At 65.3% G+C, this 113,507-nt stretch carries 102 protein-coding genes and 1 pseudogene (1 of these 103 running past the window's edge); 39 read left to right on the top strand and 64 right to left on the bottom strand.

What is annotated here, in order from left to right; translation table 11 throughout:
* From RBA40_RS11905 to RBA40_RS11790, 24 genes and pseudogenes are all read right to left on the bottom strand, one after another.
* On the bottom strand, positions 1–422 hold the 5' portion of the coding sequence (locus tag RBA40_RS11905) for a hypothetical protein (RefSeq protein ID WP_306648079.1). 22 nt of this gene lie to the left of the window's left edge; the window shows 422 of its 444 coding nt (coding positions 1–422); it begins with the start codon at positions 420–422; its stop codon lies beyond the left edge, outside the window.
* Between the two features lie 18 nt (positions 423–440).
* Positions 441–1,295, bottom strand: a complete 855-nt coding sequence (locus tag RBA40_RS11900) for a hypothetical protein (RefSeq protein WP_306648078.1) — start codon at positions 1,293–1,295, stop codon at positions 441–443.
* Between the two features lie 147 nt (positions 1,296–1,442).
* Positions 1,443–2,219, bottom strand: a pseudogene (gene otnI / locus RBA40_RS11895) (2-oxo-tetronate isomerase).
* Positions 2,220–2,365: 146 nt separating this feature from the next.
* The gene (locus tag RBA40_RS11890) at positions 2,366–3,418 is read right to left on the bottom strand and encodes a hypothetical protein (protein WP_306648077.1); all 1,053 of its coding nucleotides are present in this window, start codon (positions 3,416–3,418) and stop codon (positions 2,366–2,368) included.
* A 330-nt stretch (positions 3,419–3,748) separates the two neighbouring features.
* Positions 3,749–3,940, bottom strand: a complete 192-nt coding sequence (locus RBA40_RS11885) for a hypothetical protein (protein ID WP_306648076.1) — start codon at positions 3,938–3,940, stop codon at positions 3,749–3,751.
* Between the two features lie 103 nt (positions 3,941–4,043).
* The gene (gene hyi / locus RBA40_RS11880; RefSeq protein ID WP_306648075.1) at positions 4,044–4,820 is read right to left on the bottom strand and encodes a hydroxypyruvate isomerase; all 777 of its coding nucleotides are present in this window, start codon (positions 4,818–4,820) and stop codon (positions 4,044–4,046) included.
* Between the two features lie 57 nt (positions 4,821–4,877).
* On the bottom strand, positions 4,878–5,771 hold the full coding sequence (gene rfbA, locus RBA40_RS11875) for a glucose-1-phosphate thymidylyltransferase RfbA (protein WP_229413694.1): 894 nt from the start codon (positions 5,769–5,771) through the stop codon (positions 4,878–4,880).
* Entirely contained in the window at positions 5,768–6,823 is a 1,056-nt protein-coding gene (gene rfbB / locus RBA40_RS11870; protein ID WP_306648074.1) for a dTDP-glucose 4,6-dehydratase, read from the bottom strand. Before rfbB ends, rfbA begins: the two co-directional genes overlap by 4 nt.
* Before the next feature lie 70 nt (positions 6,824–6,893).
* Positions 6,894–7,637, bottom strand: a complete 744-nt coding sequence (locus RBA40_RS11865) for a class I SAM-dependent methyltransferase (protein WP_306648073.1) — start codon at positions 7,635–7,637, stop codon at positions 6,894–6,896.
* On the bottom strand, positions 7,631–9,328 hold the full coding sequence (locus RBA40_RS11860) for a GSCFA domain-containing protein (protein ID WP_306648072.1): 1,698 nt from the start codon (positions 9,326–9,328) through the stop codon (positions 7,631–7,633). The genes RBA40_RS11865 and RBA40_RS11860 overlap by 7 nt, the downstream gene beginning before the upstream one ends.
* On the bottom strand, positions 9,325–10,029 hold the full coding sequence (locus RBA40_RS11855) for a hypothetical protein (protein ID WP_306648071.1): 705 nt from the start codon (positions 10,027–10,029) through the stop codon (positions 9,325–9,327). The genes RBA40_RS11860 and RBA40_RS11855 overlap by 4 nt, the downstream gene beginning before the upstream one ends.
* Complete coding sequence (locus tag RBA40_RS11850; protein WP_306648070.1) at positions 10,026–12,059, bottom strand: class I SAM-dependent methyltransferase; 2,034 nt, start codon at positions 12,057–12,059, stop codon at positions 10,026–10,028. The genes RBA40_RS11855 and RBA40_RS11850 overlap by 4 nt, the downstream gene beginning before the upstream one ends.
* The gene (locus RBA40_RS11845; RefSeq protein ID WP_306648069.1) at positions 12,047–13,444 is read right to left on the bottom strand and encodes a polysaccharide deacetylase family protein; all 1,398 of its coding nucleotides are present in this window, start codon (positions 13,442–13,444) and stop codon (positions 12,047–12,049) included. Before RBA40_RS11845 ends, RBA40_RS11850 begins: the two co-directional genes overlap by 13 nt.
* A complete protein-coding gene (locus RBA40_RS11840) occupies positions 13,441–14,916 on the bottom strand; it encodes a class I SAM-dependent methyltransferase (protein WP_306648068.1) in 1,476 nt (491 codons plus the stop codon). The genes RBA40_RS11845 and RBA40_RS11840 overlap by 4 nt, the downstream gene beginning before the upstream one ends.
* Entirely contained in the window at positions 14,913–19,364 is a 4,452-nt protein-coding gene (locus tag RBA40_RS11835; RefSeq protein ID WP_306648067.1) for a glycosyltransferase family protein, read from the bottom strand. Before RBA40_RS11835 ends, RBA40_RS11840 begins: the two co-directional genes overlap by 4 nt.
* Positions 19,365–19,397: 33 nt before the next feature.
* Entirely contained in the window at positions 19,398–20,600 is a 1,203-nt protein-coding gene (locus tag RBA40_RS11830; RefSeq protein ID WP_306648066.1) for a glycosyltransferase, read from the bottom strand.
* Positions 20,597–21,175 carry a class I SAM-dependent methyltransferase gene (locus RBA40_RS11825; RefSeq protein ID WP_374710486.1) on the bottom strand — a complete coding sequence of 193 codons (579 nt, stop codon included), beginning with the start codon at positions 21,173–21,175 and terminating at the stop codon, positions 20,597–20,599. Before RBA40_RS11825 ends, RBA40_RS11830 begins: the two co-directional genes overlap by 4 nt.
* Positions 21,176–21,246: 71 nt before the next feature.
* The gene (locus RBA40_RS11820) at positions 21,247–23,244 is read right to left on the bottom strand and encodes a glycosyltransferase family 2 protein (RefSeq protein WP_306648064.1); all 1,998 of its coding nucleotides are present in this window, start codon (positions 23,242–23,244) and stop codon (positions 21,247–21,249) included.
* Positions 23,241–24,284, bottom strand: a complete 1,044-nt coding sequence (locus tag RBA40_RS11815) for a DUF4214 domain-containing protein (RefSeq protein WP_306648063.1) — start codon at positions 24,282–24,284, stop codon at positions 23,241–23,243. The genes RBA40_RS11820 and RBA40_RS11815 overlap by 4 nt, the downstream gene beginning before the upstream one ends.
* 63 nt (positions 24,285–24,347) lie before the next feature.
* Complete coding sequence (locus RBA40_RS11810) at positions 24,348–25,256, bottom strand: hypothetical protein (RefSeq protein WP_306648062.1); 909 nt, start codon at positions 25,254–25,256, stop codon at positions 24,348–24,350.
* Between the two features lie 144 nt (positions 25,257–25,400).
* Positions 25,401–26,693 (bottom strand): MFS transporter, encoded by a 1,293-nt coding sequence (locus RBA40_RS11805; protein ID WP_306648061.1) that lies wholly within the window; start codon positions 26,691–26,693, stop codon positions 25,401–25,403.
* Positions 26,694–26,698: 5 nt separating this feature from the next.
* Entirely contained in the window at positions 26,699–27,145 is a 447-nt protein-coding gene (locus tag RBA40_RS11800; protein WP_306623181.1) for a MarR family winged helix-turn-helix transcriptional regulator, read from the bottom strand.
* A 142-nt stretch (positions 27,146–27,287) separates the two neighbouring features.
* Positions 27,288–28,661, bottom strand: coding sequence for a DEAD/DEAH box helicase (locus RBA40_RS11795; RefSeq protein ID WP_306648060.1), 1,374 nt, complete (start codon positions 28,659–28,661; stop codon positions 27,288–27,290).
* A gap of 246 nt (positions 28,662–28,907) precedes the next feature.
* Positions 28,908–29,687, bottom strand: coding sequence for an inositol monophosphatase family protein (locus RBA40_RS11790; protein WP_099880942.1), 780 nt, complete (start codon positions 29,685–29,687; stop codon positions 28,908–28,910).
* 178 nt (positions 29,688–29,865) lie between these two features.
* Here RBA40_RS11790 and RBA40_RS11785 point away from each other — a divergent pair, with 178 nt between their 5' ends.
* Together RBA40_RS11785 and RBA40_RS11780 are read left to right on the top strand one after the other, a co-directional pair.
* Positions 29,866–30,627, top strand: a complete 762-nt coding sequence (locus tag RBA40_RS11785; RefSeq protein ID WP_306648059.1) for an RNA methyltransferase — start codon at positions 29,866–29,868, stop codon at positions 30,625–30,627.
* 11 nt (positions 30,628–30,638) lie between these two features.
* The gene (locus RBA40_RS11780) at positions 30,639–31,067 is read left to right on the top strand and encodes a DUF3592 domain-containing protein (RefSeq protein WP_306648058.1); all 429 of its coding nucleotides are present in this window, start codon (positions 30,639–30,641) and stop codon (positions 31,065–31,067) included.
* Between the two features lie 15 nt (positions 31,068–31,082).
* On the opposite strand, the gene RBA40_RS11775 is transcribed toward RBA40_RS11780, so the two are convergent.
* Entirely contained in the window at positions 31,083–31,781 is a 699-nt protein-coding gene (locus RBA40_RS11775) for a DUF8198 family protein (RefSeq protein ID WP_306648057.1), read from the bottom strand.
* A 104-nt stretch (positions 31,782–31,885) separates the two neighbouring features.
* On the opposite strand from RBA40_RS11775, the gene RBA40_RS11770 reads away from it, so the two are divergent.
* The 6 genes from RBA40_RS11770 to RBA40_RS11745 all read left to right on the top strand — a co-directional run bounded on the left by RBA40_RS11770 (position 31,886) and on the right by RBA40_RS11745 (position 40,884).
* Positions 31,886–32,407, top strand: coding sequence for a hypothetical protein (locus tag RBA40_RS11770; protein ID WP_306648056.1), 522 nt, complete (start codon positions 31,886–31,888; stop codon positions 32,405–32,407).
* Positions 32,404–34,023, top strand: coding sequence for a GMC family oxidoreductase (locus tag RBA40_RS11765; protein WP_306648055.1), 1,620 nt, complete (start codon positions 32,404–32,406; stop codon positions 34,021–34,023). Before RBA40_RS11770 ends, RBA40_RS11765 begins: the two co-directional genes overlap by 4 nt.
* Entirely contained in the window at positions 34,020–34,970 is a 951-nt protein-coding gene (locus RBA40_RS11760) for an esterase/lipase family protein (protein ID WP_306648054.1), read from the top strand. Before RBA40_RS11765 ends, RBA40_RS11760 begins: the two co-directional genes overlap by 4 nt.
* A gap of 283 nt (positions 34,971–35,253) precedes the next feature.
* Positions 35,254–38,940, top strand: a complete 3,687-nt coding sequence (locus tag RBA40_RS11755) for an EAL domain-containing protein (protein ID WP_306648053.1) — start codon at positions 35,254–35,256, stop codon at positions 38,938–38,940.
* Between the two features lie 97 nt (positions 38,941–39,037).
* Entirely contained in the window at positions 39,038–40,246 is a 1,209-nt protein-coding gene (locus tag RBA40_RS11750; protein ID WP_306648052.1) for a GAF domain-containing sensor histidine kinase, read from the top strand.
* On the top strand, positions 40,243–40,884 hold the full coding sequence (locus RBA40_RS11745; RefSeq protein ID WP_306648051.1) for a hypothetical protein: 642 nt from the start codon (positions 40,243–40,245) through the stop codon (positions 40,882–40,884). Before RBA40_RS11750 ends, RBA40_RS11745 begins: the two co-directional genes overlap by 4 nt.
* 4 nt (positions 40,885–40,888) lie before the next feature.
* On the opposite strand, the gene RBA40_RS11740 is transcribed toward RBA40_RS11745, so the two are convergent.
* A complete protein-coding gene (locus tag RBA40_RS11740; protein ID WP_306648050.1) occupies positions 40,889–41,605 on the bottom strand; it encodes a hypothetical protein in 717 nt (238 codons plus the stop codon).
* Between the two features lie 239 nt (positions 41,606–41,844).
* Between RBA40_RS11740 and RBA40_RS11735 the strand changes: the two genes are divergently transcribed.
* The 4 genes from RBA40_RS11735 to RBA40_RS11720 all read left to right on the top strand — a co-directional run bounded on the left by RBA40_RS11735 (position 41,845) and on the right by RBA40_RS11720 (position 44,555).
* Entirely contained in the window at positions 41,845–42,390 is a 546-nt protein-coding gene (locus RBA40_RS11735) for a phasin family protein (RefSeq protein ID WP_306648049.1), read from the top strand.
* 88 nt (positions 42,391–42,478) lie between these two features.
* Positions 42,479–43,144: a TetR/AcrR family transcriptional regulator gene (locus RBA40_RS11730; RefSeq protein ID WP_054263370.1), complete on the top strand. Its 666-nt coding sequence runs from the start codon at positions 42,479–42,481 to the stop codon at positions 43,142–43,144.
* A gap of 13 nt (positions 43,145–43,157) precedes the next feature.
* Complete coding sequence (locus RBA40_RS11725; RefSeq protein WP_306648048.1) at positions 43,158–43,697, top strand: LOG family protein; 540 nt, start codon at positions 43,158–43,160, stop codon at positions 43,695–43,697.
* Positions 43,698–43,712: 15 nt separating this feature from the next.
* Positions 43,713–44,555, top strand: coding sequence for a DMT family transporter (locus RBA40_RS11720; RefSeq protein ID WP_306648047.1), 843 nt, complete (start codon positions 43,713–43,715; stop codon positions 44,553–44,555).
* 127 nt (positions 44,556–44,682) lie between these two features.
* Here RBA40_RS11720 and RBA40_RS11715 read toward each other — a convergent pair whose 3' ends face one another.
* The 4 genes from RBA40_RS11715 to RBA40_RS11700 all read right to left on the bottom strand — a co-directional run bounded on the left by RBA40_RS11715 (position 44,683) and on the right by RBA40_RS11700 (position 49,391).
* The gene (locus RBA40_RS11715; protein ID WP_306648046.1) at positions 44,683–44,880 is read right to left on the bottom strand and encodes a hypothetical protein; all 198 of its coding nucleotides are present in this window, start codon (positions 44,878–44,880) and stop codon (positions 44,683–44,685) included.
* An 86-nt stretch (positions 44,881–44,966) separates the two neighbouring features.
* Entirely contained in the window at positions 44,967–47,672 is a 2,706-nt protein-coding gene (locus tag RBA40_RS11710; RefSeq protein WP_306648045.1) for a bifunctional diguanylate cyclase/phosphodiesterase, read from the bottom strand.
* Between the two features lie 2 nt (positions 47,673–47,674).
* Positions 47,675–48,118: a type 2 periplasmic-binding domain-containing protein gene (locus RBA40_RS11705; protein ID WP_306648044.1), complete on the bottom strand. Its 444-nt coding sequence runs from the start codon at positions 48,116–48,118 to the stop codon at positions 47,675–47,677.
* Positions 48,119–48,128: 10 nt separating this feature from the next.
* Positions 48,129–49,391: a hypothetical protein gene (locus RBA40_RS11700; protein ID WP_306648043.1), complete on the bottom strand. Its 1,263-nt coding sequence runs from the start codon at positions 49,389–49,391 to the stop codon at positions 48,129–48,131.
* Between the two features lie 353 nt (positions 49,392–49,744).
* Between RBA40_RS11700 and RBA40_RS11695 the strand changes: the two genes are divergently transcribed.
* The gene (locus tag RBA40_RS11695) at positions 49,745–51,115 is read left to right on the top strand and encodes a family 43 glycosylhydrolase (RefSeq protein ID WP_306648042.1); all 1,371 of its coding nucleotides are present in this window, start codon (positions 49,745–49,747) and stop codon (positions 51,113–51,115) included.
* A 4-nt stretch (positions 51,116–51,119) separates the two neighbouring features.
* Here RBA40_RS11695 and RBA40_RS11690 read toward each other — a convergent pair whose 3' ends face one another.
* From RBA40_RS11690 to RBA40_RS11630, 13 genes are all read right to left on the bottom strand, one after another.
* Positions 51,120–51,626, bottom strand: coding sequence for a YgjP-like metallopeptidase domain-containing protein (locus RBA40_RS11690; protein ID WP_306648041.1), 507 nt, complete (start codon positions 51,624–51,626; stop codon positions 51,120–51,122).
* Between the two features lie 59 nt (positions 51,627–51,685).
* Positions 51,686–52,072, bottom strand: coding sequence for a hypothetical protein (locus RBA40_RS11685; RefSeq protein WP_306648040.1), 387 nt, complete (start codon positions 52,070–52,072; stop codon positions 51,686–51,688).
* A gap of 141 nt (positions 52,073–52,213) precedes the next feature.
* Positions 52,214–52,366: a cytochrome bd-I oxidase subunit CydX gene (gene cydX / locus RBA40_RS11680; protein WP_306648038.1), complete on the bottom strand. Its 153-nt coding sequence runs from the start codon at positions 52,364–52,366 to the stop codon at positions 52,214–52,216.
* A 9-nt stretch (positions 52,367–52,375) separates the two neighbouring features.
* Positions 52,376–53,518, bottom strand: coding sequence for a cytochrome d ubiquinol oxidase subunit II (gene cydB / locus RBA40_RS11675; protein WP_306648037.1), 1,143 nt, complete (start codon positions 53,516–53,518; stop codon positions 52,376–52,378).
* Positions 53,515–55,077 (bottom strand): cytochrome ubiquinol oxidase subunit I, encoded by a 1,563-nt coding sequence (locus RBA40_RS11670; RefSeq protein ID WP_306648036.1) that lies wholly within the window; start codon positions 55,075–55,077, stop codon positions 53,515–53,517. Before RBA40_RS11670 ends, cydB begins: the two co-directional genes overlap by 4 nt.
* On the bottom strand, positions 55,074–55,280 hold the full coding sequence (gene cydP, locus RBA40_RS11665) for a cytochrome oxidase putative small subunit CydP (RefSeq protein ID WP_306648035.1): 207 nt from the start codon (positions 55,278–55,280) through the stop codon (positions 55,074–55,076). The genes RBA40_RS11670 and cydP overlap by 4 nt, the downstream gene beginning before the upstream one ends.
* 1 nt (position 55,281) lies before the next feature.
* A complete protein-coding gene (locus RBA40_RS11660; protein WP_306648034.1) occupies positions 55,282–55,899 on the bottom strand; it encodes a GbsR/MarR family transcriptional regulator in 618 nt (205 codons plus the stop codon).
* Positions 55,900–56,176: 277 nt separating this feature from the next.
* Positions 56,177–56,965, bottom strand: coding sequence for a nucleotidyltransferase domain-containing protein (locus RBA40_RS11655; RefSeq protein ID WP_306648033.1), 789 nt, complete (start codon positions 56,963–56,965; stop codon positions 56,177–56,179).
* Positions 56,966–57,016: 51 nt separating this feature from the next.
* Positions 57,017–58,030, bottom strand: a complete 1,014-nt coding sequence (locus tag RBA40_RS11650; protein ID WP_306648032.1) for an alpha/beta fold hydrolase — start codon at positions 58,028–58,030, stop codon at positions 57,017–57,019.
* 661 nt (positions 58,031–58,691) lie between these two features.
* Complete coding sequence (locus tag RBA40_RS11645; RefSeq protein ID WP_306648031.1) at positions 58,692–59,099, bottom strand: KGG domain-containing protein; 408 nt, start codon at positions 59,097–59,099, stop codon at positions 58,692–58,694.
* A 112-nt stretch (positions 59,100–59,211) separates the two neighbouring features.
* The gene (locus RBA40_RS11640) at positions 59,212–59,769 is read right to left on the bottom strand and encodes a hemerythrin domain-containing protein (RefSeq protein ID WP_306648030.1); all 558 of its coding nucleotides are present in this window, start codon (positions 59,767–59,769) and stop codon (positions 59,212–59,214) included.
* 33 nt (positions 59,770–59,802) lie between these two features.
* The gene (locus RBA40_RS11635) at positions 59,803–60,270 is read right to left on the bottom strand and encodes a phasin family protein (protein ID WP_306648029.1); all 468 of its coding nucleotides are present in this window, start codon (positions 60,268–60,270) and stop codon (positions 59,803–59,805) included.
* Positions 60,271–60,498: 228 nt separating this feature from the next.
* On the bottom strand, positions 60,499–61,530 hold the full coding sequence (locus RBA40_RS11630; protein ID WP_306648028.1) for an NADP-dependent oxidoreductase: 1,032 nt from the start codon (positions 61,528–61,530) through the stop codon (positions 60,499–60,501).
* A gap of 140 nt (positions 61,531–61,670) precedes the next feature.
* Between RBA40_RS11630 and purU the strand changes: the two genes are divergently transcribed.
* Both purU and RBA40_RS11620 read left to right on the top strand, forming a co-directional pair.
* Positions 61,671–62,540, top strand: a complete 870-nt coding sequence (purU, locus tag RBA40_RS11625) for a formyltetrahydrofolate deformylase (protein ID WP_306648027.1) — start codon at positions 61,671–61,673, stop codon at positions 62,538–62,540.
* Between the two features lie 28 nt (positions 62,541–62,568).
* Positions 62,569–63,111 (top strand): YaeQ family protein, encoded by a 543-nt coding sequence (locus RBA40_RS11620; protein ID WP_306648026.1) that lies wholly within the window; start codon positions 62,569–62,571, stop codon positions 63,109–63,111.
* 102 nt (positions 63,112–63,213) lie between these two features.
* Here the strand turns inward: RBA40_RS11620 and RBA40_RS11615 are convergent, their stop codons facing one another.
* Entirely contained in the window at positions 63,214–63,984 is a 771-nt protein-coding gene (locus tag RBA40_RS11615; RefSeq protein WP_306648025.1) for a PEP-CTERM sorting domain-containing protein, read from the bottom strand.
* A gap of 47 nt (positions 63,985–64,031) precedes the next feature.
* Entirely contained in the window at positions 64,032–64,787 is a 756-nt protein-coding gene (locus RBA40_RS11610) for a PEP-CTERM sorting domain-containing protein (RefSeq protein ID WP_306648024.1), read from the bottom strand.
* Positions 64,788–64,963: 176 nt separating this feature from the next.
* Between RBA40_RS11610 and RBA40_RS11605 the strand changes: the two genes are divergently transcribed.
* From RBA40_RS11605 to RBA40_RS11590, 4 genes are all read left to right on the top strand, one after another.
* Positions 64,964–65,368, top strand: coding sequence for a DUF2946 domain-containing protein (locus RBA40_RS11605; RefSeq protein ID WP_306648023.1), 405 nt, complete (start codon positions 64,964–64,966; stop codon positions 65,366–65,368).
* Between the two features lie 88 nt (positions 65,369–65,456).
* On the top strand, positions 65,457–65,921 hold the full coding sequence (locus RBA40_RS11600; RefSeq protein ID WP_306648022.1) for a copper chaperone PCu(A)C: 465 nt from the start codon (positions 65,457–65,459) through the stop codon (positions 65,919–65,921).
* 31 nt (positions 65,922–65,952) lie between these two features.
* Complete coding sequence (locus RBA40_RS11595; RefSeq protein ID WP_306648021.1) at positions 65,953–66,414, top strand: YcnI family protein; 462 nt, start codon at positions 65,953–65,955, stop codon at positions 66,412–66,414.
* 9 nt (positions 66,415–66,423) lie between these two features.
* Complete coding sequence (locus RBA40_RS11590) at positions 66,424–68,703, top strand: TonB-dependent receptor (protein WP_306648020.1); 2,280 nt, start codon at positions 66,424–66,426, stop codon at positions 68,701–68,703.
* A 4-nt stretch (positions 68,704–68,707) separates the two neighbouring features.
* Here the strand turns inward: RBA40_RS11590 and RBA40_RS11585 are convergent, their stop codons facing one another.
* From RBA40_RS11585 to RBA40_RS11575, 3 genes are all read right to left on the bottom strand, one after another.
* Positions 68,708–69,487 (bottom strand): head GIN domain-containing protein, encoded by a 780-nt coding sequence (locus RBA40_RS11585; protein WP_306648019.1) that lies wholly within the window; start codon positions 69,485–69,487, stop codon positions 68,708–68,710.
* A gap of 118 nt (positions 69,488–69,605) precedes the next feature.
* Positions 69,606–70,496 carry an alpha/beta hydrolase family protein gene (locus tag RBA40_RS11580; RefSeq protein WP_306648018.1) on the bottom strand — a complete coding sequence of 297 codons (891 nt, stop codon included), beginning with the start codon at positions 70,494–70,496 and terminating at the stop codon, positions 69,606–69,608.
* Positions 70,489–71,082, bottom strand: coding sequence for a TetR/AcrR family transcriptional regulator (locus RBA40_RS11575; RefSeq protein WP_306648017.1), 594 nt, complete (start codon positions 71,080–71,082; stop codon positions 70,489–70,491). Before RBA40_RS11575 ends, RBA40_RS11580 begins: the two co-directional genes overlap by 8 nt.
* Positions 71,083–71,206: 124 nt before the next feature.
* On the opposite strand from RBA40_RS11575, the gene RBA40_RS11570 reads away from it, so the two are divergent.
* Together RBA40_RS11570 and RBA40_RS11565 are read left to right on the top strand one after the other, a co-directional pair.
* Positions 71,207–71,845, top strand: a complete 639-nt coding sequence (locus tag RBA40_RS11570; protein WP_233291792.1) for a class I SAM-dependent rRNA methyltransferase — start codon at positions 71,207–71,209, stop codon at positions 71,843–71,845.
* A gap of 701 nt (positions 71,846–72,546) precedes the next feature.
* On the top strand, positions 72,547–72,810 hold the full coding sequence (locus tag RBA40_RS11565) for a hypothetical protein (protein WP_306648016.1): 264 nt from the start codon (positions 72,547–72,549) through the stop codon (positions 72,808–72,810).
* 537 nt (positions 72,811–73,347) lie between these two features.
* Here the strand turns inward: RBA40_RS11565 and RBA40_RS11560 are convergent.
* The 10 genes from RBA40_RS11560 to RBA40_RS11515 are packed head-to-tail and all read right to left on the bottom strand — an operon-like array spanning position 73,348 to position 86,307.
* Positions 73,348–74,130 carry a 2,3-dihydro-2,3-dihydroxybenzoate dehydrogenase gene (locus RBA40_RS11560; protein WP_306648015.1) on the bottom strand — a complete coding sequence of 261 codons (783 nt, stop codon included), beginning with the start codon at positions 74,128–74,130 and terminating at the stop codon, positions 73,348–73,350.
* 35 nt (positions 74,131–74,165) lie between these two features.
* Complete coding sequence (locus RBA40_RS11555; protein WP_306648014.1) at positions 74,166–74,948, bottom strand: ABC transporter ATP-binding protein; 783 nt, start codon at positions 74,946–74,948, stop codon at positions 74,166–74,168.
* Positions 74,949–74,959: 11 nt separating this feature from the next.
* On the bottom strand, positions 74,960–76,006 hold the full coding sequence (locus RBA40_RS11550) for a FecCD family ABC transporter permease (protein WP_306648013.1): 1,047 nt from the start codon (positions 76,004–76,006) through the stop codon (positions 74,960–74,962).
* Positions 76,003–76,980, bottom strand: a complete 978-nt coding sequence (locus RBA40_RS11545) for a FecCD family ABC transporter permease (protein ID WP_306648012.1) — start codon at positions 76,978–76,980, stop codon at positions 76,003–76,005. Before RBA40_RS11545 ends, RBA40_RS11550 begins: the two co-directional genes overlap by 4 nt.
* A complete protein-coding gene (locus RBA40_RS11540; RefSeq protein ID WP_306648011.1) occupies positions 76,977–77,897 on the bottom strand; it encodes an ABC transporter substrate-binding protein in 921 nt (306 codons plus the stop codon). Before RBA40_RS11540 ends, RBA40_RS11545 begins: the two co-directional genes overlap by 4 nt.
* Positions 77,894–78,730: a siderophore-interacting protein gene (locus RBA40_RS11535; protein WP_306648010.1), complete on the bottom strand. Its 837-nt coding sequence runs from the start codon at positions 78,728–78,730 to the stop codon at positions 77,894–77,896. The genes RBA40_RS11540 and RBA40_RS11535 overlap by 4 nt, the downstream gene beginning before the upstream one ends.
* The gene (locus tag RBA40_RS11530; protein ID WP_306648009.1) at positions 78,727–82,590 is read right to left on the bottom strand and encodes a non-ribosomal peptide synthetase; all 3,864 of its coding nucleotides are present in this window, start codon (positions 82,588–82,590) and stop codon (positions 78,727–78,729) included. Before RBA40_RS11530 ends, RBA40_RS11535 begins: the two co-directional genes overlap by 4 nt.
* Positions 82,587–83,462 (bottom strand): isochorismatase, encoded by an 876-nt coding sequence (locus RBA40_RS11525; RefSeq protein ID WP_306648008.1) that lies wholly within the window; start codon positions 83,460–83,462, stop codon positions 82,587–82,589. The genes RBA40_RS11530 and RBA40_RS11525 overlap by 4 nt, the downstream gene beginning before the upstream one ends.
* Positions 83,459–85,102: a (2,3-dihydroxybenzoyl)adenylate synthase gene (locus tag RBA40_RS11520; protein ID WP_306648007.1), complete on the bottom strand. Its 1,644-nt coding sequence runs from the start codon at positions 85,100–85,102 to the stop codon at positions 83,459–83,461. Before RBA40_RS11520 ends, RBA40_RS11525 begins: the two co-directional genes overlap by 4 nt.
* Positions 85,099–86,307, bottom strand: a complete 1,209-nt coding sequence (locus RBA40_RS11515) for an isochorismate synthase (protein ID WP_306648005.1) — start codon at positions 86,305–86,307, stop codon at positions 85,099–85,101. Before RBA40_RS11515 ends, RBA40_RS11520 begins: the two co-directional genes overlap by 4 nt.
* A gap of 294 nt (positions 86,308–86,601) precedes the next feature.
* Between RBA40_RS11515 and RBA40_RS11510 the strand changes: the two genes are divergently transcribed.
* From RBA40_RS11510 to RBA40_RS33555, 6 genes are all read left to right on the top strand, one after another.
* Positions 86,602–87,684: a 3-deoxy-7-phosphoheptulonate synthase gene (locus RBA40_RS11510; protein WP_306648004.1), complete on the top strand. Its 1,083-nt coding sequence runs from the start codon at positions 86,602–86,604 to the stop codon at positions 87,682–87,684.
* The gene (locus RBA40_RS11505; protein WP_306648003.1) at positions 87,677–88,858 is read left to right on the top strand and encodes an MFS transporter; all 1,182 of its coding nucleotides are present in this window, start codon (positions 87,677–87,679) and stop codon (positions 88,856–88,858) included. The genes RBA40_RS11510 and RBA40_RS11505 overlap by 8 nt, the downstream gene beginning before the upstream one ends.
* A 111-nt stretch (positions 88,859–88,969) precedes the next feature.
* Positions 88,970–90,124 (top strand): type IV pilus twitching motility protein PilT, encoded by a 1,155-nt coding sequence (locus RBA40_RS11500; protein WP_099880834.1) that lies wholly within the window; start codon positions 88,970–88,972, stop codon positions 90,122–90,124.
* A gap of 134 nt (positions 90,125–90,258) precedes the next feature.
* On the top strand, positions 90,259–90,420 hold the full coding sequence (locus RBA40_RS11495) for a YhfG family protein (RefSeq protein WP_306648002.1): 162 nt from the start codon (positions 90,259–90,261) through the stop codon (positions 90,418–90,420).
* Positions 90,410–90,853, top strand: a complete 444-nt coding sequence (locus RBA40_RS11490) for a Fic/DOC family protein (RefSeq protein WP_306648001.1) — start codon at positions 90,410–90,412, stop codon at positions 90,851–90,853. The genes RBA40_RS11495 and RBA40_RS11490 overlap by 11 nt, the downstream gene beginning before the upstream one ends.
* A complete protein-coding gene (locus tag RBA40_RS33555; RefSeq protein WP_374710485.1) occupies positions 90,769–91,002 on the top strand; it encodes a Fic family protein in 234 nt (77 codons plus the stop codon). The genes RBA40_RS11490 and RBA40_RS33555 overlap by 85 nt, the downstream gene beginning before the upstream one ends.
* 119 nt (positions 91,003–91,121) lie before the next feature.
* Here the strand turns inward: RBA40_RS33555 and RBA40_RS11485 are convergent, their stop codons facing one another.
* Together RBA40_RS11485 and RBA40_RS11480 are read right to left on the bottom strand one after the other, a co-directional pair.
* Positions 91,122–92,396 (bottom strand): c-type cytochrome, encoded by a 1,275-nt coding sequence (locus RBA40_RS11485; protein ID WP_306648000.1) that lies wholly within the window; start codon positions 92,394–92,396, stop codon positions 91,122–91,124.
* Between the two features lie 15 nt (positions 92,397–92,411).
* Positions 92,412–93,131: a c-type cytochrome gene (locus tag RBA40_RS11480; RefSeq protein ID WP_374710482.1), complete on the bottom strand. Its 720-nt coding sequence runs from the start codon at positions 93,129–93,131 to the stop codon at positions 92,412–92,414.
* Positions 93,132–93,263: 132 nt separating this feature from the next.
* Here RBA40_RS11480 and RBA40_RS11475 point away from each other — a divergent pair, with 132 nt between their 5' ends.
* The 4 genes from RBA40_RS11475 (at position 93,264) to RBA40_RS11460 (ending at position 96,349) form a co-directional block, all read left to right on the top strand.
* Positions 93,264–94,151: a LysR family transcriptional regulator gene (locus RBA40_RS11475; RefSeq protein ID WP_306647999.1), complete on the top strand. Its 888-nt coding sequence runs from the start codon at positions 93,264–93,266 to the stop codon at positions 94,149–94,151.
* Positions 94,152–94,273: 122 nt separating this feature from the next.
* Positions 94,274–94,900: a PEP-CTERM sorting domain-containing protein gene (locus RBA40_RS11470; protein ID WP_306647998.1), complete on the top strand. Its 627-nt coding sequence runs from the start codon at positions 94,274–94,276 to the stop codon at positions 94,898–94,900.
* A gap of 138 nt (positions 94,901–95,038) precedes the next feature.
* Positions 95,039–95,443, top strand: coding sequence for a RidA family protein (locus tag RBA40_RS11465; protein ID WP_306647997.1), 405 nt, complete (start codon positions 95,039–95,041; stop codon positions 95,441–95,443).
* Between the two features lie 87 nt (positions 95,444–95,530).
* Complete coding sequence (locus tag RBA40_RS11460) at positions 95,531–96,349, top strand: hypothetical protein (protein ID WP_306647996.1); 819 nt, start codon at positions 95,531–95,533, stop codon at positions 96,347–96,349.
* Positions 96,350–96,407: 58 nt separating this feature from the next.
* On the opposite strand, the gene RBA40_RS11455 is transcribed toward RBA40_RS11460, so the two are convergent.
* Together RBA40_RS11455 and RBA40_RS11450 are read right to left on the bottom strand one after the other, a co-directional pair.
* Positions 96,408–97,004, bottom strand: a complete 597-nt coding sequence (locus RBA40_RS11455) for a 3'-5' exonuclease (RefSeq protein ID WP_306647995.1) — start codon at positions 97,002–97,004, stop codon at positions 96,408–96,410.
* 11 nt (positions 97,005–97,015) lie between these two features.
* Positions 97,016–97,528: a ProQ/FINO family protein gene (locus RBA40_RS11450; protein WP_306647994.1), complete on the bottom strand. Its 513-nt coding sequence runs from the start codon at positions 97,526–97,528 to the stop codon at positions 97,016–97,018.
* A 542-nt stretch (positions 97,529–98,070) separates the two neighbouring features.
* Between RBA40_RS11450 and rpoD the strand changes: the two genes are divergently transcribed.
* Both rpoD and RBA40_RS11440 read left to right on the top strand, forming a co-directional pair.
* Positions 98,071–100,641: an RNA polymerase sigma factor RpoD gene (rpoD, locus tag RBA40_RS11445; protein WP_306647993.1), complete on the top strand. Its 2,571-nt coding sequence runs from the start codon at positions 98,071–98,073 to the stop codon at positions 100,639–100,641.
* A gap of 324 nt (positions 100,642–100,965) precedes the next feature.
* On the top strand, positions 100,966–103,149 hold the full coding sequence (locus RBA40_RS11440) for a hypothetical protein (RefSeq protein WP_306647992.1): 2,184 nt from the start codon (positions 100,966–100,968) through the stop codon (positions 103,147–103,149).
* A 210-nt stretch (positions 103,150–103,359) separates the two neighbouring features.
* Here the strand turns inward: RBA40_RS11440 and RBA40_RS11435 are convergent, their stop codons facing one another.
* Positions 103,360–104,730, bottom strand: coding sequence for a PAS domain-containing sensor histidine kinase (locus tag RBA40_RS11435; RefSeq protein ID WP_099880815.1), 1,371 nt, complete (start codon positions 104,728–104,730; stop codon positions 103,360–103,362).
* 231 nt (positions 104,731–104,961) lie between these two features.
* Here RBA40_RS11435 and RBA40_RS11430 point away from each other — a divergent pair, with 231 nt between their 5' ends.
* A complete protein-coding gene (locus RBA40_RS11430) occupies positions 104,962–105,375 on the top strand; it encodes a DUF4124 domain-containing protein (RefSeq protein ID WP_306647991.1) in 414 nt (137 codons plus the stop codon).
* Between the two features lie 40 nt (positions 105,376–105,415).
* On the opposite strand, the gene ppc is transcribed toward RBA40_RS11430, so the two are convergent.
* The gene (gene ppc, locus RBA40_RS11425) at positions 105,416–108,235 is read right to left on the bottom strand and encodes a phosphoenolpyruvate carboxylase (RefSeq protein WP_306647990.1); all 2,820 of its coding nucleotides are present in this window, start codon (positions 108,233–108,235) and stop codon (positions 105,416–105,418) included.
* A 142-nt stretch (positions 108,236–108,377) separates the two neighbouring features.
* On the opposite strand from ppc, the gene hemC reads away from it, so the two are divergent.
* The 5 genes from hemC to ppa all read left to right on the top strand — a co-directional run bounded on the left by hemC (position 108,378) and on the right by ppa (position 113,351).
* Positions 108,378–109,352, top strand: coding sequence for a hydroxymethylbilane synthase (gene hemC, locus RBA40_RS11420; protein ID WP_374710481.1), 975 nt, complete (start codon positions 108,378–108,380; stop codon positions 109,350–109,352).
* Positions 109,345–110,115, top strand: coding sequence for a uroporphyrinogen-III synthase (locus RBA40_RS11415; RefSeq protein ID WP_306648161.1), 771 nt, complete (start codon positions 109,345–109,347; stop codon positions 110,113–110,115). Before hemC ends, RBA40_RS11415 begins: the two co-directional genes overlap by 8 nt.
* 110 nt (positions 110,116–110,225) lie before the next feature.
* Positions 110,226–111,278, top strand: coding sequence for a uroporphyrinogen-III C-methyltransferase (locus RBA40_RS11410; RefSeq protein ID WP_374710480.1), 1,053 nt, complete (start codon positions 110,226–110,228; stop codon positions 111,276–111,278).
* A gap of 1 nt (position 111,279) precedes the next feature.
* Positions 111,280–112,476, top strand: a complete 1,197-nt coding sequence (locus RBA40_RS11405; protein WP_306647988.1) for a heme biosynthesis protein HemY — start codon at positions 111,280–111,282, stop codon at positions 112,474–112,476.
* 329 nt (positions 112,477–112,805) lie between these two features.
* The gene (ppa, locus tag RBA40_RS11400; RefSeq protein ID WP_054263314.1) at positions 112,806–113,351 is read left to right on the top strand and encodes an inorganic diphosphatase; all 546 of its coding nucleotides are present in this window, start codon (positions 112,806–112,808) and stop codon (positions 113,349–113,351) included.
* Positions 113,352–113,507 lie beyond the last annotated feature (156 nt).

Here is a 113,507-nt window from a genome sequence, read left to right as displayed (position 1 = left end):
ATATGGTCTTGCACATTCTTGAGCGCGAGCGAGACCGTGCCGGGCACGCCGCTGGCCGCCGCGCCGGCCAGTGCCACCACGGACGCGACCAGTCCGGTGACATTGGCGATCGCGGTGATCTTGCGGATTTTTTCGGTCGCGTCGGCGGTCAGCGCCAGCACATGCTGCTGCGGCTGGCCCAGGCCCTTGAGCACGGCGCGGGCGGCGTCCAGGTACAGCGCATGCACGTGCTGGCGCAGCACCAGTTCTTCGTCGAGCAGGGCGAAGGCATGGTCGCGTTCCTCCTGGCTCAGCTTGGCGTCGGGCGGCGTGCGGATGGCAACCAGCGCGCGCTCATGCATGGCGGCGGCGCAGGCCGACAATTGCGCGGCCAGCGCCATGATGTCTGCCACACTGGCCAGTCCGTCTTGATCTGTTTTCATAGCACACCTCGGGTCGGTTTAGTCGGCTGCCAGGCCGGCACGGATCATGCGCAGGTCGCGCACGTAAGCGGTCAGCATCTGGCGCATCTCGGACGAGGACATCGTGGCGAGGTTCTCGCGCAGTTTCTGGTGCCCCTGCGCGACCTTGGTCAAGCCCTGGCGCGCCAGCTCGAAGCGCTTGTCGATCATGCGGTACTCGCTGGTCTTGCCCTGCACATGGGCGCGCGCCAGGGTGTACAGCAGGCGGTCCTGGGGCCGGTCGGCCAGCGGCAGGGCTACCTCGAAAAAGCCGAGCACGGTTTTCTTTTCGTTCTCGTTGGCCGCCGCGTACACATCGGTCAGGGTGATCATCGCTTCGAGCAGCACGCGTACGTCGGCGTCGCCTTCGCGCACCATGGTCTCGACGCTTTCTTTCTGATAGTGCGAGGTGACCGCGCGCGTCAGCAGGCGCGCCAGGCCCGTGTAGGCGCTCACCTGTTTCTGGCCGAGGGTGGTTTCAGCCAGCCCGGTCAGGCCCGCGCCCATGGTGTCGATCTGGGGCGTGAAATCGTAGCGGCCCTCGCCGGCCAGCGCGCTCAGGGTCTGCATGTACAGCACCACGGCTTTCTGGATCGTCACGAAATCGTTGTAGGCGGCGTGCCGCTTGGCATCGTTTTCCCTGGCGACTTTCTCGGCCGCGGCCGGCAGGTAGGGCTGCTCGCGCAGATAGGTGTCGCGGTAGCGCGTGGACAGTTCAGCGTAGCCACCCAGGCGGGCCGAGGCGTTGGCGAATTCGCGCACCTCTTCCAGATTGACCTGGTTGCTGACGCAGCCGCCCAGCAACAGGCTGGCGGCGAGGAGGGCGGACGTGCTCAAGGTGCGAAGCGGGTTCATAAATCCTTTCAGGCGCGCACGGAAGGGCTTGCCAGAAGTTCCCATTCTTGCGCCGATGATTTGAATGCAGTTTGCTGTAAGTCAAACTTCGCTGATGTTTCTACTCGCGAAATATGCCGTCGATCAAGTTGTCTATTTTGCCATGGATTAACGTAATGCGCTACGCCAATTCAGACCGGCGATGGTGTCGCCGCGCGGATGATACTCGCAGCCGACCCAGCCGTCGTACCCGAGTTCGTCCAGCAGGGCGAACAGGTAGCGGTAATTGATTTCGCCCGTGCCCGGTTCGTGGCGGCCGGGGTTGTCGGCCACCTGCATGTGGCGGATCAGGGGCAGGTGGGCGCGGATGGTATTGGCCAGCTCGCCTTCCATGCGCCGCATGTGATAGATGTCGTACTGCATGAACAGATTTGGTGCGCCGCATTCGGCGATCACGGCGGCGGCCTGGGCCGTGCCGGTGAGGAAGTAGCCGGGCATGTCGACCGTGTTGATCGGTTCGATCAAGAGATCGATGCCGTGCGCGGCCAGGCGGGCGGCGGCGAAGCGCAGGTTGGCGACGTAGGTGTGGTGCGCGAGGGCGGGCGCGACCCCGGGCGGCAGCTTGCCAGCCAGGCAGTGCAGGCGGCCCACGCCGAGGGCGACGGCATCATCGAGAGCCAGCGCCACGCTGTCCTGGAGCTCGGTGATGCGGTGCGGATCGCACGCCATGCCACGCTCGCCCGCGCTCCAGTCGCCCGCGGGCAGGTTGTGCAGCACCAATTGCAAGTCATGGCGCGCCAGCCGCTCGGCGATCTGCTCCGCCTCGAACGTTTAAGGGATCAGGAATTCGACGCCGTCGAAGCTATTGCCGCGGGCCGCGGCGAAGCGGTCGAGGAAGCTCACTTCAGTGAACATCAGGCTGAGGTTGGCGCAGAATCTGGGCATCGGTCTGGATGGGCGGGTTGGCAAGCCGATATCGTATACAAGATTGTGGCGCCCGCAGGCGCACCCGCAGGAAGTTGCGAACGGCCAGGCCCTGGTGTGGCTTGGCCGTCCGCGCCCGCGTATCGTGCTGCCGGGCCTGAGCGAGCTTAAAGGCCGAGGAAGCGCCAGGTGCCGCTACCTGAGTCACGGTTATTGCTGCCGCTTGTAGAGGCGCACTGCAGGTTATCGTTGCACGCGTAACCGCGGGTATCGAGGTAAGTCGGAAAGGAGCCGGTTGAGTAGGACATCAACGATACGGGCTGGCCGACCCAGACATAGTTGCGCGCGCCCATGACAGCCCATCTGGTGGTGCTATTGCCTGGGTCCTTTACCTTCGAGGTGGACAGGCAAAAGGCATTGAGCTCGCAGCCTTTGTTGCGTGTTTCAAGATAGGTGCCTGAGGGCAGATTTGAATTGATATACTGATTTTGCAAGAAAATGACATCATTGGGCATGACCGGCGTGCCGGCGGCAGGATTGCCGATGCCGCTAATCGCCCAGCTGCCGGTGTTTTCATTGGAACGCTCAGGCCAGGAAGAGGTGGAGACGCATAATATGTCGCCGCAGCCCGCGCCACGTACATCAAGGTAGCCGCCAGACCAGTTCTGGTAGTTGTTTTGCAGGTGGTAGGTTGACCCATACTGCAGTTTTTGACGGTTTTGGCTGGCCGCTGTAGCTCCCGAGCACCAGATCTCTTCCAGAGGGGAGGCCGGCGTGCCTCTGGTGACACACAGATTGGCGTCATCTCTGAGCCTCAAAAAGTAGGTTCCCTCCGATCCCGAGTTGGTCCTGCACCACGCGTTGTTGCCGTTAGCGTTAACGGTGCACAGGTTGCCATCGGTTTTCATCGCGGTTCGATAGACCGCTTCGCCCGCCGAGCTCGATCGGCTGCACCACACGCCCGAGTTATCAAAATCGCGATAGACGCACAAGTTGCCGTCGGTTTGCGTGATCAAAAAATATTCGCCGCTGGGCGAAGTCATTACTTCCTGTTGACTCATTTCCTTGGGGGAGCTGATCGTCGAACCCAAGTTGATCCAGTAAGGTGCGGCGCTTGCGGGCCGCATGCCTGCCAGCGAAAACAGCAATCCGATCAACAATAGCAGGCTCCACCTGAGGGCGGAGGTTGGCAGTGCCGGCGTAGCGTCATTCATGTCCATGTCTTGCTCCAGATAAGGGAATTCAATGGGTGAACTGTAGACAAACGTTGATGTCAATTGACGAGCAAACCGGCCTGGCCAGGCAAGTGGTGTTTCCCCAAACGGTTACTTCAACATCGGCTTCGGAGACCGGGAAGCGTAGCGGAAGGATGTAACAAAATTGCCTTTGAATAGTGAAGGCGGCTGCGCAATGTCCCAGTGATATTTCGCAACCGCAGTGCATGCTAATACGAGAAAACAATTCAAAAATATTATCTTTAATATTGTTGTATCTTTACACTTTTAAACCAAGGTGGCCGTATTCCACCAACGGCGCCTGCTCGACCGATGTCATCGGCCATCGGCGGGCGTGGCCGGTCCCCCGTCCGCGATGCTGCGCATCGACGTCAACGGCCACGCCAGCAGCGCGGTCGCGGCAAGGAACAGTCCGGTCCCACCGAACAGCTGCGCCAGCGTCAGGTGCTGCAGCAGCCAGCCCGTCTGCGCCGCAGACAGCGGGGTCACGCCCATGAAGATGAACATGACTTGCGCCGATGCTTTGAATGCAGTTTGCTATAAGTCAAACTTCGCTGATATTTTCACCCGCGAAATATGCCTTCGATCAAGTTGTCTATTTAGCTATGGATTAGCGTAATGCGCTACGCCAATGAAGGCCGGCGATGGTATCGCCGCGCGGATGATACTCGCAGCCGACCCAGCCGTCGTAACCGAGTTCATCGAGCAGGGCGAACAGATAGCGGTAATTGATTTCGCCCGTGCCCGGTTCGTGGCGGCCGGGGTTGTCGGCCACCTGCAGGTGGCGGATCAGCGGCAGGTAGGCGCGGATGGTATTGGCCAGTTCGCCTTCCATGCGCTGCATGTGATAGATGTCGTACTGCATGAACAGATTCGGCGCGCCGCATTCGGCGATCACGGCGGCGGCCTGGGCGCTGCCGGTGAGGAAGTAGCCGGGGAAATCGTAGCTGTTGATCGGCTCGATCAACAGGTCGATGCCATGCCTGGCCATTTCGGCGGCGGCGAAGCGCAGGTTGGCGACGTAGGTCGCGTGCGCGCGTTCGGGCGCAACGCCGGACGGCAGCTTGCCGGCCAGGCAGTGCAGGCGGCCCACGCCGAGGGCGACGGCGTAGTCGAGGGCCAGCGCCACGCTGTCCTGGAATTGGGTGATGCGCTGCGGATCGCACGCCATGCCACGCTCGCCCGCGTTCCAGTCGCCTGCGGGCAGGTTGTGCAGCACCAGTTGCAGGTCATGGCGCGCCAGGCGTTCGGCGATCTGGTCCGCTTCATACGCGTAGGGGAAGAGGAATTCGACACCGTCGAAGCCATTGGCGCGGGCGGCGGCGAAGCGGTCGAGGAAGCTCACTTCGGTAAACATCAGGCTGAGATTGGCGCAGAATTTTGGCATTGCGGGACTGGCGAGTTAGCAAGGCCTTATGCTAACCCGCTTTGCCCGGCTGCGCCCTCAGAATACCTGTTCATGCAAGACGTGCAACAAATAGCGGCCGTAGGCATTGTCCTTGATCGGCCGGGCCAGCGCCGCGAGCGCATCGGCATCGATATATCCCTTGCGATAAGCCACTTCTTCCGGCACGGCGACCTTCAGGCCCTGGCGTTTTTCGATGGTGGCGATGAATTGCGAGGCTTCCAGCAAGGATTCATGGGTACCCGTGTCGAGCCATGCCATGCCGCGCCCCATCACTTCCACGCGCAACTGGCCCGCCGCCAGGTAGGCGCGGTTGACGTCGGTGATTTCCAGCTCGCCGCGCGCCGATGGCGTGATCGCGGCGGCAATGTCGCACACCTGGTTGTCGTAAAAATACAGGCCGGTGACGGCGTAATGCGATTTCGGCCGCGCTGGCTTTTCCTCGATCGACAGCGCGTTCTGGTCCGGGCCGAATTCGACCACGCCATAGCGTTCCGGGTCGAGCACGTGATACGCGAACACGGTGGCGCCGTCGCCGTGGGCATGCGCCTTGCCCAGTTTGGCATCGAGTTCGTGGCCATAGTAGATATTGTCGCCCAGGATCAGCGCCGACGGGTGTTGCCCGACAAACGCGCGCCCGATGAGGAAGGCTTGCGCCAGGCCGTCCGGCGACGGCTGCACCGCGTAGCGCAGATTGATGCCCCATTTACTGCCATCGCCCAGCAAGTCGTGAAAACGCGGCGTGTCCTGCGGGGTCGAGATCAACAGGATATCGCGGATCCCCGCCAGCATCAGGGTGGTGAGCGGATAATAGATCATCGGCTTGTCGTACACCGGCAGCAGCTGCTTGGAGGTGCTGGTGGTGACCGGATACAGGCGCGAGCCAGAGCCGCCCGCCAGGATGATTCCCTTGCGCGCCAGCGCGGCCATCATGCGCCACCGCCGCTGGGCCAGCGGGCGTCGCGGTAGGCGCCCGAGGCGATCTCGTCGGCCCAGGCGCCCTGCGCCAGATACCAGTGCACGGTGCGCGCGATGCCGCTGGCGAAATGCTCGGCCGGCGTCCAGCCCAGTTCGCGCCGCAGCTTGCCGGCGTCGACCGCGTAGCGGCGGTCGTGGCCGGCGCGGTCGGCCACATGGGTGATCTGCTGGCGATAACTGGCGCGCGCCGGCGCCGCCGCGTCGAGCAAGTCGCACAGGGTGCGCACCACGTCGATATTGGTCATTTCGTTTTCTCCTCCCACGTTATACACCTCTCCAGGATGGCCTGCCGCCAGTATGCAGCGCAGCGCCGCGCAATGGTCGCCCACGTACAGCCAGTCGCGCACCTGCATGCCGTCGCCGTACACCGGCAGCGCGCGCCCGGCCAGCGCCGTGGCGATCATCAGCGGGATGAGCTTTTCGGGAAATTGGTACGGGCCGTAATTGTTCGAGCAATTGCTGGTCAGGGTCGGCAAGCCATAGGTGTGAAAGCTGGCCCGCACCAGATGGTCGGAAGCGGCCTTTGAGGCGGCATACGGGCTGTTCGGCGCATATGCCGAACGCTCGGTGAATGCCGGTTCGTGCGCGCCTAGCGAGCCATACACTTCATCGGTAGACACATGCAGGAAGCGGAAATCGGCGCGCTCAGGCTCCGGCAGGCACTGCCAGTAGGCGCGCGCCGCTTCCAGCAGCGCGAAGGTGCCGCCGATATTGGTGGCGATGAACTGGCCCGGCGCCGCGATCGAGCGGTCGACATGGCTTTCGGCGGCAAAATGGACCAGCGCGCGCGGGCGGTGCCGGGCCAGCAAGGCCGCCACCAGGGACTGGTCGCCGATATCGCCGCGCACGAACAGGTGGCGCGCATCGCCCCTGAGCGCGGCCAGGTTGTTCAGATTGCCCGCATACGTGAGCTGGTCGAGATTGACGATGCCCTCGTCGCTGTGCGCCAGCCAGTCGAGAATGAAATTCGATCCGATAAATCCGGCACCACCGGTCACTAGAATCATGGCGTGTCCGTTGCGCTTGGAAATGGCATCACGATGTGATGGGTAAGCCGCCCGTAAGGCAGGCCGCTTGTCACAGATGCTCCAGGAAGCACAGCTCGCAGCCGATCGAGGTGATCGACAGATCGGTCGGCGAGACTTGCTGGCGTGCCTGGATCTGCGCCATCAGCGGCGCCAGCTTGGGCAAATACGGATCGCTGCGCACATGAAATTGCAGCACCAGGGCGCCCACATCGCGCAGCGCCTGCAGGAAATCGACCGCGGTCATGCGGTTCAGGTTATTCATGTAGGCGTGCCAGCGCTCGGGGAACTGTTCCTTGATGGCCTGGGGCGTCATCCACAAATGCTCCCAGTTGTATTTGCCCAGATGCCCGCCGATCGCCGAGAACCACAGTCCGTCGGCATAGATGGCGATCCGCCCGCCCGGGCGCAGCAGGGCGCGCATGGCGTTGAGCACGCCCTTGAGGTCCGATACATGTTCGAACACGCCGTTCGAGACGATCAGGTCGTAGCGGCCCGGATGGTCGAGCGCCAGGTCATGCACATTGCACTCATGGATGGCGTATGGGAACTCGGCGTACCCCTCGTCGGCCATGACGGCGTTCAGCGCTTCCTGCCGGGGAGTGCCGAGATCGATGCCCAGCGCCGAGCGCGCCTGGCGCCGCGCGCACCACAGGATTTCGTTGCCCAGGCCGCAGCCGAATACCAGCACGTCCTTGCCGGCCGGGTCGCCCAGCGGCAGCAGGGCCTGGTCCAGGCCCTTGGTCCGCCGCAGGATGTAGTCTTTGGTGGTGGCCAGTTGTTCCGCTGTCAGCATGGCGGTGGCGCTTTCGGGGACGTGGCGGCGGCAAACAGGTGTACCGGCAGCACCGCACCGGTGCCGGGATCGGCGACTTCGTGCATGGTCACGCCGAGTTTTTTCGGCTCGCAGCGAAAGTGCTGGGCCAGGTCGCGCCCGTACCAGCGGCGCGCGCTGCCGGCTGGGCCCACATGCAGGCTGGTCCACGGGCGCACGCGCGGATCGATGAAGCACACCAGCAGCAGGCCGGTGGGCGAGAGCAGGCGCCGCAGCTGGTCGAAGCCGGCCCGGTCGTCATCGAGGTATTCCAGCACGTGCACCAGCACGACCAGGTCGTAGCTGGCGTCGGCATAGTCGGCCAGGGCCGCCGGCAGCACCCCGGGCGCGCTCGCCTGCGCCACATCGCAGTGGCGGAACCAGCGCGCCTCGGCGCCCCGTTCCGCCCCCACCAGCAGGGCGCGGCGCCCGGCCAGCTGCTCGCGGCCCAGTTCCAGCAGTACCTGCGCGGCGACCCGCTGCCGCTCCAGCGAACCGCAGGCCAGGCAGTGCGGGCCAAGCTGGTCTTTGCCGAGCCGCCCGCCCGGCCCCGGCCCGAATGCCTCGCCGCCGCACAGATTGCACAGCGGCGCGAGCAAGGGCGCCGCGGGCGCCAGCTTGAGCGCATCTTCGTCGCAATTGACCGCCACCAGCTGCGCCATCTGTTCCAGGTCGCCGCCCGCGCCCGCCACGTCCGGCGCCACGGCGGTGCCGGTGCTGCCGACGAAATGGCGCAAAAACACCCGCATGACATGGCTCACGCCGGCTTCAGTCACGCTGCGCAGATCGTCCGCGACATAGGCGCCGCGCGCATGCGCACCGGTGATCAGTTCGTACGACGGCATGTAGGCGACCTGCTCGCGCCGTGCCACGATGTCGGCGCACGCGACGCGCAAGACCGATTTCGACCAGGTGTTGGCAGTTAACACGTGCTCGTCCGCGGCGGCGCCGGCCGCCAGCGGCACCGGCGACACCGACAGGATCAGGCGCGCGCCGGGATTGACGGCGCGCAGCAGGTCGATCAAGGCCAGCATATCGTCGCTCACCTCGGCCACGCTGAAATTGTGGAGCCGGTGGCGCCGCGCATCGAAGCTGCCTCCCGCCACGCCGGGGCAGAGCGGGAACACGGCGCCGTCGTCCAGCGCTTCCCATGCCTGGGTAAGGCCGAGGGTGAAAATGAGCACGTCGAGCTGCGCGAAGGCGCTGCGCACGGCGGCAAAATGCTGGCGCTGGTCGGCCTCGAATTCCTCGCGCGTGGCGAAACCGTCGGGCTGGATGCGCGGGCGGAACGGATCGATGCAGCGCGCGCCTTGCTCCCACAGCCGCTCGGCGGGCTGGAACTGTCCATAGGCGCGCTGGAATAGTTGCAATAATTGACGCGCGGTATAGATATTGCCGTAGCGCGCGCTGTAGATGCCGTAGCCATAGCTGGCCGCCTCGCTTTCGTGCAGCCAGTCGTGGGCCGGTTCGGTTTGCAGGACCGACAGGCCGGCGGCGCGCAGGTGGCGTCCGATGTGTTGCGCGAAACAGCTGCCGGCGGTGACGATGCGCTCGCCCGGCGCGATCATGAACGGCGCCGTCACCAGCGCATCGACCTTCTCGCACGCTACGCCGGCCACGGCGCGTTGCCAGAAGCAGTGTTCGGGCAGGGCTTGGTAGGGCGTGTTTTTCATGGGCAGGGCGCGCCTTCGCGCAGGCTGAGGATTTGATCGAGAAGCAGGGCGCCATAGGCTGCGTTCGCATGGGTGGGGTCCTGGCGCAGGTAAGGCGCGGCCAGGCAGCCATCGGCGTCCTGGGTACCCGCCGGGCGCGCGACGAAATCGATCCCCAGCGCGGCGCAATGGTCGCGCAGGATGGCCGAATGCAGGAGCCAGAACTTGTGGCGAAAGGCGGCCGGCGCCACGCCGCGTTCGCGCACCCGCTCGGCGAATCCGCACGGATGCTGCGCGATATAGTCCCCCGCCACCGGCGGCGGCGATTCGATGTGCAGCTGGCGGCGGCCCTTGAACACGGCGCTCAGCTGGCCCAGATAGTCGAGGTCCTGCTTCAGGTGGCGCCTCAGGAGCAGGCGCACCAGGTCCACCGGCAGCAGGCGCGCCGCCGGGTTCATCGGCAGGCCGGTGTGTTCGGGAAGATAGAAATCGAAGGGTTCGGGCGGATTGAGCATGCCCAGGGCGATATGGCACTTGCCACCCGTCATGAACACCAGCGTGTCGGCCGGACCCGCCGCCAGGGCCGCGAACTCGGCCGGATCGCGGCTCTGGTAGGCGCCCCCGGCTTCGGCGAAGGGCATGAAGTCGCAGGCTTGCTGCGCCTGCGGCACGGCGCGCAGGGCATTCATGTGGCTGTGGCCGATCACGAGGATGTGTTTCATGCGCAGGCCTGGCTGGCATCGCGCTGATGCGGCGGCGCGCCGGCCAGCGCCGCCAGCAGCGCACTGACCAGGGGCGGCTGCGCGGCCATCACCACCAGCACTTGCCAGCCCGGCCCGAGCTGGTTCAGGATGGTCGCCGGCAGGGCCGGATAAAACTGCGGATCGGCGCTGGTGGCGAGCTGGAACAGGCCGTCGGCGCCGGCGTCGTGGAAGCGCACGTTGCGCCAGTCCTGGCCCGCGTGCGCGGCCGCGTCCCAGGTCCACATCAGCGCATCGGCCGGACTGCGCAGCTCGATGGCCTCGATCCGCACCGCACCGACGGCGTCGGCCATGTCGAAGCGCAGGCGTTCGACCGGCCCCGCGCCGGGCGGCAAGGTGAAGTGCAGCGCCTGCACGCTGCCGTCGGCGGGCAGGGCCAGGGTGAGCGCGTCGGCCTCGGTGAAATCGGCACCCGGCTTGCGCCAGAACAATTGGCATTCCAGGCTGGCCGGCGGCGCCGGCCTGGGCTGGAAGCGCAGCGGCGCCGGCGCTGGCGGCTGGGCGAACAGGGTGGCGATATCGCCGTGCTCGCTTCGTTCCAGGAATTGCTGGTAACTGATCAAGCCGTTGTAGGCTTGGCGCCGGGCTGCGAACTGGGCATAGGTGATATCGGCCCCGATCGGATAATCGAGCACCAGGTCCTTGTTCCACACCAGCCCGACGCCGTAATCCTCGGACACGGTTAAGGTGCTGGCGCGGTTGTGCTGGCGCAGCAGGGCGAAGGCCTTGTAGGTTTCGCCGACCCAGGCGCCGGGGCGGCGCTTGGGCACGGTCAGTTCCTCACGTTCCGGATTGCAGTCGTGCACGACCAGCACGCCGCCGGGATTGAGCAGCGCCGGCAGCGCGCGCAGCGCCAGGTCGACATCGGGCCGTTCGTGGGTCGGATCGAGGAAGATGATGTCGAAGCGCTGGCCGGCATGGCGCTCCAGCAGCGCCGCCAGCGGCAGCAGCTGGCCCAGGTCGACCCCGGCCGTGGTCTGCAGCAGGCGGCGCGCGCGCGCCGCGTCGAGGTGCAGGTTTTCCGGCTGGTAAGCGATGCTCTTGCTGTCGCATACGATGTCGCCGTAAAAGCTGCTGCCATCGAACTTGTTGTATTCCAAAAAGGATGTGAAGCCGAACTGGCGTATCAGGCGGTTGATGATGTCGGCCTTGGACAGGCGCACCACGGCGTCGCTCTGGTACGGCTCCGGCGCGGGCAGGGCCAGCGGCGCCAGCCCGAAGTGGCGGCGCCGCTCGTGCACCAGGCGCTCGAAGTACATCCAGCTGTGCTCGGGCGTGATGTGCGGGTCCGGGGCGAGCGCCCAGTCGTCGGGGTAGCCCAGGGTGGCCATCATGGGCGCCAGGAGCGGGCGCAACAGTGCCACGTCGGCGGCGCTGAACCAGTGGCGCCAGTCGCCCGCGCCCTTGGTGCGCGCCACCCGCTGGTATTGCGGGTCGACCTTGGCGCCGGCCTGCACGGCTAGCCCCAGGTAGGCCGCCAGGCCGTCCAGGCGGCCCGCCACCAGGTCTTCGTAGCGCAGGATATGCCAGCCGGGGCCGGCGCCGGCGGCGAACGCGGCCAGGGCCTCGATCTGGGCGCAGGACGAGGCCAGGAAATCCGAGGGCTTGCCCATGGGGGGAAATTGCTGCAGCGACACCGAGGCCGGCGTCTGCTGCTTGCGCTGCAAGAGCATGCTGAACACGCGCAGGCACGCTTCGTCGCCCAGCATGGCCGGGTTGTTGGCCACCATGTACAGCAGCCGGCTGACGAGGTTGTCGCGCGGATCGCGCACCAGCAGGATGCGCTTGTCGAAACCGGCGCCGAATGCGCTGATGGCGGCGCCGCTCTCGTGCTCGAAGAGCAGCTTGACGGCCGCGTGTTCGGGCAATACTTGCAATTCACGGATACGGTCTTCCATGTGCACGACGGGGTTGCCGCCCATCGCTTGCGCCACCGTGTACAGCAGCGCCGTGGTGCCGCTCTTGGCCGTGCCGACGATCAGGCAGCGCATGGCGCTCCTTCGCCCGCCGGCATGGCGGCGAACACGGTGCGCGGGTCGAGCCAGCGCACGCAGGAATAGTCGGCCGTCAGCGCCAGCAATTGCTCCACGAAGCGCCAGCTGCCGTCGGCCATCACGCGGTGGTGGGTGAGGATGCCGAGCGGGTCGCCCAGCCGGCCGGCGCGGCTCGATTGCAGGATCGATACCAGCCGTTCGACCAGCATCTCGGGGTCGCGCACGCCGGCGCCGGCGCTCCAGTCGACGATGTCGAGATGGGCGTCGACCCGCACCAGGCCGTCGAGCGGGGCCCCGCGCGGCTGGAAAAGATACTGCGACAAGCCGTGCAGGCCGAGCGCCGGCAGGCGCGCCGCCAGCGCCGGCGCCAGGGTGTTCCAGGGCGGCACCATGACCGGCAGGAAGCGCGCGCCGAAGAGGGCGCGCAGGCGCTCGGCTCCCTGCCTCAGGTCGGCCTCGGCCGCTTGCGGATCGCGCCCGGGGCCGAATTCGCTGCTGGGCTGGCCGGGCGCTTCATGGTTCACATGGGCCCAGCCGTGCTGGCAATAGACCAGGGTCGGCATGGCGTCGGCCGTCGCCTGCGTCAGCGCGGCATCGGCCTCGGCCGGGATGACCGCCATCAGCACCGGCGCCTGGTGGCGCTGCGACAGCGCGGCCAGGCGGCGCAGCGCGGCGCTGTCCTCGATCAGGTCGTCGTCGCGCCACCAGAAGGCACATTCGGCGCCGCTGGCTTGCCAGTAGCCGAGTTCTGCGCGCAGCGGCGCGAAGCGGTCCGGCACCGGCCCGGCCGCCATCGGCGCCGCCCCGGGCCAGGCCGCCAAGTGCTGGCGCCAGCGTTCGGCGTCGGCCGCCTCGCGCAGCAGCAGCCACGCCGGCAGGCGCGCGGCGCCGCCGGGGTCGGCGCCATCGATGGCGATCACCGAGCAGGGCAAGCCCTGGGTGGCCAGCAGCGTCGTCATCGACTGCAACAAGTCTTGCGCGCTGCCGCTGGCGTCGCGGGCGGCGCCGCTCACATACAGCACCCCGCGCGCCGTCAAGCGCCGCAGCGCAGCGCCGATGGCCTCGCCCTGCGGATCGAGCTCGACGGCCATGAAGTCGGCCGTGGCCTCGCCCGCCGGCGCCGGCGCGCCGAACCAGGCCGGGTCGACCCCGTGCCGGCCCGGTTCCAGCGCGTGCCTGCGCCATGCCAGCAAGCCGGCCGGCAGCGCCTGGAACACCCGGCGCATCACGCGCCGGGCCGGCGTGCTGGCGCAGGCGGGGCAAGCCAGCGCCGCCACGTCCGTGCCGTCGCCGCCCGGCGCGGGCATGGCGCTGCCGCACAGATTGCACTGCGCGCCGAGCTGGCCGAGCTGGCCAAGCACCGGGGTGGCGTCGCGGTTCATGGCAGGATCTGCTCCAGGATGATCAGCGCCGGATCCCAGGCCAGCAGGAAGCCGCGCAGCAGCGCCACGTCGGGCGGATGGTTGACGAACAGCCAGGCCACGTCGCGCACGCCGGTGGCCGGATCGGTTCCTTGCACCGCCAGCATGCCCATGCCCTTGGCGGCGCAGCCGAAGCGCTGGTACACGTCGCGTCCGTAGCGGTGCCGGTTGCCGTACTGGTCGATGTCGGCTTCGAAGTCTTCGCTCAGCGCGCGCGCCTGGGCGCCGCCGAAGCCGATATGCAGCAGGCCGCGCGGGGCCAGCACGCGCTGCAGCTCGTCGAACGCGGCCAGGTCGTCCGGAATGCATTCGAGCACGTGACTGAGCGTGATGAAGTCGTAGCTGTCGTCGGGCCGCGCGATGGCCTGGATGTCCAGGCTGCCGGCACCGCCATACACCGACACCTCGTAGCTGCGGTACCAGGCCGGATGCTGCGCCGGGTCGGGGCTGAACTGCAGGCCGCGGCGCCAGTCGAGATAGCCGATCGGCATGCCCAGGAAGATCTGGCGCACCATGCGATGGCGTTCCAGCGCCCCGCAGCGCGTGCAGCAAGGGGCGGCGCCGCTGCTGGCCATGCGCCCGGACGGGCCGGGAACGAAGCTCTCGTTGCCGCAGATATTGCAGCAGGGCGGCGCCGGCGGTGGCGCCGCTGGCGTCGGCGCCACCGCCACCGCCACCGTCACCGGCGCGGCGCGCTTGCGCAGCATAAAGCGGTCCTGGAACTCGCCCAGGGCCGGGTCGCCCAGCCAGCTGCCGCCCTTGTGCGCCTCCAGGTCCCAGCCTTCCTGCGCGAACAGGGTGCGCAGGAAGGCTTCCCGGTAGGCGATCACATGCAGCGGTTCGGCCGGATTGTGGATGAAGGCGTGCTCGGACACTTGCTCGCTCAGGCGGTAGCGCATGTGCGGGCTTTGCGTGGCCAGCGTGAAGTCGTCCGGCAGCGAGAAAAAGGTGGCGATCCAGAGGCCGTTTTCGCGCACCAGCGGACCAATGCGGCGCAGGTAGGTGCGCACGTCATCCTCATCCATGTGGGTGAACACGGAAAACGCGGTCACGCAATCGAAGCTGTTGTCGGCATAGGGCAGCGCGACATTGGCCAGCGGCAGGCCGCCCGGATTGTAGCGGGCATTGTGGACGTTGGCAAAGTCGAAGCCGAAGCGCGCGCCATCCTCGGGCGCGGCGAAATGTTCCTTGAGCCACTCGATATGCTCGCGCAGGATATCGAGGCCGCGGTAGCTGCCGCCAAAGCCGGCGCGGCGCAGCCCGTACGCCAGGCGGCCGTAGCCGCAGCCGATGTCGAGCAGATCGACATTGCGCCGGCCCACCTGTTCCAGCACGGTGGCGCTCAACTTTTCGGCCACCGGCATGAAGCTGGCGTCGCTCTCGCCCATGAAGCGCAAGCGGGGCGGTGGGATCTGGGAAAGGACTGCGCTCATGCATGGACTCCGGTGGATGGTTGGACCGCCGCGGCGGCGCGTGCTGGCACGCCGGGCGCCTGTGGCGACAGGCGCGCGAGCACCTGCAGGATGGTGTCGACCCGGTGCTGGAACGTATGGTGGGCCACGATCAGCTCGCGCAAGCGCTCGCCCGCCCGGTCCGGCCCGGGTTCGGCTTGGCGCAGGCTGGCCACTGCGCCGGCCAGGTTTTCAGGCGTGCTGTAGTAATGTAGCGCATCGCCGAACAGGGCGCGGCACGCTTGCATCTCGTCGGTGACGATGGTGGCGCCGCAGGCGCCGGCATCGAACAGGCGGTTCGACAGGAAGCCCTGGCTGCGCATGTCGCTCCAGTGGTCGTTGAGCACCACCCTGGCGGCCGAATAGTAATGGCGCAGGTGCGCGTTGGCGACATAGGTCTGGGGCACCTGGTGCGGCGGCAGGATGCCTTCCCACATGCCGCCATACACCTTGAAGTCGACCCCGCCGGCCAGCGCGTACTGCACCACTTCACGCAACTGCCCGCGCGAATTGCCGACGAAAATTACTTCCGGCACCTCCAGTTCGGCATCGCGCTCCGGGTAGAACAGGTCCGGATCGGTGCATTGCAGCAGCGGGCTGACCTGGTCGCCCATGCGCTCGCCCAGCCAGGCCGCGAAGCTGTCCGAGGCCACGAACACGTGGTGATACTGCTGCAGCTCGGTCACCGTCACCTCGTCCGGATGGCTGATCAGCCAGGCCAGGTTGATCGTGGTCGGCTGCGGCTGGTACTGGGACAGGCCGCGCAGCACGATCACCACGTCGTCGGACGCGCACAGGCCGCCGTACCAGTCGGGCAGGATATCGATGCGCGCCACGTGGCCGCGCCGTTCCAGGGCGCGCTTGATGCCGAGCGCGAAATGGTAGTCGCCCCATTGTTCGCGCTCCTTCATGGACGGCACCCCGATCTTGATGGCAAAGCGCAGCGACTGCTCAAGCAAGCCGCGCAGGCGCTGGCGGAAGGTGGCGGCGCGCTGGTCGTAGGTATGCTTCTCGAGCACTTCGCGCTGCAGCCTGGCGGCCAGCGCTTCGCGCTCGTCGTCGTGGTGCAGGAAGTGGCGCAGCAAGGCTTGCAATTGCTGGTCGGTCTCGAAACTGGGCAGCAGGTCCGCAAACAGTTCGGCCGCGCCGCCGCTGCAATTGGTCAGCACCAGCTTGCCGCTGGCGATGGCGTCGAACACGCGCGAATTGAGCGAATTCCATTCGCGCGTGACCGGGTGCGAATCGTCGAGCACGATCTTGGCCGAGTTGTAGATCTGCGGCAGGGCGGCGTAGGGCACGGCGCCGCGCCAGTTCGCTTTCCAGTCGGGCCGGTCTTGCCAGCCGTGGCCGTAGATGGCGAAGCGGTAGGGCTCGCGCGCCAGGTCCTGCAAGCCGATCGCTTCGCGCTCGGCGCCCCAATAGCTGCCGGTGAAGGTGACGTCGCTGGCGTGCTCCGCGGCGCAGGGCATGGGCCGAAAGCGCGCCGCGTTGGCGGCGATCGGCAGCAGGGTGGCGTCGATGCCGGTGGCGGCCTTGATGTGCTCGATCGCCTTGTGCGAGGAGGCGAAGATCAGCTGGTACGCCTGCAACTGCGGCGCGTCGAGCCATTGGTCGACCCGGTTGCGCACCCAGGCCACCGTCACCAGGCCGGGATTGGCTTCGCTGATCCTGTCGATGGCGTAATCGTGGCGCATGGCGACGACCACGTCGGTGCCGGGCAGCTGGTGCACCTGGTTGTTGACGAACATCACCTCCCAGCCGTACAGGCGCTGCAGGGCTTCGCCGAATTCGAGCGCGGTGAAAAAGTCGCCTGCCGCGGTGCCGATGTCGGTGGCGGTGACGGCGATGGTCACGCGCAGCGGCGCCGGCCTCCACATGCTGTCGCCCTCGACCAGCGCGCGCAGGATGGTGCGCGTCAGGTCGCGCCCGTAGCGCTCGATATACAGCCTGCGGTTGTTGGCGTGCACCTTGGCCGAGTACACTTTCTGCTCGCTGCCGGCCAGGATCTTGGCGTCGCGCGTGGCGCTGCGGTTGTGCAGCGCCACCGCGGCGGTATCGCACAGAATCGTCTTGCCGAGCTTGAGGCGCAGCGCCAGGCACAGGTCCACGTCTTCCATGCCGTACACATAACCTTCGTGGAAACCGCCGACGGCGCGGAAATCCTCGCTGCGGCACATCAGCAGTGCGCCGGTGGCCACCGGCAGGTCGTAGCAGCCGGCCAGGTCGGCGTGCGGCTGCTCGCCCACTTCCATCGGTGCGTAGTAGCGCCCGCCCTTGCCGGGCAGGTTGTCGGTCTTGAACTGCACGCCCTGGTGATGGGTGATGAAGCGCCACGCGTCGGCGCCGTTGACCAGCGGTTCGAGCAGTTTCAGGCCGACCGCGCCGACCCGCTCGTCGTCGAGGTGGGCGCGCATGGGCGCCAGGCAGTCATGCAGCATGACCAGGTCGTTGTTGGCGAACACCAGGTAAGATCCGCGCGCCTGCGCCGCAGCATGGTTGTTGGATGCCGAAAACGAAAAATTCACGCCGCGCGCCAGCACCCGCAAGGGCAGGCGCGCGGCGTATTCGGCCGCCACCTGCAAGCTGGCGTCGGTCGAGCCATGGTCGACCAGCAGCAGTTCGTAGGAATGCAGCCAGTCGATGCGCAGCATCGAGTCGAGGTAGTCGCGCAGGATGGTGGCGCCGTTCCAGTTCAGCACAATGATGGAAATGAGCGGCGTGGCCGATTCGGCGGCGACGGCCGGGACGCGCGGGCGCCCGCCTTGCCACAGCCGGGGCGGCACGCTGTGGGTGTAGTGGCCGTCCGGCAGGGGCCGGATCTGGCGTGCGCCATGGTCGACCAGGGGGAACAGCAGGGTGTCGTCGTTCTGCTTGATCTCGAGATTGCCTTCGACGATCACGGCGCGGATGCGGCGCTTGCTGCCATTCATCAGGCGCGTGGGGAACTTGAGCAGGAACACATGATGGCCGTGGCGGTTGTCGGCGCGCAGGCGGGCGTTGAAGCGGTTGGCTTGTACCACGTCCAGCAATTGGTCGTCGACATGGATCGCCACGTGCACCGGCAGCGCGGGGTTCTTGCGGTCCCAGGCCCAGCCCATGATGGCGCCGGTGGTGAGCTGCTCGACATAGCCCTGGTAGCGCTCGGCGGGCGCGATCTCGGCCAGTTGCTGTTCGTTGAGCAACAGCGGCACGTCGTGTTCGATGCGGAAATTGAGCGGCATGCCGTTCACGCGCACCGTGATCTGGCGCGCCTGGCGGTCGTACAGCGCGGCCGGGAACAGCAGCTCGAAGCCATGCCGGCCTTCGCTCTTGAACAGCTTGTTGACATCGCTGCGCGCCATCTGGGTCGTGGTCTGGGCCAGCAATTGCTCGCCCTGGTACAGGCCGACCGTCAGGACCGCGCCGCTGTCGGTGGTGTCGAGCGCCCAGCCGCAGATGCCGTTGGTGTCGATCAGGTCGACCCGGCCGATCACGCTGTTGCACCAGGCCAGCGAGAGCGCGCCGCCCTGGGCGCACAGGCGGTAGCGCGTGCCTTGCAGGTTGATGGCGAGCTCGTGGGGGGCGCCATCGTAGACGCTGAACGGCATCTCGAACTTGAAGCTGAAGGCGCCGTCGACCAGGGTCGCGGCGTCGACCGGCATCTGGCCCAGGCTGCGGGCGCCGTCGTCGACCCGCAGTTCGGCCGCGCCGCCGGGCAAGCGCTGCGGATCGATCCAGCCGTACAGGATGCCGTTGCGGATGTGCCAGCTGCCGCCCTGGTAGGCCTGGAACAGGCTTTGCGCCGGCGCCAGGGTCAGTTCGGCATCGAGTTCGGGGGCGCGCACCAGCAGCCGGTGCGGCTGGCCGTCGAACAGGGCGTCCGGCACCGCCAGCACGAAGGCGTGGGTGGGCGCGCCGGCCGTGCTGGTGGCCACCAGCACGCCGTCGGCATGCAGTTCGACCGTCACGGCGCGCGCCGGATCGGCGCCGCGCAGCACCCCTGCGATGCCGCAGGACTCGACCCGTTCGATGACGATGGCGCCCGCGTAGCGCATGGCGCGCGCCAAGTGCGCGCCATGCGCCGGCGCGCGCTCGAGCCGGACCGGGGTTTCGAAGACCCAGGCTTCGAGCGTGTCCAGCGCCAGCTGCGGCAGGTGGCGCGGCAGCGGCCAGTGAAAGCCGATGCAGCGCGGGTCGATGCCCTCGGCAACCAGGTCGTCGCGCCACACGCCGCAGGTGGTAAAGCCGACCGGCCTGCCGCCGGCGCGAAACTCGAGCGCCAGCTGCTCTTGCGGGCAATGGAGGTCCACGCACCAGCCGCTCACGCCGGAGGCGTCGACGCGCTCGATGCGCCCGCGAATCAGGCGCCGGGGTGTCCCGTCCTGTGCCTCGTGCGCGGCGTCGAGCGCGGCGTCGGCGTGGCCCTCAGGGGCATTGTCATGCAGGTCCATGCGTTCTCCAGGTGCGGTAAGAAAAACGGGGTTTCATGTCGCCAGCGCCGTGGCCAGCCACTGGCGCTGGCGCGCCAGGCAGTTCTCCAGCACCAGTTCCGGCAAGGGCGGCGGCGCCTCGCGCGCCTGCGCGCCGCCCGCGCAGCGCAGGGCGATGGCATCGGCCCAGGCGGCGGCATCGAAAAACGGTACGCAGCTCACGCCCAGGGCGGCGGCGAATTCGAGCACCGGCGCGGTGGCCGAGGCCAGCACCGGCACGCCGCTCAGGGCCGCCTCCAGGAACGACCAGGACAGCACGAAGGGCGCGCTCCAGTAGGCGTGCACGCGGCTGATGCTGAGCAGGTCGAGGTATTGGCTCGGCGTCAGATGGCCGGCGAAATGCACGCGCGACAGGTCGAGCCGCGCGCCGACCTCGGCCAGCATGTGCTCTTTCCAGCTGCGCCCGCCCGGAGCGGGATAGCCGTAACCGACCTCGTCCCCGCCGACCACGATCGCGTGCGCGTGCGGACGGCGGCGCAGCACGTCCGGCAGCGCGCGCATGAACACATCGAAGCCGCGCATCGGTTCCAGGTTGCGCGCCACGAAGCTGATCACTTCATCGCCCGGCGCGAAGGTGGCGGCCAGGCCCGGCAATGCCAGGCGCGCCTGCGGGTTGAAGCGCAGCCGCTCGCTGTCGATGCCGTCATGGATGACGGTGATCTTGTCGCGCGCCCAGGCCGGATAGGTGTCGCGCTGCCAGCGGGTGGGCGCGATGGCAGCGTCGGCCAGTTCCATGCTCAGCAGATTGGTGCTGTTGCGCAGGCGCAGGCGCCAGCGTTCGGGCATGCTGAGCGGGGGCAGCCCGGGATCGAAGCCGACATCCTGGCCTTCGAGCGCGTAATAGTACTCGCAATACATCAGCAGTTTGGCGTGCGGGAACACATCCTTGATGAACAGCGCTTCGCCCCAGCCCGGATGGGCCAGCACGATCTCGGGCGTGAAGCCGTCGCGCTGCAGCTGCATGGCGGCGGCGGCGCAGGCTTCGGCGTGGCGCACCTGGCTTTCCTGTTCGGCCAGCAGCGGATGGATCTCGGGCATGGCCGGGCGCAGCAACTGGTAGGGGCGCAGCGCGACCCCGTGCGGCGCCGCGCGCGCGTTGCGGCACAGCGCCACCACCTGATGCCCGCGCTGCGCCAAATCGCCCGCCAGGTGCAGGAACTGGGCTGGAAAATTCTGATGGATGAACAGGATCTTCATTGCATCACCCACGCCAGCTCGTCCCACACGGCGGCGCCGGTGGCGGGCATGCTGGCCACGGCCCACAGGTCCCAGTGCCGGCCTTCGTGCACGCGCACTTCGTGAAAGCCCGCCGCCAGCAGGCTGCGCCCCAGGGTCGTGGCGGTAAAGCCGCTGCGGTGCGCCATGTGCCGGTGGCCGGCGGCCAGCGCGGCCTGGTGGCCGAACAGCATGTCCAACGGCCTGATCGGACCGGCGGGCGACTGGTACAGCGGCGCGTCGAGCTGGTCGGCGGCAATGTGCAGGGCGATGGCGCGCAGGTCGGGCAGGGTGATCAGGGCGTAGCCGTCGGCGCGCAGCACGCGGTGGAATTCGGCCAGGGCGCGCGGCACCGCGAAGGCATCGAGGTGCTCCAGGTTGTGCGAGGAGAAAATGGCATCGATGCTGGCGTCGGCCACCATGTGCAGGTCGCTGATGCTGGCCACGATGTCCGGTTCGACGGCGGGGTCGATATCGAGCCGTATTTCGCGCCATGCGGGGCCGCACAGGCAAGCCGGCAAGTCGCGGTTGCCGCGCGCGCCACAGCCGACGTGCAGCAGCTGGCGCGGGCGCGCGGCGGCGCGCTCGTCGGACAGGCGGCGCGCTACGCCGGCCTCGCCCGGCTGCGCTATGATCGCGCCCCCGTGCTGCCCGGGTTGGCAAAATGAAGAGGCGCCAGGGCCGGGCGCGGGGCCACGTGGGCCCTGGCCAGCAAGGCCGAAAACCAGCTGACGGCATCGAAGCCGGGGTCCAGGCGCACCGTGTCGATGGCGACGCGGGCCTGCGCCGGGTCGGCCGCGAGCAGCACGATGCAGCCGCTCAGGGCGATCAGGTCGCTGTCGCTGAGCAAGCCAGCCCCGCTGGCGGGCGCGACCACGTCGACCACGCCGGTGCGCCACAGCGTTTCGCTGACCTCGCCGATCACCAGCAGGCGCAGGGCCAGGTCGGTGCGCGCGGCGACCAGGCGCGCCAGCGCCAGCACGGCGGCCGCCAGCGCTCCCGCGGCGCAATGGGCGAGGACCGCGATGCGGGTGCACGAGGACGCCAGCGGCACCGGCAGCGGCGCGGGCGGCGCATCGAGGGCGGGCGCCGCGGGCGGCAGCGACGCGGCCAGGCAGGCGCGCGCGGCGGCCAGCGGATCGTCTTGCAGGAAGCGCTGGTAGGCGCTGTAGTAGTGCGGATAGCGCGCCATCAGCACGGCGCGGTTCTGGCGTACCCGCAGGTGTTTTTCGTCGCCGAACGAGACCCCGCCGGCGTGGGCCACATACACGCCGGTGGCGATCCGGTGGCGGTAGCCGGCGGCGGCCGCGCGCAGGCACCAGTCGACTTCCTCGCCATAGCCGCGCTCGATGGCGTTGCCGTCGAGCCCGCCGATGGCGGCGAGCACCTTGGCGCGCATCAGCATGGCGAAGCCGCAGCAGGCCGGCACGTCCACGTCGACGCAGGCGCCGCCGCGGTGCAGGGCACTGGCCTGTCCGTCGAGGCGGGCCAGGCCGGCCGCGTCCGGTGCCGGGGCGGCCCTGGCGATGCTGGGAAAACTGCTGATTTCGCCATTGTTCGACCACGGGGCCACGGCCGCGATATCGTCGGCCCGGTAGAGGGCGGCGCGCAGGCGGTCCAGCCAGTCGCCGTGGACCAGGGTGTCGGCATTGAGCAGGAGCACGTCGTGGCCCGGCAACTGGCGCAGGCCGCGGTTGACGCTTTCGACGAAGCCCAGGTTGTAGCGGTTGCGCAGCAGGCCGATCCGGCCGGCGCCGTGTTCGGCGTCAAGCCAGGCCGCCAGCGCCGGCTCGGGACTGGCGTCATCGATCACCAGCACGCCGGCGACCCCGTGGTTGGCGGGCAGGCTGGCCAGGACGCTGGCGATGCAGGCCTGCACTTGCGCCAGGCCGCGGTGGACCGGGATGAGGACGCTCAACGGCGCGGGCGTGGCGCTGGACTGCGCGGCGGACAAGGCGCGCGGGACGGCAAAGACCAGGGGCGAGCCGGGCAGGGCGGCGGTGGCGCCGGCCAAGGCCAGCGACCAGACCCCGTCCGGATGCGGCGGCACGAAGGAAAAGCGCGCCCCGGCCGCGCCGGGCGGCAGGCGCACGTCATGGTTTTCCTGGGTGAGTTCGTCGCGCAGGCACAGCTGGACCGACGCGCCCGCGTGGGCCTCGAACAGCATGCCTTCGATGGCGGCACCGGCGCGCCAGCAAGCCCCGGCCGGCAGGCAGGCGGCTTCGCGCAAGCTGGGCAGCAAGCCGGCGTGGCTGGCGGCGCGGCAGCGGGCCGGCAACAGCGCCGGCGCCAGTGCGGCGATGCGGGCGCGCTCGCCGTGGGCGAGCCAATCGCTGATCAGCAGATCCTGGAGCCGTGCATCTTGCGGATCGCGGCGCCAGGCGTGGCACCACGCCGCACTACTGAAGGCGCAACGGGACGCTTGCAGGATGGTGGCGCGCAGCAGCGCCGGAATGGCGGCCTCCGCATGGCGGCGGCACGCCGCTTCGGCTGCCAGCAGGGCGTCGGCCGGCCAGCCTTCCTCGAGAGCGTCGACCGCCTGCGCGAGCAGGAAATCCTCGCGCAGGCGCGACGCGCTCCAGGCTGGCGCAGCCGGCGTGCCCTGGACGGCAGCGGTCGCGTTCAAACAATATTATGAACGATGGTCACCGAACCGACCACGACCGGCTCGATATAGTTGCCGGTGCCATCGAGGCTGTTACCGGCCACGGAAATGAAGCCGGCCAGCACCGAGGCGCGCGAGACGCCGCTGTCGAGCACATTGTTCCAGTAGGCCAGGCCCTCGGCATCGGGCGCGCGGTTGAAGGTGTGCAGGTACAGGCCGTCGAGGAATTGCTGATCGGTGAGCTGCGGCTTGGCCTTGTACTCGCTCGAATCGAGGAAGCTTTGCGCGATGCTTTCCAGGGACACGCCGGAGCGCACCGCATCCATCCAGAATTCGAGGCCCTTGGCGTCGGGCGAGCGGTTCAGCGCGGCCGAGTACAGGGTACTGACGCTGGCTTCCTTGGCGTCGCTGGCCAATACCAGCGCCTGGCTGCCGTCGAGCTGGACGAACTGGGCCTTGCTGATGTCAGTGGTCTTGAGCGTGGCGAGGTTGGTGACGATGGCATGGCCATCCTTGACCGTGACCTTGTAGTCGGACGCATTGCCCTTCAGTTGCACGATCGCATTGCCGGAATTGCCGCCGACGATGGTGCTGTTGCCCAGACCGGCGACGATGGTATCGTAGCTGGTGCCGATGCTCGACACGACGCTGTTGCCGCTGCCCAGGGTCAGCTGGGTGTTGCGGTCATCGGCGATGACGAACTTGTCGGTGCCGTTGGTGCCGACCACGATGCGTTCGGGAACCGTGTAGGGCAGGTCGGTCGGACGCGCATCTTCGAAGCGCACATTGACCCCGCCCTTGCCCTGGAAAATCGTGACCGGCGCGCTGTCGCCGCCGACAATGGTGGTCTGGGCGGTGTCGGAAGTGGCCACCAGCAGCACCTCGCTGTTCGCGGTAACGGGAAGCTTGCCGCCCGCATTGGGTGTCACCGTATCGAAGGACACCAATTTGTCGGTCGAGGCCGTCAATGCCAGGATGCGATCAATCGTTCCCTGGGTAAATAGCGTCGAATTCAGACTCATCAGGGTCGTGGTAGTCGCACTGCTTGATAGTTGATACATCGATTATTCTCCTCTGGTCGTTAAGACGTGCCGCCGCGATCGTAAGTGGATACGAGACGTGGTTCATGAAGCAAGCTCTTCAGCTCTGTCAGCCGATTGGACCCGCTCGGCTTGCGCGGCTGTTGCCTTGAATACTTTGGTGGTGGCCGATTCCAGCCATGGGTTGGGTTCGCTGGCGGCGGCCTGGCCGGGGTGCGCGTGCAGGGTGATCGCGGTCAGATGTTCGAGCCCCGAGGGGCCGCTGAGCGGCACGGCCGAGTGCACCGGCGCCTGGTAGCCACCGCTGAAGTACGCCGTTCCTTCCAGGCGCCACTGGCTGGCGGCCGGTCCGATCAGGGCGAAGCTCACTTCGATGATGCGTCTGGCCTCGTTGCGGGTGCCGCAGAATTTGCCGCTCTTGACCATTGGCAGCACGCCGCCGCCTTCAACCGCGATGCTGTACGCGAGGTCGACGCCGTGCGGACGGTCGGGCCACATGACCTGGAAGCCTTCCAGCCGCAGCAGGCTGTCCGGGTCGCCGAGCACGGCGCCGGGGGCGGCCATGACGTCGCCGTCGCGCTCGATGTGACCGATGAGGGTCATGCCCTGGGGGCTGATGGCCATCGGCGCGGCGTGCGCGTCCGCTGGGGTGGACAGGGCTGCGCCGGCGGCTGCGCGCATGGAGGGCGGCACCGACCCACGCTCGAGCGCGATCTGGTCGACACGCAGAGCCGGAACGGGGGCGTTTTTGTTTTCCAGAAAGGCGCTGACCAGTAAGGTGACCGGCGCTTCGCTGATGTGCAGCACGATGCAGTCGGCGCCGTCGCGCAGCACGCTGCCGTGGGTGCCCGCTGTGCTGAGTAATTCCATCTTCCCCTGCGTGGCGCCGTCGCCGGGGGCGCGCGCGATGCTCAGCGCGGCCTTGTTTCCGGTCGGATGGCGCAGGATATACATGCCAGGCTGGAGTGTGACGGTGGAGCCGGTAATTTCCATTGAGCAGGTACCAGACACAAAAATAATAATACGGTTAAATTTCGTGTCTGAAAACTATAACGCAAAGGCATGTATGCGCGATTGAGTCTGCCTCTTTTAATTTAGAGTGTTGTAAAAATGGAGGTCATGCCAAGGTCGCTTGCTTCAGGCTTGTGCCGGCGGTGACGGTTTGTCGGACACCGTGCTCATCGGTGTGAACAGCCAGGCGAGCAGCGCCGTTCCCATCAGGAAGAGTCCCGCTCCACCAAACAATTGCGCCAGCGACATGTGTTGCAGCAGCCACCCCGTCAGCGCCGCCGACAGCGGCGCCACGCCCATGAAGATGAACATGAAGATGCTCATCGCCCGCCCCAGCATGGCGCGCGGCACGCGCTGCTGCAGCCAGCTGAAAACAGCCACCTGCATGTAGCCGCCCAGCACGCCGATCACCAGCATCAGCCCGGCCGCCTGCCAGGTCGCCGCCACCAGGCCCAGCGGGATGAGCAGCAGCCCGACCAGCACGTCGACCAGCAGCACGGTGGTGCCGAAATTGCGCACCCGGAACTTGCCCAGCACGCCGCCGAGCGCCATCCCGGCCAGGCTGCCGGCCCCGTGCACGCCCATGATCAGCCCCAGCGCCGAGGCCCCGTGCAGCACGCTGCCGGCCAGCACCGGCAGCGCCACCTGCATGGTGCCGCCCACCACGAACGCACACAGGCCCCAGTACAGCATGCAGGTGCGCAGCGCCGTGTCGTTCCAGACCATGGCAATGCCGGCGCCGACCGCGCGCAGCACCGGTTCGGGCGACCCTGCCGGCGCCACATGCAAGGCGCGCACCTTCGATAAAGTCCAGGTCGCCACCAGGAAGCTGAGGGCATCCAGGGCGAACGCGACCCCGATGCCGGTGACCGCGCCCGGGGCGCGGGTGTTGGCGCTGCCATCGCCGAACAGCGCGAACAGCAGGCCCGCCAGCAGCGGCCCGGCCAGCATGGTCAGCTGGCGCACGCCCATCATGATGGCGTTGGCCATCGGCAGCTGGGCCGGCGCCACCACGGTGGGCAGCATCGAGGTGCCCGCCGGAATGCTGAAGGCCGAGGCGAAGCCGATCAGCACACCCAGCGTGCACACCACCGGCAAGCTGATCCGGTTGGCGAAGACGATCGTGGCCAGCAGGGCCAGCAGGGCGGCGTTGACGAACCTGGTGATTATCAGCACCGACCTGGGCGAGTAGCGGTCCACCAGCGCGCCGCCCAGCAGGATAAAGATGGCGCGCGGTATGCTCATCATCGCGATCACCAGGCCCATCTTGAGCGGAACGCCGGTGCTTACCAGCACCAGCCAGGGCAGGGCGATCAGGGTGAACTGGTCGCCCAGCGAGGTGATGACGGCGCCGCCCATGGTCCAGCGGAAGTCCGGTTCGCGCAGCAGGGCGGCGCGCTCGCTTTGTCGGTCGTTCATACAGGCTAGCTGTTGCTCAGGTTGATGCCGGCGATCTGGCCCAGGATGGCCGACATCGCTTCGAGCTGGTCCGGCGCGAACGGGCGCAGCGCTTCCCGGCTGATCAGGTCGACGACATCGCTGGCATGGAGCGCCAGTTCCTTGCCGCTGGCGGTGATGACGGCAAAGCCGACGCGGGCGTCGCGCGGATCGGCTTCGCGCGTGACCAGGCCGATTTTCTCCAGCGGCAGCAGGCTGCGCGTGATGCCGGACGCGGTCAGTCCCAGGCGCTCGGCCAGATCGACCCGGCGCAGGCGTCCGCCCGGCGCCCGGCTCAGGTGATTGAGGATCTGGAAGTCGGAAAAGCTGATGCCGTGATGCCCGCCCAGCGAGTTGTCGAAACGGCGCAGCAGGGCCGCGTTGGCGCGCGCCATGCGCAGGCAGAGTTCGGCGTGGGAGTTCAATTCGTTCATTGCGTTATCCTTTATAAATGCGGTATAGATGTTTGAGTACGCAAGTATATACGCTTTTAAGACGTGTGGGCACAAATGTGCGCCCATCATTGCGGATGGGCGAATCTGTGGCCACGCGCGCCGGCGCGAGCCGGGGGATTACTTAGCGGCCGCGGCCGCCCGAGCGGTGCGGCGCGGCAGGACGCGGACCGCGCGCGCCGGCAGTGCCGCCACCGCCGCCGCCGCCGGCGCTGCGTGGCTTGGCCGGAGCACGGCCACCGCCGCCGCCGACCTTGACCACCTGGCCGCCGCCGGAGCGGCCACCGCGGCCGCCATGGCCTGGCGCACCGCTACGCAGTTGCACAGGCTGTGCGCGTGCGGTCGGGTCCGGCTCGAAACCGGCGATGATCTGACGCGGCAGGGTCTGCTTGATCAGCTTCTCGATATCCTTGAGCATGTCGTGCTCGTCCACGCAGACCAGCGACACGGCTTCGCCGGTGGCGCCGGCGCGGCCGGTACGGCCGATGCGGTGCACATAGTCTTCAGGAATGTTCGGCAAGTCGTAGTTGACCACGTGCGGCAACTGGTCGATATCGATACCGCGCGCGGCGATATCGGTCGCAACCAGCACCTGCAGGGCGCCATCCTTGAATTCCGACAGCGCCTTGGTGCGCGCCGACTGGCTCTTGTTGCCGTGGATCGCCATCGCGCCGATGCCGTCGGCGCCGAGCTGTTCGACCAGCTTGTTGGCGCCGTGCTTGGTGCGGGTAAATACCAGCACCTGGGTCCATTTGTTCGACTTGATCAGGTGCGAGAGCATCGGATGTTTCTTGTCGCGGTCGACCGGGTGGATCTTCTGGGCGATCACTTCCACCGTCGAATTGCGGCGCGCCACTTCGATCATGGCGGGCTTGTTCAGCAAGCCATCGGCCAGGGCCTTGATCTCTTCCGAGAAGGTGGCCGAGAACAGCAGGTTCTGGCGCTTGGCCGGCAGGGCCGCCAGCACTTTCTTGATGTCGCGGATGAAACCCATGTCGAGCATGCGGTCCGCTTCGTCCAGGATCAGGATTTCGACCTTCGACAGGTCGACCGTGCGCTGTTCCATGTGGTCCAGCAGGCGGCCCGGGGTGGCCACCAGGATGTCGACGCCGTGCTTGAGCTGCTTGATCTGCGGATTGATGCCGACGCCACCGAAGATGACGGCCGAATTGAGCTGGGTGTACTTGCCGTACACGCGCACGCTTTCCTCGACCTGGGCCGCCAGTTCGCGGGTCGGGGTCAGGATCAGCGCGCGCACCGAGCGGGTCGACGTTTTGCTCCCCAGGGCCGCGCCGATGGCGTCGGTCGAGAGACGGTTCAGGATCGGCAGGGTGAAACCGGCGGTCTTGCCGGTGCCCGTCTGTGCGCCCGCCAGCAGGTCGCCGCCGTTCAGCACGGCGGGAATCGCCTGGGTCTGGATCGGGGTCGGGACGGTGTAACCGTGTTCGGTTACGGCACGAACGATAGCATCGGACAGGCCGAGTTTAGAAAATGACATGATAACTTTATGGTGGAGATCGGCCCGTCGCTCATTGCAGAAAGCGCCAGTCGCAGGCAATCAATATTAGAAAATCGTGGTGGCAAAGGCACTGGAAACGGAGCCACCCGACATTGCAGCATACACAGCGATGCTAAATTTAACAGAAATCAGTTTCGCTGTGGAAATTTCACGTGCGGCTTGTTAAGCCTGGCGGAGGGAAAGCGGAGGCCGGACAAGGCCTCCAGTACAGCGTACTACAGTATTTTACGCGAAAGGCGCCAACAGCGTGACCATCTGGCCGAAGACCTTGGGGCTGGCGGCGATGATGTCGCCCTTGTGCAGGTAGGCCGATTCGCCGTTGAACTCGCCGACGATGCCGCCCGCTTCCGTCACCAGCAGCGAGCCGGCGGCGATATCCCAGGCTTTCAAGCCCTTTTCGTAGAAGCCGTCGCTGCGCCCGGCGGCCACGTTGGCCAGTTCCAGCGCGGCCGAACCGGCGCTGCGCACGGCCTGGCAACGCTCGGCGACGACGCCGTACATCTTCATGTATTCCGCCAGGGCGCGCGGGCCGGCGCCGTGACCGGAGCACAGCAGGGTATTGGCCAGGCGGTCGTGCTTGGTGACGCGGATACGCTTGTCGTTCAGGTAGGCGCCGGCGCCCTTGCTGGCGGTGTACAGGTCATTGCGCACCGGATCGTAGATGACGGCCTGCGTGACGATGCCGCGCTGGGCCAGCGCGATCGAGACGCAATAGTTGGGGTAGCCGTGCATGAAATTGGTGGTGCCATCGATCGGGTCGATGATCCAGGCGAATTCACTCTCGTCGTTCAGATTGGCGGATGCACCCGATTCCTCGGCCAGGATCGCATGGTCGGGATAAGCTTTAAGCAAGGTTTCGATGATCGCCTGTTCGGCCGCCTGATCGACATCGGTGACGAAATCGTTGTGTTGTTTTTCAGTAACACTGATCCGGTCGACGTCGAAGGACGCGCGCTGGATCACGGTGGCGGCGCGGCGAGCTGCCTTGATCGCCGTATTGAGCATTGGGTGCATGTAGAGCTTCCGTTAAAAGAACGCTAACGCCCACGGCGCCCCCTTGGGCGCAGCGAACGGTAGTGAACAAGAATGAATTAAAGAGCGGTGCGGCGGCGAACTGGTTAAAATCGCGGGCTGGTCAGCCCTGTTTTTAACGATCCGCTACTGCGCGATAGCGCTATTTTAAATGAACACGCCCGAAATCAACACGTCTGTTTTCAAACGCCTCCGATTTGTCCTGGTCGAGACCAGCCGCGCCGGCAATATCGGCGCGGTCGCGCGCGCCATCAAAACGATGGGCTTCGGCGACCTGGTACTGGTCAATCCGCGCTTTCCCGACGCCTTGCAGGACCCGGAAGCGGTGGCCTTCGCCAGCGGCGCCCAGGATGTGCTGGAAGGCGCGCGCATCGTCGGCAGCATCGGCGAAGCCCTGGAAGGGTGCAACTTTGCCGCCGCCGTCTCGGCCCGGCTGCGCGAATTCTCGCCCCCGGTGTGGACCCCGCGCGATGTTGCCGGCCATGTGGCGGGGCAGGGCGAGCTGTCGGCCGCGCTCATTTTCGGCAACGAGCGCTTTGGTTTGCCCAACCAGATCGTCGAGCAGTGCAATGTGCTGATCAATATCCCGGCCAATCCCGATTATTCCTCGCTCAACCTGGCCCAGGCGGCCCAGGTGCTGGCCTACGAATGCCGGGTGGCCGGCATGGCGAATGAGAACGGCGAAGCGGCGCCGAGCGCGATCGGTTTTCATGGCGACGCGGCCAGCCTGGAACAGATCGAGGGCATGTACGCGCACCTGGAGCAGGCCCTGGTGGCCATCGATTTTCTCGATGCCGACAATCCCAAAAAGCTCATGCCGCGCCTGAAACGCCTGTTTTCGCGCACCCAGCTGGAAACCGAGGAAGTAAACATCCTGCGCGGGATCGCGCGCCATATTCTCAAGGCGCGCTGATAGATAATCCCATGATCAATGGCATCGTGCCCGCCATCGTCGGGATTGTTATCGCTGGCGCCGGTATCGCACTTCTGTTCAAGAGCCGGGCTACCTCGCACTGGCGCCTGGCCGCCGGCACGGTCGTCGAGGTCGCGATCGAGACGCGCAGCGGCGATATTGGCAGCAGCCCGAATACGGTTTTGTATAGTCCCAAGCTACACTACAAGTACGTCTTCAACGGCGTGATACACCGCGGTTCGCGCATCCTGGGTGAGAAAGTGTCTAGCCGCGCGAGTGCTGCCGCGTCCGGGCGGCAGTACATTGCAGGCCAGTCCATCGACGTGTTCGTCGACGAGCGGCGTCCTCACAGGCATGCGCTCGAGCGCGGCATGAAACACCAGTACTGGCTGCTCGTCGTTATTGGCGTTTTCTGGATCGGCCTGGCGCTCCAGTTGTAGCTCGCCCTTGCACGCCTAGAACACATCGAAAGGCTCCCGGCGCCCGCTGTAAATATGCCCCATGGCGCGCCGTTCGCGCCCGACGATGGTCTCGACGAACTGGGCCGGCTTTTTCATCTTCTTGAACGTGGTGAAGCCGCGTTCGAGGAATTGATGCAGGTCGGTCACGCCGGCCAGCTTGGCCGGCCCGCGCATCACCGACAGGGTCAGCGAGAGCAGGGGAATGCGCACCAGCGCGCACAGCGAATCGCCCAGCTGCTGCACCAGGTCGAGCTGACGCGCGCGTTCTTCGGGCGCGGTGGCGCTGCGGTAGGCCAGCAGGTAGGCGCCTTCGTCGAATTCGGCCCCCAGCACCCGCGCCATGGCCGTATCGAGCTGTTCGGTGAGGGCGTCGAGCGCGATCGCGCCCGTGATCGTATGCAGCGATTCGTACGGCAGCAGCCGTTGCAGGCTCGGAACGATGCGTTCGAGGTCGGCCTCGCGCCGCTCCAGGTCGTGCGCGCCATAGATATCGTTGAGGAAAAAAGCGGCGGCGTCGCGCGTGTCGGGCGCGGCCAGCAGGTCGGGGTGGGTGGCGGCCAGGCGGGCTGACTGGTAGCGCTTGACGGCCGTGCGCGCCGCCTGCAGGGCCGGATCGCGCCGTGCCAGCGCGCGCCCGGCCGCCAGCTGGCGCAGGTGCTGTTCGAGTTCGGCGGCCAGTTTGTCTTTATTCATTCGCTTTGTACCAGAAACGTCTAGACGGTTCACTCTAGTTTGTTGGATTTTATGCCATTCCCTTTGGCGTACACTACCCCAAAAATAGCATGGAAAACAAAGACATGGAGACCAAACGCAGAACCTTTCTCAAGGTTGGCGCGCTGGCCGCGCTGACCCTGGCGGCAGGCGGCGGCATTTATCGCTACACCCATCCCTCGCCGCTGGGCCGTTTCGTCCTCGACGGCGAAGCCAAGGCCGCCATCGACGCCATCGTGCCGGCCATGCTGGCCGGGGCGCTGCCGGCCGACCCGCTCGCGCGTCTGGCCGCCGTGACGGCCACCACCGCGCGCGTGCACCAGGCCATCCTCGGCCTGCCGCTGGCCGCGCAAAAGGAAGTCCAGGACCTGTTCGGACTGCTCTCGCTGGCGCCCGCGCGGCGCCTGCTGGCGGGCGTGTCGGGCGGCTGGGCCGGCGCCAGCGTCGAGCAGGTCGGCGTGTTTCTGCACGACTGGCGCTTTCACCGCCTCGGCATGCTGCAAAGCGCCTACCACGCGCTGCATGACCTGATCATCGGTTCCTGGTATGCCGAGCCGTCCAGCTGGGCCGGCATCGGCTATCCCGGCCCGATGAAGGAGCTGGCATGAGCAGCCCGATCCCCGATCCCATCGCGGCCGGCATCGCGGCCGGCTGGAACGTCATCGACGGCGCCAGCCTGGCCGCCGACCGCACCATCGAGGCTGACGTGGTCATCATCGGCAGCGGCGCCGGGGGCGGCGTGAGCGCCGAGATCCTGGCGCTGGCCGGGCTGAAAGTCGTCATCGTGGAGGAGGGCGCGCTCAAGTCCTCGAAGGACTTCAAGATGCGCGAAGCGGATGCCTATCCCGCGCTGTACCAGGAATCGGCCGCGCGCAAGACGCGCGACAAGGCCATCAACATCCTGCAGGGCCGTACCGTGGGCGGCTCGACCACCGTCAACTGGACGTCGAGCTTTCGCACCCCGAAGCCGACCCTGGACTACTGGCAGAAGAATTTCGGCCTGGCCAGCTACACGCCGGAGCTGCTGGCGCCCTGGTTCGACATGATGGAAGCGCGCCTGTCGGTGGGCGACTGGCAGGCCCCGCCCAACGAAAACAACGATTTGCTCAAGCGCGGTGCGGCGCGCCTGAACATCGCGACCGGCGCCATCCGGCGCAACGTGAAGGGTTGCTGGAACCTGGGCTACTGCGGCATGGGCTGCCCGACCAACGCCAAGCAGTCGATGCTGGTCACCACCATCCCGTCGGCGCTCAGCCACGGCGCCACCCTGGTCACCCATGCGCGCGCCCAGCGCCTGGTGTTCAAGGGCGACGCGGTCGACAGCCTGCTGTGCGAAGCGATGGATGCGACCGGGCTGGCCGCCACCGGGCGCGTGCTCGCGCTGCGGGCGAAGCACTTCATCGTGGCCGGCGGGGCGATCAATTCGCCAGCCTTGCTGCTGCGCTCGCGCGCGCCCAATCCTCACGGGCTGCTCGGCAGGCGCACCTTTTTGCATCCGACCGTGATCTCGGCCGGCATCTTCGCGCAGCGCGTGGACGGCTATGCCGGCGCCCCGCAGACCATCTATTCCGACCACTTCCTCGAGACCGGCCCGGTCGACGGGCCGATCGGCTACAAGCTCGAAGCGCCGCCCCTGCATCCGCTGCTGCTGTCGACCACCATGGCCGGCTACGGCCAGGCCCATACCGACACCATGCGCCAGTTCCCGCACGTGCAGGCCGTGCTGGCGCTGCTGCGCGACGGTTTCCATGCCGACGCGCCGGGCGGCAGCGTTGGCCTGACGCGCGAAGGCGCCGCGCTGCTCGATTATCCGATCAGCGACTTTCTGTGGGACGGCGTGCGGCGCGCCATGCTGTCGATGGCCGAAATCCAGTTCGCCGCCGGTGCCGCCAGCGTGCAGCCGGTGCACGAACTGGCCGAACGCTATACCAGCTGGGAGGCCGCCAAAAAAGGCATCGCCGCGCTGCCGATGCGGGAGCACATCACGCGCATCGTCTCGGCCCACGTGATGGGCGGCTGCACCATGTCCGACGACGAGCGGCGCGGGGTGGTGGGCGCGAATGGCCGCTACCACGGCGTGCGCAATCTGTCGGTGCACGACGGCTCGCTGTTCCCGACCGCGATCGGCGCCAATCCCCAGTTGTCGATCTATGCCGTGAGCGCGCGCCTGGCGAGCGACCTGGCGCGCGAACTGACCGGCAAGCCGGCCCCGCGGGTGGCATGAATGTGACGCTGAGCACGCGCGCCATGCTGCGCTGGCTGCTGCTGGTGCAGGCCGCGGCGGCGTGCGCCATCGCGCTGGCGGCGATGCGCTACGGCGGCGTGGCCTCGCCCTGGCTGGCACTGGCCTGCGGGCTGGGCGCCGTGCTGCTGGTGCGCCTGCTGATCACGGCCAACAATTTCGTCCTGACGGCGCGCTTTGCCAGCGCCACGCCGGCGCCGTTCCGGATCGGTCCCGGCGCCATGCTGCGCCTGTTCGCCGAAGAATTCATGGCGACCATGCTGCAATCGTCGTGGTTCATGGCGCACGCGGTGGCGCGCCAGCGCATTCATGCCGGCAGTACGGCACCGCCGGTGCTGCTGCTGCACGGTTACGGCTGCAACAGCGGCTACTGGGCGCACCTGACCAGGCAGCTCGACGCGGCGCGCATCAGCCACGCCTCGCTCGACCTGGAGCCGGTCCTGGCCGGTATAGACGACTTCGTGCCGCTGGTGCAGCACGCCGCCGACGCGCTGTGCGAAGCGAGCGGCGCGCAGCGCGTCATCATCGTGGCGCACAGCATGGGCGGGCTGGTGGCGCGCGCCTATCTGCGCGCCCACGGCAGCGCGCGCGTGGCCCATGTCTTCACGCTCGGCACGCCGCACCACGGCACCAGCCTGGCCAGCAAGGGCGTGGGCGTGAACGCCAGCCAGATGCGGCGCCAGGCCAGCGGCGAGGCGCCCGAAAGCGCCTGGCTGCGCGCCCTGGGCGCCAGTGAAAGCGCGGCCACGCGCGCCCTCATCACCTCTTTCTACACCCACCACGACAATATCGTGGCCCCGCAAACCTCCAGCGTGCTCGAAGGCGCGCGCAATATCGCCTTCGGCGGCGTGGGCCACGTGGCGCTGTGCCGAAACCGCCGCGTGCTGGACCGCCTCATGGATGAAATTGGCAAGCTATCAACACGCTAGATAATCTTTAGCAACATCGGCAAAAGGCGTGATAGAGTCATTGTGAAATTGAGTGTCATGGACAATCCGATTTCTTGCTCGATAGTATTGGTGAGATTCTTGTTTTCATTGCATTGCCGAGCCGGATTTTGTCGCCGAATAGCGACTGCTTGCGTCGCTGTCCCGGTGATAACGTTGCGCACAATTGCCTATCGGCGTGCGGATGTGTCAGGATGCAACAGACGAGCTCAAAATGCGATTCCACCAGTTGCACGAGTACCGGTTTTAACCCAGGAGCGCAACAGTGTCCGCACGCATCCTTATCATCGAAGACAACCCCACCAATATGGAGTTGATGGTGTATTTGCTGAAGGCATTCGGCTACACGCCATTGACGGCGTACGACGGCGTGAGCGGCGTCGATACCGCGCGCGAGGCGATTCCCGATCTGATCATTTGCGATGTGCACCTGCCGCGCCTGGACGGCTACGGCGTGGTCGCGGCGCTCAAGGGCGACCCGGCACTGGCCGCCATTCCCGTGCTGGCGGTCACCGCGCTGGCCATGGTGGGCGACCGCGAACGCTTGCTCGAAGCAGGGTTCGACGGCTACATCGGCAAACCGATCGAGCCAGACACTTTTGTCGGCCAGCTGGAAAGCTTTCTGCCGCTGCAGGCGCCGTCGGAACTGGTGAGCACGCCCGAGGCTGCCCCTGCCGAGCCGGCCGGCGTGCCGGCCAGGCCGCATGGCGCCGGGCAGGCCACGATCCTGATCGTCGACGACCATGTGCTCAACCGCGAATTTCTGATGACCCTGCTCGGCTACGGCGGCTACCGCCTGATCGAGGCCGCCGACGGGGTCGAGGGACTCAAGATGGTGTACGCCGAGTGTCCCGACCTGATCATCTCCGACATCCTCATGCCGAACATGGATGGCTACGAGTTCGTCATGCACCTGCGCAAAGACCCGGCCGTGGCCGGACTGCCGGTGATCTTTTACACGGCCACCTACCGCGAGCGCGAAGCGAACAAGATGGCGCTGGCCTGCGGCGTGCGCTGGGTGCTGCCCAAGCCGTCGGACCCGGACGTGATCCTGCGCACCGTGCACGAAGCGCTCGGCACCACCGATCCGGTGCTGCTGCCCGCGTTTTCCGCGCCGCCCGCCGAACCGAACCGCATGCTGTTGATCGATAACACCATGGCCGAGTACCTGGTCGAAGTCGAGTCGAGCAGCAGCCAGGTGTTGTCGCGCATCGCCAGCCACGGCATGCCCGAGCCCTCGTACGACCTGTCGCAGATGACCGACCGGCTCTCCAGTTCCCTGTCGAGCCTGCAGGCGGTGAGCCTGCGCCTGACCGCCCTGATCGAGCTGGGGATCGAACTCGGGGCCGAGCGCGACCCGACCGCGCTGCTCGGCATCGGCTGCCGCGTGGCGCAAAACATCTGCGTGTCCAAATATGCCTGCATCGGAGTGCTCGATGAAGGCGCCGACGAACTGAGTTACTTTTCCTCGTGCGGCGAAAACCGCGTGGCGCGGGTGGTGGCGGCCACCCCGCGCGCCGGGGTGCTGGCCACCTTGCTCGACCAGTGCGTGCCGGTGCGCATGGACGGCGTCGACGGCGATCCGCGCTCGATCGGCCTGCCGCAGGGACACCCGCCCGTGCACTCCTTCCTGGGCGTGCCGATCGCCGCGCGCGAGCGCGTGCACGGCTGGCTGTACCTGGTCGACAAACTCGGCGCCGACGGCTTTTCGGAAGTCGACGAGCGCGTGGCGGTGACGGTCAGCGCGCAGATCGCGGTGGCCTACGAAAACCTGCTGCTGTACGAAGAGATCAAGCGCCACCATGCCCAGCTGACGGCCGACATGACGGCGCGCATCCGCCTCGATGAAGACCTGCGGCGCTTTCGCACCGCGATGGACGCCACGGCCGACGCGATTTTCCTGATCGACCGCTCCGGCATGGCTTTTGTGGACGTCAACGCCACCGCCTGCCGCATGCTCGGCTTCGAGCGTGAAGATTTCCTGGCGCTGCCGGCGCCGGCCCTGCCGGGCGAGGATGCGAACGACAAGCTGCGCCTGAAAGACCTGTACGACCGCATGCTGTCGGGCGACCAGTCGGGCGCCATGACCGAAATGCTGGTGCAGCGCAAGGATGGCTCGACCCTGTCGGTCGAAGTGCAGCGCCGCACGCTGCGCTCCGGTTCGAGCTGGATCCTGGTGGCGGTGGCGCGCGATATCACCGAGCGCAAGGAATCCGAACTGCGCCTGCTGAAACTGGCCCACTTCGATACCCTGACCGGACTGCCGAACCGCAGCCAGTTCTATGCCTCGCTCACGCGCGCGCTGGAGCAGGCCGCCGAACACCGCTGGGCGGTGGGGGTGCTGTTTCTCGACATCGACCGCTTCAAGACCATCAACGACACGCTCGGCCACCCGATCGGCGACGAGCTGCTGCGCCAGTTCGCCAGCCGCCTGGTCGATTCGCTGCGCGTGCGCGACACCATCGGGCGCTTCGGCGGCGACGAATTCGCCGCCATCCTGATGCTGCCGGAAGGCCCACAGACGGCCATCGCGGTGGTCGACAAGATCCGCGAGAGCCTGCGCCGTCCGTTCGACCTGGAAGGGCACGAAGCGACGGTCACGGCCAGCATCGGCATCACCGTGTATCCGGACGACGGGTTGGACGCCGACACCCTCATCAAATACGCCGACACGGCCATGTACCGCGCCAAGGAAGCCGGACGCGATGCGTTCCGCTTCTTCACGGCGGAGATGAACGCGCAATCGCTGGCGCGCCTGGACCTGGAAAACGCGCTGCGGCGCGCCATCGACAATGGCGAATTCGTGCTGTATTACCAGCCCAAGGTGCACATCGGGTCGGGCCGCATCAGCGGAGCCGAAGCGCTGATCCGCTGGAAGCGGCCGGGCCACGGCATGGTTTCGCCCGGCCTGTTCATCCCGATCCTGGAAGAGACGGGCCTGATCGTGCGGGTCGGCACCTGGGTGCTCAACGAAGCGTGCCGCAAGATCAGCGAATGGGGCAAGACCAAGACCGGGCCGGTGCACCTGTCGGTGAACGTGTCGGGCATCCAGTTTTTCGTCGGCGGGCTGGAACAGGAAGTGCTCAATGCGATCAAGGTGCACGACATCGCGCCCGAACTGCTCGAACTCGAACTGACCGAAAGCTCGCTGATGTCGAACGCGGAAGACACCATCACGGTGCTGCGCAACCTCAAGGCGCTGGGGATCCAGATTTCGATCGACGATTTCGGCACCGGCTATTCGAGCCTGGCGTACCTGAAGCGCTTCCCGATCGACAAGCTGAAGATCGACATCGCATTCGTGCGCGAAGTGACCAGCAACCCGGACGACGCGGCCATCGTGCTGGCCATCATCAACATGGCGCACAGCCTGAAACTGCAGGTGATCGCCGAGGGCGTGGAAAAGGATGCCCAGCTCGCTTACCTGCGCCGCCACGGCTGCGACGAGATGCAGGGCTATTACTTCAGCCGCCCGCTGCCGGAAGATGAATTCGAACAGATGCTCAGCGACGGCAAGTACCTGATGCCGCCGCTCGACGAATCCCTGCTCAACCAGCAGACCCTGCTCATCGTCGACGACGACGCCTTCATGCTCGACGTGCTGTCGGATTTCCTGGCGCAGGACGGCTACCGCATCCTGACGGCGCAAACGGCGGCCGAAGGCTTCGACATCCTGGCGCGCCACAAGGTGCAGGTGATCCTGTGCGACCAGTGCATGCCGCTCATGAGCGGGACCGAATTCATGGAACGGGTCAAGAACCTGTGTCCGGATACCTTCCGCATCATGCTGTCGGCGTATTCGGACCTGACCCCGATCATGGCGGCGATTAACCATGGCGCGATCGACCGCTTCTACACCAAGCCGTGGAAGGGCGCGGTGCTGCGCGAGAATATCCGCGAGGGTTTCCGCCTGCACCACCAGATGCACGGGCACGGGCGCCAGGCCGCGTGACAGAGGCGGCACGCCAGCCTGCCTGAAAATCTCCCGCACCCGGAACGCATGATACGATTGCGGTTCGTTCAACCCGGTTTTCGCGCAAGAGAGTTTGATGCAAACAGAGCTAGCTGCCGACATCGCCGCCATTGAGGCGATTTCATCAGTTCCCACGATCCTCGAAGCGGTCGCCGCGATCACGGGGCTGCGCTTTGTCTGCATCGCGCGCGTGACGGCCGAATCGTGGACCACCTGCGCCGTGCTCGACCGGCTCGGTTTCGGCCTCAAGGTCGGCGACGGCCTCGATGTGGCCACCACCCTGTGCGAAGAAGTGCGCGACACGGGCCGCCCCGTCATCATCGACAATGTCAGCCAGGATGCGCGCTACCGCGACCACCATACGCCGCGCATCTACGGTTTCCAGAGCTATATCTCGCTGCCGATCCAGCGCCCGGACGGCAGCTATTTCGGCACCTTGTGCGGGCTCGATCCGCTGCCGGCGAACCTGTCGAACACGGCCACCGTGGCCAGCATGGGCCTGTTCGCCCAGCTCATTTCCAAGCACCTCGAAACCGAACTGAAACTGAACGAATCGCACTCCGCGCTGCTGAGCGAACGCGATACCTCGGAGCTGCGCGAGCAGTTCATTGCCGTGCTGGGACACGACCTGCGCACGCCGCTGTCGTCGATCCTGCTCGGCGCCGAACTGCTCAAGCGCGAGCCGCTCAGCGCGCAGGCAACGGGCGTGCTCGAACGCATGCGCCGCAGCGCACTGCGCATCTCGGCCCTGGTCAACGATGTCATGGATTTCACACGCGGGCGCATGGGCGGCGGCATCGCGCTCAGTTTGCAAAACGAAACCGGCCTGCGGCAGTCGCTCGAGCAGGTGGTGGCCGAGCTGCAGGGCGCGTATCCGGAACACCGCATCCTGGCCGAGGTCGACCTGCCGGGCGAGGTGGTGTGCGACGGTGGGCGCATCCAGCAATTGCTGTCGAACCTGCTCAAGAACGCGCTGGTGCACGGTGCGCGCGAGGAGCCGGTGCTGGTGCGGGCCCTGGTGCATGCCGGCGAGCTGGAGATTTCCGTGCTCAACGGCGGCCCGGCCATCGCGCCGGCCACCATCGACCAGTTGTTCAAGCCGTTCTGGCGCGCCTCCGGCCACGCCGCCAGCGAGGGCCTGGGACTGGGCTTGTTCATCGTCGCCGAAATCGCCCGTTCGCACGGCGGCACGCTGGAAGTGACGTCCGATCACGGCGCCACGCGCTTTACGTTCCGCATGCGCGCCGGCGAGCCGGCCGAGCGGAGCGGGGCCGCGCGCGCATGAGGGCGGCGCTGCTGACGATGCTGCTGCTGGCCGCGGCAGGGGCCCGGGCGGGCGCGCAAACGCGCGCGCTGGCCGAGGCCGAGCTCAAGTCCTTCCATGCCTACTACCAGAAGCGATTTCCCGACAATCACAGTGCGCCGCCGGCGTTCGCGGTCACGCGCGCGAGCGCCACGGCGCCGTGGCAGGTGACGGCCACGGTGCGCACGGCGCCGCGGCGCGGGCTCAAGCTGCTGTGCCGGATGCAGCGCATCGACTTTGCCTATGCGCCCGAGACGGGCGAGTGGAGCGGCGGCGAACGCGCGCGCCAGTTCGTCTGGCTCGAGCGCGCCAGCGGCTGCGCGGTGCCGGCCAGGCCGGTGGAGCTGTTGCAGCGCATGCCGGATACGGAACTGGTCGGCGTGCTGGCGCAGCAGGGCAAGCTGCTGGACAAGGCCCGCCTTCTGCTGGCCGGCAACACCGGCTGCGCGCGCCAGCGCTCGGCGCCGTTCGAGCTGCATGCGATCGATGTCGGCACGACCGGCGAGGGCAGCGAAGAAATGGTGGCGCTGGTGTACCGCAGCGCGCGCGATGGCGACGCCACCATCTGGGCGCGCCGCACCGGCGCCGATTACGACGCGTGGAACGCGAGCTGCCGCTGACAGGTCACAGCGGCACGTCTTGCGTGACGTCGAACTTGCACTCGATGCGGTGCTGTTTCGCGCCGCACAGCTCCGGATTGAAGCGTGGGTAGAGCCCCGGCTTGCCTTGACTGGTCATGGAACGCTGGATCGCCTCAAGGGTGCAGGCGTCCCGCAGCTTGCCGTCGGCTTTGGCGGCGTACGCGGCGTTGAAACGGAACGTGCCGGCGAGGCTGATGCGCTGCGTTTTGGGCACGCTGGCCGGCAGCGTCTGGAAGCGGGTGATGTCGAGCACCAGCCGGGCTTGCGGATCCTGCTCGGCCAGCGCATAAAACTGTCCGTAGGCGCTACCGGTGTAGTCTTCCAGCGTCTCGTTGGCGTCATTCCTGATGCGGTAAAAGCCGCCCGACGCGCCGGCCGTGCCGGGCTTGGGAAACTGGTAGCTTCCCGGCGCGATCGGCAGCTCCACCAGTCCGGTCGATATGTCGTGCGCCCTGCCGATGCTGGCCGCATGCATGCCCAGGCCCAGGCTGACCGTGCCGGGCGTCGATCCCAGGCTGGCGACGCTCACCTTCTTGCCGCTGGCGCTGAAGGCGGTGGCGCCGTCGATGATGCAGCTCATCGTGCTGGCTGCCCCGGGGGCGGCGTCCTTCGGTTCATTGGCGCTGGCCTGGGCGACCTGTTCCTGGCATCCGGCCAGCGCGGCGGCGAGCATGCACCATCCCATCAAGTTCCTGTTCAATCGATCGTCTCCATGTCGGTCAACGCCTGTGAAGGCCGTGCGGGTGGCCAGTTGCGTCATGGCTATTTTATACACCGTCACGCTGGCCGGGGCCGGGTTTCAATGCCGGCTTTCAGGTGGCAGGATACAATTAATACAGACTGGATTTTGCCACCCGCGCTTTAGATAGCGTTCTCTAGACTAGCTCACTAAAATGGGCTGCATCGATCCCCACCCCCACCCATCAACGGAGTTGCACAATGGAAAAAAAGCTCAAGCCGCAAACGATCGACGAGGACACCCAGCTCACCGACACCGTCCGCAGTTCTGCGCATCAGGTCTGGCAGGCCGGCCTCGGCGCTTTTGCCAAGGCGCAGCAGGAGGGAAGCCGGGTCTTCAGCAAACTGGTCGAGGAAGGTAACGACCTGCAAAAACGCACCCGCTCGATGGCCGAGGAAAAGGCGGGCACCGTGGCGGAGGCCGCTGCCGGCGTGGCCGACGCCGCTGTCGGCATGGCCGACCTTGTGGGCCGGCAGGCGTCCGGCTCGTGGGACAAAATGGAGCAGGTGTTCGAGGACCGCGTCATGCGCGCACTGGTTACCATGGGCGTGCCAACCCAGAAGGAAGTCCAGGCGCTTGCCTTGAAGGTCGAGGAACTGAGCCAGCTTGTGGAAGAACTGCGCGCCAAAGCCGCGACGACGGCGCCCAAGAAGGCGGCCAAGCCAACTGCCAAGGCGGCGGCGGCGCGGGCGCGCAAGCGCGCCGTCAAGAAAACGCCGGCGCCGGAGGGCGGGAAGGGCGCGTGACCGTACGCCAGGGTATCGTCATTGACCCTGTGAATACACCCATGTTCGGTGTTATGCTTGCGTGAGAAAAAACACCGACCGCCCCGCCATGCTACAGAAAGCTCCACGCCGCACCCGAGAACGCATCCTGGAATTGTCGTTGCGGCTGTTTAACGAGTTCGGCGAGCCGAATATCACGACCACGGTGATTGCCGAGGAGATGAATATCTCCCCGGGCAATCTCTACTACCACTTCCGCAACAAGGACGACATCGTCAACTCGATCTTCGTGCAGTTCGAAGCCGAGATCGAGCGCATCCTGACGGTGCCGGACGGGCGCCGCTCGAACATCGAGGACGTGTGGATTTACCTGCACCTGATGTTTGAGCTGATCTGGCGCTACCGCTTCTTCTACCGCGACCTGAACGACCTGCTTTCGCGTAACCGCAAGCTCGAACTGCATTTCAAGCTGATCCTGGCGCACAAGATCAAGGTCGCCAAGGAACTGTGCGAAGACCTGCGCAGCGAGAAGTCGCTCGAAGCGTCGGACGCCGACATCAATGCCATGGCCACCAACATGGTGGTGGTGGCCACCTACTGGCTGTCGTACGAATACGTGCTCAATCCGCGCAAGTACTCGGAGCAGCAGGCCATGTCGGATGCGCTGGCGCGCGGCTGCTATCAGGTGCTCTCGCAGATCGGCCCGTACCTGCGCGGCGACACGCATCTGCTGTTCCAGAAGCTGTCCGAGGAATACCTCAAAAAACTCAAATAAGAAGCAGGAACCAATGAAGTCAATCGCAGTCTATTGCGGCGCCTCGTACGGCGTCTTGCCGCTGTACGCGGAGGCGGCGCGCGCCATGGGACGCGCGCTGGTAGGGCAGGGTATCGGCCTCGTTTATGGCGGCGGCAAGGTGGGCCTGATGGGCGTCATCGCCGACGAAGTGCTGCGCCTGGGCGGCGAGGCGGTCGGCGTGATTCCGCAGGCGCTGGTCGAACGCGAACTGGCCCATGGCGGCCTGACCAAGCTGTTCATCGTGCGCGACATGCATGAACGCAAAGCCATGATGGCCGAGCTGTCGGACGGCTTCATCGCCATGCCCGGCGGGATGGGCACGCTCGAAGAACTGTTCGAAATGCTGACCTGGTCGCAGCTCGGCATCCACCGCAAGCCGGTCGGCGTGCTCAATGCCGGCGGCTTCTACGACCTGCTGGCGGCCTTTGTCGCGCATCAGCATCGCCAAGCCTTCGTGCGCGAGGAGCATGCGCGCCTGATGATGGTGGAATCCGAGCCCGAGGCGCTGCTGGCGCGCTTGCTGGCCCGCTAGCGGCCAGCTCCGATCATGTCCGGCGCGACCGTGCTGGTGGTGCTGCTCGCGGCCGTGCTGCACGCGAGCTGGAATGCGCTGGTCAAGGCAGGCCCCGATAAACTTCTGAGCACGGTGCTGGTCGCCGCCGGCGCCGGCGCGCTGGCCACGCTGGTGCTGCCGTTCGTGGCGCTGCCGGCGGCGGCCAGCTGGCCGTGGCTGGCCGGGTCGGTGTGCTGCCACGTGGCGTCCTACCGACTGGTTGCCGCCGCTTATGCGCATGGCGACATGGGGCACGCCTATCCCCTGATGCGCGGCAGCGCGCCCTTGCTGGTGGCGCTGGCGGGCGTGACGCTGCACGGCGAGTCGCTCAGATGGCTGCAGTATGGCGCGATTGCGCTCATCTGCGGCGGCGTACTGGCGATGAGCCTTCAGGGGCGCGCCGGCACCACCGCGGCCGCGCGCCGCGCCACCTCGTTCGCCTTGCTCAATGCCGTGCTGATCGCGTGTTACACCCTGATCGACGGCACCGGCGTGCGTCTGTCCGGCGCTCCGGTCGCCTACACCTTGTGGCTGTTCGCGCTGACGGCATGCCTGCTCTTGGTGGCGCTCGCGGGCAAGCGCCATGCGCTGCTTGCCTACGGACGGCAGTATTGGAAGACCGGCCTGCTGGGCGGCTTCGGCACCATGGCGTCGTATGGGCTGGCCTTGTGGGCGATGACCATGGCACCGGTGGCCGTGGTTGCCGCGCTGCGCGAAACGTCGATCCTGTTCGCGGCGATCATCGCGCGCGTGTTCCTGCGCGAGCAGCTTGGCCTGCATCGCCTGTGCGCCGTCGGTTTGATTGCGGCAGGCGCGGTAACCATGCGCTTTGCGTGACGGCGCCTGGTACGGCAGTCACGTGATGCTTTCCGGTTCGGATGAACACGGACGCAGCCGAACTAAAACGGCTTCGATGACGGCCTGTTCCGAAGGCGGATACTTCCCGGTTTTTTCAGTCGGATCATCACTGCGCTGTTTCTCGCCGCACCTCTTCGATGGCAGCTTTCATGCGGCGCCGGACCCCTGCCCAGTTGTCGCGCATCATCTCAGCAGCGCTATCAGGGACGTGAAACCGGCTGTAATTGTTGTAATCGCCGTAATCGCTGTTGTGGCGCAAGGAAAAGACGACCGGAAATGCCTTGAGTATTTTCGAGAGCATCAAGAACCTCCCACCAGGAAATGAACACGAACACGTTGACCGCTTCTGATTCGACCTGTTCGCGTCGCATGTAGTTCAACCGGATGGCTTCAGGCGGCATCGGCTTGCGGTGGAAACAGGCTGGGTCCGGGGAGGGCGCAACCGGCCCGCATGCGCGCCTGTTCAGCCAGCAGCGCCGCGATCTGGGCCGCCGGCACCGGGCGGCTGAACAGGTAGCCCTGCATTTCATCGCAGTCGTTATCGCGCAAAAAAGTGCACTGCTGCTCGGTCTCGACCCCTTCGGCGATGACGCGCAGGTTCAGCTTGTGGCCGAGCGAAATCACGGCCATCGCGATGGCCTGGTCGTCGGTATTGTCGGCCAGCTCGCGCACGAAGGATTTGTCGATTTTCAGGCTGCTGATGGGGAAGGACTTGAGCGCCGACAGGCTCGAATAACCGGTGCCGAAGTCGTCGATCGACAGCGACAGTCCCATTGCCTCGAGCTCGCGCATCTTGCCGACCGACTGCGCCAGGTCGCGCATGATCAGGCTTTCCGTCACTTCCAGTTCCAGCGCGCCCGGGGCCAGGGCGCTCTCGCGCAGGGCCGCAGCGACCCGTTCGACCAGGCGCTTTTCCTCGAACTGGCGCGGCGAGACATTGACCGACATCGTGATCGGCGCCAGGCCCGCATCCTGCCACGCCTTGTTCTGGCGGCAGGCCGTGTGCAGCACCCAGTCGCCGATGGCGACAATCAGGCCGCTTTCCTCGGCCAGGCCGATGAAACGCAGCGGCGAGACCACGCCGTGCTCCGGATGCTCCCAGCGGATCAGCGCCTCGACGCCGAAAATGAGGCCGCTGCGCAGGTCCACCTTGGGCTGGTACAGCAGGTGGAACTGGCCTTCGTCGAGGGCGCCGCGCAAGCCTTCGAGCAGCACCAGTTTTTCTTCCACGCTGGCGTTCATCTCGCGCGCGTAGAACTGGAAGTTGTTGTTGCCCATCTCCTTGGCGCGGTACATGGCGGCGTCGGCGTTCATCATCAGCGTGTTCGGATCGGCGCCGTCGCGCGGGTACATCACCACGCCCATGCTGCAGCTGACCTGCACTTCCTGGCCCTCCAGCAGCACCGGCTCGGTGACCGCCTGGCGGATCTTTTCGAGGATCGGGGCGACCGCCATCGGATTGTCGGCCTGGTCGGGCAGGATGATGATGAATTCGTCGCCCCCGAAGCGGCCCAGGGTATCTTCGCGCCGCACGCAGGCGCTCATGCGCGCGCCGACCACCTTGAGCAGTTCGTCGCCGGCGTTGTGACCGAGTCCGTCGTTGACCAGCTTGAAGCCATCGAGGTCGATGAAGGCCACCGCCACGCAGCGCCCGCGCCGCTGCGCCTGCAGGATGGCCTGGTCGAGGCGGTCGCGGATCAGGCTGCGGTTGGGCAGGCCGGTCAGTTCATCGTGGTGCGCCATGTGGCGGATGCGTTCCTCGGCCACCTTGCGCTCGGTGATGTCGCGCACGATCGCCACCACGCCGTCTTCGACCGCCACCACCTGGCGGTGCAGCCAGCAGGTGCGCCCGCCGCTCAATTCGGCCAGCCATTCGGCTTCGTGCACGCCGCCGACCAGGGTGACCTTGATCAGGTCCTCGAAGATGCCGTTGTCGCGGAAGGCCGGCAGCATGGCCGACAGACGCAGGCCGCGCAGGCTCGGTTTGTCCATGCCGGCCAGCTTTTCGGCGCGCGTGTTGGTGGCCTCGATGACGAAGTCGGCGATCGTGCCGTCGTCGGCACTGATGCTGCGCATGACGAAAAAGGCGTCCAGGCTCGCTTCCGAGGCGGCGGCATAGGTCTCCTGGGCGCGGCGGATGCGGCGCCGCGTGCGCGTGAGCTGCCACGACCACCCGCACACCAGCGTGACGATGATGACCAGCAGCGCGCTGCCGCTGCCGGCCACCCACAGGTAGTTGCGGCGCTGCTGCTCGAAGGCGGCCATCGATTCGTGTTCGGACAGGCCGACCAGCGCGGTCAGCGAAAAGCCGTGCAGGCGGCGCACGCTGGTGTAGCGGCGCACGCCGTCCCAGTCGCTGGCGACGACCTGGCCGGCGCCAGCCTCGCGCGGCACGTGCGGCGCGCGCAGGCCCCATACCACCTTGTCGCCGATGCGCAGGGCACGGAACACGCCATCGGTTCCGTATAGCCCGAGCGCACCCGACTCGCCCAGGCGCGAACGCTCGTAGCCGCTGGTGAAGTAGGCCGGGTCGACTTCGACGATGGCCACGCCGGCGAAGCGGCCATCCTTGTCGTTCAGGCGCCGCGTGAAGTGCAGGTGCCAGTCGGGATTGGCGCTGTCGCGCAGGGTCTGGCTGACGAAAGGGGTGCCGGTGTCGCTGTCGCTGTCGCGGTGAAAGGCAAAGTAGCTCTGGGACGAGACGTTGATCTCGCGCGCTGGCGGATTGCTGGCCACGACCATGCCGCCGCGGTCGGCGATGCTGACCACGAACACCAGGCCCGACGGCAGCAAGCCTTGCTGGTTCAGGGCCGGCAGGGCGCCGGCCGTGCCGTTCAGCTCGACCGCGTACTTGAGCACCTTGAGGGTCTGGTCGATGCTGCCCAGGTTGCGCTGCATCTGCGCTTCGTAGGTGTCGATCAGTTCCTGGCTCGAGTCGCGCGCGGCGTCGCGCGCGGCGCTGCGTTCGATGCCGATGAAGTGGTCGGTCGCCATCCAGATGATCACCAGCAGCAGCATGGCGAACAGCGGCAGCGAGATGTGGGTCTCCTGTGCGAGCCCGAGCAGGCGCGTGAAGCGGGCGCGCGTGCCGCTCATGCTCAGCGCACCACCAGCACGGCCTTGACGCTGTGATCGAGCGCCGCCTTGTCGATGTAGCCGATCAGTGCCGGGTTATCGGCCACCATGCGGCGCACGGCGGCGCTGTCGCCGGCTTCCTGCGGCGGCTGGCCGCGCCCCGTGAAGATCATCTTGGTCCAGTAAGCCTTCAGCAGCGCCGGGGTCTTGGCCGTGACGCGCGCATAGAACTCGTCGCGCAGGCCGGTGCCGATGCGCTGGTCGAGCGCCACCGCTTCGGCGCCGTCGGGGAAGGTGCCGACCTGGCCGAGGAAGATGTCGGCCACCTGCTCGGCGCGCATGCTGGCGACCTGGCTTTTGGCCGAGACGATCACCACCAGTTCGGTGGCGGCCGCGTGCAGCGGCTGCAGCGCCATGAGCGGGAGGGCGCAGGCGGCCAGCAGGCGGTGTGGAAAAGGGGTGTACATGCCGGCGCCCTCAGAACACGAAGTCGAGCACCGCGCTCGCGAGGTTGACGCGCGGGCGGGCGCTGAAGCCCGGCTGCACGTTGAACAGGGTACCGCGCGAGTGCTCGCCCGGCCGCACCCGGTCGTACTGGAGCTTGAGAGCGATATTGCGGCGCACGTCCCAGCGCACGCCGGCGCTGGCGGTGGTCTGGGCCGGCACGCTCATCAACAGGTAGTTCAACCCTGCATTGAGCCGCGCAGCCCGCGCGGCCAGTGCCGGCGGCAGGCCTTCGAGCGGCAGGCCTGGGTCGCGCGTCGGGCTTTTGGCCTTGGCGCCGGCGAAGGCGATGTAGGGTGTGAACGCGCCGAAGCGGTAACCGGCGCTGGAATACAAGGTAATCGACTTGCCGAAAAAGGAATGGGTGGTAAAGCGTCCGATTTCGGCCATGGCGAACCAGTTGCCCGGATCGTAGGTGGCGCCAAGGGTCAGGGCGTTGAAGCGCTTGCGATCGACTTCATATTGACGTGCCAGGGATTCGCCGCGCGGGCCGAATTGGCGCAGGCCGTCGAACAGGTACTCGGCCAGGTCGATCGTCACCTCGCTGCTGAAGGCGCTGATACGCCCGCTCAGGGCGCCGTGTTCCGCCGTGGTCGATACGCCGGTCAGCTTGCGCGACCTGACCTCGTTGTCGGCCAACAGAGACAGGGTGGTGCTGCCCGTGAATGCCTGGCTGACGAACTTGACGTCATGCGCGCGCCAGCGGTAGCTGACATCGATCCCGTCGCTGTTACTGATCGGGACGGCGCCGTAGACCTCGACCGGGGTACGCGCCCATGGGTAGGCGTAGCCGATCTTGCGGTAGTCGGCCGCCAGGAAGATCGGCAGCCCGATGCGCCCGATGCGCACTGCCAGGTCGGGCGTGGCCTGGTACCTGATGTTGGCCCATTCGACGATGGGACGGTAGCTGCGGTCGAGCCGTTGTTCGGTAATCACCTGCACAACGCCGGACCACTGCTTGTTGACGGTGACGCCGAGTTGCGCGCCGAGACGGCTGTCCACATGCGGACTCCAGGCATCGGTGTAGCCGGCGCCGGTGGCCTTGAGCACGCTGGAGCTGAAGTCGGCCTGGCGGTTGTCGGAGTGGCTCACCGCAGCCGTGCCGAAGCCGCCGAACGTCCATTTCACGGCATCCCCATCGGCCGCGCGCGCCTCGACGCTGGCCAGCAGCACGACGCCCAGGGCGCAGGCGCGCGTGGCGACAACATGGGCAGGGCGTGGGTAAAACTTGTGCATGAATAAAGTCCGGTGGTGCATGCCTTGCGGAGGCGCAGCACGGTGCTGCGCGCAAGCGGGCGGGCCAGGTGCGGGAGTGGTCGGTTCATCATGCTGGCGGAAGCGGGGCCAGCGCGGGGTTCAGACTCGACTTTATAGAGCAGGGTGGCGCTTGTCGATAATTATCCTGCCGGACGTAATCGTCCTGATAACTTGTGGTGTGGAAATGCAACATTCGGTGAGAATTGACTTTCGCAGCGATGGCGGGCGATACCGAAACGATGATCGCGCGGTGCCAAAAAGTCATTGGCCGGCGCGCGCCGGGCGGCCTACCCTGCATTGGCAGGACAACCACATAACAAGATCGGAGACCCATGTTAAAACCACCACTGACGGCGCTGTGCCTCGCCCTTGCCGCCGCCCCGGCGGCGGCCATCGAACTGGCTGGCGTCAAGAACGCCCACGACCCTGGCACCATCACCAAGGACGGCGACACGTACTTCAACTTCACCACCAGCGACGAGGGCATCTGGCACTCGACCTCGAAAGACCTGGTGACCTGGTCGGCGCAGAGCAAACCGGTGTTTTCCACCTACCCGGCCTGGATCGCCAACAAGATTCCCGGTTTCAAGGGGTCGATCTGGGCGCCCGATGTGATCCACATGAACGGCTACTACTATCTGTACTACTCGGTGTCGCAATGGGGCACGACCACCTCGGCGATCGGCGTGGCGCGTTCGGCGTCGCTGAAAAATCCGGCGTGGACCGACCTTGGCATCGTGGTCGAATCGTTCGGCGGGCACACCGAAATCAACGCCATCGACCCGGCGCTGTTCCGCGACCATGACGGCAAGGTATATATGTCGTACGGTTCGTTCTTCGGCGGGATCGGGGTGGCGCAGATCGACCAGGCCAGCGGCAAGCTGGCCGGCAGCGTGACCAAGGTGCTCGGCGGCGGGCATCAGGATATCGAGGCGCCGTACATCACGCGCAATGGCGGCTACTATTACCTGTTCGTCAACCGCGGCACCTGCTGCAAGTGGGCGGACAGCACCTATTACGTGGAAGTGCTGCGTTCGACCAGCATCACCGGGCCGTATTCGGGCGCGCGCACCATTCTTCCCGTCAGCGACGGCAAGTACCGGGGGCCGGGCCACGTGGCGGTGCTCAAGCAGGATGGCTGCAATTTCGTCTCGACGCACTATTACGACCTGAGTGACGGAGGAAAAGCCAAACTGGATATCCTCAAGATGACGTACGGCGGCGGCTGGCCGGCCATGACGCGCAATTTCACCAGCTTTGCCGGCTGCGGCGGCATCAGCGACGGCGCCTACGCGGTCAAGTCGCGCGCCAGCGGCAAGGTGCTGACGGTGGCCGGCGCCGCCACCGCCAACGGCGCGATGGTGCAGCAGGGGGCCGACAGCGGCGCGAAGCACCAGTGGTGGTATGTGATCGGGCAGGGCGATGGGTATTACAGCATCATCAACGCGGGCAGCTTGCGCAGCCTGGATAACTATGGCAATTCCACCACCGCCGGCACGCCCATCGCGCAGTGGGATTACTGGGCCGGCGGCGGGCAGAAATGGCGCTTTGCCAGTCCGGCGGCAGGCTGGCACACGGTGAGCAACCAGTTGAGCGGCATGGCGCTCGATGTCAAGGGCGGCAGCACGCAGGAGAATGCGGCCATCATCCAGAACCCGCTCAATAACGCCGCCAGCGAGCAGTGGGCGCTGCAGCGGCGCTAGCCCGCTACCAGAGGCGCTGGCCTGACACGTCGAGCTGCGTCAGGTACAGCCTCAGGTCGAATTCGTACTGGTGATAGTTCGGTTCCATGTAGCAGCACAGCTTGTAGAACGCCTTGTCGTGCTGCTTTTCCTTGACGTGCGCCAGTTCGTGCACGGCGATCATGCGCAGGAATTCAAGGGGAGCATCCTTGAACACGGTGGCCACGCGGATTTCGTGCTTGGCCTTGAGCTTGCTGCCCTGCACGCGCGAAATAAAGGTGTGCAGGCCGAGCGCGTGCTGGATCACGTGGATCTTGTTGTCGAAGGCCACCTTGTTGATCGGGTCGGCATTGCGCAGGAATTCGGTCTTCAGGTCCTGCACGTAGTCGTACAGCGCCTTGTCGGTGCGCACGCCATGTGCGTTGGGATAGCGCTGCTTCAGCACCTCGCCGAGCTTGTTCTGCTCGATCAGCTGGGTGACTTGCGCGAGCGTCTGCTCGGAATAGGCGCTGAGGTATTTGAGCTGTTGCATGGTGGCACTTTACCATACCGGCCCGCGGCATTGGGGGGCGCGGCAGGTCTGGTGAAAATTCAGATGATTGTTTTTACCAGCCAAAACAATACTGCCGACATTAGCGAAGTAATCAAGGCGACAATAGCGGCGGCTTTGAAGTCGATACCTAAACCGATGCGAAAGCCGGAGATATACGCGATCAGCAAGGCGACAAGCAGCAATACCAGATTGACGCTGCCGAAGAGACTCATCATCCCGGCCAGCGCAACACCGGAAAAAACGAACGCCAGGGCCACGGACTGCAATACCTTGTCCCAACCAACCTGCGCGCCCGTTACCGCCTTGACGGTGCGGGCGCCGACCATGGCGACCAACCCGAACGCGCCAATTGTGGCGAGCGTGACCATCGGCGGGGCCATAAATGCGAACAGCAGAAAGGCGCCGATGATCAACAAATAGTGCATGCTTGCTCCAGAGTAAATATTGATTATACCGACAAGATTGACGGCCGGTCAAAACTGGATGCGTGCCAGCACCTGCGCCACGGCATGCGGATCGGCTTGGTCCCCGGCGCGCGGGCGGCCGCGCGGTCACCGGTGCCGGCGTCAGATGTCGGCCTGGCTGGCCTTCTCGAACCGCTCGCGGGTGGCCTCTTCGTCGCGCAGGCCGAACGCGTAGTTCGCTTCGAGCCACATGACGTTGATGATGGCGGCCGACAGGGCAAGGCCGATCCCTAATATCCAGGCAAAATACCACATGGTCTGCTCCTAATAAGATTCGTGTTCGTTTTCGCGGATGTGCGCCGCGGTGACCTTGCCGCGCATGATCGAATACACCCAGCTGGTGTAGACCACCACGATCGGCAGCATCACCACGATCACCCAGAACATCACGCCCAGGCTCTTGTGGCTGGCCACCGCATCCCAGGCGGTCAGGCCGCTGCCGGGCGAGAGCGACGACGGCATGATGAAGGGGAACATGGCCGCGCCAGCTGTCAGCAGGATCGACGCGACCGATACGCCGCTGGTCAGGAACGCCAGCAGGCTGCGGCGCGCCGCGCACAAGCCCACCGCCAGCGCCGCGCCGAGCAGGCCCAGTACCGGGAAGGCGATCGTGAGCGGCCAGCGCGTGTAGTTGTCCATCCATGCGCCCACGCCCCGTTCGACCACTTTGGCGGTCGGCATGAAGGCGCTGTCGACCGGCGGCATCGAGACGATGCGAAAGCCCTCCATGCCGGTGGCTACCCACAGGCCGCCCAGTGCGAAGGCTGCGATGGTGACCGCGCCGGCGGCCATGGCGGCCTTGCGCGCGCGCCCGGCGATGACGTCGTCGGTCTTTTGATACAGGTAGGTGGCGCCGTGCATGGCCAGCATCGACACCCCCAGCACGCCGGCCAGCAGGCCGAAAGGATTGAACAGGCCGAAGAAGCTGCCGGTGTACTCCATGCGCATGGTGTCGTCGTAGTGGAAGGGCACACCCTGCAGCAGGTTGCCGAAGGCGATGCCGAAGATTAGGGGCGGCACGAAGCCACCGGTGAACAGGCCCCAGTCCCAGGCATTGCGCCAGCGCGTGTCGGCCAGTTTGCTGCGGTAGTCGAAGCCGACCGGACGGAAGAACAGCGCAAAGAGCAGCAGCATCAGCGCCACATAGAATCCCGAGAAGGCGGCCGCGTACACCAGCGGCCAGGCTGCGAACATGACGCCGCCGGCGGCGATGAACCAGGTCTGGTTGCCTTCCCATGTCGGGCCGATCACGTTGATGATGACGCGCCGTTCCATGTCGTCCTTGCCCAGGAAGGGCAGCCACATGCCGACCCCGAAGTCGAAGCCGTTGGTCAGCGCGAAGCCGATCAGCAGGATGCCGACGAAGCCCCACCAGATGACTTTGAGCGTGTCGTAGTCGAAGATCATGCGGCCTCCAGTTTTTCCCAGTGATATTTACCCGTGTGCAGGGCGCTCGGCCCCAGGCGCGTGAACTTGATCATCAGTCCCATTTCGATCACCAGCAGCAGCGTGTAGAAGCCGATGAAGCCGGCCAGGCTGAAATACAGGTTCGACACCTGCAGGGTCGACGCCGACAGGTGGGTCGGCAGGATGCCCGCGATGGTCCACGGCTGGCGCCCGTACTCGGCCACCACCCAGCCCAGTTCCGCCGCCACCCATGGCAGCGGGATCGAGATCACGGCCAGTTTCAGCAGCCAGCGCTGCTGCGCCAGGCGCTTGCGGATCAGGAAGTAGAACGAGGCGCTGAAAATAAACAGGAACAGCAGCCCCAAGCCCACCATGATGCGGAAGGACCAGAACAGCGGCGCAACCTTCGGAACCGTGTCGTTCACGGCCATCTTGATCTGCGCTTCGGTGGCGTCGATCACGCGCGGCGTGTACTTTTTCAGCAGCAGGCCGTAGCCCAGATCGTCCTTCAGGCGCAGGAACTCGGCGCGTGCTTCGGGCGACTTGTCGCCGCTTTTCAGGCGAGTGAGGGCGGCGTACGACAGCATGCCGTTGCGGATGCGCGTTTCGTGCAGCTTTTTCAGGTCCTTGATGCCGGTTACCTGCTTGTCGACGGAACGGGTGGCGATCAGGCCCAGGACGTAGGGAATCTTGACCGCGTAATCGGTGCGTTCCTCGGCGTCGTTGGGCAGGCCGATGAGCGTGATGCCGGCCGGGGCGGGCTCGGTTTCCCATTCGGCTTCGATGGCGGCCAGCTTGACCTTGTTGACTTCACCTGCGGTGTAGCCCGATTCGTCGCCCAGCACGATGACGGACAAGGTCGAGGCCAGCCCGAAGCCGGCCGCAATCGCGAACGAGCGCAGGGCGAACGGCACGTCGCGTGCCTTGAGCAGGTAAAAGGCGGACACGCCCAGCACGAACATCGATGCGGTCACGTAGCCGGCGGCGACGGTGTGCACGAACTTGACCTGGGCGACCGGATTGAAGATCACATCCGTCATGCTGACCAGTTCCATGCGCATGGTCTCGAAATTGAACTCCGCGCCGACCGGGTTGTTCATCCAGCCGTTGGCGATCAGGATCCACAGGGCCGACAGGCTCGATCCGAGGGCGACCAGGAAGGTAACGCCGAGGTGCTGCACTTTCGACAAACGCGACCAGCCGAAGAAGAACAGGCCCACGAAGGTCGATTCGAGGAAAAAGGCCATCATGCCTTCGATCGCGAGCGGCGTGCCGAAGATGTCGCCCACGTAGTGCGAGTAGTAAGCCCAGTTGGTCCCGAACTGGAATTCGAGGGTGATGCCGGTGGTGACGCCCATGGCGAAGTTAATGCCGAACAGCTTGCCCCAGAACTTGGTCATGTCGCGGTAGATTTCGCGGCCGGTCATCACATAGACCGACTCCATGATCACCAGGATCCACGACAGGCCGAGCGTGAGAGGGGCAAACAGGAAGTGATACATGGCGGTCGCGGCGAACTGCAGCCGCGACAGGCTGACAACATCATCGATGGGAATCATGGCGTGGCCTTGGCAGGAAGAGGTGGTTTTGGTCGGGGCGTATCGAGCAGGTGCTGTTCCACCTGCGCGGTCGGCATGCGCATTTTTTTCACTTGGGGCGTGGAGAAGAAGGCTTTGTAGAGCATGAACAGGATGACGACCTTCAAGACCAGCACCAGCGTGATCGCCAGTGCGAACGGGAGGCGGTGGAGAAGGGCGCGCATCTTATTCGCCTTTGTCGCCGCTGTCGGCGGGTGCGGGTTCGGCGCCGGCCGGCTCGGGGGCGCGCTTCTTGCGGAAGGTGCCGCGCACGGTGTCGCCGACGTTGAGCAGGGTCTTCACCGTGGAGCCCATCTTCATCAGCGAGGTGAGGGTTTCGGGCGAGAGGCGCTGCACATCGTCGAACCAGGAACTCGACAGCTCGATCAGGTTGTACATCTCGCGCATGCGCTCCTGGGCGACGCGGTCGGCGTCGGTGGCGGGCGTCTCCAGCAGGGCGTCGCGCAGCATCGACAGGGTCGGCTCGACTTCGCGGCGGCGGCGCTCCTCGAGCAGGGCCTTGAAGATGTCCCAGATATCCTTGGGCGGCTCGAAGTACTCGCGGCGGTCGCCCGGCTGGTGCAGCAGCTTGACCAGGCGCCAGGACTGCAGTTCCTTCAGTCCCATCGACACGTTCGAGCGCGAAAACTGCAGATGTTCGGCGATTTCGTCGGCATTGAGCGGCTTGGCCAGCACGTACAGCAGGGCGTAAATCTGGCCCACGGTCCGGTTGATGCCCCAGCGGCTGCCCATTTCGCCGAAGTGGAGGATGAATTTCTGGGCAAGTGGACTGAGATTTGTCATGTCTATAGGTCTTTGGAAGTATTGAATTTTCAGGAATTACTGAAATTATAGAAGGTTTACGCATTACGTGCAGGACATGCCAAAAAATGACTTCGGCAAGTTTGTTGCCGCCAGCCGGGTGCTGGCGCCGGCATTCGTGCATGACAAACAGGCAAGCGTCGGCCAACCCGGGTGGGCGGGCGTGCGCTGTGGAGGTAATAGCATGTGGGAACGTGTCCGGATGTCAGACCGACATCCGGTTGGAAGGCGAACGCGCGAGGGTGCCGTGCGAGGAGGTTTATCCCTGCTGCTCGCGCAGAACGGCGTGAAACAGGGTGTTCAAGCCGGGCAGGGGCTGGACGCGGGGCGCCGGCAGCGGTTGAACCGACTCGAGGCGTGCCAGTTCCTGTTCGATGAAATCATTGAGACTGGCAATCGGCTCGGACAGCCCCAGTTCCGGTGCGGCGCGTTTCTTTTCCAGCAGCGCGTCGATCTCGGCCAGCAAATCCGGACGGTGATCGAGCAAGTGCAGCAGTTTGTGGAATTCGATCGGCGCGGCCGTGCCGTAGCGCTCTATCCAGTGCACCGACAGCAGCGCGCGCAGCACATAAAAGTACTTTTTGAGCGGTACCTGGGCGCCGCTCAGATGATAGGCGTAATTCGTCTTCGCCATGCTGCGATAGTGGTAAATCCCGCGCTCGGTCGAATACAGGGCGGGCAGCAGATCGCGCGCGCCGGCGCCGAAGCCGCCGGTCTCGATATACGAAATCGGCGACTGAATCCACTCCACCATCGCCGGATTGGTTTTCCATAGCAGGCGCAGCGCCTTGCGCAGGTCCCAGCCATTGAGGTCGATATCGTCGACGATCGGGTACTCGATCACGTCGCGCCGCTCTTCCAGATCCACGGCCAGATACCAGTCCGCCTCGCGGGCGTAGATAAAGCGCACGTCGTAATCGCTGTTGGGCGAGGCAAAGCCCCAGGCGCGGCTGCCCGATTCGATCGCGAGCAGAATGCGTACGCCTTCTTCCTGCTCGGTACGCGCCAGCCGGCGCATTATCTCGGCCCTCACATCAACTGGGATCATGCTCATTCCTTGTATGTCGCAGGCGGATCGGTCCGCCTGCCTGATGCGGCATTATGGCTTGATTTGCGCCAGCAGGTCGGTCACCGCCTTGATGACCGCCTGCGGCTTGTCGGCCTGGATGATATGTCCCGCGCCCGCCACCACCCGGTGCGTGCTGCGCGTGGAGAGGGCGGCCATCTCCCGGTGGATGGCCAGGTTTTCTTTCTCGGCCGCCTTGTTCAGCTCGCTTTGCGGCTTGCCGGGAATGGCATACGGCGACACGCCGCGCGTCAGGACCATCAGCGGCAGGTCGCCGAACGGGCGGCGCGCCGCCCGCAGCTGGGCGGTGCTGGTCTCGAAGGCGTCTTCCTCGGCATTGCGCGCACGCCAGTAGGCTGGCGAGGTAAGCGAGGCGAGGTAGGCGGCGTTCAGGGCGCGGCCGAATTGCGGCTGAAAGCCGCCGGTGCAGTTAGCGAACAACTCGCTGCCGGGAACGAAGCCTTTTTGGGACTGCGCCTCGCAGGCTTTTCCGTACTCCGTCAGCATCGCATTCATTTCCTTGAGCTTGCCCTTGGAGATGACATTCATGCGGTCGATTTCATCTTCATGCTGGGCTTCCACCAGCACCAGTCCCTTGACCTCGTTGGGGTAGCGGTAGGCGAACAACTGGATGTTGCCGCCGCCGAAGGAATTGCCGACCAGGACGTAAGGCGGAGCGATGCCGGCTTTGCCCAGCGCGGCATGCAAATCCTCGACCACGTTTTGCGAGGTGTTCGGGCGTTCAGCCGGATCGCTGAAACCCATGCCGGCGCGGTCGAAGACGCAGGCGCGCGTTTGCTTTGCGACTTCCGGCTGCACCGCGTGCCAGACCCAGCCGGCCATGCCCGACGGCGCGTCGAAGATCACCGTGTTTGCTCCGGAACCGCTGCAATACAGGTTCAGGCGCCGCCCGCCAATGTCGACCATCTGGTTGGCATGGGAAAAAGCGAGCTGGGTATCGGGCGCCGCGGGCGCCTGGGCAAAACTGGAGACGCTGCAAGTTGCGGCGATGGCGAACACGGACATACGCAAGGCGAAACGTGGCATGGGAAACGTCTTTCTTGTGGGATTGGGATACCGCCAGCTGCGGCTTCCGGAGTTGCATAATAGATTAATTTTTATTGTTTGAGGAGGGATTGGAAGTGCTGCCTGTGAAAGCGCGCCATGCTGGCGTTACCGCCGTTGCATATGCATGTCGATGCGGCACGCCGTGGCTGGATGCATATATGCATGCAAATACAACTGGAGATGCGGGATGCGCCCCCTGCGGCTCGCAAGCGCAGCGGCCACGCGCTGAAGGTGGTGCACTTGCGCCAATTTGCATATGCGTGGGAACGCACATGGGATGGACGGCGGACACTGGCGACCGGTGCGCTGTACGCCCGCATCGCGCCGCCCGGCCCGGCGTCATCCGCTCAAACCGGGCATGAACACTGGATTAAGGTTGGAAATGACTGCGCGGGACAAGCGATGGACAGGTGACCATATGAGCAAACGACAGGGTGCGAACCCCGGCTCCCCGGCGAGAGCACCCGCACTCCTGCCTCCGGCGCAAGACCAGCATCCGGGCTAACCGGCACCCAGGCGTACCTTGCCTTGATATGTGCCAGCACCGCATCACCGGAACGTGAACAGTTGTTCTCTCACCCCGGATCACCAACAGTCGAAACGGACGCGGGATGCCCGCCGGCGCCAGCGGGCTTGCCCGTTACTCCGTCTTGTCCTTGTCCTTCTCCTTGGTCCCCTGGCGCGATCCCTTTGCGCCAGCGCCGCCGCCATCACCGCCGGCAGCGGCTGCCGCCGCCGCATTGCGGGCCGCCGATTGCCGGCTCTCGCCGCCCTTGCGCCCGATGTCGGCCATGTGCTCGCGGTTGCGACTGACCGCCTCGCCGCCTTTTTGCCCGGCCCGGCGCGCCTCTTCGGAATCGAATTCGTGCGCCGTTCCTTTCTGGTGGGCAGCCTGGCCCCCCTTGCTGGCAATTTCGCGCTGCTGATGCTGATCCATGGCTGCGAAGCCGCGCTTGGCGGGACCCTGGCTGCTGCCACTGCCGCTTTTTTGCGCGTTGCCGCTGGATGTGCTGTTCTTGTTGCCTCCACTTTCCTTACTTGTCGCCATGTCGTTCTCCTTGTTTGCTTCGGTATCGGAACCCCGCTCTCATGCGCTACTGACGCGTTATCGGGCTTGTGGGTTAGAGACGTGCTCACTTCAATAGTTCCGTCACCCGTCACTAGTTAGGTGGGCGTGGGGTGCGGCGCGCGCCGTTGTGCGGTTCCATCGCATCGACCGGCGATGGCGGCGACGACAGGTCGTCGTCCAGTTCATCCTTGCGCGCCGACAGCCGTTCGCCGAGGTCGTCGAGGTCGATGGCCGAGCGGCGCGCGGCGTCGAACAGCTCGCTTTCCTCCTTGTCGATGTGGTGCGCCATTTCTTCGCCCAGCACGGTCACCATGGCGTCGAAATGGTCATCGCCCGGATACATCACTTCGAGTTGGCTGATCAGGTCGCGCGCGCCGGCATGTTCGACCTCGGCCTCGTCCAGCAACTGGTCGTCATCGATCAGCGAGCGCAGTACCGGATAGAAAATCTCTTCCTCGATCATCGAGTGCACCGTCAGTTCGTAGCAGATGTCGTCGACCAGTTCGAACTTGCGTTCGTCATCGTCTTCGTCGTTGTCACACAAACTTTCAAACTCGCGAAAAAGGCTTTTGACCTTTTCATGGTCGGTTTTCAGCAATTCGAGCGCGTCGATCGCCGCGCCGCTTTTTGGCTTACCGTGGGTAGACATAGGTGAACTCCGTGGTGGGCTGTCTGCCGGTTTTTACTCCGGCGTGTGGTTGGTTTCGTGCGGGGTGTGGGCCGCGCTGACCGCGCTGTCGCCGGCCGGGCGGGCAAGGCTGTGCGGCGCGCCGGCGCCGCGCCGGGCCATGCCGTCAAGCGTGGCCGCCGCGGCGCGGCTGATGTCGGGCAGGTGCGATCCGGCGCGGCGCGCCAGTTCGATGTGCGCGCCGGACAGCACGCCGGCGAGCTGCTGCTGGTAACTGCGCAGGTGCTCGATGAACGGCGCCGACTCGCTTGCGGCGGCCACGGGCAGCTGGAACGGGTAGCTGCACGACACCATGGCGCGCGCGGCATGCAGGATATCGTCATTGAGTTGCCGCGCCAGCTGCACATTGAGCTCGCTCAGCCTGCGCAGCGCGTCGATCCCGGTGCGGGCCAGTTCGCTGAAAAAATCGACCTGCGCGTCGAACTGCGAGCGCATCGGTAGTCTGCTTGAATGGAATGGCATGGCTGTCCTCGTCATAAAACATGGAAGGACGCGGTCGCAGTCGGGCGAACGCGCGTCGCATGGGCATGTGATAGACGTGAGGGGGCGCGTCAAAGTTCCACGAACTTCGTGCGCACGCGCGTTCGGTCAAGCGGGGAGGGAGGAAAAGGGCCGCCGCGAACGGGCGGCCCGGGTCATTCTGGTCAGTTCACCGGCGCGGCGGCGCGCCGGCGGGGTGCGGCGACAGCCTTACGCGTCCGCCACCTTGAGTACGAGCTTGCCGAAATTTTTGCCTTCAAACAGCATCAGCAGCGCTTCGGGGAAGTTTTCCAGGCCCTCGACCACATCTTCGCGGCTTTTGAAAGTGCCTTCCTGCATCCATTTGGCCATGGCGGCCACGCCCACGTGGTAGCGGTCGGCATAGTCGAATACGACGATGCCTTCCATGCGCGCGCGGTTCACCAGCAGCGACAGGTAGTTGGCCGGGCCTTTCACTGGCGTGGTGTTGTTGTACTGCGAGATGGCGCCGCAGATGACGATGCGGGCGCGCAGGTTGATGCGGGTAAGCACCGTATCGAGGATCTCGCCGCCCACGTTGTCGAAGAAGACGTCCACGCCGTCCGGGCAATGCTCTTTCAGGCCATCCTTGACCGAGCTGTTCTTGTAGTCGATGCAGGCGTCGAAGCCCAGTTCATTGACCACGAAATCGCATTTTTCCTTGCCGCCGGCAATGCCGACCACGCGGCAGCCGAGCTGCTTGGCGACCTGGCCGACGGTCATGCCGACCGCGCCGGCCGCACCCGACACCACCACGGTTTCGCCAGCCTTGGGCTGGCCCGATTCGATCAGGCCGAAGTAACCGGTCATGCCGGGCATGCCCAGGGTATTGAGCCAGGTGGTCAGCGGCGCCATGGCCGGGGAAATCTTGTAGAAGTTGCCCGACTTGTCATCGGCCGCACCAACCCAGTACTGCTGCACGCCGATGCCGCCGGAGACGGTGTCGCCCACGGCGAACTTGTCGGACTTCGATGCAACGATCACGCCCACGCCGCCGGCGCGCATGGTTTCGCCGATGGCAACCGGGCGGATGTAGGATTTGCCTTCGTTCATCCAGCCGCGCATGGCGGGGTCGAGCGAGAGGTACAAGGCCTTGACCACGATTTCGCCATCGTTGATGTCGCGCACTGGCTCGGTAATTTCCTCCCAGTCGCTGCGTTTCGGCATCCCGACAGGGCGGGCGGCGAGGCGGAACTGCTGGTTCATCAGTGCGGTAGTCGTCATGGCGAATCCTTGTATGAAGTAGTGATTTGCCTACTATACCGCAATTTCTGCACGGGCGTGCTTTTTTGTAATGGGACGATTTTCCCTGACGCATGCGACAATACAAGGTTCGCAGTTTCCACGCCATCCACTACAAGACCATGACGCATCCAGAATACATCCTGACCCTGTCCTGCCTCGACCAGCGCGGCATTGTGCATCGTGTTTCGGGCTTCCTCGCCGAGCATGGTTGCAACATCATCGATTCGGCCCAGTTCGGCGATGCCGAATCGAAACTGTTTTTCATGCGCGTCCATTTTGCGCTGGAAGAAGGTGCGGTCGGCGACGCCGTCCTGCGCGCCGACTTCGCCGCCCTGTGCACGCAGATGGGCATGAACGGCCAGCTGCACGACGCCGGCACCAAGCCGCGCGTGATGCTGATGGTCTCGAAGATCGGGCATTGCCTGAACGACTTGCTGTTCCGCTACAAGAGCGGCCTGCTGCCGGTGGAAATTCCTGCCATCGTCTCGAACCACATGGATTTCTACCAGCTGGCGGCCAGCTACAACATTCCTTTCCACCACCTTCCGCTGGCCACCGGCGCGGATGCGGCGGCCAAGCAGGCGCAGGAAGCGCGCGTGCTGGACCTGATGCACACCCACAAGATCGACCTGGTGGTGCTGGCTCGCTACATGCAGATTTTGTCCCCGGGCTTGTGCGAAGCGATGCGTGGCAAGGCGATCAATATCCACCATTCCTTCTTGCCGAGTTTCAAGGGCGCCAAGCCGTACGCGCAGGCGCACCATCGCGGCGTGAAGCTGATCGGCGCCACCGCGCACTTCGTCACGGGCGACCTGGATGAAGGCCCGATCATCGAGCAGGATGTCGAGCGGGTCGATCACGCGATGGATGCCGACACGCTCAGCGCCATCGGGCGCGATGTGGAGTGCGTGGTGCTGGCGCGCGCGGTGAAATGGTTTGTCGAGCACCGCATTTTGCAAAATGGCGACAAGACTGTCGTCTTCAAATAATTCAGAGAAGTTAAAGGCAGGCGTATCAATGGCACTTAAAGCGACGATTTACAAGGCAGAACTGCAGATTGCGGACATGGACCGCAATTACTACCAGGAGCACATCCTGACGCTGGCGCGGCATCCATCCGAGACCGACGAGCGGATGATGATCCGTTTGCTCGCCTTTGCGATTCACGCGAGCGAATCGCTGACTTTCACCAAGGGCTTGTTCGACACCGACGAACCGGATCTGTGGCAGAAGGATCTGACCGGCGCGATCGAGTTGTGGATCGAAGTCGGGCAGCCGGACGAAAAGCGTTTGATGAAAGCGTGCGGCCGCAGCGAGCGCGTGATTGTGTACAGCTACAGCGCGACCAGCCATATCTGGTACAAGCAGATCGCCAACAAGCTCGATCGGGCCAAGAACCTGACCGTGATTAACATCCCGGCCGACGCCAGCGCCCAGCTCGAAGCGCTGGCGCAGCGCAATATGCAGCTGCAGTGCACGATCCAGGATGGCCAGATCTACCTGACCGACAGCGTCACCACGGTGCTGATCGAACGCGAGGATTTCAAGGCCCTGCGTTAAGCCACAGTGGTGGCTTGTCGTTTTCGCCACTGGCGCAAACGACGTCATGCGCGGGAGTGGGACGCATGCGGTTCCTCCCGCGCAGGTCATCGCACCAGTGCTTTACGACCTGGCCTGCGCGCCGTTCCGAGCCGCCCGTTGGCGGCGCCGCACCACCCCCGCCAGCAGCGCCAGTCCCGCCAGCGTCATCGCGTACGTGTGCGGTTCCGGAACCGCCTGGGTATATACCGTCAGCAGCAGCGGGCCTTTCAACCTGACGTCCGCCCGCGAGTAATCGCGATAGGGCCACATTTGTCCCGGCTCGTTGCCATACCAGATCGCCGGCGCCGCGTACCCTTCAATGTAGCCCTCGAACGTAAGGAAGAACGGCAAGGTCTTGTTCAGCGGGCCGCTGTCGAACCTGAAATCGCTATGTCCCTGCAGATTCGAGGTCGTATGTTCACCTAACGCGAAATTCTCGCCCCCCACGACATCGTGCGCATAGGCCCATGCGCCGGACCGGGTCTCCGCGCTTCCGGGGAATCCCGACCCGTCCGGGGATTGGCCGACGTGGAGCTCGCCCCAAAAGCCGCCGGTCACGCTGTAGCCGGTCACCTTGTAACCCTCGCGCGCGCTCAGCTGGAACACGCTGCCGTGGACGGTGTGGTAATTAAGCATGTTCGGATTGCCCATGAAGTGAGCGGCATTGACCAGGGAAAAAGTCGCAGCCCCGTTTACGTCCGACACCAGTGTTTCCGCATACGGCGACTGGAACGTGTCGAATGTGAGGCCGCTGGTCTCGATATGGACCGTGTCGGCATGCGCCAGCTGAGGCGCGAACAGGGCGGCGAAAGCGATGGCGGTGACGGCGATGTGCCGGGTGTGGGAGAACATGACTATTCCTTCATAGTGGTTGAGGGGATATCGCCGGGACCAGCCCTTCACGCTGCGCGCGCGGCCCTTTTCCTGCGCCGCACCACGCCGGCAAGGAACGCCAGTCCCGCCAGCGTCATCGCGTATGTGTGCGGTTCGGGGACCGCCTGCGTGTACACCGTCAGCAGCAGCCGATCCCTGAGCCCGACTTCCGCCCGCGAGAAATCGTAGTAGTTTCTCGGGTCCCTTGGATCGGTGCTGTTCCAGATCGCCGGAGATGCCTGGCCGTAGGCGTAGCCTTCGAACGACACAAGGAATGACGCGGTGCGGTCCAGCGCCCCGCTGTGGAAGGTGAAATCGCCATTGCCCCGCAGATCGGACGCCGACCAGCTATGCTGTGCGAGCGTCTCTCCCGTTACGGCGTCGTGCGCGCCGCTCATGGCGCCGGCGCTGGTGTTGGCCCCGCCCGGACGTCCGGTCCCGTCGGGCGATTGCCCCACGTAGATATCGCCGCTAAAGCCGCCGGACAGGGAGTAACCGGTCACCTTGTAGCCGGCGCGCGCGCTGAGCTGGAATACGCCGCCGTAGTCGTTGAAATAATTAAACTGATTCGGGAAACGCAGGCGGTCGACAGCGTTGACCAGGGAAAAAGTGGCAGCCCCGTTCACGTCGGACACCAGGGTCTCTGCCCGCTGAGACCAGGAGGTGTCGAACATGACACTGCTGCTCTCGATATGGACCCCGTCGGCGAACGCCAACTGGGGAGCGAGCAGGGCGGCGAAAGCGATAGCGCTGGCGGCGAGGTACCGGACGGACGAGGACATGGTCATTCCTTGTTGGTTGGGGAAATGTCAATGTTACGTGAAGCAGTGCAAAAAAATTACGATTTTTGTAAGTGTTGTTTTGATGGCGGAGGGCGATATCGCCGCGCGGCGCCTAGTCCTTTTGCCGACCGCGGTAGTCCCCCCGGCGCCCGCATCCCTGCGATATAATTCTCCCCATGAAAATGAAGTCGACCAAGTGGCGCCTGCAAATCTGGATCGCGTGTCTCGCGATCCTGATGAACGTGCTCGCCCCATCGATTTCGCACGCGCTCGGCGCCGTCCGCGGTGATGCGCTCAGCGCGGACATCTGCTTCACCGACCCAAGCGCGCGCGCCACCCCCGGCGTCCAGGCCATCAGCTTGCTCGCCGGCCAGCTTGACCACAGCGGCGCCGGCATGATGGAAGACTGCGGCTACTGCCTTCCGCACGCCGGCAGCTATTCGCTGATGCCGAACGCAATCACGGGCCTGGCCATCCTCGGCGGCCACGAGCTGCGTCCCTTCCTGTTCTACCGCGCGCCGCAGCCCCTGCTCGCGCTCACCGCCGCCCCTCCGCGCGGCCCGCCCGCGATTCTCCGATAGCTCTTGCGGCGCATCGCGCCGCACCGTTGCGACGTTGCGCGCCTGTTCGGCAGGCCCACGTCACCAGACCCTATTACAGACAATCACCATGAAAAAACATACTTATGCGCTGATCGCGTTGTGCGCGCTCGCCTCGTCCGCCTTCGCCCAAGTCAAGGTCGACGCCCCGTGGGCGCGTGCCACCGTGCCGGTCCAGAAAACCAGCGGCGCCTTCATGCAGCTGCTGTCGGCAAAGGACGCGCGTCTCGTCGGCGCCAGTTCGCCGGTCGCCGGCACCGTTGAAATGCACAAGATGGAGATGCAGGGCGACCAGATGAAAATGCAGGAGGTCGACGGCATCGATCTGCCCGCCGGCAAGGCGGTCAAGCTGGCCTCGGGCGGCTACCACCTCATGCTGATCGACCTGAAACGCCAGCTCAAGGCGGGCGATTCGGTGCCGCTGACACTGACCGTCGAACACCCGAACAAGAAACGCGAATCGATGACCATCGAGGTTCCTGTCAAGCCGCTGAACTTTGTCAGCCCCCACGGTGCGCACGCCGCTGCCCACTGAACTTGACGCCGCAACCAACACGGAAATCATCATGAACATTCGCATTCTCTTCGCTTGCGCGGCCCTGGCCGCGCCGCTCGCGCACGCCCACGTGACGCTCGAACAAACGACCGCCAACGCCGGCGCCTCCCAGAAGCTGACCTTCCGTGTCGGCCACGGTTGCAAAGGCAGCCCGACCCACACCCTGACCGTGACCCTGCCTCAAGGGATCAGCGGCGCCAAGCCGATGCCCAAGGCTGGCTGGGCCATCTCCGGAACGGCCAGCCAGGTGACCTGGAAAGGCGGCCCGCTGCCGGACGCCCACTTCGACGAATTCGCCATGCAGGTCAAGCTGCCCGCCACCGTGGGCAAGCATTACTTCAAGGTCACGCAACTGTGCGATGAAGGCCGGCTGGACTGGGATGCCATTCCCGACGCCAGCGGCGCCAAGCTGGCGTCGCCCGCACCCGTGCTCGAGATTCTCCCCGCCGCCGCCGGCGCACCCCACCACTAAGGGCTCGCCATGAAAACATTGTTTACCAGCGCACCGGCGCTGGGGATCCTGCTCGCCTGTACCTCCAACATGGCGCAGGCCACCCACACGCCAGTCAAGCTGCCCGCGGTGACCGTCAACGGCGGGCGACCCAGTTCGCTGCCGACCCAGATCCCGACCACCATCGAGTCAATCAGCGGCGCCCAGGTGGAGCAGCGCATCAACGCCACCGACAGCGAGGACGCGCTCAAATACTTCCCGAGCCTGAATGTGCGCAAGCGCTACATCGGCGACTACGATCACGCGGTGCTGGCCAGCCGCGCCTCCGGCACCGGCAACAGCGCGCGTTCGCTGGTGTACGCCGACGGCATCCTGCTCTCCAACCTGCTCGGCAACGGCGCCACCTTCACCCCGCGCTGGGGCATGGTCTCGCCCGAGGAAATCGAGCGCGTGGACGTGCTGTACGGGCCATTTTCGGCAGCCTATCCGGGCAATTCGGCCGGCGCGGTGGTCGACTTCCAGACCCGCATGCCGACCCGCCTGGAAGCGCACGTGAAGCTGTCGGCCTTCAGCCAGCGCTATCGCCAGTACGCCAGCGACGACCGCTTCGGCGGCGGCCAGGGCAGCGCCTCGGTCGGCAACCGCCAGGGCGCATGGTCGTGGTGGGTCGATGTGTCGCGCCTGGACAGCCGCGGCCAGCCGATCGGGTTTGCCAACAAGCTTGTTTCGACAGGCGTGAACAGCGCAGCGGGCCTGCCGGTGACGGGCGCCGTGGCCGATAAAAACTCGGCCAACAAGGATTGGCTCATCATCGGCACCACCGGCCAGTCGCACACGGTGCAGGACCACGCCAAGATCAAGCTCGCCTACGATGTCACGCCCGTGCTGCGCGCCAGCTACACCCTGGGTTGGTGGGGCAACGACGCCCACCGCGCCGCCGAAACCTATCTGCGCGATGCCGCCGGCAACCCGGTGTACCGGGGCGACGCGAATGGCTTCATCAACATGGGCGGCAGGCGCTATGAACTCAAGCCGTCGGACCTGGCGCCCACCATCGGCAAGCTCGAACACCTGATGCACGGCTTCGCGCTCAAGCAGCACAGCAAGGGCGTGTGGGACTGGGAAATCGCGGCCAGCAAATACGATTACGCCAGGGACCAGGTGCGCACGCCGGTGGTGTCGGTGGCCAGCATCGGCCAGGCGGGCCGCGGCAACGTGACCGACATGGGAGGCAGCGGCTGGACCACGCTGGCGCTCAAGGGCATCTGGCGCCCGACGCCGGCCCACATCGTCGACATGGGCGTGCAGAGCGACAGCGCGGCCCTGCGCACGCGCGTGTTCTCCGGCAGCGACTGGATTCGTGCGGGCGACGGGGCCACCGTATCCACCTTCAACGGCAACACGCGCCTGCAAAGCGTGTACGCGCAAGACACGTGGCGCTTTGCGCCCCAGTGGAAGACCACCCTCGGCATGCGCCTGGAGCGCTGGAGCGCGTACGGCGGCGAAGTATCGAACGCCGCATCGGTAGCGCCGCTGCCGTTCGGCGAACGCGTCGACACCAGCTGGTCGCCGAAAGCGGCCCTGGCGTGGCAGGCCACGCACGACTGGGCATTGAAGGGATCGGCCGGACGCGCGGTGCGCAACCCGACCGCGGCGGAACTGTTCCAGGGCTCCATCGTCGACCAGCAGATCGTCAACCGCGACCCGAACCTGCGCGCCGAGCGTTCGTGGACGGGCGAACTGACCGCTGAAAAGGTAACAAGCGATAGCTCGCTGCGCGCCACCCTGTTCCACGAGACCACGCGCGACGCGCTGTATTCGCAGCCGCTGACCAGCCTTGTGAACACCGTGCAGAACGTCGACAAGATCCGCACCAACGGGCTCGAAATGGCATGGCAGGGTGACGACGTGATGGTGCACGGGCTGACCATCAACAGCAGCCTGACCTACGCCGATTCGACCATCGCGCAAAACCGCGTCTTTGCCGCCAGCGTGGGCAAACGCCAGCCGCGCGTGCCGCAGTGGCGCGCCAACCTGCTCACGACCTACCATCTGGGTCAGGACTGGGTGGGCAGCGTGGGGGTGCGCTACAGCGGCAAGCAGTACGGCACGCTGGACAACACCGATCCGAACGGCGCCACCTACATGGGCGTGTCCGACTATCTGGTGGCGGACCTGCGCGTGCGCTACAAGATCAGCAAACAGTGGAGTGCGGCGCTCGGCATCGATAATGTGAACAATGCGCGCTACTGGGCCTTCCACCCGTACACCCAGCGCACCGCGGTCGCGGAACTGCGCTTCGACCTGTAAGGGCTTAGCGCTGCGGCGCGTCGCCGAGGCGGCGCGTGGTGCCGGAGCCGGCCGTCGACTTGCTCACTGTCGGGCTGCCGTAGTATTTCACGTCGCCCGAACCGGCAATCGATGTGTTCAAGCCGTCGCTGACCCACACAATGGCCTCGCCGGAGCCGGCCACGCTGATCTTGGCATTGCGCGCCTTGACCTTGCCGATGTTGACGTCGCCCGAGCCGCCGATCATGATCGATACGTTATCCAGCGACCCGGGCCCGCTGGTCAGGCTGCCGCTGCCGCCGACGGCGATGATGGCGTGGTCTGCTTCGATGCCCTTGAGGACGATGGAGCCCGCTCCGCCGACGTTGATGCTGACCTTGTCGCCGCGCAGGGCATCGGCATCGATGCTGCCCGAGCCGCCAATGGATATGTGATCGAGGCTTTTGGCCTGCACCACGATCTTCATGTGGCGGGTCTTGAAGCTCAGGTTGCGCTTGTTGGGGCGCAGCTGGAGCGTGCCGTTCTCGATCACGGTTTCCACCAGCGGCAGCAGATTGTCGTCGGTTTCGATGCTGACGCTTTCGGTGTTGCCGATGCGCACTTCCACCTTGGCCGGAAGGCTCAGCGCAACGCCGGTAAAGTGGCCCAGCGCGCGCGTCTCGCGTTTGACGATGGTGCTGCCCTGGACCTTGTCGCCGCCGAACCAGTCACCCCCGGCAGCCTGGCTGGCGGGCAGCGCGCACGCAAGGGCGGCGGCCAGAATGAGGTGGTGCAGGGCGAAACGGGTAGTCGGTGCTCGGGTCATGACGGCGTCCTTTGAACGATGCGGTGGGATTGGATTCCTGACCAGCATACTAGGCAAGCGGCCATGGTGCGGCGCGCCGTTTGCGACAAACTGCAGTGCGCGCCGGACAGACTGCAGTTTAGCGCGATGGACTGGCCGGAGGAATTCGTCCGTGCTGCTCCAGCCAGCCCAGTGCCCCTTCCCACAGCGGCTTGCAGTGCGCCTTGAAGTAGCCCATGTGGCCGATCGGGCCCATTCCGGCCTGGCGCGGGTCGATGTCGGTCGCCTGCCAGCCGGCGTTGCGGTAAGCCGACATGAAGGCGTTGCGGGACGGCGGGCGCGCCCACAGGTCGTCGAGCGCATTGCAGGCCATGATCGGGCTGCGCACGCTCTCGTACGATGCGGCGATGTGCTTCATGTTCGGGTCCTGGAAAAAATAGCGCGGGAAGGTGCACCAGCGTTTCCACTGCCGGTACACATCGACCGGCAAGTCTTCGCCCATGCCCATCCAGTTCCACGCCAGGTAACCCTTCACGCGCACGATCAGGGGGCCGAGCACGCGCCACATCAGCAGCACGCGCAGGCGCTCCATCGGCGGCATCCAGCCGTGCCAGCCGGCGCCGGTGGCGAAGGTGTACAGGCCGTCGACCTTGTCGTGATTGGGCAGCAGGCCGAAGGCATGGCCGCCATAGGAGTGGCCCACCATATATAAAGGCAGTCCGGGTTCGCTCATGGCGTCCACGGCGGCGGCGAGGTCCTGGCGGCCCCAGTCCAGGTAATCCATGCGGAAGCCCTTGAGCGTGGCCGGCTTGGACAAGCCGATGCCGCGGTAATCGAGCGTCATCACGTTGTAGCCGCAGCTGCTGGCGTACTGCGCGAAGCGCCGGTAGAAGCCTTGCGGCACGCCGGTGGCTCCGGCCACCACGAGGTGGCCGCGCGTCGGTCCGGCGGCCGGGTAGCGCAGCGCCGCGATCGGGTAGCCGTCGGCGGTGGTCAGGGTCAGGGATTGGGCATCGGCGGGCTTACTCATGATCGGGTTCCTTGGGGCGCCGCAGCTTCAAATAGGTGAGCAGGGCGCTGCTGACGAGCGCCATCGGTTCGGGCGTGCCGGCCACGCGCGCCTGCAGCAAACCGCCCTCGTAGGCGGCCAGCAGCAGGGCCGCCGTGGCGTGCGCGCTGGCCGCTTCGTAACCGGCGTTGACCAGGCCCGTGGCGATGCGGTCGCGCACCGCGGCAAAGCCCCTGGCCAGCGCCGCGCGGATCTCCACGTCGTCGGCGGTCGTTTCCAGGGCGATGGTGGCCAGCGGGCAGCCGCGTTCGTAGTGGCTGGCGTCGAGCCGTTTCTGGGCACCGTTAATCCAGATCATCAGCGCGGCGCCCGGATCGCCGCTGGCGGCCATGCTCGCTTCCATGCTGTCGCACAGGCGCGCAATGGTCACCTCGATGGCGGCCACGGCCAGTTCGGTCTTACCTCCTGGAAAGTGATGGTAGAGCACGCCCTTGGGGGCGTCGGCGGCGGCCAGCAGTTCGGTCAGGCCGCTGCCGTGCAGGCCGCGGCGTTGCAGGGCGTCGATCATGGCGCCGATCAGGCGTTGTTTGGCATCGCTTGGTTTCATGTCGATGATCCTATAGACCGATCGGTCTATAGGCAAGAAAAATCTTGCGGAGGTAGAGGAGGGGCTCTAAATGGGGCGGCAGGCGGTATCATGTGGGCTTGCAATGCATTTTCACTGGAACCACATGCTGATCATCACCATCAAACAGGGCAAGGAAAAAAGCCTGCTCGCCGGCGAACCCTGGATTTACGCGTCCGCGATTGAAAAAGTCGACGGCAAGCCGAACGAAAAAATGAAGGCGGGCGGCACGGCGATCGTGCAGTCGTCGTCGACCAAATTCCTGGCGCGCGCCGCCTACAATTCCAAGTCGCAGATCCGCGCGCGCGTATGGACCTTCGACGAAGGCGAGCCGGTCGACCATGCGCTGATCAAGCGCCGTGTCAAGGCGGCGCTGGCCAAGAGCGCGGCGGCGGCGAAGAAAGCCCGCCCCGATCAAGTGGTCAAGCTGGTCAACGCCGAGGCGGATAATTTGCCGGGTTTGCTGGTGGAGCAGTACGGCGGTAAAGAGGGGTATCTGATCTGCGAATTCCAGGCCGCTGGCGTGGACGCGTGGAAGGTGCCGATCGTGCAGACCCTGATCGCGGAGACGGGTTGCCGCAATGTGTACGAGCGCGCCGATGAACTGGTGCGCAAGGGCGAAGGGCTGCCATTTGTGGAAGGCGCGCTGGCCGGCGATGAGCCGCCCGATGAAGTGCCGGTCACCGAGAACGGTGTCAAGTTTGCGCTGGATTTGAAGACGGGCGAGCGGTACAAGTTTCGCTGAGGTATAGCGGCGCGCAGTTGACCGGCCAACAGTTCAATCGCGGCAGTTGCGTTTTGCATGCAGTATTTTGGCTTGACTTATCAGGCGCCGATGCAAGCGGACGTTGTCAATGGTGCCAAGGCCTTGGTCAAGGCAGTCGTTTTCGGAAAGGTTGTCAACGCGCGGAACCGTGTCGGTCGGCACTGCAGGCTTTGGAAACTAATTTCAGCAGTGGGAACGTCGGATTTAAGAGCCAGACGAGAGGAACGCTCCGTAGTCACCACTGGCATTTCAGTAAGCTGTATGTGTCGGCGAAGCTGGCATTATCGTCGCTCTGATGTTCTGCTCCGCCACGTATTTTTACCCTAGTGGCAAGCAGCCCGACTTGTTGGGATTTACCGATTTCTGGCTACGAGGCCTACTGATTGCGGCTCTTGTTGGCGTAGTTTTCGCAAGGGCGCTCGGCGGAGGGAGTTTGCGCCTGTTGCTCGGAGAAAGTGGAAGCCGTCCTTCTCCATGGGAGGAGGCGTGGTTGGCGCGTTACCTTGACTCCGTCAATGTCAACGCAACCGTCGGCAAAGTCAGGCGCTGTGCCGAACGACGATCGGCTTAGTTCCTTATGCCCAGCACACTGTAACTGGATAGTTGATTTACCACGCAGCTTGGCAGCGCGTCGCGATAGCACCTGCCGAGTTAACCTCGCAATTTTTTAGGACACATTTGTGAAATATGTACGCTACACCTTCGCCGGACTTGGACTACTGTTTGTTCTGGTGTGGGCTGGACAATGGGTGTTTGCAAAAGAAAACCTTGGAAGTCCCCTTGCCATCGGGCTCGGGCCAATAATATGGGGGGCATTGGCAGCGGGCTTGCTCGCCACTACCTGGAAAATGCGGTTTGCTCTTGCTGCTGCAGGTGGACTCGGCGCATGGGCTTTATTGTACGGTGTTTATCTTTACAATCTGAGAATGTTTCCGATACCGTGACATGACCTGTGTGACGCTCAGGTTCTGGATTTGATCGACGCCTCAGCACCAAACCGCAGGCGCGTAAAGTTAGCTGGAAAAATTTTGCTTGCGCTCGGACTGTTGATGCCTGTGGGGAAGTTATCTTCGGAAGACTGCCAACGTCCCTGCTGGCATTCCAAACAGGACGGGCGCTGTACGTATTGGCGGGCCTGACGGTCATAACTACCTTCCTTCTGACAGTTTCTCAGCCGGAATCTGACATTGATTCAAACTTGAACTTATGCTTCCAAAACGCACGAAATCTCAACTAGCGGGCGAACTAGGCCGATTAGTTCAACAGTATGCTCGCAAGGCGCACAAGCAGCGGGATCCGAACGACCGAAAATATGACCGAAAGCTTGAGGAAAAAATAAAGCGACTTTCATCAGAGGATCTGTCGGAAATGTTGTCCGGGGAGGACGTTGAGCCAGTCGCGCCGCATTCGAAACCGCCAAAAGAAGACTGAAATGTTTCAGATCAGGTCGCGATCACTCCAGGTAAAGGTTGCCGTTCGCTTTAGCCGCCCAGCGTCGCTCCACCGTCAATCCGCAAGTCATGCATGGTGATGTGGCGCGCACTGTCCGACGCCAGGTACAGCACCGCATCGGCAATATCGTCCGGCGTCGCGATCCGTTTTAACGGAATCCCCAACCGGAACGTCTCCAGCGACCCGCCGATGACGCCCTGCGATCCATCGGCCCCATTCCACAACTGTCGCTGCATCTCCGTATCGGTCGATCCCGGCGAAACCACATTGCAGCGAATCCCATGCGGGGCCAGTTCCAGCCCCAGACAGCGCATGAACTGCGTGGACGCCGCCTTCGACGCCGCGTACGCCCCCATCTGCATCCTCGGTACGCTCGACGCATTCGACGCGACCGTCACGATGGCGCCGCGCTTGCGTTCCACCATGCCCGCCGCCACCGCGCGGCACAGGCGGAACACGCCGCCCGCGTTCACCGCAAACGTCTGCTCCCAATCCGCATCGCTGTAGTCCAGAATGGACCCCATGCGCAGGATGCCCGCCACGTTGACCAGCACATCGATCTCGCCCAGCTCGCGCCGTACACAAGCCACCGCTTCGTTCACGGCTGCACTGTCGGTCACATCGACCGCGATACCGATTGCCGAAGCGCCGCCCGCGCGCAGGGTTGCCGCCATGTCCTCGACCGCACCGGCTTTCACATCGAACACCGCCACCGCCGCGCCTTCGCGCGCCAGCTTGCGTGCCACGGCTGCGCCGATGCCCTGCGCTGCGCCGGTAACCAGCGCAACCTTGCCTTCGAATTGATTTGCCATCTTGTTCCTTGTTCGCTTAGTGAAAACCGTGAAAACTAGTGAAAACGCCTGACCGGCACCACCACCGGCGCACCGTCGCCGGGCGCGGACAGCACGTCCACGTCAAGCTCATACAACTGGCGCACCAGTGCCGGCGTGACCACATCGCGCGGCGCGCCGGCGGCGACGATGCGCCCGTCGCGCATGGCCACCAGGGTGTCGGCATAGCGCGCCGCCGCAGCCAGGTCGTGCAGCACGATGACTACCGAACGCCCGCCGTTCGCCAACGCGCGCACCCGGTCCAGCACATCGACCTGGTGGCCCAGATCGAGCATGCTGGTCGGTTCGTCGAGCAGCAAGATTGGCGTCTCTTGCGCCAGGGTCATCGCCAGCCAGCAGCGCTGACGCTGCCCGCCGGATAATTGATCGAGCCGGCGCTGGGCCAGCGCGCTCACGTCCGTGGACGACATGGCCGCATTCACCGCCAGCTCGTCCTCGCGCGACCACTGGCGGAACAAGCCCTGGTGCGGATGACGGCCGAAGCGAACCAGCCCGCTGACCGTGATGCCTTCGGGCGCCTGTGGCGACTGCGGCAGCATCGCCAGGGTGCGTGAGGCTTGCTGCTGGCGCATCTGCCACAGGTCGTGCGCTCCGAGCTTTATGCTGCCTTGCTGCGGCCGGTGCAGCCGCGCCATGCAGCGCAGCAGCGTCGATTTGCCGCAGCCGTTCGGGCCGACGATGGCCGTGACCTTGCCCGGCTCGATCGCCAGGTCGATCCCGTGAAGAACGGGGCGGCCCGGATGGCCTGCATGCAGGTCTTGCACAAGCAGTTGTGTCACTTGTTTATCCATTACTGCGTTTCTCCGTTGCGCTCGTGAAGGAGCAGGTACAGCAAAAATGGTCCGCCGAGCAGGTTGCAGATCACGCCGACCGGCAGTTCGGCATCGCCCAGCACGACGCGTCCGAGCGTGTCGGCGGCGGCCACCAGCAATGCGCCGGACAAGGCCGATGCCAGCAGCGCGCCGCGCCCGTAGCCGACCAGCCGTTCGCCGATGAAGGGCGCGGCCAGCGCCACGAAGGCGATGGGCCCGCATACGCCGACTGCCATCCCGGCCAGCAGTACGGCGCACAGCAGCACCTGCCATTGGGTCGCTCGCACGGGCAGGCCAAGGCCGGTGGCGATATCGGGATCGAAGCGCAGCAGCGCAAGGCGGCGGCTGGCCAGCAGCGCCGGCGGCAGCAGCAAAAGAAGAGCGCCGGCCAGCGGTAGTGCCGAACCGTAGGTGCGCCCGCTCAGGCTTCCGATGCTCCATGCGTACAGTGCGCTGGCGTGCATCAGCTCCTGCTGCGACAGTACCAGTTCGGCCGCAGCGCGCAGCAGGCTGGCGATGGCGATGCCGACCACCAGCAGACGGTGCCCCCGGCTGTCGAGCGGGCCGCTGGCCAGCAGCAGCAATGCCACCGCGCCCAAGGCGCCCAAGGGCCCGACCCACCACGGTCCGAGCATGCCGGTGGTGCCGGCGATGAGCGCCATGAAGACGCCCAGCATGGCGCCGTCGGCCACGCCAAGCATGTCGGGCGAGGCGAGGCGGTTGCGCGTGAGGGTCTGGATCAGGCTTCCGGCGAGACCGAGCGAGGCGCCGGCCAGCACGCCGGTGAGCAAGCGCGGCAGGCGAAACTCCAGCACCATCAGGCGCGTGCCGCCGGGTGCATTGCCGTTGACGACATCGAGCAGCTGGGATGGCGACAGCCACGCCGGGCCAGCCGACAGGGCCACGGCGACAGCCAGTGCAAGGGCCAGCAGCAGGGCGAGTATGGTGTACAGCGAGCGTTTGGCAACCAGCACCGACAGCGTGCCGCCGCGCAGAACAACGAGGCCTGGCTCGGGCGCCATCATCGAACGCTCCCGCGCGCGAGCCACACCAGCAGCGGCGCGCCGAGAAGGGCGGTCATCACGCTGATCGGAGTTTCAAACGGTTGCGCCACCAGGCGCGCGCCCAGGTCGGCGAACAGCAGCACGATCGCGCCCAGCCAGGCCGATGCCGCCAGTTGCGCCGCCAATCCCTGCGCCAGCGCGCGTGCGAGAAAGGGCGCCAGCAAGCCGAGAAAGGCGATTGGCCCGGTCAGGGCCACCGCGCTGCCGGTCAGCAGCGTGGCGGTGAAGGCGACCGCAGCGCGCAGCAGGCGTGGCGAATGCCCGAGCGAGCGGGCGATGTCGTCGCCCAGCAGCATGGCCGACAGCGGCCGCGCCAGGAACAGCGCAGCCAGTAATCCGAAGATGATGAATGGCGCGGCCAGCATGATCATGCCGCCATTTGAGCCAGCCAGCGAGCCGAGAACCCAGAAACGGTACTGGTCGTAACCGGATGGCTGGCTAAGCAGCATGGCGGAACTCAAACCGTGAAAGGTCGCGCCCAGCGCAACGCCGGCCAGCACGAGGCGCAGCGGACTGCCCGACTGGCGGCCGGCGTTGGCCACGCCGAGCACGCAGGCGTTGCCCAGCAGGGCGCCGGCGCCGGCCCACATCAGATAAGCAAGGCCGGATTCGGCGCCGGCCAGGGTGATGCCGGTGACCACGCCGAGCGCGGCGCCGGCATTCACGCCGAGCAGGCCCGGTTCGGCCAGGCGGTTGCGGGTCACGGTCTGCATCAGTATGCCGGCCACGCCAAGCGCGGCGCCGACCAGCAGCGCCGCCAAGGTACGAGGGGCGCGCACGTCGCGCACGATCATTTGCAGGGGCGAGTTGTCGCCACCGGCCAGCACGGCGCGCAGGTCGGCCATGCCGGCGTCGCCGGCCCCGGTCAGCATCGATGCCAGCAGCAGCGCCGGCAGGATGGGGACGAGCAGCGCGATGCGGCCGGAGGAACTCAAGGCGCGGCCAGGGCTTTGTCGACGTCGGCCAGGATCGCCAGCGCGGCCAGCGGGCCGCCTGGACTGGTCCACAGCGAGCCGTCCACCGCGCGCACCTGATTACGCTGGGACGCGCCGAGCTGGCGGAACGGCGGCGACTGGCGCGCCGCGGCCAGGGCGTCGTTGGCGGGGCCGCTGGCGCTCAGCGTGCCGACAAAGATCCAGTCGGCGTCGATGGCGGCCAGTGCCTCCAGGCTCAGTGGTCGCGAATGGGCCGCGCCGGGTTGCATCTGCGCGGCGGGACGGCGCATCTTGAGGTCGGCCAGCACCAGGCTGGCGAAGGAGTCGCGCAGCATGTACGACGGGCCTTGCGGATTCCAGCGCACCACGCTCACCGTGGTGTTGGCGCGCTCGCCCAGGCGCTGTCGCAGCGCGCCGGCCTTGGCGATGTAGTCTGCCAGGAAGGCGTCGGCATCGGCCGATTTGCCCATCATGGCGCCGATGCGGCGGAACGTGGCCTGCCAGTTCTCGCCGGGCAGGTAGGTGACCACGGTGGGGGCAATCTTGGCGAGCTGGGACAACAGCTCGGGGTCGTTCATGCCGCCGGCGAGAATCAGGTCGGGCTGCATGCCGACCACCAGGTCGAGCACGGGGGCGGCGAAATTGCCGGCGCTGGGAATCGTGGCGGCAGTGGCGCCGAGGTAGCGCGGCATGGCCGTTTGCCCACGGCCCTTGGTGGCGCCGGCGGGCTTGATTTTCAGGGCCAGCAGGGCGTCCAGATCGAGTTCGGACAGCGCCACCACGCGCTGGGCGCGTTCGGGTACGGTGACGGCGCGGTTGGCGGCGTCGACGATTTTGCGCTGGGCCAGCGCCGGCGTGGCGCACAGCGCCATGAGCGCGAACAGCGCAACGCGGCGCAGGGGGGAGAATGTATTCATGATTCAGCTTCTTCCAGTTCATCCATGATGCGGTGGCGTTCGGCGTGGTACGCCTCTTCGGTGTGCTCGTCTTTCCAATACGGGACCGCGTACATGTCGGCGCGGGCCACGCCCCGCTCGGACAGCAGGAAGTCGCGCAACGCCAGCAGCTGGTTGCTTTCGCCGGCCAGCGTGACCGACACGCGGCCCGGCGGCCACGCCATCGCTTTTACGGCGTCGAGCAGCAAGGTGCTGGCGCCGGGACGGGCGCCCCGTCGCGACAGCCAGTGCACCGAAAAGCCAGCGGGGTAGGGCAGCGCCTGGACTTCGGAGTGGTCGGGAACTTCGATCAGCACGGTGCCGCGCGCCTTGCGGGGCACGTCGCGCAAGGCGGCGGCGACCGCGGCTAGCGCGCTCGGGTCGCCGATCATCAGGTGGTAGTCGGCCGATGGCACGAAGCGCGGCGGCCCGCCCGGACCGGCCACGCCGATGGCGTCCCCCGGCTGGGCGTGCACGGCCCAGCGCGAGGCCGGGCCGTCGTCGCCGTGCAGGACCAGGTCCACATCGAGTTCGCCCGCTTCGGCGTCGTAGCGCGCCACGGTGTAGGTGCGCGCGATGGGCCGGATGTCGGCCGGCGGCCACACCGGGCCGTCCGGGCCAAGCGTCGGCAGTACCGGTTCGCGCTGGCCTTCGCGCGCCAGCAGCAGCTTGATGTGGGCGCCGTCGCTATCCTCCGGAAAGCCGGCCAGCGCTTCGCCGGCCAGGGTGATGCGTCGCATTAATGGGGTCAGTTGCAGCGTGCGGCGCACGCGCAGCATGCGTGGCGGGGTGCGTTTAGGCGTGGGAGTGGTCATCGTGGTTTGCCTTCCGGGTGAATACGTTGCGCCAGCGCGCGGCCGATATGCCCGAGGGGCGCGGGCTGGCTCATGGACGAATGGGTGCAATCGACGTCGATGCGTTCGAGCTGGCCGTCGACGTACGGCGTCCACCCTTTCCAGTCGGGGGCGTCGGGGCCGCGCCGGCTGGCATGGAAGAACAGCACGTCGCCCTCATAGCGCGGATGGCGCAGCTGGCGGTACAGGCGCATCGACAGCAGTGCGGTGGTGGTAATGCGTTCGAGGTGGGCGTCGTCGGCCGTGGCCAGCGAACTGCCCGGCTGGCGGAACTGGGCCAGCAGCGCCTCGCGCGGGAGCGGCTGGCCATCGGCGTCAACCGACGGCGCGCCGATCACGTCGAGCATGGCGATCAGGGCATCGCGTTCTTCGGCTTCCGGTTTGCCTTCCCAGATATCGCTCGGGTACGAGTCCATCATCGCCAGCAAAGACACCGTTTCGCCGGCGGCTTGCAGGCGCGCTGCCAGGGCGTGGGCAAGACCGCCGCCGGAGGACCAGCCGATTAGGCGGTACGGTCCATGCGGTTGGGCGCCCCGTACAAGGCCAAGGTAGTCGTCGACCTGCATGTCGATGTCGGTGGGCGGCGTGCCGCTCATGCCGCGTGCCTGCAGACCGTAGATCGGCGTGTGCGGCAGGTAGGCGGCCAGGCCCAGATAGCACCACGACAAGCCTTCGGCCGGATGCACGCAGAACAGGGCAGGGCCGCTGCCGCGCTGGATGGTCAGCAGCGGTGCGAATTCGCCGCCCGCGGCGGCGCTTGGGGGCGCGTGGCCGACGGTGCCGAGCGAATGCGCCAGTGCGGCCACGGTACGGTGGCGGAACAGGGCCGATACCGCCACTTCGCGCTTGAGCGCCGCGCCGAGGCGGTTGGCGACCTGGATCGCTTGCAGCGATTTGCCGCCGAGAGCGAAGAAGTCGTCCATTGGCGTCAGTGCCTCCACGCCGAGCACCTCGCGCCAGACGGACATCACCGACTGTTCGAGCGGGGTGGCGCCGAGTGCGGTCGGTGCGGCGTCCAGTTCACGGGCGCGCAGTGCGGAACGGTCGATCTTGCCGTTGGCGTTGCGCGGCAGGCGCGCAAGGCTGGCGTAATTGGCCGGCACCGCCGCTGCGGGCAGGCGCTCGGCCAGGAAGGCGCGCAAGGCCGGGGCATTCAGTTTGCCTGCGGTGGCGACGAAAGCGCGCAGGTGTTTGCCGCCGTCGGCCTGGGACTGGCACACCACGGCAGCTTCGCGCACACCGGGATACTGCAGCAGTGCGGCTTCGATCTCGGTCGGGTCGATCCGGTGGCCGCTGATCTTGACTTCGTCGTCGAGCCGGCCCAGGTAGCGCAGCTCTCCATCTTCGCCCAGCACCACGCAGTCGCCGGTGCGGTAGGCGCGGCGACCATCCGGCAACGTGACAAAGCGCTGCGCGGTCAGCGCTTCGCGGTCGAAGTAGCCGCGCGCGAGGCCGCCACCGATCAGGAAAAGTTCTCCTTCCTCGCCGATGCCGACAGGGTGCGGGGCGCCGACGGCGATATCGACACCAGGCAGCGGACGGCCGATCGGCACGGCGTCGCCGGTCCAGGCGATGGCGTCCGGGCCAGCCAGCTGCGCGGTGGTGCAGATGACGGTGGCTTCGGTCGGGCCGTAGGTATTGAGCAGCACCAGATGGGCTGGAGCGGCCGTGCGCCAGCGCGCCACGCGTTCGGCCAGCGCGGCCTCGCCGCCGATGATGACCAGCCGCAGGCACTCGGGCAACGGTGCCCCGTGCTGGCCCACGTGGAAGGCGAGTTCGTGCCAGAACGCAGTCGGCAGGTCGAGAACGCTGATGCGCAGCCGCGCGCAGGCATCGATGAAGCGTTCGAGCGATTCGAGCATGGCGTCGTCGCGCAGGATCAGGGTTGCGCCGGCTCCCAGGGTGAGGAAAATCTCTTCGACGCTGGCGTCGAAATGCAGCGGGGCGAATTGCAGTACGCGGTCGTTTGCGGTGACCTGGTAGCGCGCGGTGGCGCCGGCGCCGAAGTGGGCCAGCGCGGCGCGCTCGATCATGACGCCATTTGGCCGGCCGGTGGAACCGGAGGTGTAGATGATGTAGGCCAGTGCGCTGTCGGCGACCGGCAGCGGGGCCGACATCGGATCGGCTGGCGCGGCCTCGTCGATGCACAGCAGCGGCAGGGAGGCTGGCAGCAGCGGCGCATATTTGCGCAGGCTGAGGACCACCGTCGGCTTCACGTCTTCCAGCACGGCGGCCACGCGCAGGGCAGGGCCGTCCGGGTCGAGCGGCACGTAGCCGCCGCCGGCCCACATGATGGCCAGCATCGCGATGATGGTGTCAAGGCTGCGCGGCAGCAGCAGCACGACCCGGCTGTTTTCGGTAACACCGGCGTCGCGCAGGCGGCCGGCCATGTTCTGGACGGCAGCTACCAGCTCCGCATAACTGAGTTCGGCGTCGCCGTGAATCAGCGCGGTCTTGTGCGCGTCGTGCGTGAGCAGGGCAGCGAGCACCGATACAGGCGCGGTGGGCAGCTCACCGCCCGACAGCAGGGCTGGCGTGGCGTGCGGCGCTTGTCCGAGCACGTCGGAAAGCAGCGCGTCAGGCTGCTCAAGCTGGGCGGCCAGCGCGTTCAACAGGGACTGGTGCAGCGCATGCAGGGTGGCTTCGTCGTAGGCGTCCGGATTGGCTTCTATGTCGATGCGGCTGTTCGTGCCGGGAGCGATGGTGATCGACAGGTCTTCGACCGGACCGGCCGCTACCGGGTGCGAGACCGCGTGCAGCGCACCGAATACCGGTGGGCGGTCGAACGGCATGAGGTTGATGACCGCGCCAAACAGGCGGCGCGTGCCGCCGCTCATGCCCAGGTCGTGTTTCAGGTGTTCGTAGCGATAGCGCTGGTGCGGACGGATCGCCTTCATCTCGGCGGCGACCGCGCGCGCCAGGTCGGCCAGTGACTGCCCGGATGCTGGCGCGAGGCGCAGGGGGACGATGTTCATCGCCATGCACGGAATGGTCAGCGCCACCGAGCCAAGGCGGCCCATGACGGGCAGGCCCAGGGTCAGAGCGCCCGCGCTGCTGTGGCGGCGCAGCCAGGCGCCGGTGGCGGCGACCAGCACGGCGGCCCAGTCCACGCCTGCGGCGCTGGCCACTGCCTGGCAGCGTTCGATGGTGCTGGTGGCGATGCCGCCACGTACACGGCGAACGCCGCGCGCCACGGTGGCCGGTGGCGCCAGCATCGCCGGCGCACCGGCACCGGCCATGCGCGCCAACCAGAAGTCGCGGTCGCGCGCGTAGGCGGGCGAGGCGACATAGGCGGCATCTTCGGCCACCACCGGATCGAGCTTGCCGGCGCGCGCCGTCGGCGCTTCGGTATTGCCGGTGCGGGCCGAATACAGGGCCGCCACGCGCTGCGCCAGCATGGCGTAGGCAAAGCCGTCCAGCGCGATGTGGTGGGCGCGCAGGTACCACAGCGCCTTGTCCGGGCCCAGTTGCAGCAGCGCGCTGGCGAACAGCGGACCGCGCGCCAGGTCGGCGCTCTGCTGCAGGTCGGCCTGCATCCACAGCCGGGCCTCGGCGTCGCTCATGTCGTGGCGCGCGAACGGCCAGTCTTCTTGCGGCTCGGGCGTTTGCCAGACCGCGTCGCCATCGCTGGCAAAGCGCATGTGCAGAGCATCGCATTCGTGCACGGCCTGGCGCAGCGCGGCTTCGAAGTGGGCGTGCTCCAGCGGGCCGCTCAGTTCGACCGCTTCCGCAGTCCAGTAGGCGGGGCTGGCGGCATCGAGCTGCTGCCCTAGCCAGATGCCGTATTGCGCGCTTGTCAGCGCCAGCCGTGCGCCGCTCACTTGCCCACCCGGCGCGCGTCGAGCAGTTCCCACCAGTCGGCCAGGGTCGGACGTTCGGCCAGTTCGACGAAGGTGGTTTCGATGCCGGCGCGGCGCCAGCGTTCGATCAGGCTCATAAGACGGATCGAATCGAGACCGGCGAAGAGCAGGTTGTCGTCCGGCAGCAGGTCCGACGCCGGAACGGCCAGCAGTTGCGCCACTTCGGCCTGCAGTGCGGTGCGCGTGGCATGCCAGGCGATTGCCGGCTTGAGCGCGCCGGTCACGGTCGCCGTGCTGGCAACCACCCCGCAACGCTGCGATACGTAGTCGAGGCCCATCTGATGCTGTGCGGCCGAGAAATCGGCCAGCGCGTCGCCGACCAGGAAGGGCTGGATGTCGCTCATGAAGGCGTCGGCTGCGGTCATCAGGCAACCGATGTGGGCATACACGCCGCATACGATCAGCTGGTCGCGGCCCTGTTCGCGCATGCGCGCCAGCAGGTCGCTGCGCACGAATGCGCTGTAGCGCCATTTGGTCAGCACGGTGTCCTGCGCGCGTGGCGCCAGGCTTGCCACGACCGGTGCGCGTTCGGGCTTGGCGGTCAGGCCGGGACCCCACCAGTCGGTGAGCAGGCCGCGGTCCTGGGCCGATTGTTCGGCCGGCTGCGCGGTGTAGACGACCGGTACGCCGGCGGCATCGGCTGCATCGCGCAGCTGCTTGATGTGGGCGATCAGCTCCGGAATCGGCGCGGCGGCGGTGTCGTAGAAGTCGAGGAAATATTCCTGCATGTCGTGAATCAGCAGCACGGCGCGCTTCGGTTCAGGCATCCAGGTGACGCGGTTGTCCGGCATGGCCGTGGGCATGGGGTAGGAAGCGATTTTCGGAATGGTCATGGTGCGTGCCGATCTTGTGATTGAGTGCCGATCAGCTGGGCGATCTGTTCGCGCAGCTGGCGTTTGTTAACTTTGCCGACGCCGGTGGTGGGGAAGCGCTCGACGAATTCGATGCGGTCGGGGATCTTGTACTGGGCCACGCCGCGTTCGCGCAGGAAGCGCGTCAGTTCAATCGCCCGTACCGGTGCGCCCCGCGTGACGATGAAGGCGCAACTGCGCTCGCCCAGGTAAGCATCCGGCATCGACACCAGCGCGGCGTCGTGCACGGCGGGGTGGGCCAGCAGGTGGTTTTCGACTTCTTCGGCTGCGACCTTGTCGCCGCCGCGGTTGATCTGGTCCTTGGCGCGGCCTTCGACGACCAGGTGGCCGGACGGCAGGCGCATCACCAAGTCCCCGGTGCGGTAGAAACCGTCGCTGGTAAAGGCGCGCGCGTTGTGTTCTTCGGCGCGGTAGTAGCCGCGGATGGTGTACGGGCCGCGCGTGAGCAGGTGGCCGATTTCGCCTTCCGGCAGGTCGCGGTCTTCATCGTCGACGATGCGCACTTCGTCGGCGGGCGAGATCGGGCGGCCCTGCGTATTGGCGGTCAGTTCGGGCGAGTCGTCGGGACGGGTGTAGTTGACCAGGCCTTCGGCCATGCCGAATACCTGCTGCAGGGCGCAGCCGAGCACCGGCCCGACGCGGCATGCCGCTTCCGCGGAGAGGCGCGCGCCGCCCACTTGCAACAGCTTCAGGCTACCCAGCTTGTGGCGGGTGGCACCGGCCGCGTCCAGCCACACCATGGCCAGCGGAGGCACCAGCGCGGTGATGGTCACGCCTTCGGCTTCGATCAGCGGAAAGGCGTCGTCGGGCGTGGGGCGGCGCGCCAGCACCACGCGGCCGCCCGCGTGGAATACGCCGAAGCTGCCCGGGGAACTCATTGGAAAATTGTGCGCGACCGGCAGCGCGCATAAATACACGCTGGCGCGGTCAAGTTCGCAGATGTCGGCGCTGGCGCGCACGCTGTACAGATAGTCGTCGTGGGTACGCGGGATCAGCTTGGGCAGGCCGGTGGTGCCGCCGGAGAGCTGCAAGAAGGCGACGTCGCCCGGCTGCGGGCCGGCAATCGGCGTTGCGTCTTCATACAGCGAGTCGAAAGAGATGAATTCGGCGGCGTCGCCCAGCACGATCACACGCGCCAGCGCCGGCACTTCGGCCATGACTTCGCGCGCCAGGGTGCGGTAGTCGAAGCCGGCGTCGCTGTCGGCAATGAGGTAGGCGGCGGCATCGGTAAACGCGCACAGGTGGCCGATTTCGTGGCGGCGGTGCGCGGGCAGGGCAAACACGGGCAGCGCGCCGATGCGGAACAGGGCGAAGCAGGCGACAAAGAATTCGGCCACGTTGGGCAGTTGCACGACCACGCGGTCGCGTCGGGCGATGCCCAGGCGGATCAGGCCAGCGGCGAAGCGGTCGGCGCGCCGATCGAGTTCGGCATAGCTCCAGCGGCGTGCGCCGCAGACCAGGGCGGTGCTGTCGGGATGAACAAGCGCGCGGGTGCGCAGGAGAGAGCCAAAGGTTTCACCGCTCCAGTAACCGGCTTCGCGATAGCGCGCCGCAAAGTCGTCGGGATACGGGGTGAAACCGGGCAGATAGTCACTGGTCATGCTGCTTCCTCCAGCACCGCTTCGAGGCCCATTGCGCGCAGCATGGTGCGCAGCTTGCCCGACGTTTCGAGGAATTCGAGTTCGGGGTCCGATCCAGCCACGATGCCGGCGCCGGCGTACAGGGTGGCGCTGTGGGCACCCACTTCGGCGCAGCGCAGGGTGACTGCCCATTCGCCGTCGCCGTTGGCGTCCATCCAGCCCACCAGGCCGGCGAAGAAACCACGGTCGAAGCCTTCGGCCTCGTTGATGAACGTGCGCGCCAAGGCTGCGGGGTGGCCGCAAACGGCCGGCGTTGGGTGCAGCGCCATCGCCAGTGCGAGCGAACTCATACCGGGCTCGTTCAGTTGCGCCGTCACTTCGCTGCCCAGGTGCCACATGGTGGGCGTGGCGATCAGCGACGGCACGGCCGGCACGCTCACCGAGTGGCAGTAAGGACGCAGCGAGTCGGCCACCATGTCGGCCACCAGCGCATGTTCGTGCAAGTCCTTTTCGGACTGCAGCAAGCCTTGCGCGCGGCGCTGGTCTTCATGCGGCTCGGCGCTGCGCGGGATCGAGCCGGCCAGCGGATGGCAGCGCACACGGGTGCCATGGCGCGAGAGCAGCAGCTCGGGACTGGCGCCGACCAGGGTGCGGCGGCCGTGCGCGTCCGGCGCCAGGTCGATGGCGAAGGTGTAGCCGTGCGCGTTACGCGGCCCCAGACGCGCCAGCAGGCCGACCACGTCGATCTCGGTTTCGAGGGTCAGTGAGCGCGACAACACCACCTTTTCAAGCTGGCCGGCGCGGATGCGTTCGACCGCCTGCGCGACGGCACGCTGGTACTGGTGTTGCGTTGGAATGGATTCGACGGTGCGCGGGAAACGGGCGCGCGGCGGCGGTGCTTGCGGGGTTGCGGCAGGCAGATTGGCCGGGCCGGTCGCCATCATCACGTGCGCGGGAATGAGCAGGTGTGCCGGGGCGTCGGCCAGGAACGGCACGGCGCCGATCATCACCGGGGTCGCGCTACCGTCGCGGCGCGCGGAGCGCAGCAGGGCCGCCGCGGCGCCGGCCAGCGCGGACCCGGACTGCGGCGGCAGGATGCTGCGCTTGCCGCTGGCCAGCAGCGTGTGGCCGGGCGACGAGAACAGGGTGGCGCCAGTTTCGTAATGCGCGCATAGATCGGCCGCGCTGGAACGGCTCAGATAGTGGCCGTGCAGTCTGTCATTCATCGTGAATATTCCTTGCGTTAGGAGGGCAGTCGAAGCGATTCGCCGGGTAGGCGGGGCCGAACTATAGATCATAATGATTATCATTTACAATCTAAATATTAATGCAAATGAGATTGATTCGCATTTACCTGTTATGGTATGCTCAAGTTTCACGCCTGTCAACGATGACGAATGTTCATCACACCTGAAAAGACCTATCATGCTCGTACCGCACCTCGTCGCCCGCCAACCGGGCTTGCCACCGCATGCCGCGGCGGCCCTTGCCGTCCACGCCACTACCCGCGGCGAGCACGCATGAAGCGCGACCTGTCTCCGCTGTCGCACGACACGCCCGGCCCCTTGCCGTCGCCCGCCGAATTGCGCGCCCAGTTGCCGCTGTCGGACAGCACCGCGCTGCTGATCGGCGCCGCACGCCAGAGCGTGCGCGATGTTCTCGACCGGCGCGATCCACGCCTGATGGTGGTGGTCGGCCCCTGTTCGATCCACGACCTGCATGCGGGGCTCGATTACGCGCGCCGACTCAAGGCGCTGGCCGACGAAGTGGCCGACACGCTGTTCGTCGTCATGCGCGTGTACTTCGAAAAGCCGCGCACGCGCATCGGCTGGAAAGGGTTGATCAACGATCCGCGCATGGATGGATCGTTCCGCATCGCCGAGGGCCTGGCGCTGGCGCGGCGCTTCCTGATCGATGTGGCCCAACTGGGTTTGCCGGCGGCGACCGAGACGCTCGACCCGGTGTCGCCGCAGTACGTGGGTGAGTTGATCAGCTGGGCGGCGATTGGCGCGCGCACCACGGAATCGCAGACGCACCGCGAAATGGCGTCGGGCCTGGGCGTGCCGGTCGGCTTCAAGAACGGCACCGACGGCAAGGTCGACACCGCGGTGAACGCAATCGCATCGAGCTCGCATCCGCATGCTTTTCTGGGCATCGATGCCGATGGCCGCGCGGCCGTGATCCGCACGCCGGGCAACCCGTATGGCCACCTGGTGCTGCGCGGCGGCGGCGGGCGTCCCAATTACGACGCGGCCAGCGTGGCGCTGGCCGGGCAGGCGCTGGAGAAGGGCGGCCTGCCGCCGAATATCGTGATCGACTGCGCGCACGATAACTCGAACAAGAACCACACCTTGCAGGCGCGCGTGCTGGACGACGTGGTGCGCCAGCGCCTGGCGGGCAACCGCAGCGTGGCCGGCGTGATGATCGAAAGTTTCATCGAGGCCGGCAACCAGGCTATTCCCGCTGAACTGTCCACCCTGCGCTATGGCTGCTCGGTGACCGACCCTTGCGTCGACTGGGCCGAGACGGCCGCCATGCTGCGCCGCGCGCGCGAGGCCCTGCGCGAGAGCGTCGCGGCGCTGCGGGAGGGCCGCGATGTCTAAGCCGTCCCGCGCGATTTTGCTGGTCGCGGCGCTGCAGTTTGTCTATCTGGTGGACTTCATGATGGTGCTGCCGCTCGGGCCGGACCTGGCGCGCGAGCATGGCTTTGCGCTCGACCGCCTGGGCTGGCTGGCTGCGGCTTACACGCTGGCGTCCGCGGTCTCCGGGCTGGTCACGTTCCGCCTGCTCGACCGCTTCGACCGCAAACCCGCGCTGCTGCTCACCTTCGGCCTGCTGGCGCTGGCGACCCTGGCGACCACCTTTTGCCACGGCTTGCCGGCGCTGATGGTGGCGCGCGCGCTCACCGGCGCCTTTGGCGGGCCGGCGGTGGCCATCGGCATGGCCATCGTGATCGACCTGACCCCGCCCGAACAGCGCGGCAAGGCCATGGCCAAGGTGATGCTGGGCTTTTCGCTGGCGGCGATCGCCGGCGTGCCGCTCGGGCTGGAACTGGCGCGCACCGGTGCCTGGCAGGCGCCGTTCTATATGGTGGCGGCACTGGCGGCGCTGGTGCTGGTGGCGATGGCTTGCCTGCTGCCGGCGCTGGAAGGGCACCTGAACGCGCGCGAGAAGGTCTCGGCGCGCATCCTGCTGGCGCGGCCGGCGGTGCGCCTGGCGATGCTGCTGCAAGCTGGCAGCGCGTTCTCGGCGTTCCTGGTGATACCGCATTTCTCGGCCTACTTTTTGCTCAACATGGGCTTTCCGCGCGCGCAGCTGGGCATGCTGTACTTTGCCGGCGGCGTGGTGGCGCTGTTGACGGTGCAGCTGCTCGGACGCCTGGCCGACCGCACCGGTCCAGTGCTGGCGGCGGGGCTGGCGTCGAGTGCCTTTTGCGCAGGCCTGGCGCCGTTTTTCGGGCTGGGCGCGGCGCTGCCGATCCTGTTCTTCGTGCTGTTCATGGCCGGGAACGCGGGGCGCAACGTGACCATGGCGGCCACAGTCAGCCAGGTGCCGTCGCCGCACGAACGGGCCGGCTTCATGTCGCTGCAAAGCCTGGTGCAGGATGTGGCCATCGGCGCGGCGGCGCTGGTGACCAGCTGGCAGCTGGGCGAGGCGGCCGACGGCAGGCTCACCGGCATGGCGCCGGTGGCGGCGCTGGCGGCCGTTGTCGCCGTGGCGGTGGCTTGCGGACTGGCGCGGCTGGCCGGTGCGCGGCGCGCTGTTGCGCTGGAGTGACACTGAACGGGGCGCAATGGCATCGTCCTGAAAAATTATCTTTCAATGATGCAATTTTTTGCGGGGACTGGTCTTATAATTATCGGCACTATTGACCACGCCAAGAGCCAGATGGAAAACCACCAGTCCTCGCAAATCCCTACCCTGACCTATGTGGAGAATGAAGACCATCCGGTGTTCGGCACCCTGGTCGAGCAGATTCTCCACCTGCTCAATTCCAAGCTGATTTTCAGCGACATCATCATTCACCAGAATAGTCCGCTGATGCTGCGCCAGCCGAAAGGGCTGGTGGCGGTGACCGATTCGCCGATCACCAAGGAAGAGTTGGAAGAGTTCTTCGAAGTGATCGAGCCCGATTGGGCCGAGCGCATTTCCGACCGCGCCTTCGATCGCTCGATCGACCTGCACACGGCGCGCATCCGCGCCAACTGCTTTACGTTCCAGGGCAAGAAGCGGCTCGGCTGCGTGGTGCGGCGCTTTCCGCGCGAACCGCTGCCGCTGAACCAACTGGGCTTGCGCGCGGCCGAGCAGGATTTCGCGCTGCTCACCAGCGGGCTGGTATTGATCATCGGCGACACCTGCCAGGGCAAGTCGACCACGATCGCCTCGATGATCGACCAGATCAACAAGACGCGCTCGGGCCACATCATCACCATCGAAGATCCGGTCGAAACGCTAATCCCTCAGCGTAAGTGCATCATCACCCAGCGCGAAGTGGGCTTCGACGGCGACGTCGAGAGCTACTACCTCGGCGCGCTGGACGCGCTGCGCGAGCGGCCGGACGTGATTGTGATCGGCGAAATCCGCGATGCCCAGACCGCGCAGGAAGCGCTGGCGCTGGCCGAATCGGGTCCGCTGGTGCTGGCGACCCTGCACGCGCGCTCGACCGAGCTGGGTTTGCAGAAGATGCTGCGCCTGCTGGGCAATTCGGACGCGCAGGCGCAGGCCCTGGCCAGTGCCCTGCGCGGCGTGCTGTGCCAGGCCTTGCTGCCGTCGGTGGGCGGGGAGCGTTATTACCTGGCCACCGAGTGCCTCAGCTCGAATCCGGAAGTGGTGCGCATGATCGAGTCCGGCCGCGTGGCGGAAGTGCGCTCGCTGATGGATGGCGGCACGGGCAAGTTCAACGCCGGCTGCCATTCGATGAACACGGCGCTGGTGAACCTGCTGCGCGAGAAGAAGATCAGCGTCGAGGATGCGCGCAATGCGACCACCGACCGGATCGGGTTTGCCGATGCGTGTTATAGCGGGATGCTGGACGCGGCGTAAGGGCTGATCAAGGTGCTGCGGATCGCGTCAGGATCAGCAGATGCGCGCTTTCTTCGCCTGCCCGGCAGGTCGCCGGACAAGGGCATCAGGTACAATGTCTGTGGACGGCATCGCTATCGCGCGGGAGGATTGAAATGTTGACTAATGAAAAGAAGCGGCAGATCTTCCTCAAGTTGCGTTCCGAGAACTATCAGGCCAGCCTTCGCCTCGAAGGGTTGGTTCAGCGTCCGGTGAGTACCAACAAGCCTGCGCTTGAACGAACCGCGGCCACCCTCACGAAGAAGAATGGCCGATAAATACGGCGCGGGCCAGGACGTTCAATATTGCTATCCGAAATCTAACGTTCTGGTCAATAAGCTCGGCATCACCGAGGCGGATGCCCTGGAAGCGGCTGAGATCGAGCTCACCCAGGCCCGCATTGAACGATACGAGCCGAATTTCGATGATATTTCCCTGCCGGCCCTGCGCGCAATTCACTTCCATCTATTTCAAGACATTTATGACCGGGCTGGTAAGCTTCGGACCGTCGATATCAGCAAAGGCAGCACGAGGTTCGCGAACGTTAGCCGGATCGAGGCTGAGGCGGACAAGCTTTTTCGGCAGCTTGGGCAAGAAAACTATCTAATTGGTTCGCCGCGTGCGCAATTCTTCGCGCGGTTGCACACTACTACTGCGAACTCAACGTCATTCATCCGTTTCGGGATGGAAATGGACGTGTGCAACGGCTGATGTTTGAATTGCTTGGCATAAATGCTGGCTTTGCGCTTCGCTGGGAACCGATCGGCCGTGCGGAATGGGTCGAGGCTAACATTGCGGCATTTCATTGCCGGCTTGATCCGCTGACCGATCTCCCGGATCGTGCACTGACTCCCATTTAGGCACGGGGCCCAAGACTGGACGGGCGCGCCGCTGTTTTCGCCATCGTCGTCATGAGCGCAGTCGCCACCACTATTGGGCGTGGACGGCCAGCTCGGCGCCCACGCCTTGGCCCGGCAACTCAATCGAGCGGCGCGCTGCGATACCTGTTGACCTCCGACGCCGTCACCGGCGGCGCCTTGTTGCCCCAGCTGCTACGCAGATAGGTCACCACGGCTGCCACTTCATGGTCGTTCATGCTGTGGCTGTAGGGCGGCATGCCGTACGGACGCGGATTGCCGGCCGTACCCGGCGCAAAGCCGCCGTTGAGCACGATGCGGATCGGATTGACGGCTTCCTTCATCGTCAGCGCGCGGTTGCCGGCCAGCGGCGGGTAGTGCGGCGGCAAGCCCTTGCCGTCCGAACCGTGGCATTCCACGCAGCTCGCTTCGTACAGCTTCTTGCCCTCCGCAATCACTTGGCCCACGCGCGGATCGGTCGATATCTCGACCGCTGGCGCCGGCGTGGCCGGCAGCGACTTGAGATACACCGCCATCGCCGTCACGTCCTCGGTGTCCAGATGCTGCAGGCTGCGCTGCACCACCTCGGCCATCGGGCCGAACACGGTCGCGCGCGGCGAGATGCCGGTCTTGAGCAGATCAACGATGTGCGGCACTTCCCAGCTGCCCAGGCCCGCTTCGGCGTCGGAAGTGAGTGATGGGGCGTACCAGCCGATCATCGGAATCAGGCCGCCCGACAAGCCGTCTTCGCTGGCGCCGAAGCTGTTGCGCGTGCTGTGGCAGGCGGCGCAGTGGCCGAGCCCCTCGACCAGGTAGGCGCCGCGGTTCCACTGGGCGTTCTGGCTGCTGGCCGGCACGTACTCGCCCGGCTTGAAGTACAGCAGGCGCCAGCCGGCCAGCATGATCTGCCGGTTGTAGGGGAAGGCGAGGCGATGCGGCTGGTTCGGAACTTTCTGCGCGGGGATGCTTTGCATGAAGGCATACAACGCGTCCGAGTCGGCACGGCTGACCTTGGTGTAATTGGTGTACGGGAAGGCCGGATACAGCAGGCGGCCATCGCGCGATGTGCCGTTGTGCAGCGCGTTCCAGAAGTCGTCCGCACTCCAGGCGCCGATGCCGGTGTCGCGGTCGGAGGTGATGTTGGGCGCAACCAGGCTGCCGAAGGGCGTTTCCAGCGCCCGCCCGCCGGCGTATTCGGGGCCGCCACGCACGGTGTGGCACGCCATGCAGTCGCCCGCCTTGGCCAGGTAAGCACCACGGGCAATGTTGTCGGCGGTCGGCGCGAAGGCGGCCGGCGACGAGGCGGCGATGAAGTCGTTGCGTGGCCAGGCGATGGCCACGGCAACGCCGATCACGGCGGTCAGTGCCGCCAGGCTGATGAGTAATTTCTTTTTCATGAATCGGTTCCTGGCTTAATCCGGGGCGCTGCCGCACTTGATGGGCAAGGGGCGGGCGATGGCGGCGACGGGACGGGCGTCGGGCGCTGCCTGCTGGGTGCCGAGCCAGGCGGTCACGGCGGCCACGTCTTCCAGGCTCAGGCGCTCGGTGATCACGGCCATGCAGTCGGGCTCGTGGGCACGGCGCGTCTTGTTGCGCCAGGCGCCGAACTGGGCGGTGAGATAATCGGGCGGCAAGCCGACCAGCCCGGGAATCGATGGCGTCACGCCGGTCAGTTTTTCGCCGTGGCAAGCGATGCAGGCGGGGACCTTGATGGCGGGGTCGCCCTGCATGGCGAGCTGGCGGCCGCGCGCCAGCATGGCGGGCGCGCTGGCGCTGGCGCTGGCGCGCGCCGGCGCCGGCGGCAGGTGTTCGCTGGCGAAGTGGTCGGCGATCTCGCGCAGGTAAGCGTCGGGCAGGTAGTCGACCATGTAGGTCATCAGCGGAAACTGGCGCCGGCCTTCGCGGAAATTGACCAGCTGGTTGTACAGGTAGCCCGCCGGCTTGCCGGAAATGCGCGGGAAGAAGGCGTCGTTGACGTCCTTCTTGGCGTGGCAGGAGGCGCAGGCGAGCAGGCGCTGCTGCATGGTGTCCGGCAGCACGGCGGGGCGCTCGGCCGCGTGCAGCGGGGGCGCTGCCATTGCGAGGAACGCAAGCGCGCCAAGCACGACTGTGCTGGTGAGGGTGTTTCGCATGGATGATTCTCTGATAAGGTAACCGGTGGCAGCATCATAGCGCGTCGGGGCAGGGCACGACAGGTGCAGTGCGCGGCGAAAAAGCGGATCAGCGCCAGACGGCGCCATTGAAAAAGGGTGGGAATATCGTTCATGATCGACAAGCTGGAGATCACGCATTTAAGAATCCTGGATGCCTTGTACAAGCTCGGCAAACTGTCGGCGGCGGCGGAGCATCTGGGCGTATCGCAGCAGGCGATCAGCCTGCAGTTAAAGAAACTGAGAGAGATCCTCGGTGACCCGCTGTTTGTCCGCACCGGACACGGCATGGCGCCGACGCCGTACGCCAAACTGATCGAATCGCATATTCATCAGGTGCTGGTGCGGATCAACGCCATTCCGCTGCCGGATTCGGTAACGCCCGACACAATCAGCAGGACGCTGTCGATCTGCGCGACCGATTACACGCAAAAAGTGATCGTGAACGCCTTGATCCGGGATTTGCGCGTGTCCGCACCCAGGGTGAAAATCATCGTGGTGGATATCGAGGTGAACGACCTGACCGCGAAAATGCATCAGGGCGACATCGACCTGACGTTCACCGTCGACGGCTACGTCCCGGTCGGGCTGATTTCCGAGCCGCTGTTCATTGAACAATACCGCTGCGTGTCGGCCGACAGCGCCATGCTGACGGGCCAGGCCATGCCGCTGGCGAAGCTGATCGAGTACGACTTCATTGTCACGTCGCCCGGCATCGGCAGTTTTAAAGGGTCGGCGGACACGTGGTTCGAACGGCAGGGGTTGCGCCGCAACGTGGTGCTCTCCGCGCCGTCCTTTTTCATGGCGCAGGCGTTTCTGAAGCAATCGGACATGGTGGCTTTTCTTCCCTCGCGCCTGCTGCCCACCGACGGCTTGTTCGACATTCCTCTGGAAAAGTACCCGCCGGGGTACGAAGTGGTGGCGGCATACCATCCGAGCGCAAACAACGATCCCTTCATGCGCTGGCTGCTGGGGCGGGTAAAGCGCTTGCTGGCCGCATGATTGCGATGCGCCCGCGCATGGGCCTGACGCCATGGGTATGCAAAATTGTAAATGTTTAATAAATAGTAATTATTCCCTGGTAATATTGCTTTGAATTTTTTAAAACGGATCATTGGAGAATCATGAAAAAATTACTAGCAGCAGTTTTCGTCGCCGGCACCCTGCTCAGCCAGGCTGCCTCGGCCGCGATCCAGACCTACACGTTTTCTGGTGTGGTCGAAAGCATGTCGCACATGAGCAGGGTGGAAGGGCCATGGGGCCCGGATTACGTGTGGCGCGACATTACCAGCGGTCAGTCCTGGACCTATGGCAGCATCAGCGTCGGTGAGCGCTTCAGCGGCACCCTGAGCTTCGACGATGCCCTGGTTAAAACCACTGGCGCCACCGGATCGTATTCGATGACGTTCGCAAACGGCGAGGACACGGCGGTCGTCGACGGACAGATCTATGGATACGGTGGGAGCAAACCTGGGTTCACCTTGCACGGTCCCTATGTCAGTTTGGGATTTGACGTTGCAGGCCTGTTCACGCCGGGCCAGCCTGTCGTCCTGAGCGCGCAAGGCGCCACGGTCGGTGCCAGCTGGCGTCCGAGCGCCTCGGATGGCGGCGACACTTCCTTCGTTGGCAAGATGGACACCCTGGTTAACGTGACGGCCGTGCCGGAACCGTCGACCTACGCGATGCTGCTTGGCGGCCTGCTGCTTGTCGGTGCACGGGCACGCCGCATGCGCGCCAAGCGGGCCGCGTAAGAAATCGTCCGCAAGTGAGCGCGCCAGGTTCACCGCGCGACATGGTTTCGCTTGTATCGCTTACAAGCGCAGCGCGATTGATGGGCCCGGCGCGCGCCAGCATACTGCGACCTCATTCATTTTCCTGTGAGGTCGTGCATGCGTATCAAACAAATCAATCCGGCTGCCTTGTACGACGGCGCCCCGTTCGGCATGTCCCAGGCCACGGCCGATACCGCAAGCGGCTTGGTCTTCGTGTCGGGACAGGTCGATTGGGATGCCAATTACCACGTTAACCATGGCAGCATCGAAGCGCAGGCCGACAGTGCCGTGCAAAACCTGCTGACCGTGCTGGAAGCGGCCGACTCGTCGGTCGACAATATCCTGCAGCTGCGCGTGTATGTCCGAGGGGAGCTGGGCGAACACATGGACAAACTGGTTCCCGTGATCGCCAGGTACTTCGGCGCAACGCGCCCGGCGCTGACCGGTATCGGCGTCGCCTCGCTGGCCTCGCCTGAGACCTTGATTGAAATTGAAGCGGTGGCGCGCGTGCGAGCGCGCTGAGGGAAGTTGCGGATTTTTCCGGCCTTATGATTTTCGCATGATCTTGCGCTAAAATCGGGGCCCTTCCATCCCGCTTGCCGCCTTCCAATGACCAACCGCATCCTGACGTTTCCCGTTCTCCTGTGCGTTCTGCTCGCCGCGTGCGGCAAGTCGCCCAGTCCAACGCCGGCCACCACAAGCACGGACGCGCCAGCGGCGTCCACCTCGGCCGCCAGCGGCGAGAGCTGGGAAGTGGTGCTGCTCGAACGCGACGATCCGCCCAATCAGCTGATCAGGATGATGCACGACGCGGCTTACCTGCCGTGCGTTGAAGTGGCCAGGCTGCTCAAGGTGTCCGTCAAGCCGTTCCCGGTGGTGCCCGATAACTACGGCCACCGGCGCGTGACCCGGATTACCAACGGTACCTCGAGCGTGGTCAAGACCGAATCGCTGGGCGGCGAGGACGCGTCATCGATGGATCCCAAGACCGGATGCGTCTACACGCTGCCGTCCGAAAAGATGGTCAGCGTCTCGGTCACTCACGCCGGCAAGGCGACCCGGATCGAAGACGGCAAGGTCACCTCGGTCGATGAGATTCCCGAATGGCCAGCCCATGCCCCGCGCGGGAAGGACACCACCGAGTATACCCAGGCGCGCACCGTCAACGGCGTCGAGCTGCGCTGCCTGCCGCCCAACTTCTGGACCATGAACACCAATAAGTATCTGGATTTGCGCGAGATGTGCGTCTACAAGACCGACAAGGTGCTGGTGGACGAGTCGGGCGATCCGCTGATCTTGCTGTCGCACGCGTACGCCAACGTCGTCAATCCGAAATATGCCTATACGGCGATCGTGGAGCCGCTTTCGCTGCGCCGCATTCCCAAGAGCGAGAAGGATCCTTACCAGGTTGGTAACTGGGGCAAATGATGAGCAAGTAATGAGAAAGTACGCCAAGGCCCGCGCGAGGCGGGCCGGCGGCCGGCGCTCAGGGGGCGCTTTTGGCCGCCGCCTGATCCGAGCGCCAGCGCCGGTACACGCGCAGGGCCACGTGGGCATCGTCGGCGGCGTACAGGATCTGCTTGTCGCTCAGGCGCGGCAGGGACCAGTTGGTGGTGGTGATCTTTTTGGATTTTTGCAGCTTCTGGCCGAAGAAGCGCGCGACCGCGGTCTTGGCACCCAGGGTGTTGCGTTCGCCCTTGCGCAGCGCGTTCGACAGGTCGAGCACGTTATGGGTGTCGATGCCGAGCTTGCTTTGCAGGCGCAGCAGGTCATCCTTCAGGCCGAAACCGACCTTGAGGATGGTCTTCGATTCGAGCACGGCCTTGAGCACATCGACGGACGGCTTGGCGCCGATCTGGAACAGATAAGCGACCTCGTCGGTCGCCAGCTGCACCAGGTGCGGGCCGGTCGACTGTTCACCCTTCAGGAAGGTCGGCTTCGATTCGGTATCGAAGCCGAGCACGTCCGTGGAGGAGAGCGCCGCCAGCGCTTCGGCCGCATCCTGGTCGGATTTGACCATGCGCACGTCGGCCAGCTTGATGCCGTCGTAAGGCGGCAGCAGCGCGTCCGGATCGGTCGTCATTGAGCCCGAAATCAACCGTTGCGCGAGAACTTGGAGGCGAGCTGGAGCAGCTTTTCCTGGCGCAGGCGGTTCGCTTCGTCCGCTTGCGCGGCGTCGCGTTCGGCCTTCTTGCGCTCGGCTTCTTTCTTGAAGCGCTGCTGCAGGGTTTCCTTGGCGTGGGAGCGGTGGATGTCGGTCACTTCCGCGCCGGCCACGCCGTCGAGGTCGTAGCGCACCGTGGCTTTTTCCATCGCGCGCAGATAGCGCAGGGAACCCGTGTGGATGCCCAGCGCGGCGCGCATGGTCTTGCGGTCCAGGCCGGGAACGCGCGCCAGAAGCTGCTTGTCGATGCCGATGGCCAGGGGCAGGCAGTCGCGGAAAGCAGGGAACTGTTGTTGCAATTGCTTGAGCAGGGAGCGCGCGCTTTGCGCGGGTGCCGGAGCTGGCGCGGTGACCGCAGGTGCTGGAGCGGTAATCGCGGGTGCTGGAGCTGGCGCTGTGACGGGAACGTCCGCGGACTCGGCGGCAAGACTAGTTGTATTCATTGACTTCATTGTAAGAGCTGGAACCGGAAGGATAGCATGCGGCCATAGGCGCGTGCGGGGATTTTATTCGCTTTGGACCCATCCGCACATGCGCGGATGAGCAGGAAATCGTGTATCATCCACCTCTTGCCCTGCGCGCGGGTTGACGAAGCGCAGAAGGTTCAGTCAGTAGGAAGAGGGCGTCACGGCACCAGCGGTGTGAGCTAGGATTATATCTTTGGCTTATATCTGGTATTCGATATATCAATTATCGCGATATCTCGCATTGGTGCATAATAGTGACTGTCTCCTCTATTCTTCATCTGAAAAATAGATTCAAGCCCGTTTTGCCACGGGCTTTTTTTCGTTCCGCCATGCATAGCGCCATTTTGATCATAGCACACGCACCACTGCAACCCCGCACGGGGAATGCCCGCCTGGGCTACCGAAGCAGTCGGTCGTGCTTGCAATTCGGCTACATCGCCCTTAGCTAGGGCCATCCTGATACACGTTCCATCGAGCGCGGTACGCCGGGCTCGGGTGGATTATTGACTGGAGTTTTAATGAAGAACACCGCTAAGACCTTAACCCTGACCGCCACCAAAGCGCCGCGTAAAAGCAGCGCCCAGCTGGCTGTGCCGAAAACCGCGACCTCCTACTTCCTCGAAACGGAAGCGGCGGCCAAGGTAACGGTGGTCAAGAAGGGTTCGCGCCTGGCCGCGGTGATGGCTGCCGCCGATCCGGTCGAGCAGGTCGAAGTGGGCGTGCCCGCCGAGACCATGCAGGACGTAGCCCAGGACGCGGTATCGTACGCCGCCGAATCTGAATCCGAATCCGCGCCCGCCGACGGCGCCGCCGTGCCGGTCGTGGTGCGCAAGCGCTCCAAGCTGGCCGCGCGTCCCGACCTGGCCGCCGAAGTCCACGCCGATCTGGTGCCGGGCATGAAAGTGGCGCCGAAAGCGCGCACCGCCGTCAAGAAGATGGATCCGGAACCGACCATGATCCAGACCGCCGGCCAGGCTGTCAGCCAGACCACCGACGCCGCCGCGCTGGCCGCGATCGACACGTCCGGCTACCTGCTGCCATCGGTCAAGGTACCGGGCCGCCGCGGCCGTAAGCCAAGCGAATTCACGCCGGAGAACGACGAAGTCGCGGCGCTCAACGCGGTCGAACGCGCCGAGCTGAAAGCAGTCTCGAAAGCCAAGGAACGCAAGGCCAAGGGCGGCGTGAACGGCATGCTGGCCGCCGACCCGAAAGCGTCGGAAGCGGATATGGAACGGCGCCGCCAGCAGATCAAGAACCTGATCAACATGGGCAAGGAGCGCGGCTACCTGACCTATGCGGAGATCAACGATCAACTGCCGGAAAACATCATCGATCCGGAAGCGGTCGAAGGCATCATCGCCACCTTCAACGACATGGGCATCGCTGTCTACGAGCGCGCTCCCGACGCCGAAATGATGCTGCTGACCGACACGGTCGCCACCGCCACCAGCGACGATGAAGTCGAAGCGGCCGCGGCGACGGCGCTGTCGACGGTCGATTCCGACTTCGGCCGCACCACCGACCCGGTCCGCATGTACATGCGCGAAATGGGCGCGGTGGCGCTGCTCACGCGCGAAGGCGAGATCGAAATCGCCAAGCGCATCGAGGGCGGCCTGAAAGACATGGTCCAGGCCATTTCGGCTTGCCCGACCACGATCGCCGAGATCATCGCGCTGTCGCACAAGATCGCCAACGACGACCTCAAGGTCGACGAAGTGGTGGACGGTTTCGTCGACCACAACGAGAGCTCGGCCCCGGCCGCGCCCGTGGTGCACGCCGCGCCGTCGGAAGATGACGAAGAAGAGGAAGAAGAAGTCGAGGAAGAAGACGGCGACGCCAATGGCGGCGCGGCGGGCTTCTCGGCCGAACAGCTGGTCCAGCTGCGCAAGAACGCGCTGGACAAGTTCAAGATCATCGAAGTCGAATTCGACAAGATGGCCAAGGCCTTCGAGAAGGATGGCTACGGCACCAAGAACTACGTCAAGGCGCAGGAAGTCATTTCCAACGAGCTGCTGGGCATCCGCTTTACCGCCAAGGTCGTCGAGAAGCTGTGCGACACCCTGCGCGGCCAGATGGATGAAGTGCGCCATATCGAAAAAGCCGTGCTGGCGATCTGCGTGGACCGTTGCGGCATGCCGCGCGCCCACTTTATCAAGGTCTTCCCGGGCAACGAGACGGACCTGGCATGGGTCGACCGCGAAGTCGACTGCGCCTATCCGTACAGCGTGGTGCTGAGCCGTAACGTACCGGCGATCAAGGAACTGCAACAGCGCATGATCGACCTGCAGGCGCGCGTGGCATTGCCGCTGGCTGACCTGCGCAAGATCAACAAGCAGATGGCCGCTGGCGAAAAGCGCGCGCGCCACGCCAAGCGCGAGATGACGGTTGCCAACTTGCGTCTGGTGATTTCGATCGCCAAGAAGTACATCAACCGCGGTCTGCAGTTCCTCGATCTGATCCAGGAAGGCAATATCGGTTTGTTGAAGGCAGTCGACAAGTTCGAGTACCGTCGCGGCTACAAGTTCTCCACGTATGCAACGTGGTGGATTCGCCAGGCCATCACGCGTTCGATCGCCGACATGGCGCGCACCATCCGCGTGCCGGTGCACATGATCGAAACGATCAACAAGATGAACCGCATTTCGCGTCAGATCATGCAGGAAACGGGCAGCGAGCCGGACCTGGCGACCCTGGCCTTGAAGATGGAAATGCCGGAGAACAAGGTTCGCGAGATCATGAAGATCGCGAAAGAGCCGATTTCGATGGAAACGCCGATGGGCGAGGATGGCGATTCGCAGCTGGGCGACTTCATCGAAGACAATGCGACCTTGGCGCCGCTCGATGCCGCCTTGCATGCGTCGATGCGCAATGTGATCAAGGAAGTGCTCGATTCGCTGACCCCGCGCGAAGCGAAAGTGTTGCGTATGCGCTACGGTGTTGAAATGTCGAACGACCACACGCTGGAAGAAGTGGGCAAGCAGTTCGACGTGACGCGCGAGCGGATTCGCCAGATCGAAGCGAAGGCCATGAGCAAGCTGCGCCAGCCATCGCGTTCGGACAAGCTCAAGAGCTTCCTGCACAACCATTAAAGTGCGCTTGTCGCGTCGGCCGTTGGCCGATGCGGCGCTGCAAACAGCCGTGTTCACCTTGCTGGGTGTGCACGGCTTTTTTACGTCTGTGCCGCGCCATGGCTTGGAACCCCAAGCGCGCCTGTTCGCCCACCGGCGTCCACCCCAGTCGCTTCCACGCCGCACTCGGCGCACCCGGTTTTGATCGGCACATGGGGCATGGCAGCACCTCCCTATTGATGTATTATTAATATTTAAATTCGTCATGACGCTCCCGCCCGATTTGTCGCGCCGACGATGCTATCGAGCAGCCGACGCTGCGCTGACATTGCCCGCGATGACGCGATGGCGACTTCGCCATGCGGAATCGGCGGCCTGGGTGATGAGGATGCCGAACCATCTGCGAGGTTGAATATGAGTGGTGCAGCACCTTTGCAGCAAGCCGATACGACGTTGGCCCAGGATAGTGCGCCGTCATTGACGCACGCCGGCGACCCGTCGCCGGCCGCGTTTGTCGATCGACGACCGGTGGCCATGGCGCAGCAACAATTGCAGAAACGTGCAGACAGCAGCGCACGGGCCAGCCGCCTTCAAGCTTTACAATCGATGAGCAATCAACCAGCCGCGCACGGCCTTGGTGGCGCACAAGCACGCGCCGCTGCGCCTTCCGGTGCCGCGCCATTGCAAGGGAAATGGATGCTGCCGGTGCGGGATGCGACGGCGAGCGCGGACGAGATTTATGTGAACGACGCGACAGGGGCGCGCTATAACCATAGCAGTTTCCTGCTGCGCACGGCGTCGGCGGATGAAACGGAACTGCACCGTGATCAAGTCGTGGTACTGATGCGCGAAATACGAAGGGATCTTCGCGAGTCGGAGCTGGCGGCGCTGATTGCCCGCACAGGCAGCGTGCATGGCGCCGTCAGCGCCTACGTTGCGCACCACGCGTCGTCCTCCTCTTCACCGTCCGCCGCCGCCTCGCCGTCCGCGGTGGCGTCCTCCTCGTCCGCCGTTACCACCTTGCCGTCGTCCTCTTCATCGTCCTCCTCACCCCGAGCGGAAATCGATTATTTCGACCGGACCCAGCTGGGATTGAATGCCACGCTCGACGCGGTACAGCCGGAGGGTGACAATGAAGAGGACCGGGGGGCGGTACCATCGCGGCTGTGGCCCCGGATCGGTATAGCTGCTTCCGCCGCGTCCAGTGGCCCGACTGCCAGCGCTAGCGCATCATCGAGGACCATGAATACCTTATTGCTGGCACATGCCGCCTCGGTGCGCGATTATTTGGCCCCGGAAGTGGGGGTGAAAAAGATCGCGGAGCGGGCAATCGGGTTTAATGATGAGCTGTTGCGCCTTGCGAACAATCCCGTCTTTGGCGAGCCATTTACGGTGACAATCAATGTTGGCGACTTGAAGGGATTTGGCGATATCGCCGCCGGGGCAAAGCTGGCCCGCGAGCTCAAGGATTTTTACGCCAGGTTCGAGGAGTGGCAGAAGGTTAGCGTCGAGCTGTATTTGCATAAATTGGACACCCTGAAAACCGAAGAGAAACACGCGGAAATCGAGTCCATAAAGAAACTTGTCGCCAATATCATCGGCAGCTCCGGCGTCCACCTTCACGGGGACACGCCGAACGCACTGGCGGAGGGACCGCAAATGTCGCTTTCCTATCCGGCGCATAACGCGCCGGGTGACAGGAAGGTCACGCAATACGGGTACAACCGGCTCGATTTTGAGCATGGGTTTGGCAGCGGCCCCGGCTTTGGCTCGCTCGGTGTGCTGGCAATCGATCCAAACACGCAAGAGGAAGCGATCGCGCGTGCGGACGATCCGGGCGCATCGGTTGATCTGAGCATCGTCGAAGGGCTGTCGCGTGCTTACCAGATCCGAAAAACGCATTTCGCCTATTTTTCGGTGTCGAAGAAGCAGCCCGCCAGCTTCGCAAAGAAGGTATGCGCGGCGCTGGAAGGGAACACGGCTATCGTGTTTGCCAAGTTGCCGCTGGACAAACCGATTGCGACGGTCGCCGCCAGTATCAGCGCGCTGCCCATGGTAGGCGACATGATCATGGTCACGGTCACTGGCGGCGCGTTCAACATCGAGGAAAGGAAAAACCCCAAGGCGGCGAAGTCCGCGCACAAGGTCCTGTTGATCAACTTTGCCTCGACATTGGCCAACGTCGATATGCTTTCCATGTATTACAAGAGCGACGGTGTGGTCGGGGCGACCGGCGATCAAAGCTTCATGGAGGCCTATGCGATGCGGCGCGCGAAAAACCGCAGCGTCCCGTCGAAGGGCGGTGCGGACATCTTGTACGATGTCGTCGAGCAGCAACGGCATCTGTACGGTCATCTCGGTGAACTACAAACAGGCACGTACAGAGACGGCATGGACGGCGAGGGTTTGAAGGAGGTGCGTGTCGACGAGAATATTTCTGCGGCACTCGACGCGAAATTACTCAAGTATCCAGTGATTATGATGATCAACGATGCGATATTGGAGGCGGCACGCCCGGCCGAGCAATAGGCCCGCGCTGCCGCGTCATCGGCCGGCGCGCTGGTGGCGCATTGCCGTTGCCGCAAGGCCAAAAAAATGCGCATCCGGAAGCCCGGACGCGCAAACAGGGGTAGTCAATAAACCAGGCCGAACCTGTCGCACCTGTTCTATCGGGGCTCATTGTACATACGTTTTTTACACTGCCGCGATCGATCCCTTATATTTTTTGAATCGTTGTATTTACGCCAATCCAGCCTCCGTTTCGTGGCTTTCCAGCGGAATCATCATGGCCAGGGTCGTGCCGCCGCCCGGCCGGCTGTCGATCACCATCTGCCCGCCGAACACATCAACCCGCTCGCGAATGCCGCGCAGCCCGAACGAGGCCACCTTGGCCGCGTCTCCCGGCCCCATGCCGACGCCATTGTCGACGATGGTAATGGTCAGGTATTCCATGCCGATTTCCAGCCCCACGTCCACATGGGTTGCCTTGGCGTGCCGCAAGATATTGAGCAGGCACTCCTGGATGATGCGGAAAATGACTTCGGTACGGTGGCTGTCCGGCGGCGGTCCTTCGCCCTCGCTCACGGTCAGCGAGGTGGCAATGCCGCTGCGTTTTTCGAATTGCTGCACCAGCCACTCCGCCGCCGCGGGCAAACCCAGTTCCAGGGTGCTCGGATGCAGGTCGTTCATGATCGCGCGCACCGACCGGATGGTCAGGTCGATGGTGTCGAGCACGTCGCCGACCTTGCGCTTTAGCAAGGGATGGCGCTGGCCGGCGCGCGCGTGCAGCATTTCCACGTCGATCTTGAGCGCCATCAGGTTCTGCCCCAGCTCGTCGTGGATGCCCTTGGCGATGCGTTTGCGCTCTTCTTCCTTGATCGTTTCAAGATGGGAACTGAGCTGGCGCAGCTCGCGGAAGGATTCGGCCAGCGCATTTTCGGCCATCTGGCGCTCGGCTACCTCGATGCGCAACTGGGCGTTGCTGCGCTCCAGCTCGGCTGTGCGCATGCGGATGCGCACTTCCAGCCCGATCTGTACCGCCGCCAGTTCCAGCTCGGCCGCCTTGCGTTCGGTGATGTCGGTCAGCATCAGCAAGGTGCCCTCGGCCACGCCGTCGTCGCCCAGCATCGGCCGCCCGCTCACAATCGCCCAGCCGATGCTGCCGTCCACCCGCCGGTACGACAGGTCGTGGGTGAAGCCGACATGGGCGGCATCGGTGCTGATCATCTCATCCAGGTCGCGCCGCGGATTGTCGCCCAGAAAGTCACGCATCGATCTACCCACCAGGGTGCCGGGCGTGGCGCCGAACATCTGGGCCAGGCGCGCATTGGCAAAGGTGGTGTTGGATTCCTTATCGAGCGTCCAGACGCCTTCGTGGGCGGTGTCGATGAAGTGGCGGTAGCGGCTCTGCGCGGTGTTGCGCGCCATGGCCAACGCCCGTATGCGCAGGCTGACCACAAGGGCGGCGCCGGCCAGCGCAATGGTGAGGGAGAACAGCCATCGGGGCACGGCGTGCGCGTCGCTCAGGGCAATGAGCGCCACCACCGACGCCAGGATCAGGACGATGGCGGCTACGGTCAGGCAAAGCGACTCCACGCTCCACGTCTTCATGCGCACACCCCTCGTGGTTCAGTCAGGTTGTTGGTCAGTTTATTCTATGCCAGCTTTTGGGAAGCAGCATTATTTGTATTAGACAAGCGAATCGGGCGTATGCCCCGTGCATGCCAGGCTGGCGTGTTGGTAAATTGCCTCATAGAAAGTTGTTGATTGCCCAAAAGGTGGTTTGCTGCCAAACTTTACGGCGCATCCCCCTGCCACGCCAGCCTGAGCCAGATTGCCACCATGATTCCACGTCCGCTTTACTTCGCCCTGATCCTCTCCGCTGCGCACGGCATCGCTCAGGCACAGGTCATCAAGTGCAAGGATGCCAGCGGCCGCACGACCTATCAAAGTACGCCTTGCGCCTCGGAGCAGGGGGCGCGCGAGCAGAAAATGGCGGCGCCCGTGCAGAAGGCCGCCAGCGCCGCGACGCCGAAAAAAGATCCGGTTTCGCCCGAGCAGGCGGACATGGCGGCCGTCAACGAACGGATGCGCGTGCGCATGTGCGAGATCTATCGCAAGAATGTGAGCGTGCTGAAGGATTCTGAAAAAATGATTGTCCCCGATGGCAAGGGGGCCTTGCAGGTCGCCGATGCCAAGCGCCGGGCGACGGAGATCGCGCAGGCGGAGCAACGCGTCGCCGAGAACTGCAAGTGACAAGCGGGCGGCGCGCCGTACTGGCGCGCCGCCCCGGCGCTTAACCCGTATTGCGCAGGCCGGCGGCCACGCCGTTGATCGACAGGTGGATGCCGCGGTGAACCCGCTCGTCGACCTTGTCCGGCTCGCCCGACAGCGCGCGATGGCGGTGGATCAGCTCGACCTGCAAGTGATTGAGCGGATCGAGGTAGGCGAAGCGGTTCTGGATCGAGCGCGCCAGCAGCGGATTGCCGGCCAGGCGTTCGTGCGCGCCGGTGATCATCTCCAGGCAGCGCAAGGTGGTACCGTGTTCGGCTGAAATGCGCTTGAAGATGCGCTCGCGCAGCTCCACGTCGGCCACCAGTCCCGCGTAGCGCGAGGCGATCGCCAGGTCGGTCTTGGCCAGCACCATGTCCATGTTCGACAGCAGCGTGGCGAAGAACGGCCACTCCTTGAACATGGCTTGCAGGGTCGCGATTTTTTCGTCGCGGTTGCCTTCCTCGATCCACTGCGTGATGGCCGAACCGAAGCCGTACCAGCCCGGCAGCAGCAGGCGGCATTGGCCCCATGAGAACCCCCACGGAATAGCGCGCAGGTCTTCGATGCGCTTGGTCGACTTGCGCGACGCCGGACGCGAACCGAGATTGAGTTCGGCGATTTCGGCGATCGGCGTGGCCGAGAAAAAGTAGTCGGTGAAGCCCGGCGTTTCGTAGACCAGGTTGCGGTAAGCCTTGTAGGCGCGCTCGGACAGGTCGGCCATGATGGCCTCGAAGCCGGCCAGCTGCTTGGCCTTGGCGCCTTCGGCGGCGTGCGGCATCAGGCTCGCTTCGAGCGTGGCGGCGACCAGCAGCTCCAGGTTGCGGCGGCCGATTTCGGCGTTCGAGAACTTGGAGGCGATGATTTCGCCCTGTTCGGTCAGGCGGATCTGGCCATTGACGGTGCCCGGCGGCTGCGCCAGGATCGCTTCGTAGCTCGGTCCACCACCGCGGCCGACCGTGCCGCCGCGGCCATGGAACAGGCGCAGCTTGACACCAGCGTCGGCGAACACCTTGACCAGGTGGATTTCGGCCTTGTACAGCTCCCAGTTCGACGTCAGGAAGCCGCCATCCTTGTTCGAGTCCGAGTAGCCGAGCATGACTTCCTGCAGCTGGCCCTGGTGTGCGATCAGTTCTTTCACCAGCGGCAGCGCCATCCACTCGTTCATGATGCCGGCCGCGCGCTGCAGGTCGGGAATCGTTTCGAAGAGGGGGATGACCATGGCGTCGAGCTGCTTCTCGCGCGGGCGCAGGAGACCGGTTTCCTTTTGCAGCAGCAGCACTTCGAGCAGGTCCGACACGGTCTCGGTGTGCGAAATGATGTAGTTGCGGATCGCGCGCTTGCCGTAGCGCTGGCGGATATCCTTGGCTGCGCGCAGGATCGCCAGTTCGGACGCGGTTTCCTCGCTCAATTCGGCGTACGGCGAATACAGCAGGCGCGGTTGCGCCAGTTCGGCCAGCAGCAGCTGCACCTTTTGCTCTTCGGTGAGCTTGGTGTAATCGGCTTCGACGCCGGCGCCGGCGAACAGTTCGGCCAGCACGCGTTCATGCACGTCGGAAGTCTGGCGCATGTCGAGCGAGGCCAGATGGAAGCCGAAGATGGCGGCGGCGCGCTGTACCGTGGCCAGGCGCGGCTTGACCAGCAACTGCCCGTGATGGGCGCGCAGCGAGTCGGCCAGCACCTGCAGGTCGGTACAGAATTCGGTGGCGTCCAGGTAAGGCGCGGCGTGGCCGACTTCCTTGCGCAGGATGTTGGTCGCGCCCAGCGAACGGGCGGTGGCGGCCAGGCGCGCGTAGATGCCGATCAGGGCGCGCCGGTATGGCTCGTCGCTGCGGTGCGGCGACTGGTCGGGCGAGGCGTCGGCCAGCGCTTGCAGGGCAGGGCTGGCACCGACCATCAGGGTCGAAATCGACAGTTCGGCGCCGAGCGCGTGCACTTCGTCGAGATAGAAATCGAGAATGGTGGTGGCCTGGCGCACCAGCGCGTGCTGCATGGTGCCGGCGTTGACGTTCGGGTTGCCATCGCGGTCGCCGCCGATCCAGCTGCCCATCTGCACGTAGGAGTTGTCGTTGTGAGGCGCCGCACCGTCCGCATCATCAGGATAGTGGGCGGCGATTTCTTCTTCGATGTCGTCGTACAGGCCGGGCAATTCGCGCAGGAAGGTGATGCGGTAGTAGGACAGGGCGTTGTCGATTTCGTCGGCCACGGTCAGCTTGGAGTAGCGCAGCATGCGCGTTTGCCACAAGGTCGCGATGCGCGCGTGCAGCAGGGCCATGTTGGCCACGCGTTCGCGCGGGGTCAGCGGCAGGTCGCGTTCGGCCAGCAGGCGCGCGATGTCATGCTCGGCGTCGAGGATGCTCTTGCGCTGCACTTCGGTCGGGTGGGCTGTCAATACGGGCGCGATCAGGGCGTCGCCAAAAAAGGTGCGCACGGTATCGCTGCCCACGCCGGCGGCCTTCAGCTTGGACAGCGCGAAGCTCACGCTGCCCTGTTGCGGGGCAGAGCCAGCCAGCAGGTGGGCGCGGCGGCGGCGGATGTGGTGCTGGTCTTCGGCGATGTTGGCCAGGTGCGAAAAATACGAAAACGCGCGCACCACCGAAATGGTTTGCTCGCGCGTGAGCTTGTGCAGCAGGGCGGTCAGGTCCTGGCCGGCCTGGGCGTCGTCCTCGCGCCGGAAACGCACCGCGGTCTGGCGGATGGTCTCGACGACATCGAAGACGGCTTCGCCTTCCTGGTCGCGCAGCACGTCACCGAGCAGGCGGCCGAGCAGGCGGATATCTTCTTTCAGCGGAGCGTCCTTGTCGAGGACTGGAGGGGTTTCTTGTGCAGCAGATAAATTTACCATGTTGGACCACAGAGTGAAAGTTGGTGCAAAGGCTTCTGGCCAGGTTCTGCAAAGGGGACGCATGATAAAATTTGTGATCTTATGCAGGCGCCGATGACTGCCATAACCGGTTTGAGGTTTTACGACAGTGAAAGAATCCGTTTTGAAAGCAACTGAATTGAATCAGCAGCCCTCCAAGCTCATTATCGCTTCGCGCGAAAGCCGGCTCGCCATGTGGCAGGCTGAGCATGTTCGCGCGCAATTATCTTTATTATATCCGCAGTGCAGCATCGAGATTCTGGGAATGACCACGCGGGGCGACCAGATCCTCGACCGCACTTTATCAAAGGTCGGCGGCAAGGGGCTGTTCGTCAAGGAACTGGAGGTGGCGATGGCCGAAGGGCGCGCCGACCTGGCCGTGCATTCGCTCAAGGACGTGCCGATGGATTTGCCGGAGGGCTTCGAGCTGGCCGCCGTGCTGGAGCGGGAAGACCCGCGCGATGCGTTCGTGTCGAACGATTTCGGCAGCCTGGCCGAGTTGCCGCCGGGCGCGGTGGTGGGCACCAGCAGCCTGCGGCGCCAGTCGCTGATCGCGGCGCGCTATCCGCACCTGGTGATCAAGCCGCTGCGCGGCAACCTCGATACGCGCCTGGGCAAGCTCGATCGCGGCGAGTATGCCGCCATCATCCTGGCCGCCGCGGGCCTCAAGCGCCTGGGCCTGCCGCAGCGCATCCGTTCGCTGCTGGACCCCGAGCATTCGCTGCCGGCGGCCGGGCAGGGCGCGATGGCGATTGAAATCGTGTCGGGCCGTACCAATGGGGTCGACCTGCGCGCCGTGCTGGCGCCGCTGAACCACCTGCCGACCGCGCAGCGCGTCGCGGCCGAGCGCAAGGTATCGAAGGTGTTCGGCGGCAGCTGCCAGATTCCGCTGGCGGCCTTCGCCACCATCGACGATGGCGTGATGCACCTGCGCGCCATGGTCGCCACGCCCGACGGCAAGCGCAGCGCGCACGCCGAACTGCGCGGCCCGGCCGATGCCCCGGAACTGCTCGGGCAGCAGGTGTCGGACTTGCTCGACACCCAGGATGCGCGCGCGATCCTGGCCGCCTGCAAGGCCGATGTCGCCGCCGATGCCTGACGCGGTCATCATCACCCGTCCGCTGGCGCAGGCTGGCGCGCTGGCCGAGCAGGTGAGATCGCTCGGGCGCGAGGCGGTGCTGCTGCCGCTGCTGGAGATCTCGGCGCTGGAGGACCAGGGCCCGCTGAAGGCGGCGCTGGCCGGCATGCACGATTGCGCCATGGTGGCGTTCGTGTCGCCCAACGCGATCGATGCGGCGTTTGCCCACATCGGCGTGTGGCCGGCCTGGGTGACGCTGGCGGTGCTGGGCGAGGGCAGCCGCGCCGCGCTGGAACGGCATGGCATCAATAATCATACGGCGACCATCGTCAGCCCGCGCGACCCGGCCCGCAGCGACTCGGAAAACCTGCTCGAAACGCTCGACCTGGCGGCCCTGGCCGGCCAGAAGGTGCTGATCGTGCGCGGCGAAAGCGGGCGCGAACTGATGGCCGACGGCCTGCGCGCGGCCGGCGTGCTGGTCACGACCGTGGCGGCCTACCGGCGCAATGTGCCGGCCTTGACGCCCGCCCTGGCACAGCAGCTGCGCGCGCTGATGGAAGGCGCCAACGACTGGATACTCACCAGTTCCGAGGCGCTGCGCGCGCTGGTGGCGCTGGTGCAGGAGATGGGCGATCCCGCCCTTGTGGAAAAAATGCAACAACAGCATCTGATCGTGCCGCATGCCCGTATTGCCGAAACGGCAAGCAGCTTGGGCCTGCGCCATTTGACGCTGTGCGGATCAGGCGACGAACGTCTGCTTGCCGCGTTACAATCACGAGCATGAACGAATTGCCTACATTACCTGAACACAATGCAGCACCCGGTGCTGCTTCCCATGCCGACAAATACAGCGAGCCGGCGGGCGGGCGCGTGCGCTCATCCGGCGGCGACAGCATGACTGAAATTTTGCAGCGTCCGATGACGGTGGTGGTGATCCTGCTGGCGCTGCTGCTGGCCGCACACGCCTGGTCGACGCGCAGCAATCTGCTCAAGTTGCGCATGGAAATGGCCAACCGTCTGCAAAAGGGTGAAGTGGTCAATACCGAAACCAGCACGCTGGTGCGCACGGTGCAGGACCAGACCAAGGATTTGCAGGCCAAGGTCAGTTTGCTGGAAAACCGCCAGCTCGAAGCCCAGAGCCAGCAACTGGCGCTAGAACAGCTGTACCAGGATTTGTCGAAGAACCGCGACGAATGGGCGCTGGCTGAAATTGAACAGGTGCTCTCGACCGCCAGCCAGCAGCTGCAACTGGCCGGCAATGTGCAGGGTGCGCTGATTGCGCTGCAAAATGCCGACCGTTCGCTGTCGCGCTCGGACAAGCCGCAATTCATCACGATCCGCCGCGCGATTGCGGGCGATATCGACAAGCTCAAGGCCCTGCCGGCGCTGGACCTGACCGGTGTGGCACTGCGCCTGGACAACGTGATTACGCAAGTCAATACCCTGCCGATGCTGGCCGACGAAAAACCGGCTTTGCCGGCCAAGCCGGTCAAGGTGGCGGTGGCCCCGGTGGCGCCGAAAGCGGGCGCCGCGCCTGTCGCGACCCCGGCTCCGGTCAAGGAGTCGATGCTGGTGCGGGTGCAGGACGTGTGGCAGAGCTGGACCGGCGAAATGTGGGATGAAATGCGCCAGCTGATCCGCGTGCGCCGGGTCGATACGCCCGAAGCGCTGATGCTCTCGCCGTCGGAAACCTATTTTGTGCGCGAAAACGTCAAGCTGCGCCTGCTGAACGCGCGTATGGCGCTGCTGGCACGCAATGAAGTGGCTTTCCGCAACGACCTGGTGGCAGCGCAGGACGCCCTCGCCAAGTATTTCGATACGCGCGCCGGCACCACCCAGACTGCGCAAGCGCTGCTGCGCCAGGTCCAGGCCAGCAATCTGGCGATCGAGATGCCGTCCCTGTCCGACAGCCTGAACGCCGTGCGCAACTACAAAGCGAAGCCATAACATGCGTCTTCTTCTCTGGTTAGTCGCGCTGATGGCCGCGGCCATCGGTATTGCCGTGACGGCACGCTTTAATCCGGGCAACGTGGTGTTTTTCTACCCGCCGCACCGGATCGACATGTCGCTCAATTTCTTCGTCGTGGTCGTGGTACTGCTGTTCCTCGTCATGTACGCCTTGCTGCGCGCCCTGCGCGCCACCGTCGGCATGCCGGGCCGGGTGGCCGCCTACCGCCAGCGCAAGCGCGAGCGCGATGGCAACAAGGGCTTGCGCGATGCGCTCAAGGCCCTGTTCGAGGGCCGCTTCGGGCACGCCGAAAAAGCCGCCGTGCGCGCCGCCGAACTGCCCGAAAACGCCGGCATCGCCGCCCTGATCGGCGCCCGCGCCGCGCACCGCATGCGCCAGGGCGCGCGGCGCGACAACTGGCTGGCCGGCGTGGTGCACGACAACACGCTCAAAACCGCGCGCCTGATGACCATGACCGAGCTGCTGGTCGACGACCACCAGCCGCAGGCGGCGCTCGATGCCGTGGCCGAACTCAATGCCAGCGGCACGCGCCATATCCATGCGCTGCAATGGTCGATGAAGGCGCACCAGCAAGCCAAGAACTGGCCGGAAGTGCTGCGCCTGGTGCGTTCGCTCGACAAGCACAAGGCGCTGCATCCGGCCCTGTCGGCGCGCCTGCGCGAGCTGGCTTACGACGCCTTGCTGTCCGATGGTTCGCACGATGCCGAATCGATCCTGCGCGTGTGGGCCACCGTGCCGAGCGCCGACCGGGTCAAGCCCTACGTGGCGGCGCGCGCGGCGGCGGCCTTGAATGCACGCGGCCTGCACGACGAAGCGCGCGCCAGCGCCGAGGAAGCGCTGTGCGCCAACTGGGACGACCGCGTGGTGCGCGCCTACCGCGACGCGGCCGCGCAGGCTGGTTCGCCCGCGCTGCTGGCCCAGATCGAGCATTGCGAAGCGTGGATGAAGCAGCGCCCGACCGATGCCGAACTGGCGCTCACGCTCGGCTCGCTGTGCCTGAAGCAGAAACTGTGGGGCAAGGCCCAGCGCTACCTGGAACAGGCCCTGTCGGACGCGACCGAGCCGCGCATGGTGCGCGAGGCACACCTGAAGCTGGCGCAGATGCACGAAGCGCTCGGCCAGCAGGAAGAAGCCAATGCGCATTTCAGGCAGTGCGCGCTGGCGAGTATTTTGTGATCGATGCCGCTGGTTTGAAAACCGTTGTGCCCGCGCCAAGGCTTCCTTCGGCGGTCGCCAAAGTGTTTTCCACAGCCGGCAACTGAGCGACGAACTTGGGCCCCCGCCGTTGCGGGGGCGACGGTTTTGAGCTTAGCGGTACGGTATGGCCCGCGGTTTTTTGTGCGCTCGCCAGCCGATTTCCTTGCCCTCGCCAGCCAATTTCCTGCCCCTCTCCAGTCGATCTTCCCGCGCAAAGCGCGCGACGACGCTTGCTGCAATGCACAAGCTAGCGTGAAACTTCGTTATAATGTCGGCCATTGACCCCCTCAGCAATCTAAGGATATCCCATGAGTTTGAATAAAGTCTCCGCCGGCCGCGATGTGCCGAATGATTTCAACGTGATCATCGAAATCCCGATGAATGCCGATCCGATCAAGTATGAAGTCGACAAGGAATCGGGCGCGATTTTCGTTGACCGTTTCATGGGCACCGCCATGCACTACCCGTGCAACTACGGTTATGTGCCGAACACGATCGCCGACGACGGCGACCCGTGCGACGTGCTGGTCATCACGCCGTTCCCGCTGATCCCTGGCGTCGTGGTACGTTGCCGCGCTATCGGCGTGCTGAAAATGACCGACGAAGCCGGCGGCGACGCCAAGGTGCTGGCGGTTCCTGTCGATAAGATCCTGCCGATCTACAAGCACTGGCAAAAGCCGGAAGACATGAACGAACTGCGCCTGCAGCAGATCCAGCACTTCTTCGAGCACTACAAAGACCTGGAGCCAGGCAAGTGGGTCAAGGTCGAAGGCTGGGGCGGTCCTGAAGATGCCAAGGCAGAGATCATGAACGGCATCGCCGCGTTCGACAAAGACAAGGCCGCCAAGGCGTAAGTCTTGCTGGTCGTTGCCCTTGGCAGCGACCAGCTTCCGGTAGATGGCATGCCGCAGTATACGACGCGCTCCCGAGGGAGCGCGTCGTGCGTTTAGTGCGCCCAGCATGGGCGCACTCCTGTGGGTGCAAGTCCCGCCGCAAGCTGACCACAGTGG

The organism is Massilia pseudoviolaceinigra, assembly GCF_030846505.1.
Taxonomy (GTDB): Bacteria; Pseudomonadota; Gammaproteobacteria; order Burkholderiales; family Burkholderiaceae_D; genus Telluria_A; species Telluria_A violaceinigra.
The sequence above is the reverse complement of the archived record's forward strand: the minus strand, read 5'-3'. Positions and strand labels throughout refer to the sequence as shown.

Bases quoted from the DNA above. Each gene is read 5' to 3' on its own strand.
- ppa (WP_054263314.1), top strand. From the start codon at position 112,806: ATGAGTTTGAATAAAGTCTCCGCCGGCCGCGATGTGCCGAATGATTTC.
- RBA40_RS11620 (WP_306648026.1), top strand. From the start codon at position 62,569: ATGGCACTTAAAGCGACGATTTACAAGGCAGAACTGCAGATTGCGGAC.
- RBA40_RS11535 (WP_306648010.1), bottom strand. From the start codon at position 78,730: ATGACCACTCCCACGCCTAAACGCACCCCGCCACGCATGCTGCGCGTG.
- rfbA (WP_229413694.1), bottom strand. From the start codon at position 5,771: ATGATGGCCGCGCTGGCGCGCAAGGGAATCATCCTGGCGGGCGGCTCT.
- RBA40_RS11750 (WP_306648052.1), top strand. From the start codon at position 39,038: ATGCAAACAGAGCTAGCTGCCGACATCGCCGCCATTGAGGCGATTTCA.
- RBA40_RS11460 (WP_306647996.1), top strand. From the start codon at position 95,531: ATGACCAACCGCATCCTGACGTTTCCCGTTCTCCTGTGCGTTCTGCTC.
- RBA40_RS11635 (WP_306648029.1), bottom strand. From the start codon at position 60,270: ATGCCATTCCATTCAAGCAGACTACCGATGCGCTCGCAGTTCGACGCG.
- RBA40_RS11550 (WP_306648013.1), bottom strand. From the start codon at position 76,006: ATGATGGCGCCCGAGCCAGGCCTCGTTGTTCTGCGCGGCGGCACGCTG.
- RBA40_RS11745 (WP_306648051.1), top strand. From the start codon at position 40,243: ATGAGGGCGGCGCTGCTGACGATGCTGCTGCTGGCCGCGGCAGGGGCC.
- RBA40_RS11450 (WP_306647994.1), bottom strand. From the start codon at position 97,528: ATGAATACAACTAGTCTTGCCGCCGAGTCCGCGGACGTTCCCGTCACA.
- RBA40_RS11650 (WP_306648032.1), bottom strand. From the start codon at position 58,030: ATGCCACGTTTCGCCTTGCGTATGTCCGTGTTCGCCATCGCCGCAACT.
- RBA40_RS11655 (WP_306648033.1), bottom strand. From the start codon at position 56,965: ATGATCCCAGTTGATGTGAGGGCCGAGATAATGCGCCGGCTGGCGCGT.
- RBA40_RS11810 (WP_306648062.1), bottom strand. From the start codon at position 25,256: ATGGAAATTACCGGCTCCACCGTCACACTCCAGCCTGGCATGTATATC.
- RBA40_RS11815 (WP_306648063.1), bottom strand. From the start codon at position 24,284: ATGTATCAACTATCAAGCAGTGCGACTACCACGACCCTGATGAGTCTG.
- RBA40_RS11735 (WP_306648049.1), top strand. From the start codon at position 41,845: ATGGAAAAAAAGCTCAAGCCGCAAACGATCGACGAGGACACCCAGCTC.
- RBA40_RS11795 (WP_306648060.1), bottom strand. From the start codon at position 28,661: ATGTCATTTTCTAAACTCGGCCTGTCCGATGCTATCGTTCGTGCCGTA.
- RBA40_RS11430 (WP_306647991.1), top strand. From the start codon at position 104,962: ATGATTCCACGTCCGCTTTACTTCGCCCTGATCCTCTCCGCTGCGCAC.
- RBA40_RS11645 (WP_306648031.1), bottom strand. From the start codon at position 59,099: ATGGCGACAAGTAAGGAAAGTGGAGGCAACAAGAACAGCACATCCAGC.
- rfbB (WP_306648074.1), bottom strand. From the start codon at position 6,823: ATGATTCTAGTGACCGGTGGTGCCGGATTTATCGGATCGAATTTCATT.
- RBA40_RS11475 (WP_306647999.1), top strand. From the start codon at position 93,264: ATGATCGACAAGCTGGAGATCACGCATTTAAGAATCCTGGATGCCTTG.
- RBA40_RS11830 (WP_306648066.1), bottom strand. From the start codon at position 20,600: ATGAAGATCCTGTTCATCCATCAGAATTTTCCAGCCCAGTTCCTGCAC.
- RBA40_RS11610 (WP_306648024.1), bottom strand. From the start codon at position 64,787: ATGTCCTCGTCCGTCCGGTACCTCGCCGCCAGCGCTATCGCTTTCGCC.
- RBA40_RS11510 (WP_306648004.1), top strand. From the start codon at position 86,602: ATGAAGCGCGACCTGTCTCCGCTGTCGCACGACACGCCCGGCCCCTTG.
- RBA40_RS11470 (WP_306647998.1), top strand. From the start codon at position 94,274: ATGAAAAAATTACTAGCAGCAGTTTTCGTCGCCGGCACCCTGCTCAGC.
- RBA40_RS11890 (WP_306648077.1), bottom strand. From the start codon at position 3,418: ATGGACATGAATGACGCTACGCCGGCACTGCCAACCTCCGCCCTCAGG.
- RBA40_RS11730 (WP_054263370.1), top strand. From the start codon at position 42,479: ATGCTACAGAAAGCTCCACGCCGCACCCGAGAACGCATCCTGGAATTG.
- RBA40_RS11660 (WP_306648034.1), bottom strand. From the start codon at position 55,899: ATGACAAATCTCAGTCCACTTGCCCAGAAATTCATCCTCCACTTCGGC.
- RBA40_RS11705 (WP_306648044.1), bottom strand. From the start codon at position 48,118: ATGTACACCCCTTTTCCACACCGCCTGCTGGCCGCCTGCGCCCTCCCG.
- RBA40_RS11760 (WP_306648054.1), top strand. From the start codon at position 34,020: ATGAATGTGACGCTGAGCACGCGCGCCATGCTGCGCTGGCTGCTGCTG.
- RBA40_RS11480 (WP_374710482.1), bottom strand. From the start codon at position 93,131: ATGCGAAACACCCTCACCAGCACAGTCGTGCTTGGCGCGCTTGCGTTC.
- RBA40_RS11575 (WP_306648017.1), bottom strand. From the start codon at position 71,082: ATGAAACCAAGCGATGCCAAACAACGCCTGATCGGCGCCATGATCGAC.
- RBA40_RS11495 (WP_306648002.1), top strand. From the start codon at position 90,259: ATGTTGACTAATGAAAAGAAGCGGCAGATCTTCCTCAAGTTGCGTTCC.
- RBA40_RS11900 (WP_306648078.1), bottom strand. From the start codon at position 1,295: ATGAACCCGCTTCGCACCTTGAGCACGTCCGCCCTCCTCGCCGCCAGC.
- cydP (WP_306648035.1), bottom strand. From the start codon at position 55,280: ATGCGCGCCCTTCTCCACCGCCTCCCGTTCGCACTGGCGATCACGCTG.
- RBA40_RS11435 (WP_099880815.1), bottom strand. From the start codon at position 104,730: ATGAAGACGTGGAGCGTGGAGTCGCTTTGCCTGACCGTAGCCGCCATC.
- RBA40_RS11580 (WP_306648018.1), bottom strand. From the start codon at position 70,496: ATGAGTAAGCCCGCCGATGCCCAATCCCTGACCCTGACCACCGCCGAC.
- RBA40_RS11720 (WP_306648047.1), top strand. From the start codon at position 43,713: ATGTCCGGCGCGACCGTGCTGGTGGTGCTGCTCGCGGCCGTGCTGCAC.
- RBA40_RS11405 (WP_306647988.1), top strand. From the start codon at position 111,280: ATGCGTCTTCTTCTCTGGTTAGTCGCGCTGATGGCCGCGGCCATCGGT.
- RBA40_RS11850 (WP_306648070.1), bottom strand. From the start codon at position 12,059: ATGCGCTGCCTGATCGTCGGCACGGCCAAGAGCGGCACCACGGCGCTG.
- RBA40_RS11780 (WP_306648058.1), top strand. From the start codon at position 30,639: ATGATCAATGGCATCGTGCCCGCCATCGTCGGGATTGTTATCGCTGGC.
- RBA40_RS11845 (WP_306648069.1), bottom strand. From the start codon at position 13,444: ATGAACCGCGACGCCACCCCGGTGCTTGGCCAGCTCGGCCAGCTCGGC.
- RBA40_RS11785 (WP_306648059.1), top strand. From the start codon at position 29,866: ATGAACACGCCCGAAATCAACACGTCTGTTTTCAAACGCCTCCGATTT.
- RBA40_RS11855 (WP_306648071.1), bottom strand. From the start codon at position 10,029: ATGAAACACATCCTCGTGATCGGCCACAGCCACATGAATGCCCTGCGC.
- purU (WP_306648027.1), top strand. From the start codon at position 61,671: ATGACGCATCCAGAATACATCCTGACCCTGTCCTGCCTCGACCAGCGC.
- RBA40_RS11790 (WP_099880942.1), bottom strand. From the start codon at position 29,687: ATGCTCAATACGGCGATCAAGGCAGCTCGCCGCGCCGCCACCGTGATC.
- RBA40_RS11540 (WP_306648011.1), bottom strand. From the start codon at position 77,897: ATGAATACATTCTCCCCCCTGCGCCGCGTTGCGCTGTTCGCGCTCATG.
- RBA40_RS11860 (WP_306648072.1), bottom strand. From the start codon at position 9,328: ATGAAAAACACGCCCTACCAAGCCCTGCCCGAACACTGCTTCTGGCAA.
- RBA40_RS11585 (WP_306648019.1), bottom strand. From the start codon at position 69,487: ATGACCCGAGCACCGACTACCCGTTTCGCCCTGCACCACCTCATTCTG.
- RBA40_RS11440 (WP_306647992.1), top strand. From the start codon at position 100,966: ATGGCGACTTCGCCATGCGGAATCGGCGGCCTGGGTGATGAGGATGCC.
- RBA40_RS11775 (WP_306648057.1), bottom strand. From the start codon at position 31,781: ATGAATAAAGACAAACTGGCCGCCGAACTCGAACAGCACCTGCGCCAG.
- RBA40_RS11505 (WP_306648003.1), top strand. From the start codon at position 87,677: ATGTCTAAGCCGTCCCGCGCGATTTTGCTGGTCGCGGCGCTGCAGTTT.
- RBA40_RS11515 (WP_306648005.1), bottom strand. From the start codon at position 86,307: ATGAATGACAGACTGCACGGCCACTATCTGAGCCGTTCCAGCGCGGCC.
- RBA40_RS11840 (WP_306648068.1), bottom strand. From the start codon at position 14,916: ATGAGCGCAGTCCTTTCCCAGATCCCACCGCCCCGCTTGCGCTTCATG.
- RBA40_RS11520 (WP_306648007.1), bottom strand. From the start codon at position 85,102: ATGACCAGTGACTATCTGCCCGGTTTCACCCCGTATCCCGACGACTTT.
- RBA40_RS11835 (WP_306648067.1), bottom strand. From the start codon at position 19,364: ATGGACCTGCATGACAATGCCCCTGAGGGCCACGCCGACGCCGCGCTC.
- RBA40_RS11615 (WP_306648025.1), bottom strand. From the start codon at position 63,984: ATGTTCTCCCACACCCGGCACATCGCCGTCACCGCCATCGCTTTCGCC.
- RBA40_RS11630 (WP_306648028.1), bottom strand. From the start codon at position 61,530: ATGACGACTACCGCACTGATGAACCAGCAGTTCCGCCTCGCCGCCCGC.
- RBA40_RS11690 (WP_306648041.1), bottom strand. From the start codon at position 51,626: ATGCAACAGCTCAAATACCTCAGCGCCTATTCCGAGCAGACGCTCGCG.
- RBA40_RS11590 (WP_306648020.1), top strand. From the start codon at position 66,424: ATGAAAACATTGTTTACCAGCGCACCGGCGCTGGGGATCCTGCTCGCC.
- rpoD (WP_306647993.1), top strand. From the start codon at position 98,071: ATGAAGAACACCGCTAAGACCTTAACCCTGACCGCCACCAAAGCGCCG.
- RBA40_RS11595 (WP_306648021.1), top strand. From the start codon at position 65,953: ATGAACATTCGCATTCTCTTCGCTTGCGCGGCCCTGGCCGCGCCGCTC.
- RBA40_RS11770 (WP_306648056.1), top strand. From the start codon at position 31,886: ATGGAGACCAAACGCAGAACCTTTCTCAAGGTTGGCGCGCTGGCCGCG.
- RBA40_RS11805 (WP_306648061.1), bottom strand. From the start codon at position 26,693: ATGAACGACCGACAAAGCGAGCGCGCCGCCCTGCTGCGCGAACCGGAC.
- RBA40_RS11725 (WP_306648048.1), top strand. From the start codon at position 43,158: ATGAAGTCAATCGCAGTCTATTGCGGCGCCTCGTACGGCGTCTTGCCG.
- RBA40_RS11885 (WP_306648076.1), bottom strand. From the start codon at position 3,940: ATGTTCATCTTCATGGGCGTGACCCCGCTGTCTGCGGCGCAGACGGGC.
- RBA40_RS11500 (WP_099880834.1), top strand. From the start codon at position 88,970: ATGGAAAACCACCAGTCCTCGCAAATCCCTACCCTGACCTATGTGGAG.
- RBA40_RS11700 (WP_306648043.1), bottom strand. From the start codon at position 49,391: ATGCACAAGTTTTACCCACGCCCTGCCCATGTTGTCGCCACGCGCGCC.
- hyi (WP_306648075.1), bottom strand. From the start codon at position 4,820: ATGCCAAAATTCTGCGCCAATCTCAGCCTGATGTTTACCGAAGTGAGC.
- RBA40_RS11695 (WP_306648042.1), top strand. From the start codon at position 49,745: ATGTTAAAACCACCACTGACGGCGCTGTGCCTCGCCCTTGCCGCCGCC.
- RBA40_RS11605 (WP_306648023.1), top strand. From the start codon at position 64,964: ATGAAAATGAAGTCGACCAAGTGGCGCCTGCAAATCTGGATCGCGTGT.
- RBA40_RS11670 (WP_306648036.1), bottom strand. From the start codon at position 55,077: ATGATTCCCATCGATGATGTTGTCAGCCTGTCGCGGCTGCAGTTCGCC.
- RBA40_RS11765 (WP_306648055.1), top strand. From the start codon at position 32,404: ATGAGCAGCCCGATCCCCGATCCCATCGCGGCCGGCATCGCGGCCGGC.
- cydB (WP_306648037.1), bottom strand. From the start codon at position 53,518: ATGATCTTCGACTACGACACGCTCAAAGTCATCTGGTGGGGCTTCGTC.
- RBA40_RS11415 (WP_306648161.1), top strand. From the start codon at position 109,345: ATGCCTGACGCGGTCATCATCACCCGTCCGCTGGCGCAGGCTGGCGCG.
- RBA40_RS11455 (WP_306647995.1), bottom strand. From the start codon at position 97,004: ATGACGACCGATCCGGACGCGCTGCTGCCGCCTTACGACGGCATCAAG.
- ppc (WP_306647990.1), bottom strand. From the start codon at position 108,235: ATGGTAAATTTATCTGCTGCACAAGAAACCCCTCCAGTCCTCGACAAG.
- RBA40_RS11800 (WP_306623181.1), bottom strand. From the start codon at position 27,145: ATGAACGAATTGAACTCCCACGCCGAACTCTGCCTGCGCATGGCGCGC.
- RBA40_RS11465 (WP_306647997.1), top strand. From the start codon at position 95,039: ATGCGTATCAAACAAATCAATCCGGCTGCCTTGTACGACGGCGCCCCG.
- RBA40_RS11640 (WP_306648030.1), bottom strand. From the start codon at position 59,769: ATGTCTACCCACGGTAAGCCAAAAAGCGGCGCGGCGATCGACGCGCTC.
- RBA40_RS11485 (WP_306648000.1), bottom strand. From the start codon at position 92,396: ATGAAAAAGAAATTACTCATCAGCCTGGCGGCACTGACCGCCGTGATC.
- RBA40_RS11710 (WP_306648045.1), bottom strand. From the start codon at position 47,672: ATGAGCGGCACGCGCGCCCGCTTCACGCGCCTGCTCGGGCTCGCACAG.
- RBA40_RS11570 (WP_233291792.1), top strand. From the start codon at position 71,207: ATGCTGATCATCACCATCAAACAGGGCAAGGAAAAAAGCCTGCTCGCC.
- RBA40_RS11600 (WP_306648022.1), top strand. From the start codon at position 65,457: ATGAAAAAACATACTTATGCGCTGATCGCGTTGTGCGCGCTCGCCTCG.
- RBA40_RS11525 (WP_306648008.1), bottom strand. From the start codon at position 83,462: ATGACCATTCCGAAAATCGCTTCCTACCCCATGCCCACGGCCATGCCG.
- RBA40_RS11490 (WP_306648001.1), top strand. From the start codon at position 90,410: ATGGCCGATAAATACGGCGCGGGCCAGGACGTTCAATATTGCTATCCG.
- RBA40_RS11685 (WP_306648040.1), bottom strand. From the start codon at position 52,072: ATGCACTATTTGTTGATCATCGGCGCCTTTCTGCTGTTCGCATTTATG.
- RBA40_RS11560 (WP_306648015.1), bottom strand. From the start codon at position 74,130: ATGGCAAATCAATTCGAAGGCAAGGTTGCGCTGGTTACCGGCGCAGCG.
- RBA40_RS11865 (WP_306648073.1), bottom strand. From the start codon at position 7,637: ATGCTGACAGCGGAACAACTGGCCACCACCAAAGACTACATCCTGCGG.
- RBA40_RS11410 (WP_374710480.1), top strand. From the start codon at position 110,226: ATGACTGAAATTTTGCAGCGTCCGATGACGGTGGTGGTGATCCTGCTG.
- cydX (WP_306648038.1), bottom strand. From the start codon at position 52,366: ATGTGGTATTTTGCCTGGATATTAGGGATCGGCCTTGCCCTGTCGGCC.